Below are 115,343 nucleotides of genomic sequence, written 5' to 3' on the forward strand. Positions count from 1 at the left end.
CGCGGAGGACGAGGACGACCACGACGCCGAGGCCGAGGCCGCGTATCGCCAGGGCCTCGCGCTCGCGCCGGACGATCTCGGGCTCCTGGTGTCGTATCTGGAGCTGAGCCTCCGCGCCGACGCCTTCGCCTACTCGGGGCGTGCAGCCCGTGCGGTGCCCTTGCAGGCCAGGATCGAGGAGTTGGCGCCGCCCGGGTCGCCCGAACGTGAGCGCGTCGATGCCGCCACCGGCTGGGCCGGACGCGGCTACTGGGACGACGTGAAGTCAAGTGCCGTTCAGGGGCAGGCTCATCAGGAAGCCGTCGCGGAACAGAGCGTGCTGGTCACCGAGGCGCTGCGGCGAGCCGCCCGCGGAGAGTCCGACGCGGGTGACGGAGAAGACCTCAAGGCCGCCGAACTGGCCGCGGCCGTCGAGCTCTTGCAGGGGCCCCGAAACGCACCGCTGCGCCTGCTGCTGGCCCATCGGGTCGCGGCGTATGTGCTGACGTTCATCCTGTCGTTCAGCCTGAACAAGACGCTGGTGTGGAGCGGAGTGGTGGACTTCAGCATGTGGGGCTGGTTGTTCTGGATCCCGTTGCTCGCCGCGGAAGGCAAGCTCCGCGAGGCCAAGAGGCTGGGACGGGAGCGCGTCATCGCGCGCATACAGCAGCGCCACGAGGAGACGAACACGGTCTGACCGCCGGGCCGTCGGTCGCAAATGCGTGGGAGGGCGCCCTCGTTGACAGTGGCCGCCCGAGTCGCGTCACCAGTGCCCCACGGGTCGCACCGGCCGCGTCACCAGGCAGGAGAGGAAGATCACGCCAGGTGACGCGGTCTTGGCCATGCACGCGACACACGGTACCGTCGGTCCGTTATCGACGACGGCGAGACGGAAGCCGGTGAGAGTCCGGCACGGTCGCGCCACTGTAAATGGGACGCCCATCGAGGTACTCCCTGAGTCAGACCCGTGGCCGTCGTCATGTGCACCACCGAGATGGGACGCGAACTCCCAGAGGAGGCCCTGCCATGGCGCAGCACGTCGCCCAGCCGACAACCAACACCCCTGTCATTCCGGCCAAGTTGCCGCTCAAGGACATCGCCCCCTGGGCGATCTTCTTCGGCGTTCTGATGCTGGTCCTGTTGTACTTCGTCGGCGCTGAGCAGGGCGCCACCTCCGTCGTCTCCGGCGAGGAAGTCCACGAGTGGGTGCACGACGCCCGCCATCTCCTCGGCTTCCCCTGCCACTGACGAAGGACGCCGCGCACCTCATGAACTCCGCAGCAGTAAGAAACCTTCTCGTGCGGGGCATGCTCGCCGGCCTCGGTGCCGGCGTGCTCGCCCTGATCGTCGCCTACTTCCTCGGTGAGCCGAGCGTCGACAGCGCGATCAGCTTCGAGGAGGCCCATGCCTCGGGCCACGAGCACGAGGTCGAACTCGTCTCCCGCAGCCTCCAGTCCACCGCCGGCCTCGCCACCGGTGTGCTGATCTACGGGGTCGCCTTCGGCGGCATCGCCGCCCTCGCCTTCTGCTTCGCGCTCGGCCGCGTGGGCCGTTTCGGTGCGCGGGCGACGGCGCTGCTCCTGTCGGGGAGCGCGCTGCTCGCCGTGTACGTCGTGCCGTTCCTCAAGTACCCGGCCAACCCGCCCGCGGTCGGCAACGGCGACACCATCGGCAAGCGGACCACCCTGTACCTGCTGATGATGGTGCTCAGCGTGCTCCTCGCCATCGCCGCCACCATCCTGGGTAAGCGGCTCGCCCCGAAGGTGGGCACCTGGTACGCCACCGTCTCGGCGGTGGCCGCCTTCGCCGTCGCGATCGGACTGGCGTACGCGTTCCTGCCCGTCATCAACGAGGTGCCGGCCGACTTCCCGGCCACCGTGCTGTGGCGCTTCCGCGTCTCGGCGCTGGCGATACAGATCACCCTGTGGGGTGGCTTCGGTCTGGTGTTCGGCGAACTGGCCGAGCGGTTGCTCCACCCCAAGCCTGCGACGGCCACGGCGGGACGACCGGTCGCCGCCCCCCACTGACATGACCACATGACCCGCCACACGAGCCAGGGCCCACGGAACCATCCGGGGGCCCTCTCGCGTACCGCCCACCCGGAGATAGAGACAGCAGTCGAGGGCGAGGGCGAGGACTGTCCGCGCCGCGCGATAGCGCCCTTGTTACGTCGCCACCGGGAGCCCGACGCCTGCGGCAACCGGAATCCGGCAGCCGCTAGTCCTTGCCGCCGAAGGTCCTGAGAATGCGCTCGGCGGCGAGTGTGGCCGTCAACTCGCCGTCCCTGACCTGCTGTTCGAGGGCAGGTGTGAGGGCTCGTACGGCCGGATCGGCGTGCAGACGGCCCAGGAGTTCGTCGCGGACCATCGTCCAGGTCCAGTCGACCTGCTGGTCACGGCGTTTGGCGGCGAGCCGGCCGGACGAGTCGAGGAGCGTGCGGTGCTGTTCCAGGCGGTCCCAGACGGTGTCCAGGCCGGCCGACTCGCGGGCGCTGCAACTCAGTACGGGCGGCGTCCAGGCCGCGTCCCTGCCGTGCATGAGCCGGAGCGCGCCCGCCAACTCCCGTGCGGCTGCCTGCGCGTCGCGTTCGTGCGGTCCGTCCGCCTTGTTGACGGCGATCACGTCGGCCAGTTCGAGGACGCCCTTCTTGATGCCCTGGAGCTGGTCGCCGGTGCGGGCGAGGGTCAGCAGGAGGAAGGAGTCGACCATGTTCGCCACGGCCGTCTCGGACTGACCGACACCGACCGTCTCCACCAGCACCACGTCGTAGCCCGCGGCTTCCATCACCACGATCGACTCACGCGTCGCCTTGGCGACCCCACCCAGCGTGCCGGCGGTGGGGGAGGGCCGGATGAAGGCCGCCGGGTCGACGGCCAGGCGCTCCATCCTCGTCTTGTCGCCCAGGATCGAACCGCCCGTACGGCTGGAGGACGGGTCCACCGCCAGCACCGCCACCCGGTGGCCGAGCGCGGTCAGCATCGTGCCGAAGGCGTCGATGAACGTCGACTTGCCCACGCCCGGTACGCCGCTGACGCCGATCCGCCGCGCCCGGCCGCTGTGCGGGAGCAGCTCGGTCAGCAACTCCTGGGCGAGCGCCCGGTGCTGGGGCCGGGTGGACTCGACGAGGGTGACGGCGCGCGCGATGAGCGCGCGCTTCCCGTCGAGTACGCCCTTGACGTAGGTGTCGAGCTCGATCACAGGTCGTGCCCGAGATCGGCCGAGAGCCGCTGGACGAGGTCGTGGGCCGCGTCCGGGATCACCGTCCCGGGCGGGAACACGGCGGCCGCCCCCATCTCCAGCAGGGTCGGCACGTCCTGCGGCGGGATCACCCCGCCCACGACGATCATGATGTCCGCGCGGCCCTCCGCCGCCAGCTCCTCCCGAAGCGCCGGTACGAGGGTGAGATGGCCGGCGGCCAGCGAGGACACCCCGACGATGTGTACGTCCGCCTCGACGGCCTGGCGGGCCACCTCGCCCGGGGTCTGGAACAGCGGGCCGACGTCCACGTCGAAGCCGAGGTCGGCGAAGGCGGTGGCGATCACCTTCTGGCCGCGGTCGTGACCGTCCTGGCCCATCTTGGCGACCAGGATGCGCGGGCGGCGCCCCTCGGCCTCCCCGAAGGCGTCCACGAGCGTGCGTGTGCGGTCCACGGACGGGGACTCGCCGGCTTCGTTGCGGTACACACCGGAGATCGTACGGATCTGGCCCGCGTGCCGCCCGTACACCTTTTCCAGGGCGTCGGAGATCTCCCCGACGGTGGCCATGGCGCGCGCCGCGTTCACCGCCAGCTCCAGCAGGTTGCCCTCGCCGCCGGCCGCCCGCGTCAACGCCTCCAGCGAGTCCTGGCAGACCCGCTCGTCGCGCTCCGCCCGCAGCCGCCGCAACTTCTCGATCTGCTGCGTCCGTACGGAGGAGTTGTCGACCTTGAGGACATCGATCTTCTCGTCCGTCTCCACCCGGTACTTGTTGACGCCGATGACCGGCTGGCGCCCCGAGTCGATCCGGGCCTGGGTGCGGGCCGCCGCCTCCTCGATGCGCAGCTTGGGGATGCCCGCGTCGATGGCCTTGGCCATACCACCCGCCGCCTCGACCTCCTCGATGTGCTGCCAGGCCCGCCGGGCGAGGTCGTACGTCAGCTTCTCCACGTACGCGCTGCCGCCCCAGGGATCGATCACCCGGGTGGTGCCCGACTCCTGCTGGATCAGCAGCTGTGTGTTGCGGGCGATGCGCGCCGAGAAGTCGGTGGGCAGGGCGAGTGCCTCGTCCAGGGCGTTGGTGTGCAGCGACTGGGTGTGGCCCTGGGTGGCCGCCATCGCCTCCACACACGTACGCGTGACGTTGTTGAAGACGTCCTGCGCCGTCAGCGACCAGCCGGAGGTCTGTGAATGGGTGCGCAGGGAAAGGGACTTGGCGTTCTGCGGGTCGAACTGCCTGACCAGTTTCGCCCACAGCAGTCGCGCCGCCCGCATCTTGGCGATCTCCATGAAGAAGTTCATGCCGATCGCCCAGAAGAAGGACAGCCGGGGCGCGAACGCGTCTACATCCAGGCCGGCTTCGCGCCCCGCCCTGATGTACTCCACACCGTCCGCGAGCGTGTACGCCAGCTCCAGGTCGGCCGTCGCGCCGGCCTCCTGGATGTGATAGCCCGAGATCGAGATGGAGTTGTACCGCGGCATCCGCTGCGAGGTGAAGGCGAAGATGTCGGAGATGATCCGCATCGACGGCTTCGGCGGATAGATGTACGTGTTGCGGACCATGAACTCTTTGAGGATGTCGTTCTGGATGGTCCCGGCCAACTTCTCGGGCGGTACGCCCTGTTCCTCCGCCGCCACGATGTAGAGGGCGAGTACGGGGAGCACGGCGCCGTTCATCGTCATCGACACGGTCATCTTGTCCAGCGGGATGCCGTCGAAGAGCTGCCGCATGTCGTAGATGGAGTCGATGGCCACGCCCGCCATGCCGACGTCGCCGGTCACGCGCGGGTGGTCGCTGTCGTAGCCGCGGTGGGTGGGCAGGTCGAAGGCGACCGACAGACCCTTCTGGCCCGCCGCGAGGTTGCGCCGGTAGAAGGCGTTGGACTCCTCGGCCGTGGAGAATCCCGCGTACTGGCGGATCGTCCAGGGCTGGTTGACGTACATCGTCGGGTACGGCCCGCGCAGATACGGGGCCATGCCCGGATACGTGTCCAGGAAGTCCAGGCCCTCCAGGTCGCTTCCGGTGTACAGCGGCTTGACCGCGATGCCTTCGGGGGTCTCCCAGAACGCCTCGTCGCCACCGAGCGCCTTGCGCCACTCGTCGGTGCTGCCGTCAGCGGTGGGCGTCCCCAGTTCGATTCCGGAGAAGTCGGGGATTCCCATCAGGACACTCCCATACGGTCGAGGGTGGCGGAGAGCACGGCGACGGCGTCGCAGCCCGCGAAGACGTACGCGTCGACATCGGTGTACTGCCCCGGCCGGCCAGCCAGGAACACATGCCGGGCGCCCGCGGCCCTGAGGGTCTGGGCCGTGCTCCCGGCCCTCTCCTCGTAGAGCGCGTCGCTGGAGCACAGGCAGACCTCGGTGGCGCCGCTGTCCTCGAAGGCGCCCTCCGAGACGGACTCGATGCCGCCGGCCTGGAACAGGTTGGCGGCGAACGTCGTCCGGGCGGTGTGGGCCGCGGCGGGCCCGATGGCCGCCAGGTACACCCGCGGCCGGGTTCCGGTGGCGGCGAGGTGGGCGTCGGAGCGGGCGCGCAGAGCTTCGTACGCCTCGTCGCGCCGTACGCGGGGGAGACCTCCGGACGGCGGCTCGGGGGCGGGCTCGCGCTGCACCAGGCGCTCGGCGAGATTCGGGAACTCGCTGACGCCGGTGATGGGTTCGCGCCGCTTGGCCAGCTTCGCGCTGCGCGCCGCCCAGGTGGTCGCGAGGTCCTGGCCGAGACGGCCCGAGCGCAGGGCGGCCGCCTGGCCACCCGTGCGCTCGATCTCCTGGAAGAACTCCCAGCCCGCGTGGGCGAGTTCGTCCGTCAGCCGTTCCACGTACCAGGAGCCGCCCGCCGGGTCGATCACCCGCGCCAGATGCGACTCCTCGACCAGGATCGTCGAGGTGTTGCGGGCGATACGGCGCGCGAACGCGTCCGGCAGGCCCAGCGCGTGATCGAAGGGCAGCACGGTGACGGCGTCGGCGCCGCCGACCCCGGCGGCGAGCGTGGCGACGGTCGTGCGCAGCATGTTCACCCACGGGTCGCGGCGCGACATCATCACCGGCGAGGTCACCGCGTGCTGCACCTGTGCGCCCGCGCCCCGCGCGCCGCACACCTCGGCGACCCGGGCCCACAGCCGGCGGGCCGCGCGGAGCTTGGCGATGGTCAGGAACTGGTCGGCGGTGGCCGCGTACCGGAACGCCAGCTGGCCACCGGCTTGTTCGGCGGTCAGTCCCGCCTCGGTGAGCGCCCGCAGATACGCGACACCCGTCGCCAGCGAGGCGCCCAACTCCTGCGCGGCCGATCCGCCGGCCTCGTGAAACGGCAGGGCATCCACGGTCAGCGCCCGCAGTCCCGGATACTCCTCGGCACACAGTCGCGCGAGAGTGGCGGCCGGCGCGAAGTCCAACTCCTCGCCCGTACGGGCCTCGTGGCCCAGCGGGTCCGCGCCGAGACTGCCACGCGCCGCGTCCTTGGCGACGCCCCGCTCCTCGTACAGCCGCAGCAACTCCCGCGCCGCGGACTCGACTTCACGTCCGGCGTCGAGGGCGACGGGCGCCAGGTCGAGGTAGACGCCGTCGAGTGTGCTGCCGAGGGAGGACACGGGGATCCCGTTCTCGCCGACGATCAGCCAGAGCGAGGTGACGCCGTTCTCCAGGTCCCCGAGCACCGCACTGCTGGCGGGCGACGAGTGCTGTTGCCGTACGTCCCAGCCACCGACCGTGCTTCCCTCGGGCCGGCCGCCTCGTACGAAGGGCGCGAACCCGGGAAAGCCGGGATCTGGAGCCTCGTCGTGTGCCGTGTACAGCGGCCGGGTGGTGAGTCCGTCCTCCAGTGGGGTGGACAGCGCGGCCTCGGCCGCCGCTCCCGAGACGTCCTTGCCTGACTTGCGCAGCACGCCTTCCACGAGACTCTGCCACTGCTCATGGGACGCGGAAGGGAACTCGGCGGCGAGCGATAGCCCGTCGTTGGGCAGGACTGTCATGCTCGGATGCTAGGTCAGATCGCTTGAGAGGGAGCAGAGGCCGAGGCTGTGACCTTGCCCTCGCTCGATCTGTGACCCCGGTCTCACTGATCATGACCGGTGCGGCGTCGGCCGGACAGCGCGGGCGGGTCCGCTCACCTCAGCTCACGCCGCCGTGCTCCGCAGGTGTGCCGGTACGGCCCACCACTGGTCCGGGCGGTCCACCACCACGGCGTTCGGGCCCGTCTCCAGGAACCGGTCGAGGCGCAGGAGGTATGCGGCGATGCCCGCCGCGCCCTGCATCCACGTCGTGCCGGGCGGCAACAGGGGAGGGTCCTGGCGGTATTCCACGAAGCGCCAGCGGGCACCCGCCTCGTCCCTGACCGCCCGCTCCACCAACGCGTCACCCATCCCGCGCGCCGCCTGTATCAGGGTCTCCGCTCGGGCCGTCCCTTCGCAGTCCTGCGCCGCGTCCAGCAGGATGTCTCCCACGCCCGCCGTTCCGCAGCAGCGGCCGTCGTTGTCCCAGAAGCCGGGGCGCAGGCGCCGCGGGACTCCCGAGGCGAGGATCGACGTCAGGCAGCGCTGCCGCAACTCGTCGACTCCGAAGCCCGCCACCTTGCTCACGCCCGCGTGCGACAGGGCCGAGAACAGGTGAGAGGTGCCCGACGGACCGTGGCACCACGTGTACGTCACCGGTTCCACCTCCCGCTTGGACGGCGGGATGGTGTGCGGGACGATGAAACCGCCGTCCTCCAACGAGCCCACGGACAGGACGTGTTGGGCTCCCTCCACCGCGGCCTCGACGAAGTCCTCCCGGCCGAGCGCCGCTCCGGCCACCGCCAGCGCCGAGGCCACCCCGGCGGTGCCGTGCGAGTAGTTCGGCGCCCGCCATGGCGTGCTCGCCCCGATACCCCAGTCCAGGCCCGCCTCCGTGCGGTGCGCCACCCGCAGCAGGGCCTCGCAGCCCGTCGCCGCGATCCCCTCCGCGAAGTCACCGCCCGCCCAGACCGCGGTCAGTACCACTCCCGCGGTGCCCATGATGATGTCGTTCAGGGGCGCGTCCGAATCCGGTTCGAACTTGACTGTGGTCTTCCAGCCTTCGGGGGTCGTCAGGGCGGAGAGCCGGCGCAGCGCGACCGATTCCCGGCCCGGGTCCAGCAGCTTCAGCGCCAGGACATCGCCCGCCAGCCCGTCGTACAGCGAGGGCTCCGTCTTGTCCTGCGCCAAGGCCGACAGCCTGGACACGATTCCGGCCGCCAGGCTCCGTTCCCGCTCGCTCAGCTCCCGGTACCGCGCGATCTCCGCCAGCACGGGAGCCAGGCCCGCGATGCCCGAGTACAGGGAGTCGCGGTCCTCCGTCGGCCCCTCGTCCTTGGCATCGTCCGGCACCGTCTCCGGCAGCCACGGCCCCTCGTCGTCCCGCACCTGGCCCAACACCCACGACCAGGCGGCCTCGCCCAGTTCCCGATAACCGCCGCTCACTGTCACTCCGCCACGCTACAGGTGGGGCGTCGTCCGGGATTCAGCGGTCACCACGGCCACGGGCACGGCGGGCCGGCTCGGTGTGCGTCAGGACCACTTCCACACCTGGTTGGTGCTGCCCGCGCATCCCCACGCCTGGACCTGCTGACCGTCCTGTCCTGAGGTGGCGGCCTCGGCGTCGAGGCAGAAGCCGTTCGGGACGCTGACGAGTGTGTTGCCGCCGGATGAGCCGGAGGTGCCGAGCCGCCACCTCTGGGTGCTCAGCCCGTTGCAGTTCCTTGCCTCGACCGTCTGGTCGGACACGTCGGCCGCGCCGGCGTCCAGGCAGCGGTGGCTACCCTGGTTGACGACGACGTACTGGGAGTCCTGTCCGGGCACCCGGTGCAGGGCCCACTGCTGAGTGGCCGTGCCCGTGCACGTCCAGACCTCCGCGTACACGCCTCCGGTGGTGACGTCGAGACACCTCGCGACCTGGACGGCGTTGACGCTCTCGGTCACGGCGAGTGTGCCGAACTTGACCGGGCCGGGCGGCTGACCGTAGAGAAGCGTCTTGGTCCGTGCGTCGACCTTGCCGTTGACGACCGTCCCGGCCTCGGTCTGGAAGACCTTCACCGCGGCGAGGGTGTCCGCGCCGAACTGCCCGTCGGCCGTCACGTGCAGGCCGTAGCCGACGAGGAGGAGCTGTAGGGCGCTGACGCAGTCGCCGTGGGCCCCGGAGACGATCTCGGCGGGGCACGCGTCGGACCGGATGTCGGGTGTCGACGGAGTCGGCGTCTCCTCGGCCGTCTGGTCTGCCTGGTCTGCCTGGTCGACGTCGTCGGCCTGCGAGGGCGAAGCCGTGGGCGGCGGCGAGTTGACCGGTGTCGTGGTCGGCGCTCCGGGCGGCGCCGAGGACGTCTGAGGCCAGGGACCGGCCGTCGGTGGGTCGGCGCCGTCCTGCAGCGCTGCCACGGTGATGCCTCCGGCGACGACGACGGCCGCCACCGCGGCGGCGCCCACGGCCAGCCTTCCGCGCTTCCTGGGGGCGGAGACGGCAGGGCTGCCGGGCACGGCGGGCGGCTCGGCGGGGGCGGGTGCGCGATTCCGGGTGAACCGGGGTGGGCTGCCGGCCGGAGCGGACAGTTGGTGCCCGATGGCGGTCCTGAACAGGGCCTCAGGCACCGGCCGTTGCTCGGGATCCTTGTCCAGACAGGTACGGATGAACGCGGCCAGTTCCGCGTCCACGGATTTCACCTTGTCTAGGGCTTCCTCCCGAGGCGGTTCGAAGGCCACCCGGTGCAGGACGTCGACGCCCGTACCCTCGCCGAACGGCGCCTGCCCCGCGACGGCGTAGGTGAGGGTGGAGGCCAGCGAGAAGATGTCGGAGGCGGCGGTCACCTCCCTGCCTCTGACCTGTTCCGGGGACATGTAGGCGGGGGTTCCCACGTTCTGACCCGTGGCGGTGATCGTGGTGCCGTCGGTGGTCTGGACGACGCCGAAGTCGATGACGCGGGCGCCGTCGGACCCCAGGATCACGTTGGACGGCTTGAGGTCGCGATGCACCAGCCCCACGCGCCAGATGGCCTCGATCGCACGGCCCACGTCGGCCAGCAGGCGCCATGCCGCCGCGGAGTCGATGGGGCCGCGCTCGCTGACGACTTCGGCGAGAGTGGGCCCGGGTATGTACTCGGTGGCGACCCAGACCAGGTCCTCGTCGCAGCCGCTGCCCATCAGCCGTACGACGTGCGCCCCCTTGACGCGGTCCAAGGCGCCGACCTCGCGCTCGAAGCGCTTCCGGAACAGCGGGTCCTCCGCGTACTCGGGCCGGATCACCTTGATCGCCGCCAGACCCGACCTGCCGGTGGTCTTCCGGCCCAGATAGACCCGGCCCATGCCACCGCTGCCGAGCACCGACTCCAACCTGTAGGGGCCCGCCTGCCTCGGATCGCTCTTCCGGAGCGGGACCACGGGTGGCGGCTCCATACCGGCTGCCGCATAGGCCATGGTTTCGGACCGGCTGAGGTCGAGATCTCGCATGGGGGTTCCCGGTCTCTGGCGTGTCGCGTGTGATCGCGAGACTAGCGCAGCACACCTGTGCGATAGGCGAGTTGGCCCGCTTCCGCGGCAAGAGGGATCTCCACGGCACCGGGTACGGCACCCGGCGGGGTGAGCGGCTGGTCGCGCGGGATCGCGGCTCCGGTGGCCGGGTCCTTGCGGTACTGGTTGATCGAGTTGCTCGTCGACCGTGGACGCGTTCTCCGTCCTACAGCATCCAGTTGCCCTGGGCCGGCGCTCGTCCCTGCGGCACTTTCTGATGGTCCGCCAGGCTGCCCAGCAGGGCCAGTCCGTGGGCCGAGGGGCTGTCCGGCTCGGCGTGGTAGACGAGCAGCATCAGGCCGCTGCTACCGGCGACGGCCAGCTTCTCCAGCCGGAGGTCCAGCGGTCCGAGCTGCGGATGGTCGATCAGGGCGGTGCCGCCGGACCGGGGACGGACATCGTGGCGTGCCCACAGGCGGCGGAATGTCTCGCTGTGTACGGACAGTTCACCGACCAGGGCTTCCAGCCGCGGGTCGTCCGCACTCGTACCGGCGTAGGAGCGCAGCCCGGCGGTCAGGCTCACCGTCAGGTCGTCCCAGTCCCGGTGCAGGTCACGGACGGCCGGGTTGAGGAACGTCTCGCGCAGCAGGTTGACGCCCTCGCGGTGGGCCGGGGAGAGGGCCTGGGCCGGTGGGTTGGCCACCCGGACATCGCCGACGGGGCCGATGACGAGCGCGGGTGACATGGTCCAGGACGCCACGAGCTGCCTGATGCCCGAGGGCACCGGCTCCGTACCGAAGGGCCTGCGCCTGAGTGGCGTGTGCGCGGCGAGCCGGTGCAGGTGGGCTGCGGCGTCGGCGTCGAGCCGCATCGCACCGGTGAGGGCGTCGACGACCTGGGCCGAGGGGTGACGGTCCCGGCCCTGTTCGAGCCGGATGTAGTACTCGGTGCTGATGCCGGCCAGCAGCGCCACTTCCGGGCGGCGCAGGCCGGGAACCCGCCTGCGGGACAGGTCGGGCAGCCCGAACTCCGCCGGATGCAGCTGCGCCCGCCGTGCGCGGAGGTACTCGCCGAGCGGGCCGGGGTCCTGGCCTCCCGGGCCCTGGCTTCCTTCCGATGCATCCATTCCACCAGCGTAAACAGTCGCCTCCTGGTGTGCGTAGCCCTGCGGCTACCACCCTTTGGTGGGACACGACACAGCGATGCTGCCTGTCTAGGCTGATCGTCATCTCGGTAGCCGGTCCCCAGCGCGCCGGGACGGACAAGGACGCGGAAAGGCGGCGCGACATGCCGACGACGACCCAGGACATCGATCTGAGCGAGCTCAGCGCCGGGCGTGGTGGTTCGCAAGGGCTGCGCGGCTACCTGGCGCGACCGTCGCAGGACGCACACGGCCCCGGGCCCTGGCCCGGTGTCGTGGTGGTGCACGAGGCCTTCGGGCTGGACGAGCAGGCCAAGGGACAGACGGAGCGTCTCGCCGCGGCGGGTTTTCTGACCCTCGCGGTGGACCTGTTCAGCGCGGGAGGTGTCCGCCGCTGTCTGGTGTCGACCATCCGCGCCCTGAACCGGGGCGAGGGGCGGGCCTTCACCGATATCGGCACCGGGCGTGAGTGGCTGGGCCGGTCGCCGGATCAGGCGGGCGGTATCGGAGTCATCGGGTTCTGTCTCGGCGGCGGCTTCGCCCTGCTGACCGCCGCCGGGTACGGCTTCGACGCCGCATCGGTCAACTACGGTTTTCCGCCGAAGGACTTGGACGCCCGGATCGCCGGCGCCTGCCCCGTGGTAGCCAGCTACGGCGGCCGGGACCGGCCACTGCGTGGCGCCGCCGCCACCCTGGAGACCGCCCTGACCGGTGCCGGGATCGTGCACGACGTGAAGGAGTACCCGGACGCCGGGCACAGCTTCCTCAACTCCGCACCCAATGGGCCACGCGTCCTGCGGCCACTGCTCAGGGTGGCGGGCATCGGGCCCGACCCCGCCGCGGCGGATGACGCCTGGCGTCGTATCGAGACCTTCTTCCACGCCCATCTCGAAGGAGGCTCATGAACGTGCAACGTACGTTCATGGCCGCGTCGGCGGCCGTCACCGTGGTCGCCTCACCGGTGATCGCCGGATCTGCCACCGCCGTCGACAGGGCGTGTGCCGACTTCGCCCGGGTCGCCTCGGGCCGCACCACTACCGTCGCGCAGCGGGCGCTGGGCGCCCCCGTGTACGACCAGGGGCACGGGACGAGCCGCCGGCACCGATCATGAGGAAGGCGTTCGGCCTCGCGGCCTCCGTCTCACGCGATGCGGAGGCTGCCGTATGGCCCGGCTGGGCGGCGGCGCCCGTATGCCGCGTCTTTCCTCCCGCCGTCCTTGCCGGAACGTGGAGGAGGGGCCGTCAGCCCGCCTCCGTGGTGGACGATCCGACCGCCGTCTCGGTCCTGCGGGAGGCCAACAGGGCCGAGAGCTCGCGCAGTTCGGCCTCCGCGCGCCCGGCCGGTACGCCGGCCGCGGTCAGCGCCGCGATCGCCGTCGCCGTGCCGTCGTCCTGCCAGGCACCGGAGTTGACGCTCTCCAGCAGTGCCAGGCACAGCGCCTCCAAGGCCGAACTCAGCACGGGCGGCGGGACGTTGGTGTGGAATGCGCCGTAGGACTGGCCGCGTTCCAGGATGGCGGTGACCGCCTCACGGGCGGGGGCCAGTACCTCGGAGACGCGTTCCGCGCCCAGGTCGCGTCGTGCCAGTCCGATCAGCATCCGATAGCGGTCGCCGACCGTCCAGATCGCCAGGACGAATCTGGCCAGGGCACGTTCGGGCGGCTCGCTCGGCGTGTCCGCTCGCTCGACCGCCTCGCGCACCGACTGCGACGCCTCTTCCGCCACCGCCTCCAGGAGCGCGAGGCGTCCCGGGAAGTGCCCGAACACGGTGCGCCGCACCACGCCGGTGGCCTGCGCGATCTCCTCGATCGTGGCGTCCGGGTTCTTGCCCAGCTCCTGCCGCGCGACGGTCAGGATGCGCTCGCGGTTGGCGCGGGCGTTGCGTCGACTGGGTTCGGGAGCGGCGGTCGTGGCCATGGCGGAACCTCGATGGTCGGTGCGTGCCCGGGCGGACGGATTCCGCAGGCACATGATCAATCACTCGCAATTCTGCGCATCACTGGGCAATCGGGCAATCCGCTGCCCGCCGCCCCCTGAGGTCGGAGGTCGCGTGCCCAGTCGTCCGCGGCCGGGAGAGGTCGTCAGCCTGGTCGTCCCCGACCCTCAGGGCTCACCTGCCTGGTCGTCCCCGACCCTCAGGGCTCAGCTGCCCGGCCGTCCCCGGTCGTCCCGGCCGTCAGGTGTCGCTCTCCGACGAGCCGTCCATCTTGAAGGTGACGTCGTGGCCCGACAGTCTTGCGGTGAGACCCGACGAGTTCGTGGAGAGGCTGTCCAGGGCAAGTCCGTGCGGGATGTTCTGCAGAGGGATCGGCCTGGCGAAGATGGCATTGATCAACTTCCGTGCAGAGTCGGGCAGTTGATCCGAATCGATGGTCAGATCCTCGAAGGCGATGCTGGTGGGTCCTCCCTTGGCGACCCTTGCGCTGACCTCGAACTGCCCCACCAGCGGCGCGTCCACGGTCGCGGCGACCCGCCCGGGCGTGGCACCCGCTTTCACCTCGATGCCCAGCGCGTCGGATATGTCGCGGTAGGTGACGAGTGCCGTCGCTGTGGTGGAGCCGGCCTGAGCGGTGTCCGCGTCCGAGTTCCGCTTGAGGTGCGTCATGTGGACGTTCAGCTCCGCCACGGCGATCGGGTTCGCCGAGTCCGCCGGGATGTCCTTCGCGGAGATGTCGACGCGGTCGAGAGTGCCGCGGGCCAGCTGAGGGATGACGGGGCGGCCTTGTATCTCGACCTGTGACGTGGCGCCGGTCGCGTCGTCGAAGGCCTGGGCGGTCTGCCACTCCGTGAACTTGAGTGCCGCGAAATCGGCGCCGACGGTCAGCAGCGGGATGGCCGCGAGCACCGGGACGATGACGCGGCGCCGTCGCCAGAACTGACGGGGGCGGCCGGTTGGGTCTGTGCTGGGCATCGGTGGCTTCCCCCTGCGTTGTAGCGCACGTACTTGCCAGTGACTGAGCAAGTTAGTTCACTGCTCGTATGTGTGCAAATGGATGGTGTGGGCTGGTGGAGGTCGGCCGTGGCCCGGCGGCGGAGTGGGTGCCGCCGGGCCACGGCTTTCGCGCCGCCCGGCCGGTGAGGCCGATGCGACTCCGGGGCCCTACAGCCTCGCCAGGCTTCGGATCCCGCTGCGCGCCCGTCCCCACAGGCGCGGGTTCCGGATAGGCGGTCATGCCCTGTACGTGGCGCGCTGCCGGAACCTGTCTCCATATTTGCACGGCGATGAGCAAGAAGCTAGTCTGCACATCACTGAGCAAGTAAGTGCTTTTGATCCATGAAGGAAGCTGGCATGCGTCTCTTTGTGTCGACCCCTGTCGACCGCATGAACGGTCCCTACTCGAAGCGGTGGTGGGCGCTGCTGGTCCTGTGCCTGAGCCTGTTGATCATCGTGATGGCGAACACCGCGCTGATCGTGGCCGCACCGGACATGACCCGTGACCTCGGCCTGGACAGCAGTGAGCTGCAGTGGGTCATCGACGCGTACACCGTTCCCTATGCGGCGCTGATGCTGCTGTTGGGCGCGGTGGGAGACAAGTACAGCCGTCGCGGCGCGCTCGTGCTCGGCCTCGCCGTCTTCGCGGGCGGCTCCGTGGCGGGCAGCCTGGTGGACTCCGCGAGCGCGGTCATCGTGGCCCGGGCTGTGATGGGAGTGGGCGCCGCGATGATCATGCCGGCGACGCTCTCCCTGCTGGTGGCGACCTTCCCCCGCAGCGAACGTGCGCGGGCGATCACCGCCTGGACCGCCACCTCGGGACTCGGTGTCGCCTTCGGCCCGCTCATCGCGGGCTGGCTCCTGGAGGACCATGCCTGGGGCTCGACCTTCCTCATCAACGTGCCGATCGCGCTCGCCGGAATCGTGGGGACCTTCCTGCTGGTTCCGCCGTCCCGCGCGCAGGGCATGGGCAGGATCGACCTGGTCGGCGGTCTGCTGTCGATCGTCGCCATCGGTGCGCTGGTCTACTCGATCATCGAGGGGCCGCACTTCGGATGGACCGCCGGCCCCATCGCCGCCGCTGTCGTCGCGGTCCTCGGCCTGCTCGCCTTCGTCCTCTGGGAACTCCGCCACCCGCACCCCGTGCTCGATGTGCGCAAGTTCCGCGACCGGACGTTCAGCGGTTCGACGATCGCGGTCCTGCTGTTCTTCCTCGGCACCTTCGGCGCCATCTACTACATCACCCAGCACCTGCAGTTCGTCCTGGGCTACAGCCCCCTCGAAACCGGGTTCCGGATGCTGCCGCTCGCCGGGGGCGTCTGCGTCGGTGCCGTGGTGACCGGGCGTCTCACACCGCGGCTCGGTCTGCGGACGATGGTCGTCACGGGCATGACCATCGGCACCATCGCGGTCCTCCTGCTGACGCAGGTCGACTCGGGCTCCACGTACAGCAGCTTCCTCGCCCCGTTCATCCTGCTCGGGTTCGCCGTCGGGCTCAGCGTCTCGCCCTGCACCGACACGATCATGGGCGCCTTCCCGGAGAACGAGCTGGGAGTGGGCGGCGGCGTCAACGACACCGCGCTCGAACTCGGCGGCTCGCTCGGCATCGCGATCCTCGGCTCCCTGCTGGCGACCTCGTACCGCGACAATCTGACGGACTCCGTGGGCAAGGCGCTGCCCCCTGAGGCGCTCGACATCGCACGTGACTCCATCGGCGGGGCGCTCGCCGTCGCCGAACAGATCGCCCAGAGTCCGGCGGCGGGTCCCGCCCAGGCACAGGCCCTCGTCTCGGCGGCCGACAGCGCGTTCTCCGACGCCCTGGCCACCACGAGCATCGTCGCCGCCGTCATCATGGGCGCCGGCACGCTGATCGTCCTCGCGCTGCTGCCCGGCCGCAAGAACAGGGCCCCGCTCGAATCGGCCCCGGAGAGCGAGAGCGACAGGACTCCCGTGGCGCTGGGCTGACGTTCCCCCGGATGGACTCCTCTCCTCGCGGTGGGCCGAGGGCGAGTCGACAGTGGGCGGAGAGCGCGGATCCGGGCTCTCCGCCCATCGGCGGGACTCACTGCGCGCAGCGGCCGAGCCCTTCGCCCCTCGGCGGAGACCGGTCCTTCACGTCCGGGAGCAAGCGTGTCCGTCTATCTGTTCCGCCTGGCCCGATGGGCGTTCCGGCGCCGCCGACTCGTCCTCGCCCTGTGGATCCTGGCGGCCGGGACCGCGATCACCCTCTCGGTCGTCGGCGGAGGCAAGACCGACAACACCTTCACGGTCCCCGGGACCGAGTCGCAGCGTGCCACCAACCTCCTCAAGGAGAAGCTGCCGGCGCTGAGCGGTGGCCAGACGCAGATCGTGTTCGCGACCCACGGGGACACCAAGGTCACCGACCCCTCCTACAAAGCCGGCATCGAGGCCTCGATCGAGGGGCTGAAGAAGGTGCCGCAAGTAGGCCTGGTCACCGACCCCTTCGCCTCGAAGGCGATCTCCAAGAACGGCAATGTCGCCCTCGGCTCGGTGCAGTACGACGCTCAGCCGACCGACGTGAAGGGATCGACCCTGGACGCGGTCAAGGCCGCCGTGGTCCCGGCGCGGAATGCGGGCGTGGACGTCGAGTACTCCGGAAGTGTCTACCCGGGCTGGAACCAGACGATCTCGGAACTGCCCGAACTCATCGGTCTGCTGGTCGCCTTCGTGATCCTGACGATCACGTTCGGAGCCTTCGTGGCCGCCGGGCTGCCGATCCTCACCGCCATTATCGGCCTGGTCGTCACCCTGATGAGCGTGTCCGCCCTGGCGTCGGTCATGACGATCGCCTCGACGTCGACGACCGTGGCCACGATGCTCGGCCTGTCCTGCGGCATCGACTACGGCCTGTTCATCCTGGCCCGGCACCGGAACAACCTGCTCACCGGCATGAGCATCGAGGACTCGGTCGCCCTGGCCGCCGGCACCTCGGGCAGCTCGGTCGTCTTCGCCGCGCTCACCGTGATGATCGCGCTCTGCGGGCTGGCCGTGGTCGGCATCCCGTTCCTCACCGTGATGGGGTTCGCCGCCGCGGGGGCCGTACTGATCGCCCTGCTCATCGCCCTGACGCTGATGCCCGCCATGCTGGGCTTCGCCGGGAACAAGGTGGCGAGTTTCATCCGTACGCCACTGCGCCCGGACCACCACGAGAACGTCGCCCAGATCGCGGCCAACGAGCCGGCAAGCACCTTCGGGGCCGGCTGGGCACGGTTCGTGGTGCGTTGGCGGCTGCCGCTGCTCATCGGCGGGGTCGCCTTCCTCGTGGTGCTCGCGCTGCCCGTCACCAGGATGGACCTGGGGCTGCCCGGCGCATCGTCGAAGCCGAAGAGCGACACCGCGCGCAAGGCCTACGACCTGACCACGGCCAACTTCGGCGCGGGCTTCAACGGCCCTCTCCTGGTGGTCGCCGACGGTGTTGCCGGCGACTCGGCGGCGACCCCGATCACCGACCGGCTGGCCAAGATCCCCGGCGTCGTGGCCGCCGCGCCGATGGCGGTGAACAACGGCGTCGCCGTCATCCGCGTGACCCCGAGCACCGGTCCCAACGACGACGCCACCACCGACCTCGTGAACGGCATCCGGGACGACCGGGCCGCGGTCGCGGGCGACTCAGGGGCCCAGATCCTGGTCGGCGGCACCACCGCCTCCAACATCGACGTGTCGAGCAAACTCTCCGCCGCGCTCCCGGTGTTCCTGGTCGTCGTGGTCGGCCTGGCGTTCCTTCTGCTGACGCTGGCCTTTCGCACGATTCTTGTGCCGATCAAGTCGATCATCGGGTTCCTGCTGTCGGTGGCCGCGGCGTTCGGCGCGCAGGTCGCGATGTTCCAATGGGGCTGGGGAGAGCACCTGTTCGGCATCACACCGAGCCAGACCATCAGCTTCCTGCCCCTGCTGATGCTCGCGATCATCTTCGGACTCTCCAGCGACTACGAGGTGTTCGTCGTCTCCCGGATCAAGGAGGACTTCACCAAGAACGGGGAGGCCGTCAGGGCGGTGGAGCGCGGCACCGGTCTGTCCGCGCGCGTGGTGACCGCCGCCGCACTGATCATGTTCAGCATCTTCGTGGCCTTCATGTTCACCGACGACCCGACCGTCAAAGCCATCGGCTTCAGCTTCGCCGTCGGTGTGCTCCTCGACGCGTTCGTGGTCCGGCTCACCCTGGTGCCCGCCGTCATGGCGATCGTCGGCGCGAAGATCTGGTACCACCCGAAGTGGTTCGCCACCTACATCCCCGACCTCGACATCGAGGGGGACCGTCTCCAGCACGAGTTCGAGGATCACGGCCCCGACCGGCCCTCGGACGAGCGGACGGCCCAGGTCTAGCGCCGCCGCCTTCGATCGAGGTCGGCGGCCACGCCGACAAGCAGCAACTGCCGCGACAGACACGGTCTGTCGCGGTTCTGCTGTGCCCTTCTCAACAGCAGTGAGCAACTATCTCTGCACAGACTGTGGACTCAACAACATCACCATGCAAATCTGCAATAACTGAACGCAAAAACTCGATTCTCGCTCTCTTGTGAGTCTTCCGCGTCCCCCGTGACGACACCGCTCAAGGGCAGGGGAACCATGAACAGACATCGTTGGAGAGGCCGCCTGCTGGCCGCTCTGCTGACCACCGCGCTGGCCCTCATAGGGCTCCCGGCGCTGACCACGACCGCGACCGCGGCCGGCGGACCCAACCTCGCCGCAGGCAAGACCGCCACCGCGAGCAGCGCCAATTCCGGCTACGGAGCCGCCAACCTCACGGACGGCAACGCCGCCACGTACTGGGAGAGTTCGGGATCGAGCTTCCCCCAGTGGGCACAGACCGACCTCGGCACCAGCGTCCGCGTGGACGAGGTGGTCCTGAAGCTCCCCGGCTCCTGGGAGAGCCGCAACCAGACGCTCGCCGTGCAGGGCAGCGCCGACGGCACCAGCTTCGAGACCATCAAGACCTCGGCGTCGTACGCCTTCACGCCGGGCGCCGCCAACACGGTGACCATCTCGTTCCCGGCCACCCAGACCCGCTTCGTGCGCGTCAACATCACCGCGAACAGCGGATGGACGGCCGCGCAGCTCTCCGAACTCGAGGTCCACGGCGCGACCGACTCCTCCGGGAACCTGGCCGCCGGCAAGCAGTTCACCGCAAGCAGCTCCACACAGACGTACATCGCGGCGAACGCGGGCGACGGCAACCGGGCCAGCTACTGGGAGAGCAGCAACAACGCTCTTCCGCAGTGGATCCAGGTCGACCTCGGCGCATCCGTACGCGTCGACCGCGTGACGCTGCGGCTGCCGACCAACTGGGGTGCGCGCACCCAGACCCTCAAGCTCCAGGGCAGCACCACCGGTTCGGACTTCAGCGACCTCACCGCCTCGCAGGCACTCGCCTTCAACGCGACGAACGACCAGTCGCAGACCCTGAGCTTCAACGCCACCACCACGCGCTACGTCCGGGTCCTCGTCACGGCCAACACGGGTCAACCCGCGGGCCAACTCGCGGAGTTGGAGGTCTACGGGCCGACCACCGGTGACACCCAGGCACCCACAGCGCCCACCGCGCTGGCCTACACCCAACCCGCCACCGGGCAGATCAGGTTGACGTGGACGGCCGCCACCGACAACGTCGGCGTCACCGGCTACGACATCTACGCCAACGGCGTGCTGCGCGCCTCGGTGGACGGTGCTGCCACGACGTACACCGACACCCAGCCCGCCTCGGCGACCGTCGCCTACTACGTGCGGGCCAAGGACGCGGCGGGCAACCAGTCCGCCAACAGCAACACGGTTACCCGCACGGGAGATTCGGGCGACGTGCAGGCCCCGACCGCACCCGCCGGCCTGGCCTTCACGGAGGCCACCAGCGGTCAGGTCAAGCTCACCTGGCAGGCGTCCACCGACAACGTGGCGGTCACCGGCTACGACGTCTACGCCAACGGCACGCTGCGCCAGAGTGTCGCCGGCACCGTCTTGACCTACACGGACACCCAGACCGCGTCGGCCACGGTGACGTACTACGTGCGGGCGAAGGACGCGGCGGGCAACCAGTCCGCCAACAGCAGCACCGTCACCCGCAACGGCTCCACGACCGATGACGCGAACCTCGCCGTCGGCAAGGAGATCACGGCGTCGTCCTCCGTCTACACGTTCGTCGCGACGAACGCCAACGACGACAAGACCAGCACGTATTGGGAGGGCGGTGCGGGCTACCCGAACAGCCTGACCGTGAAGCTCGGCGCCAACGCCGACGTCAACACCGTTGTCCTGAAGCTGAGTCCGGACGCCGCCTGGGCCACGCGGACCCAGCGGATCCAGGTGCTCGGCCGGGAGCAGAACGCCACCGCGTTCACCAGCCTGGTCGCCGCGCAGGACTACACGTTCAACCCGACGAGCGCCAACACGGTGCGGATCGCTGTCACGGGCCGCATCGCGGACGTCCAGCTCGTGTTCACCGCCAACTCGGGCGCTCCCGCCGGACAGGTCGCCGAGTTCCAGGTCCTGGGCACACCCGCCCCGAACCCGGACCTCCAGGTCACCGGCATCACCTCGGCCCCGGCCAGTCCGGTCGAGTCCGACGCCGTGAAGCTGACGGCGACCGTGCGCAACGCGGGCACGGAAGCGTCGGCCGCCACCGACGTCCAGTTCCAGCTGGGCGGCACCAAGGTCGGCACCGCGGCCGTCGGCGCGCTCGCCGTGGGCGCCTCGGCGACGGTCACCGCCGACATCGGCGCTCGCGAGGCCGGCACCTACCAGGTCAGCGCGATCGCCGACCCGGACAACAAGGTCATCGAACAGAACGAGGCCAACAACTCCTACACCAGCCCCACCGCCCTGGTCGTCAAGCCGGTGTCCAGCTCCGACCTGGTGGCCTCCCCCGTCAGCTGGTCGCCGAGCTCGCCCGGCGAGGGTGACACGGTCACCTTCTCCGCCACCCTGAAGAACCAGGGCACGGTGGCCACCGCAACAGGCAGCCACGGCATCACCCTCACCGTGCTCGACGCCTCCGGCGCGACGGTGAAGACCCTCACCGGCGCCTACAGCGGCGCGATCGCGGCGGGCGCCACCGCCGCCCCGGTGAACCTGGGCACCTGGACCGCGGGCAACGGCAAGTTCACCGTGAAGACGGTGATCGACCCCGACGCCAACGAACTCGAGGTCAAGCGCGCCAACAACACCAGCAGTCAGTCGCTGTTCGTCGGCCGCGGCGCCAGCATGCCGTTCGACAACTACGAGGCCGAGGACGGCACCGTGGGCGGCGGCGCCCAGACGGTCGGACCCAACCGCACCGTCGGCGACATCGCCGGCGAGGCCTCGGGCCGCAAGGCCGTCACGCTCAACAACACCGGCAACTACGTGGAATGGACCACCAAGGCCAGCACCAACACCCTGGTGACCCGCTTCTCCATCCCGGACTCCGCGTCCGGCGGCGGAACCAACTCCACGCTGAACGTCTACGTCAACGGCACGTTGCTCAAAGCCATCGACCTGACGTCCAAGTACGCCTGGCTGTACGGGGCGGAGGCCGGCCCCGGCAACTCGCCGAGCTCGGGTGCGCCCCGGCACATCTACGACGAGGCGAACCTGCTGCTCGGCCAGACCGTCCCGGCCGGCAGCAAGATCCGGCTCCAGAAGGACGCCGCGAACTCCTCCACCTACGCGATCGACTTCGTGAGCCTGGAGCAGGTTACGGCGACCCCCAACCCGGACCCGGCGACGTACGTCGTGCCGACCGGGTTCGCACACCAGGACGTGCAGAACGCGCTCGACAAGGTGCGCATGGATACCACGGGCACGCTCGTCGGCGTCTATCTGCCGGCCGGTGACTACGAGACGTCGAGCAAGTTCCAGGTGTACGGCAAGGCGGTCAAGGTCGTCGGCGCCGGGCCCTGGTTCACGCGCTTCCGCGCACCGTCCTCGCAGGAGAACACCGACATCGGCTTCCGGGCCGACGGGACCGCGAAGGGGTCGTCGTTCGCGAACTTCGCGTACTTCGGCAACTACACCTCCCGCATCGACGGTCCTGGCAAGGTGTTCGACTTCTCAGGCGTTTCCGACATCACCATCGACAACATCTGGAACGAACACATGGTGTGCCTCTACTGGGGCGCCAACACCGACAACATCACCATCAAGAACTCGCGGATCCGCGACATGTTCGCCGACGGTGTCAACATGACCAACGGCAGCACGGACAACCACGTCGTCAACAACGAGGCGCGGGCCACCGGCGACGACAGCTTCGCGCTGTTCTCCGCGATCGACGCGGGCGGGGCCGACGAGAAGAACAACATCTTCGAGAATCTCACGACCATCCTGACGTGGCGCGCGGCGGGCATTGCCGTCTACGGCGGCTTCAACAACACCTTCCGCAACATCCACATCGCCGACACCCTGGTCTACTCCGGAATCACCGTCAGCTCGCTGGACTTCGGTTACCCGATGAACGGCTTCGGGACGGAACCGACGACCCTGGAGAACATCTCGATCGTCCGCGCGGGCGGCCATTTCTGGGGAGCGCAGACCTTCCCCGGCATCTGGATGTTCTCCGCGTCGAAGGTCTTCCAGGGAATCCGCGTCAACAACGTCGACATCGTCGATCCGACGTACAGCGGCATCATGTTCCAGACCAACTACGTGGGAGGACAGCCTCAGTTCCCGATCAAGGACACCATCCTCACGGACGTGACGATCTCCGGCGCGCACAAGAGCGGCGACGCCTACGACGCGAAGTCCGGGTTCGGCCTGTGGGCCAATGAGTTGCCGGAGGCCGGCCAAGGGCCCGCCGTCGGTGAAGTCACCTTCCACAACCTGAAGTTGAGCGACAACGCGCTGGACGTGAAGAACACGACGTCCACGTTCAAGATCAACCTGTTGCCCTAGCGCACTCAGTGCGCCGAGGGCCTGGCATGACCGGGTGGCGGGGCTTCCGGGCCCCGCCACCCGGGTCGTTCACCAGGCGACGGGCAGTTCGTGGACGCCGTAGACGCCCATGTCGGTACGGAAGCGAACCTCGTCCAGTGGCTGGTCGATGCGCAGTCCGGGGAAGCGCCGCAGCAGGGCGGGGTAGGCGAGTTGCAGTTCCATCCGGGCGAGGTTCTGGCCGAGGCACTGGTGGGTCCCGGTACCGAAGGCGAGATGGCGACGGGCCTGCGGCCTGTCCACATCCAAGCGGTCGGGATCCTCGAAGATCTCAGGATCCCGGTTACCGATCTCGGCGGCGCAGATCACGCCGTCACCCGCACGGATGATCTGCCCGTCGATCCAGATGTCCTCCAGAGCCACACGGCGCCGTCCCAGGTGCACGACGGTCAGGTACCGCAGCAGTTCCTCCACGGCCCCCGCGACACGTGCCGGACTTCCGTCGCGTACCGCGGCCAGCTGATCGGGGTGCTGGAGGAGCGTGGCGGTGCCGAGCGCGATCATGTTGGCGGTCGTCTCATGACCCGCCACCAGCAACAGCAAGGCCTGCTTGGCGCACTCCTCACGCGTGCTGACACCGGTCCGCAGGTACTGCGTGGCCATGCGGCTGAGCAGATCGTCGGTCGGGCGGTCGGCCTTGCCCGCGACCAGGTTGCCCAGGTAGTCGAGCAGTTCCCGCGTGGCGGCGACAGCATCCTGCGGGGTGCTCCGGGTATTGACCAGGACGGCACTGGTGCGCTGGAAGAACTCGTGGTCCTCGTACGGGACGCCCAGCAGTTCGCAGATCACCAGCGAGGGGAGCGGCAGCGCGAACGCGGTGACCAGATCGACCGGCGGACCGGCCTTCTCCATCGCGTCCAGCAGCTCCGTGATGATTTCCCCGATACGCGGCCGCAGCGACTCGATGCGCTTGACGGTGAAGTCCGCCGTGAACCGGCGTCGCTGCTCGCTGTGCTCGGGATCATCCATGGAGATGAACGTCTGGCTCTCGGCGATCTGCGCCTGGGCGCCGGCGCTGGAGAAGGGGAAGCCGGATTGTGTGATGTCCGAACTGATCCGCTCGTCGCGCAGCAACGTGACCTGGTCCGCGTGGCGGGTCACCAGCCAGGCGATCTGTCCGTTCCACAGGCTGACGCGGGACACCGGCGCCTCCTCGAGCAGCCGGGCGCGCTCGGGGGGAGGGTCGAAGGGGCAACCGGGCGCGCGCGTTGTGCTGTAGGCAGGCGGTGCGGTGGGGGTCTCGGTCATCGCTTTCCTTCCGGAGTGGGGGGTATGCGTGGTCGGATCGGTGTCAGGAGAGGGTGATCGCCGCCGCAGGACAGATGTCGGCTGCCTCCTGGACCGCGGCGTGCAGCCCGGCCGGCGGCTGGTGGTCCAGGACGACGACGATCCCGTCCTCGTCGCGCTGGTCGAAGACCTCGGGGGCCGCCAGTACGCACTGGCCGGCTGCGCAGCATTTGTCGGTGTCCACGGTGATCTGCATGTCTCAACTCCTCGGGGAGAACGCCACAACGACTTTGCCATTACTTACCTTAAGTAAATTGACTCATATGGAGGCTAGCGCTCCGCTCGGCGGCGGACAACCGGGAGCTGCGTGTAGAGGGCACATTTCTGGCCACGGGCGCAGCGGTGCGTGTTGCATCATCGGTGGGTGGAACTCTCCGAACCCTCCGACCGCACGGCGCTGGGCAGTCTGCAAGCAGCCCTGTCCGCGCTGTCCTACGCCATGAGCGGCAATCAGACCCACGCGCGGTTGCGCCGAGAGTCGGGTGTCACCATCGACCGCGCCTCGCTTGCCGTGCTCCGAGTGCTCTCGGCGTCACCGTCGCCCTTGCTGCTGCGGGAACTCGCGGAAGCGCTGATGGTGAAAGCCCCGCACGTCACCAGGGAGGTCCGCCGCCTGGAAGAACTGGGCCTCGTGGAAACCACCCGCGAACCCGGCGACCAGCGAGCACGCCGGGTCGCCCCCACCGAAGATGGCCGAGAAGCGGTGGCCCGCACCGAGACGACGGGTGGGCAGTGGCTCGCTGAGGCGCTGAGCGGCTTCTCGGCGAGTGACGTGCGTATCACGGCAGCCGTCATCGACCGGATCGTCGATGCCTATCGGCATCCTTGATCTGCGACCGCCGAGAGGCTGCCGGAGTGGAAGGGCGGGTGTCGGCGGGGTGGTTGGAGTCCAACGCCGGGTGTCGGCGGGGTGGTTGGAGTGGAAGGGCGGGTGTCGGCGGGGCGGTTGGAGTCCAACGCCGGGTGTCGGCGGGGTGGTTGGAGTGGAAGGGCGGGTGCCGGCGGGCTCATCGGAGCTGAACGCTGGGCGCCCGTGTGGCCGTCGGAGTCGAACGCTGGGCGCCCGTGTGGCCGTCGGAGTCGACCGCCGGGTGCCCGCGGGGCCGTCGGAGTCGAACTCCGTGTGCCCGCGGGGCCGTCGGAGTCGAACTCCGTGTGCCCGAGAGCGTCTTCGGCGGTGCCCGCGACCGTATACACGGCGTTGAAGTCGTTGCAAAGATCTCCCTCAGGGGCCTTGACACGGGTTCACCATGGCAAACACTCTGTTCCCCGGTCGAAGTTAGGAATGTTTCCTAATCGTCGGCTTGAGTCGGTCGCCCCTGGCCAAGTCCCCCCACGTCCCCCGGAGTCGTCCCCATGCAAGAGTCCCGTGCGGATACGTCCCCCCACCCCACCGGCAGCCACAGGCGGCGCACCCGCCGTCTTCTGACCCTCTCGGTGGTTGCGGCCGCGGCAGTGGGCGGCCTTGCCTTCGCGACCTTGCCGGGGTCCGCCTCGGCTGCCGCCGCCGTCCGCACGGTCAGCGTCTCCACCGCCTCGCAGCTCACCGCGGCGCTGGCCGACGCCAAGGCGGGCGACACCATTCAGCTCGCCGACGGCGTGTACGAGGGGCAGTTCAAGGCCACCGCGGACGGCACCTCGACCTCCGCGATCACGCTGACCGGAAGCAGCAAGGCCGTGCTGAAGTCGAACGGCGGCAACGGCTACGGCCTGTGGCTCAGCTCCGCGCCCTACTGGAAGGTCACGGGAATCACCGTCGACAACTCCGTCAAGGGCATCGTGCTGGACGCCTCCCCGCACGCCACCCTCACCGACGTGCACGTCCACGACATCGGCTACGAAGCCGTCCACTTCCGCTCGGGCAGCGACCACGGCATCATCCAGAACTCCAACATCCACGACGTCGGCACCACCGAGCCCTCGTACGGCGAAGGCGTCTACATAGGCTCCGCCAACAGCAACTGGAGCCAGTACGCCGGCCCCACCGGCGTCGACGCCTCCGACTACGTCCAGGTCCTCAACAACAAGATCGGCCCCAATGTCGCCGCCGAGGGCATCGACATCAAGGAAGGCACCAAGGGCGGCACGATCCGCGGCAACACCCTCGACGGAACCGGCGAGAAGAACCAGAACTCCGGCGACTCCACGATCGACGTCAAGGGCGACAACTACGTCATCGACGCGAACACCGTGTCCACCCCGTACACCGACGGCTTCCAGGTCCACAACGTCTACGACCCCTACGGCTGCGGCAACAAGTTCACCAGCAACAAGTTCACCCTCGGCTCCGCGCCCGGTTACGGCATCAACGTCACCGACAACAGCGGTTGCGCCACCAAGAACACCGTGGCGTCCTCCAACACCTCCAGCGGCGGCAAGAGCCTGACGAACATCACCGTCAGCGGGTGACACCGCTCCAACGGGTGGCCCCTGCCGCCGTGTCGGTGGCCCGGCGTCAGCGGCCGGCGGCCAGCGCGGCCTCGAAGCGGGCCACCCACTGGGCGGTTCGGTCCAGATAGGCCGTCTCGGCGCGTGCGCCACGCCGTCCGTAGGCGCCCTCGTAGGAGAGGTAGTCGAGGGTGCCCGGCGTACGCGCCGTCGCCGGTTCGATCTGGGTGCCCTCGTGCCACTCGTTGAACGAGGTGATGCTCACCCAGTCCGGCGGGGCGTCACCGTGGCCGCTCTCCAGCGCGTACTCCCACTCCAGGTCGTAGGTGCGGCCGTCGGCGCGGTCCAGCGTCGGGGTCGTGTTGCCGGGGACCGCCCGGTCATCCAGGTAGCCGGGGCCGAGCGAGGGAGCCCACACCATGCCGCGCTCGGCGCAGAACGCGGCGACCCCGGTCCAGTCGGGGCGGTTGGCGGTCGCGATGGCGTCGTAGGTGTAGACGCCGCCGAAGTCACCGATGCGGGACAGATCCCAGGTCTGCCCCATGACGATCGCGATGTCGTCGACCTCGTGCAGCGCCGACCAGTCCACGGTGAGCAGACTGTTGAACACGTAGTACGCGCACCGGTCGCCGTACGCCGCGGCGCGGTGGAAGGCGGGGTGATCGCCGTGGAGGCCGGTCAGATAGCGGATGTCCGCGACCACGGAAGTGGCGTCACGGCCCTGGTACGGCTCGATGTGCCAGGCGACCTGGATCCCCTCGGCGGCGGCCGCGTCCAGGACGACGGGCGCCATCCGGTCCTCGTAACTGCCCTGCCCCCACCAGCTGCTGACCAGCACGCCGATGCCTGCCCGCCGCAGCCAGCGCATGTGCCGGGCGACCGCGCCGCGCAGGTCGCCGGAGTCGTAGGCGCCGAGCACCGGGAAGTAGTTGGCGCTGATGTTGTCGGGCGGAGTGAGCTCGCCCTGCTGCCAGTGCCGCCACTCGCCGTTCACCTTTGGGGATCCGTACCAGGGGTAGTAGAAGATGTGCGCGTTCGCGGAGACGCCCCTGGGTCGTATGGAGGCCGAGGCGGTGGGTGCCGTACCGGCGGCAAGCGCGGCGGCGCCGACGGCCGCTCCGCCCGCGAGTAACCCTCTTCGGGACAGGGAACCGGGGTACCGGGGAACGTTCATGTCACTCTCCTTGGTTGCCGGGCCGGCCGTACCGCGGGACGAACCCGAGCAGTTCGGTACAGGCCGTCGTGTCGAACAGGGAGGTGCGGCCGGGCAGCGACGAGAAGGTCGGCACGCCCGGGTGGTAGCGGTCCATCAACTCCGCCGAGGGAAGAGGCGAGGAGGTGTCGGCGGCGGCGACATTCAGTACGTGGCATCCCGTGAAATCCGCCCGCAACGCCTGGTGCACCACGGCCGCCGCGTCCCGCGTGTGCAGCCAGCCCCACAGGTCGTGACGGTGGGCTCCCGGGTCCGCCGCGACACGGGCGAGCTGGTCGCGCAGCCGCTCCCCGCTGCCGGTGAACGGGAAGCGCAGACAGACGATGTCCGTGCCCCAGCGGCGGTGCGTGCTGCGGGCGGTCTCCTCAAGGACGGCCTTCGACAAGCCGTAGGGATCGCGGATGAGCAAGGGGTGTTCCTCGTCCAGCGGCACATAGAGGGGCGAGACCGGGACGGGCGACCAGGCAAGCCCGACCGCCGCCAGGCTGGAGGCGGCCACGATCCGGCGGACGCCCGCGCGGCCCGCCTCGTCCAGAACGCGGTGCGCGGTCAGGCAGTTGGTGGCGAACAGGGCACTGGGATCATCCGTGTTGGGGTGCGGTATCGCCCCGAGGTGGACGACCGCCTCCACCCCGTCGACCGCCTTGCGTACCAGGTCGGGATCCTGGAGGTCCCCGATGTGCACGCGCTCGGCCGAAGGCGCCTCGAACGGAACGAGGTCGGTGGCCACGACGTCGTAGGAGGCCGCGAACAACTTGGCCAGGACGTGCTGCCCGATGTGGCCCGCGGCGCCGGTCACCAGGACGCGCATCAGCCCTTCACCGCCCCGACCAGCCCGTTGACGAAGTACCGCTGGAGGCTGAGGAAGAGCAGGATCACCGGGATGACGACGATCAGGGCGCCCGCCATCAGGTTGTTGTAGTGCGGCACGTTCTGCGCGGACAGCGTCTGCAGACCGAGGGGAAGCGTGTACGTCGACGGATCGTTCAGGGACACCCGGGTGAGCAGGAACTCGTTCCACGTCGGGATGGCGGTGAGCAACGCCACCGTGATCAGGGCGGGTTGGGCGAGCGGCAGATACACCCTGGTGAAGATCCGCAGCTCGCTCGCGCCGTCCACCCGGGCCGAGTCCCGCAGTTCGCCCGGCACCGCCAGGAATGCGCCGGTCATGAGCAGGATCGACAGCGGGGCGCCGCCGTTGACGAACGGCAGGACGAGCCCCCAGTGCGTGCCGAGGATGCCCAGCTTGTTCTCCAGGAGCACGATCGGCAGCATCACCGTGATCCCTGGCACGAACAGCAGGGAGATGAAGAGCTTCTGCAGGACTCCGCGCCCCGGGAAACGAAGGACCGCGAACGCGTATCCCGCGGCTGCGTAGACCACCAGGGTGAGGGCCACGGTGTACCCGGTCACCAGCAGGCTGTTCAGGAAGAAGTCGAAGAAGTGCAGCTCGTTCCAGGTGTCGGCGAGCGTCTGGAACGTGGGGTTGTCGGGGATGAGATGCCCGCCGCGTACGACCTCGATCTGGTCCTTGAAGGCGGCCGACACCATCCACAGGAATGGATAGGCGCTGACCAGGCCGTACGCGGCGAGCAGCACGCCCACGACGGTGCGGGCCACGATCCTGCGGGCGCCGCCCGGTGTACGGGCACCGGAGCGGGCCGGGGAAATCGCTGTCATGTCTTGCTCCGCAGCGCTCGAAGGTTGATCAGGGCCAGGACGAGGGCGGCGGCGAACAGGATCCAGCCGAGCGCGCTGGCCAGGCCGAGCGTGGGCGAGAGGTTCTTGAGGAACGCCAGGCGGTACGCCTCAAGGCCGAGGACGTTCGTGTGGTCACCCGGTCCGCCGAGGGTCATCACCAGGAAGGGCTGGAACCCCTGTAGGGACTCGCGCAGGTTCAGCAGCACCACGATCGCCGTGATGGGGCGCACCAGCGGCCAGACGACCGACAGGTTGGTGCGCCACCACCCCGCGCCGTCCAGCTGGGCCGCCTCCAGGACACTGCGGTCGATGCTCTGAAGGCCGGTGAGATACAGCAGCATCGCGACCGGGACCGCGACCCAGACCGTCACGACGACCATCGTCGCCATGGCGGTGGACGGATTGCCCAGCCAGCCCTGCGGCTGCTCCAGCGAACCCAGGCCGACACTGCCGAGCAGGGCGTTGACCGCGCCGTCCGGTTGCAGGATGTACTGCCAGGCGAAGAAGACGGCGATGCCGCTGGTGACGTACGGCAGGAAGTACACGGACCGCAGCACGGACTGGAACCGCTTGACCTGGTTGAGCAGCACGGCCAGCGGAAACGACACCAGGACCGTCAGGGCCGGCGCGGCGAGCATCACCCAGAAGGTGTTGAGCGCGGCGTGCCGCACCCGGGGAGCGAAGACCGGGTCGCGCCACAGCAGGTCGGCGTAGTTGTCGAGGCCGACCCAGGTCCAGTTCGGTGCGAAGCCGTTCCACTGGGCGAAGGACAGAGCGAAGCCGTAACCCACCGTGTACAGGCCCATCACCGCGAAGAGCACCACCGCCGGGGCGACGAACAGATACCCGGAGACGGCTTCGTACCCGCGCCAACGGCGGGGCGCCGGGGGAGTGGCCGCGGTCCTCACCGCGCGGTCACCCGCGCGCTCCACCCCCTTCGGCGCGGTCTGCCGGGGAGCGGTGGTCACTGGCCTGCCGCTTTCCAGTACGACTGGTTGAGGCTCCTGAGCTTCTGACCGGTCTCCTCGGCCGAGGTCTGCTTGAGCGGTGTCAGGTCGGCGAGGATCGCGCCGGCGTCGTCCTGCTCGTATCCGATCGGGAGGTACGCGTCGTTGCGCGTGGGGTCGTAGGTCGTCTCGGGCGTGCCCTTGAAGCTGTCGACCATGGCGCTGAGCGTGGGTCCGAGGATCTTGGCGGATTCCGCGCCGAGTTCGGTGGCGGGAAGGTCCAGGGAGTCCTTGGCGAACTGCGTGGCGACGTCCTGCTGGGAGAGGAACTCCATCCACTTCTTCGCGTTGTCGGGCTGCTTGCTCGTCGAGGTGACGCTGAGGCTCGTCAGGGCGAGCGGGCCGAGGGCGCGGTCGGGTACGGCGCCGTCCGCGGGGGCGGGCAGGCCGAAGGCGAACACGTCGTCGGGGTTCATGCCGTTCTGCTTGAGGAACGCGAGCGTGAACGTACCGCCCACGTCGAAGGCGGCCTTGCCCTGGGCGAACGCCTGGTCCGCCTGATCGATCGTCAGGGTCTGGGAGCCGGGCATCCAGTACGGGGTCAACTCGTCGTACATCGAGAGGACTTTGACGCCGTTCGGCGAAGCGAAGTCGCCGCTGGTGTCCTTCGCCCACAGGTTCTCGTAGGCTTCCCGTCCCAACTGGGCGTAGGCCAGCGGCTGTAGTACCCAGGTCAGGCCCGTGGCCTGCACCTTCAGGCCCAGCGAGAGCCCGCCGTTCGTCGAGTCCTGCGCCTTGGTCGCCTTGAGCGCGGCGATGAACTCCGCCCAGTTCGCGGGGGCCTTGGTGATGCCGGCCTCGGCGAGCACCTTCTTGTTGGCATAGACGATGCCGAAGGTGCCGACGCTGAGGGGCACGCTGTAGCGGGCGCCCTTCTCGATGCCGTGGTCCTTGGCCTCCTTGTTCAGGGAGTTCTGGTACCGCTGCTCGGTGACGAGCCCGGACTCCTGAACGGCCTGCTGTATGCGCCCGGACCAGTCGCCCTTGAAGTCGTCTCTGAGGTCCGACACGATCCCGGCCGCGCCCAGGACCCGGTCCTCCCCGTCCGAGTGCACTTCGAGCACATCCGGCAGGTCACCGGTCTTCGCCGCGCTCTGGACCTTGGTCGTGTACGCGTCGTCGGGGGTGTAGACCTCGACGCCGACCGAGATGCCGGTCTCCTTCTCGAACTCCTTGGCGGCGGTGCGCAGCGCGCTCACATGGGACTGCTTGAACGTCCACATCTCCAGCGAGTTCGAGTCCCCCGATCCGGAGGAGCCGCCACAGGCGGTGAGAGAGGTGAGCGAGAGCGCCGTGGCCACTGCCGCCGCGACAAGCCGGGCTTTTCGTGCAACAGGTATCCGCATGGGCCCCTACCTAGGGTGGTCTACCGTTCAGAAGGCCGAATGGCGTTGGAGTGACTGAACTTAGAGTCGTTGTGATATAGCGTCAAGATGCATGCTGCGATGAGGTGTTGACCGGTCAGCCGAGGGGCGCCGGGGCGGGGAGGCGGAGGGCCAGTGGAATCGGTGACAGCGACAGCGCGCGGGCGCAAGGTCGAAGAGGTCAAGTCCGCCGCTCGGGTGCTCGAGGTGCTCGAACTCCTGGGGCGGGACGGCGCCAGGCTCTCGCTCGCCGAGATGGCGAGCGCCATGTCGGTGCCGAAGAGCAGCCTGCACGCGATCCTGCGCACGATGCAGGCGCGTCGCTGGGTGGACGTCGACGCCTCCGGCACCCGCTACAGCCTCGGTCTCAAGGCCCTCCTGACAGGCACCGCCTACCTGGAGGGCGATGACGTCACGAGCCTCGCGGGGCCCGTTCTCGACGCCCTCGCCGAGGAGACGGGAGAGGCCGTCCACCTCGGCAGGCTCGACGGCACGAACATCGTCTACCTGGCCAAACGCGAGTCCCGGCACGCCCTGCGAATGTACTCGGCGGTCGGGCGCAGACTCCCCGCGCACGCCACCGCCCTGGGCAAGGCGGTGCTCTGTCAGTACGACCCGGCGGAGGTGCAGCGCCGGCTCGACTGGCCACTGGAGCGGCTGACTCCGGACACGGTCGTCGAGCCGGACGCCCTGCTCGGCCAGCTCGCCCGGACCCGGCTGCGCGGCTGGGCCGTGGACGACGGCGAGAACGCGGTGGACATCCGGTGCGTGGCCGTCGCGCTCGGTGTGGCTCCGGACGGCGGCGACGCGATCAGCTGCTCGGCGCCCCGCAGCAGGATGGACGACGCACGCATGGAGGAGGTGGCGCAGGCCGTGACCGAGGCGGCGCACTCCCTGCGGACTCTCCTGAAGCGGATCGGGCAGCGCTGAGAGGTCCTTTACGCCCCCGGGGGATGGTGTTCCGGCCACCCCGATGTCATATTTGACAGGCCCGTTGACAAACCCGCCGGGCGCTTCGTACGTTCAGATGGCAGTACGTCATTCTGCTATCCGTACGCGGGAGTTCGCATGGCTCAGCCTGATGCCCGCACGCCCGTCCTTGCTCCCGTGCTCGCTCCGGCTCCCTGGGCCGAGGAACGCGGCGCGAAGATCCGCATCACCGCCGTCCGTACGTTCCTGACCGCCCCGCACGGCTGCCCCCACCTCGTCGTGCGCGTCGAGACCAACGAGCCGGGGCTCTACGGCCTTGGCTGCGCCAGCGATCCGCAGCGCACCCTCGCCGTCCGCGCGGTCCTCGACGAGTACCTCGCCCCGCTGCTTGTCGGGCGGGACCCCGACGACATCGAGGACATCCACCGACTGCTCCTCAACAGCGCCTACTGGCGCGGCGGTTCGGTCACCGGGAACGCCCTCGGTGGTGTCGACGTCGCCCTGTGGGACCTCAAGGCCAAGCGTCTCGGGGCGCCCCTGTACTCGCTGTTCGGCGGCCGGGTGCGCACCGGCGCCGAGGCCTACACACACGTCGACGGCGCCGACGAGCGGGAGATCGCCGACCAGGTGGCCGCAGCCCGGGAGCGCGGGTACCGGCACGTCCGCGTCCAGGCCGCCGTACCCGGCGCGGACACGTACGGCACCGGGGGAGCGGCCGTCGATCCGGCCGCCGTACGGGCCCGGCGCGTCCCCTGGGACTCGGCCGCGTATGTGAGGACCGTCCCGAAGATCCTCACCCGGGTGCGCGAACTCGTCGGCGACGAGGTCGAGTTGCTGCACGATGTGCACGAGCGGCTCGATCCGCGCCAGGCGCGTGACTTCCTCCGCCGTGTCGAGGACGCCGGCCTCTACTTCGTCGAGGACCTCCTCGCACCCGAGGACGCCGGGCATTTCGCGCGCCTGCACGCGGCGTCCCCGGTCCCGCTCGCGGTCGGCGAACTCTTCAGCGACAGCGCCCAGTTCACCGCGCTCCTCGGCGGCCCCGACATCGACTTCGCGAGGCTGCGCGTCCCGACGCTCGGCGGACTCACCCCCGCGCGCAAGATCGCCGCACTGTGCGAGCTGCGCGGCGTACGGCTCGCCCCGCACGGTCCGGCCGACGTCAGTCCCGTCGCCCAGGCGGCGACCCTCGCCCTGGACGTCTCCAGTCATGCCTTCGGGGTGCAGGAGGCGGCCACGTTCGGACCGGCTGTCGCCGAGGTCTTCCCCGGCACGGTCGTCGCACGCGACGGTTTCCTCGTGCCGCCCGAAGTCCCCGGCCACGGCGTCGACTTCGACGAGGTGGCGGCCCGTCGACACCCCGTGCCGGAACCGCTGGAACACGACCGCTGGGCCCTGCTGCGCAACACCGACGGGAGCGTACAACGACCGTGACAGACGCACCGCGACGAGTACCCGCGAACAACGCACCGCGACGAGCGCTCGTCGTCCGGGGCGGCTGGGAGGGCCATCAGCCGCTCACCATCACCGACCTGTTCCTGCCCTTCCTCAAGGACCAGGGCTACGCCGTCGAGACCTCCGAGTCCCTCGACGTGTACGAGGACGCGGACCTCCTCGCGGCCACCGACCTGATCGTGCAGTGCTGGACCATGGGCGAGATCACGCGTGAGCAGAGCGACGGCCTCGCCGCCGCCGTGCGCGCGGGTACCGGCCTCGCGGGCTGGCACGGCGGCATCGTCGACTCCTTCCGCGCCGACGTCGGCTACCAGCTCCTGACCGGCGGGCAGTTCCTGATGCATCCGCCCGGCTTCCACGACCACGACGTGCACCTGGTGCCCGAGCGCGCCGACCACCCCGTCGTCCACGGCCTGAGTGACTTCCGCGTCCACACCGAGCAGTACTGGGTGGCCACCGACCCGCTGATCGACGTACTGGCGACGACGACGTTCGAGCCCGGCGAGGAGCGGGGCCGAGCCGTCGTCATGCCCGCCGTGTGGACCAGGAACTGGGGTGCGGGCCGGGTGTTCGTGTCCACCGTCGGACACAAGCCGGACGACTTCGACGTGCCCGAGGTGCGGGTGCTCACCGAGAGGGGACTGCTGTGGGCGAGCCGCTGAGGATCGGCATGGTGGGCGCGGGCAAGATCAGCGGGGCCTACCTGGAGACGCTGGCCCGCCTCGACACCGTACGGCTCACCGCCGTCACCGACCTCGACCCCGACCGGGCGAAGGAGGCGGCTGTCCGGGCATCCGGCGACGTACGAGTAGCCGCTTCCGTCGTCGACCTGGTGACCGGGGACGACGTGGACGCCGTCCTCAACCTCACGATCCCCGCGGCCCACGCGGGAGTCGCCCTCGTCGCGCTGTCGCTGGGCAAGCACGTCTACGGCGAGAAACCCCTGGCGGCAACCCGTGAGGAGGCCGAGTCGGTGCTCGCCGCCGCCCGGGCCGGCGGACTGCGGGTGGGCTGCGCGCCGGACACCGTCCTCGGCACCGGCACCCAGACCGCCCGCAAGGCCGTCGACGACGGACTCATCGGCAGGCCGGTCGCGGCCACCGCGTTCATGGCCTCGGCGGGGCCCGAACCCTGGCACCCCGACCCGGAGTTCTACTACCAGCCGGGCGGCGGACCCCTGCTGGACATGGGCCCCTATTACCTCTCGGCCCTCGTGCACCTGCTCGGCCCCGTCGTACGCGTCACAGGCGCCTCGTCCCGGCCCCGCGCCGAACGCGAGATCGGCAGCGGTCCGCGGGCGGGAACACGCTTCCCGGTGGAGGTCGACACCCACATCACCGGCATCCTGGAACACGCCGGAGGCGCCCTGTCCACCCTCGTCATGAGCTTCGACGTCCGCGCCGCCCGGCTGCCCCGCATAGAGGTCCACGGCACCGACGGCTCGCTCTCCGTCCCCGACCCCAACAATTTCGAAGGGCTCGTCGAACTCCACCGCGGCGGCGGCTGGGAACCCCTGCCCGTCTCGGCCGGATACCCGACAGCCGGACGTGGCACGGGACTTGGCGACCTCGCCGAGGCGATCGCCACCGGGCGCCCGCACCGCGCGTCGGGCGAACTCGCCCACCACGTACTGGACGTGATGCTCACCCTGCTGGACGCCGCCCACGGCGGACGGTCCCTGCCGGTGAACACGACGTGCGAGCGGCCCGAGCGCGTGGAGCAGTAGCTCCCGACCGACGGCGGCAGGGCACCTCCTGCCGCCTTCACCCGCGCCCGGAATGTCATTCCAGTTAATTGACGCGAACGTCCTTTCGTGGTGCTGAATTCTCCTGACAATTTCCCGCAGTTACGTTGCGATCTGCAAGAAGAAGGAACGAGTGAGAGGCGTTGACTTGATAACACACATGGTTTTACATGGCGGTTACTGGCTGGACAGGAAGGGCTTCCGATGCATGACCGGAGTAAGTCCGGCGAAGAGCGCATAGCCGCATTCCTCAGCGAACGGCTCCGCCCCGCGTTGTATCCGCAGCGGCTGCCCATGGACATCGGCGCCTGGCACATTCCCGGAGAGCCGGTGCCCGTGGGCGTCGCGCTGCGCGCCGAGTACGCGCCGTTCACGGTGGGGGAGCCCTGGGGCAGCCCGTGGTCGACGAGCTGGTTCCGCGTCGGCGCGAGCGTTCCGGAGCGGTGGGCGGGTCGCCGCGTCGAAGCCCTCATCGACCTCGGCGGCGACCGCGGCCCCACCGGCGGCTGTCAGGCCGAAGCCCTCGTCCACGACGAACACGGCATCCCGCTGCACGGCCTGCACGCGCACACCGGCGCCGTCCCCGTCACGGCCTCCGCCCGTGGCGGCGAACCCGTCCGCCTCCTTCTCGAAGCCGCCGCCAACCCGTTCATCGACGCGGCCACCGGCAGCGGCGTCCGCTACGGCGACCCGGTCACCGCCGGGGACGCGCCCCTGTACCGGTTCCGGCGCGCCGATCTCGCCGTACGCGATGACGACGTATGGCACCTGCTGCACGACATGGAGACCCTCGACGGCCTCATGCGCGCCCTGCCCGCCGAACTCCCGCGCCGCCACCGGATACGGATCGCCCTGGAGCAGGCGGTCGACGCCGTCGACCCCTGCGCCGTCGCCCGCACCGCCGAGGCGGCCCGCCGTGTCCTCGCGCCGGCACTCGCGGAGCGCGCCCACGCGTCGGCGCACACGTTCGCGGGCGTCGGGTACGCCCCTCTCGACCCCGGGGGCCTGCGGCCGCTGCGCGAGACGGTCCGTGGCTGTGCCCGCACCTTCAGCACGCTGGTCACCCTCGCCGAGGAGTACCCGGAACTCGTCGTCGGGGCCGCGTCGGCCCAGCACTACGCCTGGATGCGGGACCAGCAGCCGCACGTCTTCGAGCGGCTGCGCAAGGCTGTCGCCGACGGCAACTGGATCCCGGTGGGCGGCACTTGGGTCGAGCCGGACGTCGAACTGGCGGGCGGCGAAGCCCTGGTGCGCCAGTTCGTCCTCGGCCGCCGCTTCTTCCGCGACGAACTCGGCGCGGACAGCGAAGGCGCCTGGCTGCCCGGAGCGAGGGGCGCCTCGGCCGCCTTTCCGCAGATCGCCGCGCTCGCGGGCGCGCGCTGGCTCCTGACGAGGCGCCCTGCCGCCGGCCACCAGGCGGCGCCGCCCCACCACACCTTCCGCTGGGAGGGCATCGACCGCACCACGCTGTTCACCCACCTCGCGCCCGACACCACGGCGCTCACGGACGCCGTCACCGACAGCGGTCCCGTCACCCGCTCCCTGCTGCCCCTCGGCCGCGCCGCCGAGGGACCCGGCCGTGACACCCTGGAACGAGCCCGCAGGCTCGCCGACCTGGACGGGTCACCGCGCGTCGCCATGCGCCACCCCGCGCAGTTCTTCCGGGAGGTACGGGAGGAGTATCCGCTACCGCCGGTCCGGCGGGGCGGACTCGACCTCGCCCCGCAGCACGGCACGTACTCCGGCCAGGCCCGCACCAAACAAGGCAACCGCCGCAGCGAAGTCCTGCTGCACGAGGCGGAACTGTGGTCGGCGACCGCCGCCGTGCGCCACGGCGTCCCCTACCCGTACGACGAACTCGACACCCTGTGGCGGCGCGTACTGCTCCAGCAGAGCCTGCGCATCCTGTCGGGCAGCTCCATCGCCTGGGTCCACGAGGACGCCGAACACGAACACCGCGATCTGCACCGCCGGCTCACCCGCCTGGTGCGCCGCGCCGTCGGTGAACCCGACGGCGCCGGTGTCTGGAACGCGGCGCCGCACCCCCGCCGCGAGGTCGTCATCCTCGCCGCGGGCACCGGCCAGACATCCGACACGGCTCAGGTCCTGCCCGACGGGCGCCTCGCCGTACTCGCCGACGCACCCGCACTCGGCGCCGGATCCACCGGCCTCCCTCTCGACGGCACCGCACGCGTGACCGCGCACACCACGGTCGACGGCCAACACATCCTGGACAACGGCCTGTTGAGGGTGCGGGTGGACGCAGCGGGTCTCGTCCGCTCGGCCGTCGACCTGACCACCGGACGTGAGACCCTCGCCCCCGATGGCGCGGGCAACCTCCTCCAACTCCTGCGCGGCGAACAGGGTCGGGACCTGCTCGAAGCCGATCAGGTCGAACTGCATGCGGGCGGGCCCCTGTTGGCGACCGTGCGCGTGCGACGCGGCACGGGACGCTCGACGTTCGTCCAGGACCTGACCCTGACCGCCGGAAGCCACGCCCTGACAGTCGACACCGAAGTCGACTGGCGCGAGCGGGATACTGTCCTCAAACTGGCCTGGCCGCTCGACGTGCACGCCGAACTCGGCCATGCCGACGTGCAGTTCGGGCACGTCGCCCGTCCCACGCACGAGAGCGCCGACGGGAGCTCCCCGGAGTTCGCCGCCCACCGCTGGATCCACGTCGGAGAGCACCGCTGGGGCGTGGCCCTGGCCACCGACTCCACCTACGGCCACGACGTCACCCGGCACACCCGCGACGACGGCGGCACCACCACCGTCGTACGGCACACGCTGCTGCACGCCCCGAACGGCCCCGACCCGCACGCCGACCGCGGCCTCCACCGCTTCCGGCACACCCTGCGTCCCGGCGCCACCCTCGGCGACGCCATCACCGAGGGATACGCCGTCAACCTCCCGCTCCGCCCGGGCCCGGCCACCGGCCCACAGCGACCGCTCGTCCATGTCGACCACCCCGACGTCGTCGTGGAGACCGTGAAACTGGCCGACGACCGCAGCGGCGACGTCGTCGTACGGCTCTACGAAGCCCGCGGCGGCCGACCCCACGCCGTGCTCTCCGCGGACTTCGCCATCGAGGCGGTCCACGAGACCGACCTCCTGGAGGAACACCCCACACCCCGCCCCCATCTCCACGGCCGTGTCCCGCTCACCCTGCGACCGTTCCAGATCCGCACACTGCGGCTCCTGCGAGCCGGCCGACGCCAGGAGGACAGCAGCGGTGCCTGAACCACACCCCGACGTGGGCCTCGCGCCCGAAACCCTTGCCGTGCTGCGCGGTTGGGCCGGCAGCGAGGGCCCGCTCGCCACCCGCGCCCATGTCGTCCTGCTCGCCTCGGAAGGACTCCGCGACGCCGACATCGCCCGCCGCCTCGGGGTGTCACGGCAGACCGTCGGGAGCTGGCGCCACCGCTGGCACAGCGCGGGACTGCCCGGCCTGCGCCAGCGCCCGCGCACCGGCAGGCCCGCGACGGTCGACGAGGCCGAGGTCATCACCCGCGCTCTGCTGGCCCCCGGCGGCAGCGGCGCCAGCCGGGCCATCGCCCGCGAACTCGGCCTCTCCCACGCGACGGTGGCCTCGATCCGCCGCCGCTGGCAACTCCCGCCCGACGAGTCACCCGCGCCGTACGTTCCGACCCGGCCGCCCCTGCCCGGGGCCGACATCTGGGTCATGGGCCTGTACGTCGACCAAACGCGCGCCGTCCTCCTCGCGGGCACCCGGCCCCAGGCACCGCGGGCCGCCCCGGCCGCGACGGTGATCGGCGAGGACGTCCTGGAGGGTGTGGACCGGGCGCTGTCCACGCTCCGCGCCGCGACCGCCGCCGGGTCGTCGGGGACGGACGCCGAAGGGGACCGCACGTTGCTCGCCTACCTGACCGCCGCGGCCGAGCACCACCCGGACATCGCGCTGCACTCCATCGTGCTGTGGGAGAGCGGAGGCCCCCGGCCCGCCCAGGAGCACCGCCGGGCCCACTCGCCCGTCACCTTCCACGACCTGCCGGCCAGAACCACCTGGCGCGGCTTCCTGCGCGCCATGATCGCGCTGGACAGCACCAGCCACCCCGAGTCCTCCCGGCGCGTGTACCTCGACCTGGTCGCCGCCCTGCGACGGACCACCCACCGGACGCCCACGGAGGCCGTCCACTGGCTGCGCGAGAACGTCGCCGAGCACCTGCGCGCACCGCACCGGGGCGAACTCCCCTCCCACCCGGCCTCGTTCAGCGGCGTCAACCAGATCGACCTGGGCTCCTTCAACGAGTGTGTGGTCATCGAGTCCGTACGCCTCTCCGGCAGCATCACCCGCGGAGAGATAGCCCACCGCACCGGCCTCACCCAGCAGTCGGTCTCCCGGATCGCCCGCTCGCTCCTGGACCGCGGCATCCTGGTCGAGGACGCCCAACGGCGCGCCACCTCCGGCAAGCCGCGCACCCCGGTCCGGCTCTGCGGCACCGCCGCGCACGCCCTCGGCCTGCACATCGACCCCGAGTTGCTCACGGCCGTGGTCATCGACCTCGACGGCGCGATCGTCTGTACCTGTACGAGACCGGTCAGCGCCGACATCGACCCCGGCGAGTTCGTCGCCCAGGTCGTCGCGCTGGGCCACGAAGCCCTGGAGAAGGCGCAGGGCGCGGTACGCGAGGACGGCCTGCTCGGCGTGGGCGTGGCCGTACCGGGGCCGGTGGACATCGCCTCCGGCACCGTACTCAACCCGCCGCTCCTGACGGCCTGGGACGATCTGCCGCTGCTGTACCTCCTCAAGGACCACTTCCCGTGCCGGGTGCTCATCGAGAAGGACTCGCTCGCGGCGGCGGCAGGGGAGCGGTGGATCGGACGTGACCGCAGGGCCCGGGACTTCGCCTACCTGTATCTGGGGACGGGCGTCGGCTCCGGGCTGTACCTCAACGGCGACCTCTACCGCGGGGTGAGCGCCAACGCGGGCGAGTTCGGGCAACTGTGCGCGATCGCGCTGGGGCGGATCGCGGCCGACGGCCGTCCGGAGCTGCTGCCGGAGTGCAACCCACCCGTGTCCGTACGGGACTTCGCCGCCCGGCTCGGTCTGCGGGTGCCGGGCGACGGCGGCAGCACCGCCGCCTACCGAGCCGTGGGACGGGCGGCAGCCGCCGGCGACCCCGCCGCGGTCAGCGCGGTACGGGAGGTGGCACGGGCGGTCGGCGGTGGCGCGCTCGGGCTCGTCGACCTGCTCGACATCGACCTGATCGTGCTCGGCGGCCCGTTCTTCACCGACGATGTCGCGGAGTTCTACCTCGACGAGATCGGCCGCGCGGTCAACGAGTTCCCCACCGCGCGCCGGCTGCGCCGCGTCGAGGTGGAACGCTCCGTGCTCAGCGCGGAGGCCGCCGCGGTGGGAGCGGCCTCCACGCTGTTCCATGCCGCGTTCACGCCCCGGCTGCGCGGCCGGGACCGTGCCTGAGGCTCCGGGTCACAGGGTGCCCGAGGCTCCTGGGCACAGGGTGTCCGAGGCTCACGCTCACAGGGTTGGCGCCGTGGGCCGTGTGGCGGTCAGCCCGATCTGCTGCTTCAGCATGCGGCCGCCGTCGCCCGTCAGCCGCAGGTAGTAGTCCGCGGAGCAGCGCGTGCCGTCCTCGTCCAGGGCCCAGATGCCCGAACCGGCGGGCACGGAGGCGCCGGTCTCGGCGGTCTTGGCGATCTGGTTGCCCTCGTTGAACTCGTCGTACATCGAGATGTAGATGCCCTGCGCGCCGACGCGGACCATGTTGTAGAACTGCCGCCACATGAAGTCGCCATGGGCGCGATGGCGCTCCTGGAGGTCGCCCGGCATCACACACGGCTGGTAGTCGATGCCATGGGCGTTGCAGTCCGCCTGGTCGGGTGTGTTGACGCTGGTGAAGAACTGGTCGGACTGGGCGGCGCTGGAGATCCGGCCCACCATCCACGGCGAGATCATGTTGAACGCGTGATACACGTCCGAGAACCCGGCGCGCGAGTCCTCGGTGCCGGTGCGCCAGTGCGTGGGCACGCCTCCGATGACGTAACAGCCCTGCGCCTTGAACCAGTTGACGACGTCCAGACAGGGAGCGGGCTCGAAGGGGCGCCCCGAGTCGTTGAAGCCGAAGCCCCAAATACACACGACCGGCTTTCCGTTCTGCCGCGCATAGGAACCCGACGACGTATGCGCCTGCATCTTGGACGTCCAGTCCTCCTTGATCTGGGACTGCATGGACGTCCAGCTCGTGACGTCGTACATGATGTAGAACTTGCGGCCGTTGGCCTCCGCGGCCTGCCGCACCTTCTGCGCCATCGCGTCCCGCGTCGGACCTTCCGAGCCGAACGGGTTGAACCGTTGCAGCGCGGCGGTGTCGATCGCGTTCTCCCGCATCCAGCGGAAGTGCGTGTCGACCGTCTGCTGGTCCCACGAGGTGAACAGGGTCGCGGCCGCGCCGCCGGTCAGGTTCGGATAGTCGGTGGCGAACCCGCGACTGTACTCGCGCATGTCGGGCCACGACTTGATGGTCGTGTTGGACAACGACGGCGGACGGCTCATGTCCTGGCTCCAGTGCCACCAGCCGTCGATCGGGGCGCCGTCGCCTTTACAGGCGAACCAGCCCTGATAACCGACGGATATCTTGCCGACGACGTCGCCCGGCGGGCTCGCGGCCGGCGTGGCGACCGCCTGCTGGAACGCGCCTGTACCGACTCCCGCCGTGGCGGCGAGCGCAGTACCGAGAAGAGTTCGTCTTGTGATGCTCACGGAGAATTCCTCCTTGTGGGGGTTCTCCGAAAGTAGGGGAATTCCGCAGTCCGCTACAAGCTGCCGGAAGTGAATATATCGAGGGCCCCGGCAATTGATTTGTCAGGCCTCTTATTTTCCGACTTCCGATTCCACCGAATTGTGAAGCGCCCTCGGAACGGGTTGATCGGCTAAGAACCATGATGTACGCCGGGCCCGACCACCACCCCGACTGCCGGGCCGCGGCCCCTACGCCGGGTAGCGTGAATGTCTCGCAATGAGACACCCGAACCCCCACCGCACACCGCATGATCAAGAGTGGCAGGTGCTCGTTCACACCCTCAGGAGCCTTCCGGTGCAGACCGTCGAGACCGAAGTACTCGTCATCGGGAGCGGCCCCGCGGGCGCCTCGGCCGCGCTGGCCCTGAGCACGTACGGCGTACCCAACATCGTCGCGACCCGCTACGCCCGCCTCTCCGACACCCCCCGCGCGCACATCACCAACCAGCGCACGATGGAAGTGCTCCGCGACCTCGGCGTGGAGAGGGACGTCATCGCGCAGGCCACCCCGCAGCACCTGATGGGCAACACGACCTTCTGCACCAGCCTCGCCGGCGAGGAACTGGGCCGGGTCCGCTCCTGGGGCAACGACCCGCTCGTCCAGGCCGCGCACGAACTCGCCAGTCCCACCCGCATGTGCGACATGCCGCAACACCTCATGGAACCGGTACTGGTCAACGCGGCGGTCGCGCGCGGCACCTCCTTGCGCTTCGAGACCGAGTACCTGTCGCACACCCAGGACGCCGACGGGGTGACGGCCACCGTCCGCGACCGGCTGCGCGGAGACACGTACGAGATCCGCGCCAAGTACCTGATCGGCGCCGACGGCGGCCGCTCCAGGGTGGCAGAGGACGCGGGCCTGCCGATGGGCGGCCAGATGGGTGTCGCGGGCAGCATCAACATCGTCTTCGACGCCGATCTGACCAAGTACACCGCGCACCGCCCCTCCACCCTCTACTGGGTGCTGGCGCCCGGCGCGACCGTCGGCGGCATCGGCGCGGGCCTGGTGCGCAACGTCCGCCCCTGGAACGAGTGGATGATCGTCTGGGGGTACGACGTCACGGCGGGCGCCCCCGACCTGACCACCGAGTACGCGGAGTCGGTCGTCCGGCAGCTCGTGGGCGACGACGAGATCCCGGTGACCATCAAGTCGTCCTCGGCGTGGACGGTCAACGAGATGTACGCCGAGACGTACTCCAACGGCCGCGTCTTCTGCGCCGGCGACGCCACCCACCGCCACCCGCCGTCCAACGGCCTCGGCTCCAACACCTCGATCCAGGACGCGTACAACCTGGCCTGGAAGCTCAAGCTGGTCCTCGACGGCACGGCGGCCCCGAAGCTGCTCGACACGTACACCGCCGAGCGCGCCCCGGTCGGCAGACAGATCGTCACCCGCGCCAACAAGTCCATCGGTGAGACCGCCCCCATCTTCGAGGCCCTCGACGGGCTCTCCCCGCAGACCCCCGAACAGCTCTGGGCCAACATCGCCGCCCGCAAGGACGCCACCGAGGCAGCCGCCAAGCAACGGCACGCGCTGCGCGAGGCGATCGCCTTCAAGGTGTACGAGTTCAACGCGCACGGCGTCGACCTCAACCAGCGCTACGCCTCCGACGCGATCGTCCCCGACGGATCGGCGGATCCCGGCTTCGCGCGCGACCCGGAGCTCCACCACCAGCCCTCCTCCCGCCCCGGCGCCAAGCTCCCGCACGCCTGGATCACCTCCGGGACCCGCACCCTGTCCACCCTCGACACGGTCGGCCGGGGCCGCTTCACCCTGGTCACGGGCATCGGCGGCGAGGGCTGGCTGCGCGCGGCCGGGGCGCTCGACGTCGCGGTCGCCACCGTCGTCATCGGTCCCGGCCAGGAGTACGAGGACCCTTACGGGGACTGGGCGCGGCTGAGTGAGATCGCCGACGCCGGCGCCCTGCTCGTACGACCTGACGGATTTGTCGCCTTCCGGTACCCGACGGCCTCCGACGCCGCCGAGGAGTTGCTGGCGGCGGCGCTGCGACGGATCCTCGGACATGCCTGACGGGACCAGGAGAGTGGAATGAGCACCGAATACACGACCGATCTCACCGACGAGGTCGTCGACAGCTTCCGGCGAACCGCCGACCCCCGGCTGCGCGAGCTGCTGACCGCACTCACCCGCCACCTCCACGCCTTCGTCCGCGAGACGGAGCCGACGATGCAGGAGTGGGAACGGGCCATCGGGTTCCTCACCGCGACCGGGCAGATGTGCACGGACACCCGGCAGGAGTTCATCCTCCTGTCGGACGTGCTCGGCGTCTCGATGCTCGTCGAGACCATCAACGGTCACCGCGATCCGGGTGCGACCGAGTCGACCGTCCTCGGCCCCTTCCACATGACCCAGTCGCCGGTCCGTGAACTCGGCGCGAACATCGACCTGGTGGGCAGCGGCCAGCCGAGCGTGGTCAGCGGCCGGGTGCTGTCGGCGGACGGCACCCCGCTGCCCGGCGCCGTTCTGGACGTCTGGCAGGCCGACCCCGAGGGCTTCTACGACGTGCAACGGCCGGACATCCAGCCGCCCGGCAACGGACGGGGGCTCTTCACGGCGGACGTCGAAGGCCGTTTCTGGTTCCGCACCTGCGTACCGAGCCCGTACCCGATCCCGAGGGACGGCTCGGTCGGCGAGCTCCTGAAAGCGACCGACCGCCATCCCTACCGCCCCGCCCACATCCACTTCATCGCCTCGGCCGCGGGCCACGCCCCGGTCACCACGCACATGTTCGTGGCGGGCAGCGCGTACCTGGACTCCGACGCGGTGTTCGCCGTCAAGGAGAGCCTGATCCAGGACTTCGCCGAGACCGACGACCCGTCCCTGGCACGGAAGTTCGGCGTCCCGAACCCTTTCCGGTACGCGCACTTCGACCTCGTACTGGAGGCGGCATGACCACCTCGCTCGACTTCTCCTACGAGAGCCGGCCCGGGCGGGTCGTCTTCCGACCCGGCGCTGCGGTGAGCGCGACACCGGGCGAGGTCGCCCGGCTCGGACTGCACAGGGTGCTCGTGGTCTGCGGGAGCCGGGGCTCGGAGGTCGCGCGGGCGGTCGCCGACGCGCTGGGCGACTCCTGTGCGGGGCTGCACGCCGAGGCCCGTATGCATGTACCCGTGGCGGTCGCCGACCGGGCGGTCGAGGTGGCGCGGGCCCTCGGCGCCGACGGCTGTGTCGCGGTCGGTGGCGGCTCCTCGATCGGCCTCGGCAAGGCGATCGCGCTGCGCACCGGACTGCCGCTGATCGCCGTGCCCTCCACCTACTCCGGCTCCGAGATGACCCCCGTCTGGGGCCTCACCGAACACGGCGCCAAACGCACCGGACGCGATGCCGTCGTCCAGCCCCGAAGCGTCGTCTACGACCCCGAACTCACCCTCGGGCTGCCCGTCCCCCTCACCGTCACCAGCGGAGTCAACGCGCTCGCGCACGCCGCCGAAGCCCTGTACGCGCCCGACGCCTCGCCCCTCGTCTCCCTCATGGCCGAGGAGGGCGTACGGGCGATGGCCGGGGCCCTTCCCAGGGTGGCCGCCGCCCCCGGCGACCTCGACGCGCGTGGCCGCGCCCTCTACGGCGCCTGGCTCTGCGGAGCCTGCCTCGGCGCCACCACCATGGGCCTGCACCACAAGCTGTGCCATGTGCTCGGCGGCACCTTCGGCCTGCCGCACGCCGAGACCCACACGGTGGTCCTCCCGTACGTCCTCGCGTACAACGCGTCCGCCGCCCCCGACGCGATCGCCGCCCTGTCCCGCGCCCTGGGCACCGACGACGTCCCCCGCGCCCTCCACGACCTGGCCGGAGACCTCGGGGCTCCCTGCTCGCTCGCCGAACTTGGCCTGAAGGAGGCCGACTTGGCGGTCGCCGCCGCACAGGCCACGACGACGGCGTATCCCAACCCCCGCGAGGTCACCGCGAGCGGGGTACTCGGCCTGCTGACCGCGGCGTACGAAGGCTGGGAGCCGCGGAGCGACGCCTTCTAGGGGCGCCGAGGAGGGCGGTCGGCCGCTTTCCCGGGGGCAGCACGCGGTTCGCTTACCGCGGCGGTGGCAAGTGACCGGGCAGGGGAGGGCAGGGGAGGGGGCAGGGCAGGGCTCGCGGACGATGCATGGCGTGAGCCGGTCCGGGTCCGTCGATACGGCCTGTCTCGACACGGCCTGTCTTGACACGGTCAACGGTGGTCCGTCAACCAAGGCCATGTCCGGGGGAGTTGGCACAAGCACCCCGCCTGCCCGCGCTCGCCGCATCGGTTCTCGTACTCGCGCCGGCTGCGGGGCGACCCCGGCTCCGCTTCCGCCTGATCGGCCGCCATGGATTGGCTGACCTTTCATCACTCGGACACCTCCTGACTCTGGCGTTTTCGGGCACGCACCGAAAGGATGACCTGGGCATGCCAATAGACCGCCCCGAACTGCCCCCACACCGCGGTCGATCAGGAGGACGCAGTGAAAGTAAAGTCGCGCATCGGCAAGGTCTCCCTCATCTTCGGCAGCGCCGTGGCGCTGGTCGTTGCCTTTCCGGGCATCGCCCTCGCCGACCCGCCGTCGGCTCTGCCGGCCAACGCGAACGGGCTGGAGCAGACGTTCCAGCCGGCCTACGACTACGACACGGACGGCTGCTACCCGACCCCCGCCATCGGTCCCGACGGGACCATCAACCCCGGCCTCAACCCGACCGGTGCGCTCAACGGCTCGTGCCGCGACTCATGGGACCTGGCCAACACCAACGGGTACTCGCGGGAGAAGTGCAACAACGGCTGGTGCGCGATCATGTACGGCCTCTACTTCGAGAAGGACCAGGCGGTGGCCGGCAGCAGTATCGGCGGGCACCGCAACGACTGGGAGCACGTCGTCGTGTGGGTGCAGGACAACGTTGCCAAGTACGTCTCCACCTCCGCCCACGGCGACTTCAACACCTACAGCAGCGACCAGATCCGCTGGGACGGAACGCACCCCAAGATCGTCTACCACAAGGACGGGATCAGCACGCACTGCTTCCGCCCCGCGACCTCCGGCGACGAGCCGCCGGAGAACCACCAGCAGACCTGGCAGTTCCCCCGCCTGGTCGGCTGGGACGGCTACCCGGCCGGTCTGCGCGACAAACTGAACGCCTACAACTTCGGCAGCGCCGTCTTCGGCCTCAAGGACGGCAACTTCAACTACCACCTCGACCTGGCGAAGCCTGATGGGATCGCGTTCGACCCCAACGCCTGACGAACTGAACCCCGGGGGGCGCCCGGCACATCGTCGCTCCCCGTCCTCAGCCCCGTAACCCTCCCCTGTGCGACGGGACGGTGACCGCCAGTGCGAGTCCGGCCACGCGCGTGAGGTAGGGTTTACCTGCGTGAACACGGGGGTGACTCCGGGTGGAACGCATCGGGACGTGGCGCAGCTTGGTAGCGCACTTGACTGGGGGTCAAGGGGTCGCAGGTTCAAATCCTGTCGTCCCGACGGTGCGAAGGGTCTTCGCAGGCGAGAGCCTGTGGGGGCCCTTTTCCCATGCCGGCCGCTCAGCCGGTGGGCGAGGGAAGTTCGGCGTGCCCCGGTCGTAGGCGGTGTCGGCGTCCGCGGTGGACTCGTGGTCGGCGAGCGGGAAGTCGCCGACGGTCAGGTGCGGGCCGCGGTGCGGACAGGAATGCCCGGTGCCCAGCGGCGTGAGCTGCGTCGCGCGGATGTCCGCCGTGGGCACCGATCCTGGAATGGCGGGGAGAGCGGCGGCCGTCGCGCTGCTGGTGCCGGTCGGGCGCGGCATCGGCGCGGTGTGCACCACTTCTACGGCGTCGGCACCGGGTCCCGCCAACTGCGGCTGTCGATCGGCACGTTGACGCCGGGCCGGATCGGGGCGGGCCCGGACCGATCCGGCCGCGGTCGTCACCGCGGGCCTGCGGACCGAACCGACGGCGGCAGCGGCGGCCACCACGGGGGCCGTGTCGTGATCCGCACCCTGGCCGTCGTCGGCTCCGGACTCATCGGCACCTCGGTGGCGGACGCCTGGCGCAAGGTGCGGGTCCAGGTGTCCTGACCGCGATGATTCCGCGGTCAGGAGCGCCGCCCTGCTCGGTGCCGGAGCGCAGCCGCCGCCCGCCGAACCGGTGCGCCTGGCCCCGTGCCTGTTGCTCGGCGGCTACACGGACGTGGCCGGCGTCAAGTCCGGATTCGAGCAGTCGAGGTGGGCTTGGGCTGCGGCCTCCTCGATCTTCCTGCCCGCATGCTCACGCGAGCGTCGCAGCTCGGACCCGAGCCGGCGCGCGCCGCCGTACGGCAGCTGACGCACTTGCGTGGAGGACGTCTCTTTTTGCTTCGGGATGTGGCCCGTGAGTGTCGGAACGGGACCGCCCCGGCCGGAAGGATCCGGCCGGGGCGGCTCAGGTCGCGGACCGGGGTCCGCGGACGGTGCGTCAGGCGAGGGTCGCGAGCGCGTCGTTCCAGGTGGCCGACGGGCGCATGATCGTGGCGGCCTTGGCGGGGTCGGGCTGGTAGTAGCCGCCGATGTCGGCGGGGGAGCCCTGGACCGCGTTCAGCTCGTCGACGATCGTCTGCTCCTGCGCGCCCAGCGTCTCGGCGAGCGGGCCGAAGACCTTGGCGAGGTCCGCGTCGTCCGTCTGCTGCGCCAGCTCCTGCGCCCAGTACAGGGACAGGAAGAAGTGGCTGCCGCGGTTGTCGATGCCGCCGACGCGGCGGGTCGGCGACTTGTCCTCGTTGAGGAAGGTCGCCGTCGCACGGTCGAGGGTGTCGGCGAGGACCTGGGCGCGTGCGTTGCCCGTGGTCGTCGCGAGGTGCTCGAAGCTGGACGCCAGCGCGAGGAACTCGCCCAGGCTGTCCCAGCGCAGGTAGTTCTCCTTGACCAGCTGCTGTACGTGCTTCGGCGCGGAGCCGCCCGCGCCCGTCTCGAAGAGGCCTCCACCCGCCATCAACGGGACGATCGACAGCATCTTGGCGCTGGTGCCCAGCTCCAGGATCGGGAACAGGTCGGTCAGGTAGTCACGCAGGACGTTGCCGGTGACGGAGATCGTGTTCTCGCCGCGGCGGATGCGCTCCACGGAGAGCTTGGTCGCCTCCTGGGGAGAAAGGATGCGGATGTCCAGGCCCTCGGTGTCGTGCTCCGGAAGGTACCGCTTGACCTTCTCGATGATCACCGCGTCGTGTGCGCGGGTCTCGTCCAGCCAGAACACCGTCGGGTCACCGGTGGCGCGGGCGCGGGTGACGGCCAGCTTCACCCAGTCCTTGATCGGGGCGTCCTTGGTCTGGCAGGCGCGGAAGATGTCGCCGGCGGCGACGGCCTGCTCCAGGACGACGTTCCCGGCCTCGTCGACGAGGCGGACCGTACCGGTGGTCGCGATCTCGAAGGTCTTGTCGTGGCTGCCGTACTCCTCGGCCTTCTGCGCCATCAGACCGACGTTCGGGACCGTGCCCATCGTGGCCGGGTCGAAGGCGCCGTTTGCGCGGCAGTCGTCGAGGACGACCTGGTAGACACCGGAGTAGCTGCTGTCCGGCAGGACCGCGAGGGTGTCCTGCTCCTGGCCGTCCGGGCCCCACATGTGGCCGGAGGTGCGGATCATCGCCGGCATGGACGCGTCGACGATCACGTCGGACGGCACGTGCAGGTTGGTGATGCCCTTGTCGGAGTCGACCATTGCCAGCTCCGGGCCCTCGGCGAGCTCGGCGTCGAAGGACGCCTTGATCTCGGCGGCCTCGGGCAGCGACTCCACGCCCTTGAAGATGCCGCCCAGACCGTCGTTCGGGGTCAGACCGGCGGCGGCGAAGGTCTCGCCGTACTTCGCGAACGTCTTCGGGAAGAAGGCACGCACGACGTGACCGAAGATGATCGGGTCCGAGACCTTCATCATCGTGGCCTTGAGGTGCACCGAGAACAGCACACCCTCGGCCTTGGCGCGGGCGATCTGCGCCGTGAGGAACTCGCGCAGCGGCGCGACGTGCAGGACGGACGCGTCCACGACCTCGTCCGCGAGCACGGGTACGGACTCACGCAGCACGGTGGTGGAGCCGTCGTCACCGGTCAGCTCGATACGGAGCGAGCCCGGCGTGGAGATCACCGCGGACTTCTCGGTGGAGCGGAAGTCGTCGACGCCCATGGTCGCGACGTTCGTCTTCGACTCGGACGACCACTTGCCCATGCGGTGCGGGTGGGTCTTCGCGTAGTTCTTGACCGACGCGGGGGCGCGGCGGTCGGAGTTGCCCTCGCGCAGCACCGGGTTCACGGCACTGCCCTTGACCTTGTCGTAACGGGCGCGGATGTCGCGCTCCTCGTCCGACTTCGGGTCCTCCGGGTAGTCCGGAAGCGCGTAGCCCTGCCCCTGAAGCTCGACGACCGCCGCCTTGAGCTGGGGGACCGAGGCCGAGACGTTCGGCAGCTTGATGATGTTCGCCCCGGGCGTCTTCGCCAGCTCGCCGAGCTCCGCGAGCGCGTCGGGGATGCGCTGACCCTCCTCCAGGAACTCGGGGAAGAGGGCGATGATGCGCCCGGCCAGCGAGATGTCACGGGTCTCCACAGTGACACCCGCCTGCGAGGCGTACGCCTGGACCACCGGCAGGAACGAATACGTCGCCAGGGCCGGGGCCTCGTCAGTGTGCGTGTAAATGATGGTCGAGTCAGTCACCGGGTGCTCCGCTCCACGTCTGCAACATTGCTCGACATCAAGATATCTCCTGAGCGACCCGGGCTCGACAGGGGTCTGCGTTCGCCCCGCTCCGCGAACGCCTGAGGGCTGAATTCCAGCTGGCCCCTCTGGAGCTTTTCAGCCTGTCCGGCGTTTGAGGACGAGGCCGTCCAGGCCGAAGCGGGGGTCTGGGGGCGGTAGCCCCCAGGAACAAGGAACAAGGGACGGGAAGGGACGGAAGGGACGGAAGGGGTGGAGGGGCGAAACCTCATGGCCCAGCCGCCATCCCCACCCGGGCATCGTCGACCTGGTCAGCCCCGAGAAGCCGTAGGAGGCTGCTGCACCGAGATGCTCCCCTCCCGCTGCTGCGGAATGCCCGCCTGCTGCGGCATGACCGCCTCGATGAGCGCCGACTCGGGCAGCGCCGCTCCCGCCGGGTGCAACGCCACGCTCCGGGTCGGCGCCGGGATCCGGATCCCTTCCTCCCGGTACCGCTTGTGCAGGCGCTTGATGAACTCGTGCTTGATCCGGTACTGGTCGCTGAACTCGCCCACGCCGAGGATCACGGTGAAACTGATGCGGGAGTCACCGAAGGTGTGGAAGCGGACCGCGGGTTCGTGGTCGGGGACGGCACCGGTGATCTCCGTCATCACCTCGGCGACGATCTCGGTGGTCACGCGCTCGACATGGTCGAGGTCGCTGTCGTAGCCGACGCCCACCTGGACGAGGAGCGTCATCTGCTGCTCGGGGCGGTTGAAGTTGGTCATGTTGGTGCCCGCGAGCTGGGCGTTGGGGATGATGACCAGGTTGTTGGAGAGCTGACGGACCGTGGTGTTACGCCAGTTGATGTCGACGACGTAGCCCTCTTCGCCGCTGCTGAGGCGGATGTAGTCGCCGGGCTGGATCGTCTTCGAGGCGAGGATGTGCACGCCCGCGAAGAGGTTGGCGAGGGTGTCCTGGAGAGCCAGGGCGACGGCCAGACCGCCCACGCCCAGGGCGGTGAGCAGCGGGGCTATGGAGATGCCCAGCGTCTGGAGCATGACGAGGAAGCCCATCGCCAGCACCACGACCCGGGTGATGTTGACGAAGATGGTGGCCGACCCGGCGACGCCCGACCGGGACTGGGCCAGCGACCGGACGAGGCCGGCGATGAACCGGGCCGCGGCGATGGTCGAGACCAGGATGAGGAGCACCGTCAGAGTCCGGTTGACGGTGTGCCCGACCGACGAGGTCAGCGGAAGTACCGCCGCCGCCGACGCGATTCCCCCGGCAACGGCCGCCGCTGGTACGAGAGTTCGCAGCGCGGCGACGATGAGGTCGTCGCCGCTCCAGTTGGTGCGCAGCGCGTGCTTGCCGAGCCAGCGCAGCAGCATGCGCGACAGGAACGCCGTGATGAGGCCCGCGACCACGGCGATTCCGGCGATCATCCAGTCGTCCAGAGTGAGAGAGCGGTTCATCGGCCTGCTCCCTTGTGGCCGGAGGGAAGGCCCGTGGGCCGGATGTGATGTGTCGTCACTTGCCACCTGCTCGAATCCGGGAGTGCGCGATCATGCCCGGACTGGTGTTCGTCATCCGGGGCGAGCGCTCATCCTGCCGCATCAGCGGGTATGCCCCTCACCAGTCGTGGTGAGATCCGGCTCGCAACCCACCGGGTTCACAACTCGGTGGACGCACGGCTGTGTCCACAACTCGGGGACGGCACTGCTGTGATCGCAACTCAGGGATGGCACGGCTGTGTCCACAACTCAGGGACGGCACTGCTGTGTCCACAACTCACCGGGCCGAGCCGGCGTGTTCACGACTCGGCGGACCGCGCCGGTGCATCCACGACTCACCGGACGGAGCCCGTGCATTCACAACTCACCGGACCGCGCCGGACTCACCGAACGCGCCATGCCGCCCCGCTCCCGACGCGAAGCGCGCCGCGCCCTCCAGACCCTCGGCCAACACGCCCATGCCGCGCCGGAGTTCGACGCGCATCGCCACGGCCTCGACCAGGCCGTCCTGGTCCAGGACGGAGGCGCGGTCGACGCGCAGGCATTCCTGGGGGAAGTCGGCGATGTCGGCGGCCAGTTCCTCGGCAGCCGCGCGGGCGCGGCCGACCGGCACGAGGCGGTTGGCGAGCCCCATCTGGAAGGCCTCGGAGGCCGGCACCGGACGGCCGGTGAGGATCATGTCCATCGCGTGGCCGGCACCGATGAGCCGGGGGAGCCGTACCGTACCGCCGTCGATGAGCGGTACTCCCCAGCGGCGGCAGAAGACCCCGAAGACCGCGTCCTCCTCGGCGACCCGCAGATCGCACCAGAGCGCCAGCTCCAGGCCCCCGGCCACCGCGTGCCCCGCAACGGCCGCGATCACCGGCTTGGACAGGCGCAGCCGGGTCGGGCCCATCGGCCCGTCACCGTCCTCGGCGACCCGGTTGCCCTGCTCGCTGCCGAGGGCCTTGAGGTCGGCGCCCGCGCAGAACGTGCCGCCCTCGCCCCACAGCACCGCAACCCGCGCCGACTCGTCGGCCTCGAACTTCCGGAAGGCGTCCGCGAGTTCGGCGGCGGTCGGCCCGTCCACCGCGTTGCGTGCCTCGGGACGCGAGAGGACGACCGTGGTGACGTAACCCTGCCGTTCGGTCCGGACCGGCATCGCTGACCCCTTCCCCGGACTGCTGTCCTTCGAGGCTATCCCCGGGTTCGCGACCACGCACAAGATGCGTGAGCTCAGATCACCTTCAGACGGACCAGCGCCCCCAACGTCAGTGCCCCGGGCAGCAGCGGCACCCACACCGTGATGATCCGGTACGCCAGCACCACCGCCGTCGCCACGGCGACCGGGCCGCCCGCCGCGACCAGCGCGATGATCAGCGCGGCCTCCACCGAGCCGATCCCACCCGGTGTCGGCACCAGCGCGACCGCGACCGTCGCCGCGAGATAGGCGATCACCATGTGCGCGGGCGGCACCGGAAGCCCCAACGCCATTCCCACGGCGACCAGTCCGGCCGCCTGGAGCGTGGGGAAGGCGAGCGAACCGCCCCACAGGGCCAGCGCGCGCATCGGCCGGGTGTGCACCGAGCGCGCCTCGCCGAGCGCGGTACGCAGGAAGGTGAAGACGGCCGCACGCAGCCGCCGTACCAGCAGAAGGGCCGGCGCAGCGACGCCCAGCACCACGGCGCCGCCGAGCAGCAACGGACCGACCGCACCGTCGGGAAGGAGACCGCCGAGCCGCAGCGCGCCAGGGAAGGCGATCAGCAGGCCCGCCAGCAGGGTGAGCCGGGCTGTCGACTCGGCGAGCAGGTACAGCGCGAGCGCGGCCGACGAGCGGGCGAGCGGCACCCCGCACACCGTCATGAATCGCAGATTGACCGCGCTCGCCCCCAGCCCCGTGGGGAGGAGGTGGTTGGCGGCGCCCGCCGCGACCTGGGTGGCAAGGAGTCGGCGTACGGGCAGCCGCTCCATGACCGCGCCCTGGCGTGTGACGGCGGCCGCGACCCAGGTCGCGCAGGTCGCGGCGCCGGCGGCCACGAGCCAGGGCCACCGGGCCGTCGCCAGATGATGGAAGCCCTCGGCCAGCACGGACCAGTGCTGCGCGGCGACCACGATCACGAGGGCGAGCGGGAGCAGGCAGAGGACCGGCCGGACGGACGAGCGGAGAGCCGACCGGAAGGCGGTGCGACTGGGGAACCCCTGGGGGAGTCGTACGGCTGTCACATCAGCAGAGCCTTTCCACCGCGCACCAACGGGGGGTTGCGGGCGCGGAGACGGCGGCTGACGTGCCGGGCAAGGTGCGGGAGACGTCGGCCGACATGTCGAGGTGAGGAATGCGCAGGGCCGGACCGCGGGGCGGCCCGGAGAGCCGTCGGCCGGTGATTGACCTCAACGTCGCTTGAGGTCCTACTGTCGCTGCCATGAGCATGGAGATCACAGCCTGGACACAGTTGCAGAGTGTCATGAACGCCCGGCAGGAACGCCGCCCCTTCGCCCGCGCGACCCTGCGCCGTATCGCCGTCTTCGCCCGTCCGCACCGCCGCCGCATAGGCCAGTTCGTGGTGCTCAGCGTGCTGACCGCGCTGCTCGCCGTCGCGACGCCGGTGCTCGCCGGGCGCGTCGTGGACGTGATCGTGTCCGACGGCGACGAGGGCACCGTCGTGCGCCTTGCCGCGCTCATCGCCCTCATCGCGTTCGCCGAGGCGGCGCTCGGACTCCTCGGCCGCTGGCTCTCGTCGACGCTCGGCGAGGGTCTGATCCTCGATCTGCGGACGGCTGTGTTCGATCATGTGCAGCGCATGCCGGTCGCGTTCTTCACACGTACACGTACGGGCGCGCTCGTCAGTCGTCTCAACAACGACGTCATCGGCGCCCAACGCGCCTTCAGCAACACCCTCTCCGGAGTCGTCAGCAATGTCGTGACGCTGCTGCTCACCCTCGCCGTGATGCTGACCCTGTCCTGGCAGATCACGCTGCTCGCGCTCGCGTTGCTGCCCGTGTTCGTGGTGCCGGCGCGGCGGATGGGCGCCCGGATGGCCGGACTGGCGCGCGAGGCCGCGGACCTCAACGCCTCGATGGGCACCCGGATGACCGAGCGTTTCTCCGCGCCGGGCGCCACGCTCATCAAGCTCTTCGGGCGGCCCGAGGACGAGTCCACCGAGTTCGCGGAGCGCGCCCGGCGGGTCCGGGACATCGGTGTGCGGACGGCGATGGCGCAGTCGGCGTTCATCACGGCGCTGACCCTCGTGTCCGCCCTCGCCCTCGCGCTCGTCTACGGCCTCGGCGGCTGGTACGCGCTGCGCGGCAGCCTGGAACCGGGCGCCGTCGTCTCCCTGGCGCTGCTGCTGACCCGCCTCTACGCGCCGCTCACCTCGCTCGCCGGTGCGCGCGTCGAGGTCATGAGCGCCCTGGTGAGCTTCGAGCGGGTCTTCGAGGTGCTCGACCTCAAGCCGCTCATCGAGGAGAAGCCGGACGCGCGGAAGGTACCGGAGGGGCCCGCGGCCGTGGAGTTCGACGGCGTCCGCTTCGCCTACCCGTCCGCCGACAAGGTCTCCCTCGCCTCCCTTGAGGAGGTCGCGTCCCTGGACACCCGCGGCGGCGCCGAAGTCCTGCACGGCGTCTCCTTCCGCGCCGAACCAGGCCAGACCGTCGCGCTCGTCGGCTCCTCCGGCGCCGGGAAGTCGACCATCGCGCAGCTGCTGCCGCGGCTGTACGACACCGACGAGGGCGTGATCCGCATCGGCGGCGTCGACGTACGCGACCTGAGCGCGGAGTCGATGCGGGAGACCCTCGGCATGGTCACGCAGGACGGCCACCTGTTCCACGACTCGGTGCGGGCGAACCTGCTGCTGGCCCGCCCGGCCGCGGCCGAGGACGAGCTGTGGGACGTCCTGCGCCGCGCCCGCCTCGAAGATCTCGTACGTTCACTGCCCGACGGCCTCGACACCGTGGTCGGCGAACGCGGCTACCGGCTCTCCGGCGGCGAACGCCAGCGCATGACCATCGCCCGCCTGCTCCTGGCCCGCCAGCGCGTCGTCATCCTCGACGAGGCCACCGCCCACCTCGACAACACCTCGGAGGCGGCCGTCCAGGAGGCACTGGCAGAAGCCCTGGAGGGACGGACCGCCGTGGTGATCGCCCACCGGCTGTCCACCGTGCGGGCCGCCGACCTGATCCTCGTCGTCGAGGCCGGGCGGATCGTGGAGCGCGGCACACACGGCGAACTGCTCGCGGTGGACGGGCGGTACGCGGAGCTGTACCGGACACAGTTCAAGAAATCGGGCACGGCCGGCGAGGGCACGGCCGGCGAGGGCACGGCCGGCGAGGGCACGGCCGGCGAGGGCACGGCCGGCGAGGGCACGGCCGGCGAGGGCACGGCCGGCGAGGGCGTGACGGAGATCGCTGTCACGGAGGACGCCTTGGCATAGCACCGGTGGGGCGCCCGCCGTACCCTGGCGGGCGTCGGCGCGTACCCCTCACCGGGACGCGACCCTCCCTACCCCCAGGAGCAGTGGCTCATGCTGCGCACCATGTTCAAGTCCAAGATCCACCGCGCCACCGTCACCCAGGCCGACCTGCACTACGTCGGGTCCGTCACCATCGACGCCGAGCTGCTGGACGCGGCCGATCTACTGCCCGGCGAGCTCGTCCACATCGTCGACATCACCAACGGCGCCCGCCTGGAGACGTACGTCATCGAGGGCGAACGCGGTTCGGGAGTCATCGGCATCAACGGGGCGGCGGCGCATCTCGTGCACCCCGGTGATCTGGTGATCATCATCAGTTACGCTCAGATCTCCGACGCCGAGGCACGGGTACTGCGGCCGCGGGTGGTGCACGTGGACCGCGACAACCGGATCGTGGCCCTGGGCGCCGACCCGTCCGAGCCGGTACCGGACTCGGACCAGGAGCGCAGCCCGCAGGCCGTGCCGGCCTGACGTCGGCGGCGGAACGTGACCTCAGCAGAGGAAGACGAGGAGTGGTGCCCATGAGCGACATCGAGATCCGCGACGACCGGGCGGCAGGCCGCCTGGAGGCTTTCGCCGGGGACGAAGTCGTCGGTCGTATCGAGTACTTCGTCCTGGAAGCCCCCGCTCGCGCACTCGTCCCGGTGCACACCATCGTGGAACCCGAGCACGAGGGCAAGGGCATCGCCGGCTCCCTGGCCCGCGAGCTGTACGCCATCGCCGCGCGGGAGGGCATCACGGTCGCGCCGCTCTGCCCGTACGTCGTGAAGTGGGCGGCACGCCATCCGGAGGAGGCTCCGGTGGCCGACCCGGAGCTGCATTCGGCCGCGCTGGACTGGCTCAAGGCGCACCCGGGACGTTTCTGATGCCTCCGCGGTCGTCGGCGGCCGCCAGGCCCGGTCCGCTCGCCCTGCTGCACACCTCGCCCGCGCACATCCCCGTCTTCGACGCGCTGCGCGACGAGGACCATCAGGGGCTGGAACTGCGGCATCTGGTGGCCGAGGAACTGCTGGCCAGGGCCCGCAGGGAAGGGCCCGAGGCGGTGGCCGACGAGGTGCGGGCGGTGCTCGACCGCGCCGTCGCACAGGGCGCGGCGGCCGTGCTCTGCACCTGCTCGACCATCGGCGCCGTCGTCGAGCGCGCGGGCGCCGAGGTGCCCGTACTGCGCGCGGACCGTCCGATGGCCGCCGCGGCGGTGGCCGCAGGACCGCGTGTCGTCGTCCTCGCCTCGCTGGAGAGCACCCTGACGCCGACGGTCGCCCTCGTCGAGGAGGAGGCCCGCGCCGCCGGACGCCCCCTCGACATCCGTACCGTCCTCGTCGAGGGGGCGTGGACGCTCTTCGAGGCGGGTGACCTCGACGGCTGTGCCCGCACGGTGGCGACGGCCGCCGACGCGGTCACCGACGCCGACGCGATCGTCCTCGCCCAGGGATCCATGGCCGCGGCCCAGCGGCTGACCACGACCACGATCCCGGTCCTGTCGAGCCCCCGCCCGGGTCTCGCCGCGGGGGCGGAGGCCGCACGCGGGAGCTGAATGCGCAGTGCTGCCTGGCCCACCTGGTCGCCATCCCCTGCGCGAGGGGGTGAGTGGGTGCGCGGGAGCCGGGTACGCGTGGGAAAAGTCCAGGGCCGACGTACCGACTGGCTGGAGGACAACATGACCCACCCGTATCCCGACCCTGTGAAGCCGGACCCCACCCCGGGCCCCGACCGCCCGCAGCCCTTCCCGGACCCGATCCCGAAGCCGGGCCCCCGCCCGTCACCGGCACCGGAGCCCCTCCCGTCGCCGTCGCCGATCCCGCAGCCGCCGGGACCCGACCCGACACCGGAACCCCTGCCGGGACCGGCCTCTCAGGACTAGGTCCCGTCGTCGCGAGGCAGACGGGAATGTGACGACAGGGCCCAGGACCACAGACCGGCGGCCCGGGCTGTGACTACAGACCGGTGGCCCGGTGCGGAACCTCCGCACCGGGCCACCGGTCTTTCGTCCCGGACCTTGCTCAGCCGGCCACCTCGGACCGGTCCCCGCCCCACAGCGTGTGGAACGAGCCCTCGCGGTCCGTGCGCCGGTAGGTGTGCGCACCGAAGAAGTCCCGCTGCCCCTGGGTGAGGGCGGCGGGCAGGCGCTCGGCGCGCAGGGCGTCGTAGTAGGCGAGAGCCGCGCCGAAACCGGGCGTGGGGACGCCCTGGCGGGTCGCGGCGACCAGCACCTCGCGCCAGTCGTCCTGCGCGGCGGCGATCTCCTGCGCGAAGGTCTCGTCGGACAGCAGGCTCGGCAGGTCGGGGCGGGTGCCGTAGGCGGCCCGGATACGGTCCAGGAAGGCCGCGCGGATGATGCAGCCGCCGCGCCAGATCGCGGAGACCGCGCCGAGGTCGATGTTCCAGTCGTACTCGTCGCTGCCCGCGGCGATCTCGTGGAAGCCCTGCGTGTACGACACGATCTTCGACGCGTACAGCGCCTGCTCCACCCGGTCGGCGAAGGCCGCGGCCTCCGCCTCGCCGAGCGCCGTCGCCGTGGGCCCGGCGAGACCCCGCGAGGCCTCGCGCAGCGCCGCGTGGCCCGAGATCGAGCGGGCGAAGACGGCCTCCGCGATGCCGGACACCGGAACGCCCAGGTCCAGCGCGATCTGCACGGTCCAGCGGCCCGTGCCCTTCTGCTCCGCCTGGTCCACCACCACGTCGACGAACGGCTTCCCCGTCGCCGCGTCCACGTGCGACAGGACCTCGGCGGTGATCTCGATCAGGTAGGAGTCGAGCCGGCCCGTGTTCCAGGTGCGGAAGATGTCCGCGATCTGCGCGGGGGAGTAACCGGCCACATCACGCAGCAGCTGGTACGCCTCGCCGATCAGCTGCATGTCCGCGTACTCGATGCCGTTGTGCACCATCTTCACGAAGTGCCCGGCGCCGTCCGGACCCACGTGCGTCACACAGGGCGCCCCGTCCTCGGCCTTCGCGGAGATCTTCTCCAGCATCGGACCGAGGGAGTCGTACGACTCGACAGGACCGCCCGGCATGATGCTCGGCCCGTTCAGCGCGCCCTCCTCGCCGCCCGAGACACCCATGCCGACGAAGTGGATGCCCTGCTCGCGCAGGTCGTGCTCCCGGCGCCGGGTGTCCGCGAAGTGGGCGTTGCCGCCGTCGATGATCATGTCGCCGGGCTCCAGGAGCGGGGCGAACTCCTGGATCACCGCGTCGGTCGGCTCGCCCGCCTTCACCATGATCACCAGGCGGCGCGGACGCTCCAGCGCCTCCACGAACTCCTTCGCGGTCTCGGCCGCCACGAACTCGCCCTCGTGGCCGAACTCCTCCACCAGCGCGTTCGTCTTTGCCACGGTGCGGTTGTGCAACGCGACGGTATAGCCGTTGCGCGCGAAGTTGCGGGCGAGATTGCGCCCCATGACCGCGAGACCCGTGACGCCGATCTGGGCTGAAGTGCTCATACGGTTGGCTCCCATAGCTGCTGTATTCGGTAATGCCGTGCTGCCCGCCAGTATCGCGCCGCCATGGCTGTGTCACGCCGTCCCGCCCGATCGGCGAGACAGCGGTGACCGAACCGGCGCGACCGTAGTGCGCCGGTTGGCCGTCAGCGCACCCTGACTTGGCAGTGTTCTGTACGCGGCGAAGGGCCCACTCGCCTCAGTGGTCGGCGCAACCAGAGTGGATTCCTGGTCACTTGAGGCCACGGGACGGCTGATTGCCCTCTTGTCATGGCCTGTTCGCAGCGCATACTTTTGCCGCTCCTGAGCATGTCGAGGGGGGCTCCTTCATGGCCATACGCGGCCGGCACCGCCGGTATCAGCCGAACAGGATCAACCGCGCCTCCCTCACCGTCACGGCAGGCGGCGCGGGTATCGCGCTCCCGCTCGTCGGAACCAGTGTCGCCCACGCGGCCGACGTGAGCACCTGGAACAAGGTCGCGGCCTGCGAGTCCAGCGGCAACTGGAGCATCAACACCGGCAATGGCTACTACGGCGGGCTGCAGTTCAGCCAGTCCACCTGGGAGTCGTACGGCGGCAGCGTCTACGCGCAGCGTGCGGATCAGGCCACCAAGGACCAGCAGATAGCCATCGCGGAGAAGGTGCTCAAGGGCCAGGGGCCCGGCGCCTGGCCGGTGTGCTCCGTCCGCGCCGGTCTCACCAGGGGCGGCGACACCCCCGACATCAGCCCTTCCCCGGCAAGCTCCCAGAGCACGAAGAGTGCCCAGGGCGCCAAGCTCTCCGTGCAGGACGTGAAGCCGCAGACCACGCCCCAGTCGCGGGCGGGCACCGCCGAGATGTACACCGTCGTCCACGGCGACACACTCTCCGGCATCGCCGACTCCCGGGACGTCAAGGGCGGCTGGCAGCAGCTCTACACCGCGAACCGCACGGCCGTGGGTTCCGACCCCGATCTGATCCTCCCCGGGCAGCGGCTCAGCCTGCGCGACACGGGCACCGAGGGCGCCTCCGCCTCGACGGCCACCACGCCCAAGAAACCCGCGACGAAGCCGAAGTCCACGGCGACACCGAAGCCGTCGGCGACACCGAAGCCCTCCACGGACAAGGCGTCCTCCGAAAAGACCGCCACCAAGACAGCCACCCTCGTCGCCCCCGTGAACGCCGCCACCGGCACGCCCTACCACGCCACCGGATCCTCCTGGTCGAAGGGCTACCACACGGGCGTCGACTTCCCCGTGCCCACCGGCACCTCCGTGAAGGCGGTCGCGGCCGGCAGCGTCGTCAGCGCCGGCTGGGGAGGCTCCTTCGGCTACCAGGTGGTCGTCCGGCACGCCGACGGCCGCTACACGCAGTACGCCCACCTGTCCGCGATCTCCGTGAAGACCGGCCAGAGCGTGGCGGGCGGCCAGCGCATCGGGCGGTCCGGGTCCACCGGCAACAGCACGGGCCCGCATCTGCACTTCGAGGTGCGGACGGGGCCCGGCTTCGGTACGGACGTCGACCCGGTCGCCTACTTGAGGGCCGGCGGAGTCAGGATCTGACTCGGGTGCGGCGGTGGTTGACGAACGGCAGGGGTACGTAGGGCGCGCCGTACAGGGCGGAGTAGTACGGCAGTTCGTCCGACGGCTCCGTGTCCTCCGGCGTGCTCTCCCGGGCCGGCAGCGGACCCCGCACGAGAACGTCCTCGCGGGCCGCGCCGACCGGACCGGCGGGCTGGTCGGGAAGCGCCGCGAGCAGCCCCTCGACCGCCGACTCGAGCGTCGCCCCGGCATTCGCCCCGGCCTTCGGCTCGCTGGTGGTTTTGGCAGTCGTCAGTGCGGCGGCTGGAACCGGGATCGACCCAATCGGTACAGCAGCCGAGCTGTCCTCGAGCTCGGCTGATACCGGCGCGCGCCGTGTACCGCCGATCCGCTCCGTCGTGAGCAGGATCAGGCCACCCGCCGCGACGACCCCGCAGCCCAGCGCGAGGACGGTGCCCGTCGTGCCGTAGCGGAAGGTTTCGCCGAACATCGTGATGCCGACGGCTGCCGCCATGACGGGGTTCACGACCGTCAGCGTGGCGAGCGGCGCCGCGAGACCGGCGCCCTTGTACGAGGCCTGCGACAGCAGCATTCCGGCCGTCGCGAAGACACCGATCACGGCGAGGCTGGGGAGGTCGGCCAGTGAGACCTGGTTCGTCCAGTCCACCGCCACCGTCTTGGTGAACACCGAGGACATACCGAAGGCGATGCCCGCCGCGACCGCGAGCAGCACACTGCGCACGGCCGGATGCCGGTGTGCGGCGCGTCCCGCCACCATCAGCGCCACCACCGCGCCGCCGGTCACCACGGCCAGCACGATGCGCTGGGTGCTGCCCAGGGAGTGTGAATCCGAGGAGCCGACCAGTGACAGCAGGCCCGCGAGACCCACCGTGGCCATGATCGCGCCGCGCCAGGCGGTCGCCCCGGCCTTGCGGCCGACGAACAGGGCCGCCATGGGAAGGGCGAACACGATGGTCAGGGCGCCCAGCGGCTGTACGAGGCTCAGCGGGCCGTAGGCGAGGGCCACCACGTGCAGCAGCCCGCCGAGGCCGTTCAGCGCCACCGCCGCCCACCAGATCGGCCTGCGCAGCGGCGCGTACGTCTGCTCGGGGGAGGTCACCGCGACCTGCTCCTGCACGATCGCTCCGCCGGCATACGCGACGGCGGAGACGAACGAGAGCAACACGGACAAAGCGAGGGCGCTCATGAGTCCCTCCTCTGCGTACGGCGGGGGCGCTGTGCCCGGCGCCACGAACGGTCGGCTTCCATGGTGACTACGATGCCTCGCGAAACTGTTCGCGTCGTCGTACCTGAGCAGTCATTGGGTCCTACTGCCGATGGAGTACGAATCGCCCCGTGTCATACCCAAGGTGGGCGACAGGGGAGGCGAGCCCGCTGGTGAAACCCCCTAGGGGGCTTGGTACTACTGCTCTTCGTGGACCTCGACCCCCAACTCGCGGCGCTCGGCCCGCTCGGCGGCTTCTTCGTACTACGCACCGGCGTACCACCGCGGGGCCCGCTGCCCACGCTCGCGCAGGCGTACGCGGCACCCCGACTCGGCACCCACAGAGATGTTTACGAGGATCCGGTAACTTTCCGGATTCTTAAGGTCGCGGAGAGTATCCAGGCGCCCGAGTCGCGGGTCGCCGCTTCCGTGGCGCACCAGGCCCTCGCCGCCCGCCTGTGGTCCGTCGCGCTGGGCACCGCCGCGCTGTACGGACACCTGCCCGATCTCGATCCCCGTCTGCTGCACTGGGATCCGGACGGCAGCGCTCCGGACGACCTGTGGCTGTCCGCGGTGCGCCCCCTGCCCGCGACGGCGATCGGTGAGGTCGTACGAGAAGGTCACCTCGTCCCGCTGGCGGCGGCCCTGCGCTCCCGCTGCCGTATCTCCGCAGGCCTGTTGTGGGGCAACGCGGGATCGGCCCTGGCCGGCGCCGTGCGCCAGCTCGACCGTTGGGCACACGCCAACGGCCGTGCGGAGGTGGGTGAACGGGCCCGTGTCCTTGCCGCCGAACTCTTCGCCCACTCCGACCTCTCCGGCACTCTTGATCCCAGCACGCTCCGCCGTCGCAGCTGCTGCCTCTACTACCGCGTCCCGGGAGGGGGACTCTGCGGAGACTGCTGCTTCACCCGACCGCCAAAGCATTGACGGCGGTCGTGTTCATGAAACCCCCGAGCGGGAAAGCCTCGTGGGGGAAGCCGAGCTCTTCCCCAACCGCCCCAGGTGAGTGACCATGAGGGCACCAGTCGCTATGACGGGGGTTCCGTGTGCGAGTCGGACTGCTGACCAGGGAGTACCCGCCGGACGTGTACGGCGGTGCGGGCGTCCATGTCGAGTTCCTCGCCCGGGAGCTGCGCGCCCTCACCGAGCTGGACGTGCACTGCTGGGGCGAGGGCGTCGCGAACGGAGTCGTACGCCATCGTCCCTGGCCCGCGCTGGACGGTGCCAACGACGCCCTGCGCACCTTCTCCGTGGACCTCTCCATCGCGGCAGCCCTCGAAGGCCGCGAACTCGTCCACTCGCACACCTGGTACGCCAACCTCGCGGGCCACTTCGCCAAGCTCCTGTACGGCATACCGCACGTCATGACCGCCCACTCACTGGAGCCCCTGCGCCCCTGGAAGGCCGAGCAGCTCGGCGGCGGGTACGCCCTCTCCAGCTGGGCCGAGCGCACCGCCATCGAGGCGGCGGACGCCGTTGTCGCCGTCTCCGGCGCGATGCGCGAGGACATCCTCAGCTGCTATCCCGCCCTGGACCCGGCCAAGGTGCACGTCGTGCACAACGGCATCGACACCTCCCTCTACCAGGCGGACCACGGCACGGACGTCCTCGACCGCATCGGCATCGACACCGGCCGCCCGTACATCCTCTTCGTCGGCCGCATCACCCGCCAGAAGGGCGTGCCCCACCTCCTGCGCGCGGTCCGGGACATCGACCCGGCCGTGCAGGTGGTGCTGTGCGCGGGCGCCCCCGACACCCCGGAGATCGACCGCGAGTTCCGCGACCTCTTCCAGGAGCTGAGCCGCGTACGCGAAGGAGTGCACTGGATCCCGCAGATGCTGCCGCGCCCGGACGTGATCCAACTCCTCACCCACGCCGCCGTCTTCGCCTGCCCCTCGGTGTACGAGCCGCTCGGCATCGTCAACCTGGAGGCGATGGCCTGCGGAACGGCCGTGGTGGCGTCCCGGGTCGGCGGGATTCCCGAGGTGGTCGAGGACGGCGTGACCGGCGTCCTGGTGCAGGTCGAGGGGGACTTCGAGGCCAATCTGGCACTCGCTCTCGACTCGGTGCTCGCGGACCCCGAGGCCGCCCGGCGGATGGGCGAGGCCGGACGGGAGCGCGCGGCGGGGGAGTTCGGCTGGGACGCGGTCGCCAGGCGCACCGTCCAGTTGTACGAAGAAGTCCTCAAAGCGGGGTAACCATCGGACAGGCGCAGTTCGGCAACAGGGGCCAGGCTCCGCGAGGAGAGTGTGGCCCGACCGTGTTCAGAGGGGCGGCGGCATGCGGCGCGGTGGACCTTCGGTGCTGGGAATCGTACTTGCGGGTGGAGAGGGCAAACGGCTCATGCCCCTCACCGCGGACCGCGCGAAACCCGCGGTCACCTTCGGCGGCACGTACCGCCTCGTGGACTTCGTCCTGTCCAACCTCGTCAACGCCGACGTCCTGCGCATCTGCGTCCTGACGCAGTACAAGTCGCACTCGCTGGACCGCCATGTGACCACCACCTGGCGGATGTCGAGCCTGCTCGGCAACTACGTCACCCCCGTCCCCGCCCAGCAGCGGCTCGGCCCGCGCTGGTACCTGGGCAGCGCGGACGCGATCCTCCAGTCCCTCAACCTGGTGCACGACGAACGGCCCGACTACATAGCGGTGTTCGGCGCCGACCACGTCTACCGGATGGACCCGCGGCAGATGCTCGCCCAGCACATCGAGGGCGGCGCGGGCGTGACCGTGGCGGGTATCCGGGTGCCGCGCGCCGAGTCCTCGTCGTTCGGGGTCATCAGCCCCGGCTCGGACGGTCAGACCGTGCAGGGCTTCCTGGAGAAGCCCGCCGACCCGACCGGCCTGCCCGACGACCCCGAGCGCGTCTTCGCCTCGATGGGCAACTACATCTTCACCACCAAGGCCCTGATCGAGGCGCTCCAGCGGGACGCCGAGGACGAGCACTCCGTGCACGACATGGGCGGTTCGATCCTGCCCATGCTCACCGACCGGGGCGAGGCACAGCTGTACGACTTCAGCGACAACCACGTACCCGGCGAGACCACCCGGGACCAGGGCTACTGGCGCGACGTCGGAACCCTCGACGCGTACTTCGACGCCCACATGGACCTGATCGCCGAACGCCCCGCCTTCAACCTCTTCAACCGCAGCTGGCCCGTCTACACCCACTCCGGGCAGTTGTCGCCGGCGAGATTCAACGCCGGGGGCATCGCCAGCGAGTCGATCATCAGCGCGGGCTGCCTGATCCGCGGGCAGGTCACGAGGTCCGTGCTCTCGCCGGGCGTGGTCGTCGACCCGGGAGCCGTCGTGCAGGGCTCGGTCCTGCACGACAACGTCCACATAGGGCGGGGTGCCGTCGTGCGTGGCGCGGTCCTCGACAAGAACGTCGAGGTGCCGCCGGGGGCGACGATCGGCGTCAACCCTGAGCGGGACTCCGCGCTTTACACGGTTTCCAAGGGCGGAGTGATCGCGCTGGGCAAGGGCCAGCACGTCTCGTAACCGCGCGACAACGGCCCTGGTGGGCGGAGTGCCCGCCAGGGCCGCTTGGATCTCGGACGTCGAGGGCGAGCCCAACGGGCTCCTGAACCTATGACCGCAAGATCCTGAAGCCGGACGTGGGGCGGGTGAGGGCCGTGCGCGAGGCGCTGATCCGTGACGCGTCCCGGGCGGGCACCACGGGCTGCGGGACCGTTTGGCCGACATCACAGGAGTCCCGCCCCTCCCCGCGGGGTCGGACCGGTGGCTGGACTTAATCTGCTGTTAACTGAGCGTAGCTTGATCGTACTTGACCGTAATCGCCTGTCCGGGTTTGACTGCTTGTTCACCCGTCGTCGACGCGAGAGCAAGCCTTTGACCTCCGACCTGCTCGCACCACTCGACCTGGCGTTCTGGAACATCGAGTCCGCCGAGCACCCCATGCACCTCGGTGCCCTGGGGGTCTTCGCGGCCCACTCACCCACCGCGGGCGCGCACGCCGCCGAGCTGCTCGCGGCCCGCGCGGCCGGAGTCCCCGGGCTGCGCATGCGGATCCGTGACGTGTGGCAGCCGCTTGCCTTCCCGCTCACCTTCCCACCGGCCTTCGGCGGGGCGACCCGCGAGCCCGCGCCCGACTTCGAGCCGCTCGACCACGTCACGCTGCACGCGCCGACCGCCGACTTCCACGTGGACGCCGGCCGTCTCATGGAACGTCCGCTGGTGCGTGACCGGCCGCCGTGGGAGGCACATGTGCTGCCCGGCGAGGACGGTGTGTCCTTCGCCGTGCTGTTCAAGTTCCATCACGCGCTCGCCGACGGTCTGCGGGCGCTGATGCTCGCGGCCGCGATCATGGACCCGGTGGACCTGCCGGAGCCCCGCCCACGCCGCGCCGAGCCGCCCCGCGGGCTCTTCCCGGACATCCGCAAACTGCCGGGACTGGTCCGTGGCGCCCTCTCCGACGTGGGCCGGGCCCTGGACATCGGCGCCTCCGTCGCCCGCGCGACCCTGGACGTACGGTCCTCACCCGCCCTCACCTCGGAGCCCACCGGCACCCGCCGCACCGCGGGCGTGGTCGTCGACCTCGACGACGTGCACCGCGTCCGCAAGACCGTGGGCGGCACCGTCAACGACGTCCTGATCGCCGTCGTCGCGGGCGCCCTGCGCCGCTGGCTCGACGAGCGCGGCGACGGCAGCGAGGGCGTCGTACCGCGTGCCCTGATCCCCGTCTCCAAGCGCCGCCCGCGCACCGCGCACCCGCAGGGCAATCGGCTCTCCGGCTACTTGATAAGGCTTCCGGTCGACGACCCGGACCCGCTCGGACGGCTGCGCGCGGTCCGCACGGCCATGGACCGCAACAAGGACGCCGGACCCAACCGGGGCGCGGGCGCCGTCGCACTGCTCGCCGACCATGTGCCGCCGCTCGGGCACCGGATCGGCGGGCCCGTCGTCGGTCAGGCGGCACGGCTGCTGTTCGACATCCTCGTCACCAGTGTGCCGCTGCCCAGCCTCGGCCTGAAGCTCGGCGGCTGCCCCCTGAACGAGGTGTTCCCGCTCGCCCCGCTGGCCCGCGGCCAGGCCCTCGCCGTGGCCGTCTCGACGTACCGCGGGCAGGTCCACTACGGGCTCGTGGCCGACGCGGAGGCCGTGCCGGACCTCGACGTGCTGGCCCGTGCGCTGACCGAGGAGGTGGCGGCGCTGAAGGCCGCCTGCGCCCCCTGAAAGCGCCGCCCGCGCCCCCTGCGGAGGCCGGTGATCATCGCGGGTTTGGTCCACGCACGATTGCTCCGTAAAATTCCGCCTTCGAAAGCGAGCGCGGTTCGAGCGCGGCGCGGAACCCGAGGAACGGCAACGGCGATGACGGTGACAGAGGACAGCCCGGCGACCCCCGCCGTGGACACGGCAGAGGTCGCGGGGGCGTCATACGGGCCCGGCATCGACCCGGAACGGCTCGCCGTCTGCCTCGGCGTGCTCGACGAACTCGACAAGATCGACGTCGACCACCCCGACGCCATCGCCGTCCGCCGCGCCACCGCGGGCGTCTACCGCACGGTCAAGCAGCGCCGCCGCCAGGACCGCCGGGCCGCCAAGACCGCCCACGACAAGTCGGTCACGGAGTCCACGGCCACCGGCTCCGCCCAGCGCATCGACGACGAGACGGAAGGCATCCTGCCCTCGTCCGTGACCGACGCCGGTGAGATCGCGGGGATACTCCAGCGCCCGCGCTCCTGCTACATCTGCAAGAAGCGGTACGTCGAGGTCGACTACTTCTACCACCAGCTCTGCCAGGAGTGCGCGGCCGAGAACCGCTCCCGCCGCGAAGCCCGCACCGACCTCAGCGGCAGGCGCGCACTGCTCACCGGAGGCCGCGCCAAGATCGGCATGTACATCGCGCTGCGGCTGCTGCGCGACGGCGCCCACACCACGATCACCACGCGCTTCCCGAACGACGCGATCCGCCGCTTCAAGGCCATGCCCGACAGCGACGAGTGGATCGGCCGACTGAAGATCGTCGGCCTCGACCTGCGCGACCCCGCGCAGGTCGTCGCCCTCGCCGAGTCGGTGGCCGCCGAGGGCCCGCTCGACATCCTGATCAACAACGCGGCCCAGACCGTACGCCGCTCGCCCGGCGCCTACAGCGAGCTGCTCGGCGCCGAGTCGGGCCCGCTGCCCGCCGGTGAGCTGCCGCCCGCCGAGGTGATCGGCACCTTCGGCTCGGGCGCCGTGGCAGCGCTCCCGGTCGCCGGAGGGGGTGCGCTGACCGCGAAGGAGGTCACCGACCTGGCTCTGGTGTCCGGCTCGGCGTCCCTGGAACGGATCGCGGCCGGTACGGCGATCGACGCGGGCGGGCTCGTCCCCGACCTGCACGACACCAACAGCTGGATCCAGTCCGTCGAGGAGGTCACGCCGGTCGAGCTCCTGGAGGTCCAGCTCTGCAACTCCACCGCGCCGTTCATCCTCATCAGCCGCCTGCGCGGGGCGATGTCCGCGGCTGACGCCGACCGCACGTACATCGTGAACGTCTCCGCCATGGAGGGCGTCTTCAACCGCGGCTACAAGGGCGCGGGCCACCCGCACACCAACATGGCCAAGGCCGCCCTGAACATGCTCACGCGCACCAGCGCCCAGGAGATGTTCGAGAAGGACCGCATCCTGATGACCGCCGTCGACACCGGCTGGATCACCGACGAGCGCCCGCATCCCGACAAGATGCGCCTCGCCGACGCGGGCTTCCACGCCCCGCTCGACCTCATCGACGGCGCCGCCCGCGTGTACGACCCGATCGTCCGCGGCGAGCAGGGCGAGGACCTGTACGGCGTCTTCATGAAGGACTACGCGCCCGGCAAGTGGTGATCTGACGGCCCCTTCAGGGGCGGGTGAAGGTGCCCAGGCCGTTCTCGTCGAACGCCTCGACGGTCACCTTCCCCGCCTTCGCGCCGTTCGAGGCACCCCTGAAGGTGACCCCGGACAGGCCGGTCGCGTTCTCGCCGACCGTCTCGAAGGAGTACGTGTCGCCGTCGAAGTGCGTGAGCCGGAACGTCATCGGCTCGGGGCCGAGGCTCATCGTCAGTTCACCGCTCTTCGCGGCCGTGACGGTGAGCGGACCGTAGAAGTCGTTGTCGTAGGTGCCCGTGTAGGTGTCGTCGGACCGGGCGCCGGCCGCGTTCGCCGGGGGCTTGGTGTAGTCGGTGGGGGAGCGGCCCGCCTCCTCCTGCTGCTGGTAGAGCTGTGCGGCCAGGGTGAGCCAGTCGGTCGTCGGCCTGCCGTACTGGGCCGTGTCGAAGAAGTCGAGCGCGACCGAGTCGGCGAGTCCCACGGGCGCTCCGTTGGTGAGCACCACGATGCCGAGCTGCTCGCCTGGCAGCAACGACACGTTGGTGTTCGCGCCGAGGGCGAAGGCGCCGGAATGGCTGAGGCGCAGCCGGCCCTGGTCGTCGTAGCTGACGTTCCAGCCGAGGCCGTAGAAGCCGGTGCGGCCCGCCGGGGCACGCGGCGGGGTGCTGACGATCTCGGGCAGGTGGGTGCGCTCCAGCGGGTCGGCGGGGATGATCTGCTCGCCGCCGAGCTTGCCGTTCGCGAGTTGCAGCCGCATCCAGGTGGCCATGTCGCGGGCCGTGGAACTCGCACCGCCCGCGGGCGACTGGGCGTCGGCGTCACGGACGGACTTGGCCTCCCAGGAGCCGTCCGTGCCCTTCACGTGTGTGACCGCCTTGTTCTTGGCCTGGTCGAAGTCGGTGAAGCGGGAGCTGGTGGAGTTCATGCCGGCGGGGTCGTAGAGGGTGTCCTCGGCGAGCTTCTCCCAGGTGGTGTCGTTCGCGTTCGCGACGGCCTGACCCGCGGCGGTGACTCCGAAGTTGGTGTACGCGTAACTCGCGCGGAAGGGGGAGAGCGGCTCGTACTTCAGATGCTCCAGGATGTACGTCCGGTCGAAGCCGAGGTCTTCGAGGAGGTCTCCGGAGTGGTCGGGCAGGCCGCTGCGGTGCGAGAAGAGGTCCGCGACGGTGACGTGCTCGGTGACCCAGGGGTCCTTGAGCGCGAAGCGCGGCAGCTGCCTCGCCACGGGGTCGTCCCAGCCGATGGTCTTGTCGCCGACGGCGCCCGCGACCACGGTCGAGGCCAGCGGCTTGGACAGCGACGCCAGCTCGAAGACGGTGTCCGGGCCGACGGCTCCGGACTGCCCGACCTGCCGCTCGCCGAAGCCCTTCAGATAGACGACCTTGTCCTTGTACACGACGGCCACGGCGACACCGGGGACCCCGGTCTTCCTCATGCCGTCCTGGATGACGCGGTCGAGAGCGCCGACGGCGTCGTCCACCTTCGCCTGCGTGAGTTGCGGTGGCGGCTGAGGCGGCGGTGTGTCCGCTGCCGCGGCGGATCCGGAGGCCGCGTAGCTCGCCGAGAGCAGGGAGGCCACAGCCGCTGCGATGAGCGCCGTCCATCTGTGGGGTCTCGCCTGACGCCGAACACCCATGGTCACCATTCAACGCGCGGTCACGGCCTTTGTCCTGCCGAGGCCGTACGTTCCCCAGGCGCCCGGCGTCCGTGTCCTCAGCCCCCCGGTGGACCGCATGGCCGGGGGAGCCGGCGTAGGCGGCCCCGACCCGTGTCCCTCCGTCGACCAGCAGGTCGGCACCGGTGATCCAGCCGGCCGCGTCCGAGGCCGGCCAGGTCACCGCCCGGGCGATGTCCTCGGGCTGACCGTTGCGGCCCGGCGGGAGGCCGGCGCCGAGCTCGTCCTCGGCGTCCTCCCACACGAAGCGGGCCCTCTCCGTACGGAGGAGTCCGGGAGAGACCGAGTTGACCCGCACCCCGGGGGCCGGCTCGCCCGCGAGCTGCCGGGTGCGGTGGAGCAGGGCGGCCTTGCTGGTGCCGTACGCGCCCACGTCGGGGCCGACGTGCCCGGCACCCTCCGTGCAGATGGTCACGACCGTGCCGCCGTGCTCCCTCATCCACGCCTGCTAGGCGCACCGCACCAGCCGCAGCGGTGCCTCCACATTGACGGTGAACGTCTGGCGCCAGCGGTCCGGGTCGGCGTCCGTGAGGGGCCGTACGGCTCGTTGGCCGCCGCGTGGTTCACCGCGACGTCGACGCGCCCGAACTCCGGCAGCGTCAGCTCGGTCAGCACCCGCAGATGAGGGAGGTCGGTGACGGAACCCGCGAGCCCGACACCGCCGAGCCGCTCGGAGGCAAGGCGGTCTCATGGCGGTCCGTCAGTCAACAGCCCTCAGCAGGAAGCCGTCCGGAGGTCACCGTCCCCGTGCTGTCGAATGGTCAGGGCACTGTGCCGTCGGCCGGTCACCGGCCCCGCGTCGTTGGCCGGTCCTCTGCCTTCAGCCGTGAGTGCCGTGTCGCCACCAGCTCCAGGACCGTACGCCAGTCCTCCATGACTCCGGCGTCGAGGCCGACGACCTTGCCCGCGTCGTCCGCCTGCCGCAGCGTGACCGCGTCCTCGGCGTACGGATCACGCTCGAACGAGGCCGCCTCGAGCGGGGTCATCGCACCGCCCTGCACGGTCAGGGTCAGCGCGCTCCGGGCGGACGGCCCGCGGCCCGGCGAAGTCGTGGCCAGATAGCGCTTCGCCGTCACATGCAGCCGTACGAGTCGGGAGACCCGTTCGCCGAGGAGAGGCTGTACCGCTTCGGCCGCGAGGTCGGCGTGACCGGCGTCGTCGCCCGGCCTGAGCAGCTGCCCGATGTCGTGAACCAGGCCCGCCACCTGGAGTTCCTTGTCGGCGGGATGACCGCGGCGCAGCAGCGCGGCGGTCTGTAGGGCGTGATCGTGCAGATCGACCGGGTCTCCACTGCGGTCCGGGGTGTCCCAGGCCCCCCGGCAGGCGTGCAGCAGATCCATCAGTTCCTCGACGCTGCGCAGCTCCATGGGTCAGTCCTCCGCGAGCAAAGCCATTGCGGACCGTCAGCAGATCATGGCCTCCTTGCGAACCGGCCAACGGGATCTGAACTGCGTTCCGCCTTCCGTGCCGACCGTGATCGCCTGGCCCGTGGTGACCTGCATCCATAGTCGGTATTGAGCCGAATGGGTGGCGGGGAAGAGGTCGTTATATTCCAAATCGCCGCAGACCGGGGCTGGGCGGACACTGAATGACGCGAGACGGTTACCTCGTGTTTTCAGCCCCATAGAGCGGGCACCCGCTCATTTGGTTAGTCTGTACCGGACGGGCAGCTCTACTGGGTTCCACCCACACCCACGGTCCGTCACGGGACAAGCCGGTCACCACGGCCTGCTCTCACATGAGTTACCGGCGCCACCGCGTCCCTAACTGCTTTCGACTCAGACCCGAGCGGACGTCAAGCGGCCGGCAGTTGACTGGTCTTGTGCGTCCCAAGGGTGACCCGACACATAAGGAGTGCGCGGTGACACCGGAGAAGAATCGCGATCAACGCCCCAGTGAACTCACTGAGGTTGCGGGCCGTCGGCCCGAGAAGAAGCTCGGCAGCCTCGACGTGTGGGCCAGGTCGGCCCCGATCCGCCTGGCGGGTTACGAGGACGACCTCGCCGAGCCGCACATCCTGCCCAGCGTCGACTGACCCTGGCAGAACCCCTCGCGATCCCCGGCAGGACCCATCGCGAACCCTGACAGCATGGGCGTGTCACACTCACGCCCATGCTGATCAGAGAAGCCGCGGCCGACGACTGGCCGCGGATCTGGCCTTTCTGGCACCGGATCGTCTCCGCGGGCGAGACCTACACCTGGGACCCGGACACCCCCGAGGAAGCGGCCCGCGCCCTGTGGATGGCGCCGGGCAAGCGCGTGTACGTCGCCGAGGACCCGACCGGAGCCGTCGTCGGCTCGGCCTTCGTCACCGCCAACTACGCCGGTCCCGCCGACCGGATCGCCAACGCCGGATTCATGGTCGACCCCGAGCAGGGCGGGCGGGGCATCGGCCGCGCCCTCGCCGCACACGTCCTCGTCGCGGCGAAGGCGGACGGCTACCGGGGCATGGTGTTCAACGCCGTCGTGGAGACCAACCCGGCGGTCAAGCTGTGGACTTCGCTCGGCTTCACCATCCTGGGCACCGTGCCGGATGCGTTCGAGCACCCCCGGCACGGACGGGTGGGGCTGCACATCATGTACCGGGCGTTGTAACTCAATCCAGTGATGCCGTACGCCGCCACGGATGCAGCACCTCCAACTGCCCCGCCAGGGCGAGCAGATCGAGCTCCGAACCCGGGCGTCCGACCAGTTGTACGGCGCACGGAGCGCCGCCCGGCAGCGTGCCGAACGGTACCGACATCGCGGGCCAACCGGTGAGGTTCCACGGCGCGGTCAGCGGCGAGTAGGTGGTGTTGGCCAGCAGATTGCGCAGCCAACCTCGTTCGTGCCAGGCCGCGGCTGCCGGACCCCGCCGGGCCAGCGCAGGAGTGATCAGCACGTCGTGCTCGGCGAAGAACGGCTCCAGACGCCTGCGCAGCTGCTCGCGGCGGTCACCCTTGCGGACGCTGTTGAGGAAGCGGCGGCCCACCGCGGCGTGCACGCGGGTGCGCCGGGTGAGCAGGCGAGGGTCGAGCTCCCCGGCGTCCAGGGCGGTGCCCGCCGTCCAGTGCGCGAGTGAAGTCGTACCCAGCCAGAGGGGATAGGGCGGGTCGGCGGGCCGTACCTGGTGACCCGCCGTGGCCAGCAGTCGCGCCGCCTCGTGAGCCGCGGCCCGGTACGGCCGGGTGATCTTCACGCCGACCAGCGGGCTGCGTACGGAGACGGCAACCCTGCGGGCTTCCTTCCCTGGCGGGCGTACGGCGTCGGTGCCGGCCAGCACCGCGAACATCAGGCGTGCGTCCTCGACCGTGGTCGCGAGCGGCCCGTTCTCCGCCATGCCGAACCAGTCGCCGTGACCGATTCCCGCCGGGACCGTGCCATGGCCCGGCTTCAGTCCGACCAGGCCGCAGTTGGCGGCCGGGATGCGCAGCGATCCCATGCCGTCGTTGCCGAGCGCGATCGGCACCATCCCGGCGGCGACCGCGGCCGCGCTGCCGCCCGAGGAACCGCCCGCCGTGCGCGAGGTGTCCCACGGGTTGCGCGCGATGCCGTGCACACCGTCGGTGGTGCCGAATACGCAGAGCTCGGGCACGTTCGTCAGGCCCACCACGACGGCGCCCGCCGCGCGGAGCCGGGCCACGGTGACATGGTCGTGGTCCGCGGGTGTGTCCGGGGTGGCGGCGGAGCCCAGGCGGTTGGCCTCGCCGCGTACCGGGAGGTTGTCCTTGACGGCCACCGGCACGCCCGCGAGGGGGAGTCCGTCAAGATCCCGCGTGGCCAGCTCGTCGGCCTCGGCCAGGGACGCCTCCGCCCGCAGCGTGCGGAACGCGCCGACGCGGGCGTCGAGCAGCTCGATCCGGGCGAGGTGTTCGGCCACCACCTCACGGGGCGTGACCCGCTTCTCCCGTACGGCTGCGGCGATTTCGGCGGCGGTCCGGCCGACCCAGGTGGTCACGGGCGCTCCTTTGCGGACCGGCGAGTAGTACGAGATGCACTCTGCCCGCGACGCGGTGTCCCGTCGAGAGCCTGGGACCTCGGAACTCCGGGAATGGTTCTCCGACGGCTTTCGCGCGAGGGCTTTCGCATGCCTGGAGCACGCGCGAGATCATCCGATCACTTGCTCAACTTCCGTCTCTGCGCACTCCATTGACAGGTTCTGGCGGCAGCTCGATCATCAGACATCCGATGAATGGGAGAGCCGCCCATGAGTACGTATCCAAGACGTCAGGTACTGGGAGTCGCGGCCGGAGTCGCCGTGGCCGCCACTCTTCCCCTCGCCGCCACGGTGGAAGCGCAGGCCGCGGACGGGCAGGTAAGCCAGGGTGGACAGGGCAACCAGTGGGTCCCGGTGCCCGACCCGATACCCGTGCCGCTCGACGCCCACCTCGACAACGACGGCATCGACACCGTCGGCGCGCGGGGCGGGAGCTTCGACGGCTCGGGCTACACGTTCCCGGGCGAGGAACTCCCCGCGGGTCCGGTCGAGGTCGATGGCATCACCTTCCTCTTCCCGTCCGCCGAGGCGGGCGCCAAGAACAACGTGGTCGCCCTCGGCCAGCGCATCGAACTGCCCCGAGGGAGCTACCTGTCGGCCCTGTTCCTCACGGCGGGCAGCTATGGCAACGCGTCCGGCAAGGCCACCGTGCACTACGCGGACGGCTCCACGACGAGCGCCGGGCTCGGCGGCTCGGACTGGTACTCGGCGGGCGGCTCACTGTCGGCGGCGTACCGCTACCGGCCGGACGGCAGCAAGGACGAGCACCGTGTCGGCATCGGCATGGCGGAGGTGTGGATCGACCCGGGGCGCGAGGCGGTCGCCCTGACCCTGCCGATCACCAGCCCCGCCGAGGAGAACAGGACGTCCCTGCACGTCTTCGCCCTCTCGCTCCAACCGGCCGCCCAGGGACGGGCGTTGGCCGTGCGGGACGCGCACTCCACCTTCTCCCTCCTGGAGTCGAGCGGCGCGCAGAGCGTGGAGGCCACCGTCGTCAACGCCGGGACGGTCGCCGTCCTCGCCGGTGACCGGGTGTCGGTCGGCGTCGACGTGCCGGGCGCCCGCACCGTCGAGCCCGCGAGCGTGACCCGCCTCGACCCCGGCGAACAGGCGCGCATCCGCGTCGGCATCCGCAACCGGGTGGGGACGGCACCGGGGACGGCGCAGGACGGCAAGGTGATCGTCAGCGGGCGAGGCAGGCACGTCACCAGCAGCAGTCGAGAGTTGACCCTCGGCGTCCCCGACTACCAGCCCACCGAGGCGTCACTGACGGGACATCAGGCGCCGTACTGGTTCCACCGTGCCAAGTTCGGCATCTTCATCCACTGGGGCGTGTACTCGGTGCCCGCCTGGTCGCCGGTCGGCAAGCAGTACGCCGAGTGGTACTGGAACCACATGGAGAGCCCGGACAACGCGGTGTACGCCTACCACCGGGAGACCTACGGCGAGAACTTCGCGTACGACGACTTCATCCCGATGTTCACGGCGAAGAAGTTCAACCCGCGGGGGTGGGTGGAGCTGTTCCGCGACGCTGGCGCGGAGTACCACGTGCTGACCTCGAAACACCATGAGGGCTTCGCCCTGTGGGACACCAGGTTCGCCGATCGCAACTCCGTGAAGATGGGCCCGAAGCGCGATCTGATCCGCGAACTCTTCGACGCCTCCAAGCAGTTCACGCCGGAGCTGAAGCGCGGCCTGTACTTCTCGATGCCCGAGTGGTTCAACCCGGACAACCCGTGGATGGGCCATGCCCCGCGCAACCCGTACACCCTGGAGCCGCTCCCGTACACCGGATACACCGCGGGCAAGGACTATGTGAAGGACTATCAGGCGCCGCAGATGTTGGAGCTGATCCACGGCTACGACCCTGCCCTGATCTGGTGCGACATCGGCGGCGCGAACGACAGCGTCGAGGTGCTCGCCGAGTACTTCAACCACGGGAAGAACCGGCACAAGCCGTACGAGGTGACGGTCAACGACCGCTCGGGGATCGGCTTCCACGACTTCACCACCCCCGAGTACACGACGTACGAGAACACCGTCGTCGCCAAGTGGGAGTCCAGCCGTGGCCTGGACCCGCGCAGCTATGGCTACAACCGGGCGACCCCGGACGACGCCTACATGACCACCGAGGAGGTCGTGCGGAGCCTCGTCGACATCGTCTCCAAGAACGGCAACTTCCTCCTCGACATCGGCCCGCGCGCCGACGGCACCATCCCGGAGATCATGGAGACCCGGCTGCGCGAGACCGGCCGCTGGCTGAAGACCAACGGCGAGGCGATCTACGACACGACGTACTGGTCGCGGATGGCGGAACTCGGCGCGGACCTGCGCTTCACGGTCAAGCAGAACAAGGCCTTCTACATCCACTCGCTGACCGCACCCGGCAGCAAGCTGACCGTCGAGGCGCCGGTACCGATCCGCAGCGGGGACAGGGTCACCATGCTCGGCTACCACCGGCCGCTGACCTGGACGGCCGGCAACGGGTCGCTGGTGATCGACGTGCCGCAGGCCGCCCGTAAGGCCGGGCAGTATGTGTGGGTGTTCAAGGTGGACTGGCAGAGCTGATGTTCGTGGGCGGACGTTCCGGGTGACGGCCGCCCCCTTCATGCGTTCTGGGTGACGTCTGCCCTCTTTTTCATCTCCCGCGGGGTCCCGTGCTGTCCCGCTCGATCAGCCGCGGCACCGGCACCTGCACCGTCCGTGCCGGACCGCCGTCCAACAGCGCGGTCAGCTCCTGCGCGGCCGTGCGGCCGAACTCCACGGTGTCGCGGGAGAGCGCGGACAGCCACGGCTTGACCATGCGGCACAGCGCGGAGTCCTCCCAGGCCACGACCGAGACGTCGCCCGGCACGGAGAAGCCCAGCTCGGTGGCGGCGGCGACCCCGGCGACGGCCATCACGTCGTTGTCGTAGACCAGCGCGGTCGGCGGGGTGCCGCTTTCCAGGACACGGCGGGTGACGGCGGTGCTCTCCGTGTCCGAGTAGTCCGTGGGCACGGAACGGACCTCGGTCAGCCCCCGGCGCTCGGCCTCGGCGCGCAGGGTACGGATCCGGCGCTCGGTGTGGGCGAGGCCGGGCAGCCCCGCGATGTGCACGATCCGGCGGTGGCCGAGCGCGTACAGCTCGTCCACGACCGCGGCCATCGCGGCCGCGTCGTCGGCCCAGACGGTGGATAGGCCGGGGTGCCGGGCGTCCGGCACCCCGCCGATGACCACGGCGGGCAGGCCCAGTTCGTCCAGGAGGTCCGGACGCGGATCGTCGACGCGCGGGTCGACGACCAGCACCCCGTCCACCCGGTGCTCGGCCCACCAGCGCCGGTAGACCGCGCACTCGGCGGTCACGTCCTCCACCACCTGGAAGAGCAGGCCGAGATGACGCTCCGCCAGCACCTCCTGGATACCCGAGACGAGCTGGAGGAAGAAGGAATCCACGCCGAGGGTGTCCGCGGGCCGCGCCAGCACGAAGCCGACCGTGGCCGCGCCCTCCCCGGACAACGCGCGTGCCGCCGTACTCGGCCGCCAGCCCAGCTGTTCGGCCACCCGGCGGACCCGGTCGCGGGTGATCTCGGAGACGCCGGGCCGGTCGTTGAGCGCGAAGGAGACCGCGCTCTCGGAGACTCCGGCGCGGCGCGCGATGTCCTTCATCGTCGGCCGGCGTGCCGGAGACCGCTTGGCTGGCACCCTTGCTCCCCGTTCTTTCAGGACCCTCTTCCGGAGTCATCCGAGGTCGTGTACTAATGCGCTTGAGCTGATGCTATCTAAAGCGCATTAGTGATCGATTGCAAGAGGCGGGCTGCACGGCTCTGACCTGCTCTGTTGTGCTACCGATAAATTTAGCTCGCGCCAATCCATTGACTTGCCCGGCGAGTTGCCTGCAAGGTCTGCCCCGGCACTGTTCGCCCATCCTGCCGCAAAGGAGCCCGGTCACCGTGCGCACATCTCGCAGAGCACTCGCCGCTGCCGTCATCGCCCTCGTCCTGCCGCTGAGCGCCTGCGGCTCCGGGGACGACGGGGGCGGCTCCACGGACGCCTCCGGCAAGGTCGAGGGCGACATCACCTTCCAGACCTGGAACCTCCAGGCCAACTTCAAGCCGTATTTCGAGGGCGTGATCGCCGACTTCGAGAAGCAGTACCCGGACACGAAAGTGAAGTGGATCGACCAGCCCGCCGAGGGCTACGCCGACAAGATCAGCGCGGACGCGGCCGGCGGCACCCTGCCCGACGTCGTGAACGTCTCGCCCGACCTCGTCGCACCGCTCGCCAAGGCCGGGTTCGCGCTCGACCTGGACAAGGCTGCCTCGAAGTACAAGAAGGAGTACCTGGAAGGCGCTTGGGCCAGCCACCAGATACCGGGCATGACCGGGACGTACGCCTTCCCCTGGTACCTCAACACCGGCCCGCTCTTCTACAACAAGTCGCTCTTCGAGGAGGCCGGGCTCGACCCCGACAAGCCCCCGACGACGTACGACGAACTCTTCAGCGACGCGCTGGAGTTGGCCCAGAAGAGCGATGGCAAGGTGGCCACGCTCGCCAACATTCCCACCATCGAGGACTTCGGCCGCTACGGCGTCGAGCTGATGAACAAGGCGGGCACCGGCTTCGCCTTCAACGACGCCAAGGGCATCGAACTCCTTACCAAGTACAAGGAGTTGTACGACGCCAAGGCGCTGGACTCGCAGGCGCTGACCGCGACCCCGGAATCGTCCGGCAAGAAGTTCCTCACCGGGGCCGTCGCCATGAACCCTGGCAGTGCCCTGGACCTGGAGAACTTCAAGACGCAGGCGCCGAGCCTGTACAAGAACATCGGCATCACCGACCAGATCACCAGCACCGGCAAGGTGAACATGTACGTGATGGGGGTAATGGTCAACTCGCAGACCAAGCACACCCCGGCCGCGGTCGCCTTCGCGCACTTCGTCACCGACGCGCAGAACCAGATGTCGTTCGCGAAGCAGGTCGCGATCTTCCCGAGCACCGCGGGATCGCTGGACGACCCGTACTTCACCAAGGAGGACGGGACCGACGTGACGCGGGTGCGGGTGGCGGCGGCCAAGTCCCTGAAGAACGCGGTGAACTACACGCCGGTCCTGTTCAGCGAGCAGATGAAGACCGAGCTGCGCAACGAGGTCGCCAAGGCGCTCCAGGGCAAGCAGAGCCCGAAGGAAGCTCTTGACAACGCTGTCGAGGCCTGCAACAAGCTGCTCGAACAGCAGGGCTGACCAGCTATGGCGAGCTCTTCCACCGTCTCCGGCGGGGCCCGGCGCAGTACGCGGGTGAGGCGCCAACTGCCCACGAGCCCGTGGCTGTTCGCCGCCCCCGGCATGCTGATCATCGGCATCTTCATCCTGTACCCGTTCGTCTCCACCCTGGTCAACTCCTTCACCGACCGCCGGACCCTGATCCCCGGCGAGTTCGTGGGCCTGGCCAACTTCCGGGAACTGCTGCACGACGACATGTTCTGGATCGGGCTGCGCAACAGCACGCTGTACGTCCTCGGGGTCGTCCCCGCGCTCGTCCTGCTGCCGCTGCTGCTCGCTCTGCTGGTCCAGAAGAACATCCCGGGCATCGCCTTCTTCCGGTCGGCCTTCTACACCCCGGTGGTCGCCTCGATCGTCGTGGTCGGGCTCATCTGGGTGTGGCTGCTCGACGAACGTGGCCTGGTGAACTCGCTGTTGGAGGCGATCGGGGTCGGCAAGATCGGCTTCCTCAGCGACCAGTGGCTTCTTCTGCTGAGCGCCATGGCCGTCACCGTGTGGCGGGGCCTGGGCTACTACATGATCATTTACCTGGCCGCGCTCGCCAATGTGCCGCGCGAGCTGCATGAAGCCGCCATGGTGGACGGCGCGGGCGCGGTGCGCCGCTTCTTCACGGTCACCGTGCCCGCCGTCCGTTCCACGATGGTGCTGGTCGGCGCGCTCTCCTCGGTCTCCGCCTTCAAGGTGTTCTCCGAGGTCTATCTGATGGCCGGCCCGGACGGCGGCCCCGCGGGCGAGGACACCACCCTCGTCATGCTGGTCCAGCGCACCGGCACCGGTCTGACCGGCCGCGTCGGCTACGCCTCCGCCATCTCCGTCGTCGTCTTCGTCGTCACCCTCGCGCTGATGCTGCTCGTGCTGCGCGCCGACCGGAAGGAGGACGCATGAGTGTGCTGGAGAAGGCACCTCCGGTCGAGCGGCCGGAAGCCCCGCGCAAGCCCCGCCGACGGGTCACCGATGAGCAGGGCCGCCACGTACGCGCCTGGGAACTCGCCCTGCGCTACCTGCTGTTGCTCGCCGTGCTCGCCCTCACCGTCGGGCCCTTCCTGTGGCAGCTGTCCACCTCGCTCAAGGGCCCCACCGAGGACATCTACAGCGCGACGCCCAAGTTCCTGCCGAGCCACCCGACCCTCCACAACTACGACCGGGTCGCCGAGACCATCCCCGTCTGGGACTACGCCCTCAACTCGCTGAAGGTCGCGGGCGCCAACGTGGTGACGAACTGCGTCGGTTCGGCCCTCGCGGGGTACGCCCTGGCCCGGATGCGCTACCGGGGCCGGCGGGTGGCCACCCTGGTCTTCATCCTCGCGATGCTGGTCCCCGCGGAGAGCATCATCATCGCCCAGTTCACCACCATGCGTGAGCTCGGCCTGAACAACACCCTCATCGGGGTGGTGCTGCCGGCCTGCGTCAGCTCCATGAACGTCCTGCTGATGCGCAATGCCTTCCTCAACCTGCCGTACGAGATCGAGGAGGCTGCCTTCGTCGACGGCGCGAACGCTTGGCAGCGGTTCCTGCGGATCGCGCTGCCGTCGGTGAAGGGGACCCTCGCCGTCGTCGCGATCTTCGCCTTCATGGGTGCCTGGGACGACTTCCTGTGGCCGCTCATCGTGCTCAGCGATCCGTCGAAGTTCACCCTGACCATCGGCCTCAACTATCTGCACGGCACCTTCGCCAACGACGAACGCCTCGTCGCCGCGGGCACGATCATCGCCGTGGCACCGCTGATCGCCCTCTTCGCCTGTCTCCAGCGGTACTTCTTCCGCGGGGTCGGCGAGGGCGCGGTCAAGGGCTGACCTCCCCGGACCTTTCCCTCCATCCGATTCGCAAGGATCCCGCATGCCTGCTGCCGTGCGCTTCGGCGTCAACTACACCCCGAGCGTCGGGTGGTTCCACCACTGGCTCGACTTCGACCTCGACGCCGTACGCGCCGATCTGGACTCGATCGCCGCGCTCGGCCTGGACCACATCCGGGTCTTCCCGCTGTGGCCCTACTTCCAGCCCAACCGCACCCTGATCCGCCCGCGGGCAGTGGAGCAGCTCGTCGCGCTCGCCGACGCCGCCGCCGAACGCGGACTCGACGTCAACGTCGACGGTTTGCAGGGGCACCTGTCGAGCTTCGACTTCCTGCCCGCGTGGACCCAGACCTGGCATCGGCGGAACATCTTCACCGACCCGGCGGTGGTCGAGGGGGAGGCCGAGTACCTGCGGGTACTCTCCGCCGCGCTCGCCGACCGGCCGAACTTCATCGGCATGACGATCGGCAACGAGGTCAACCAGTTCGCGGCGGGACCGCATCCCGACCCGGACCGCATCACGCCGGACCAGGCAGCGGCCTGGCTCCAGCGCCTGCTCGCCGCCTGCGAGGAGGGCGCGCCGGGCAAACTGCATCTGCACGCCTCGTACGACGCCGCCTGGTACCAGGACGACCAGCCGTTCACCCCCGAGCACTCGGCGCGGCTCGGCGCGGTCACCGCCGTGCACTCCTGGGTGTTCAACGGCACGGCTCAGCGCCACGGCCGTACGGGTGTCGCCACCGAACACCACGCCGCCTACCTCATCGAGCTGTCCAAGGCGTGGGCCGACGACCCCCGCCGCCCGGTGTGGCTCCAGGAGGTCGGCGCGCCCGCGCCGCTCATCCCGGCCGGGCACGCGGCGGCGTTCACCGAGGCGACCATTGCGAACGCCCTCGACTGCCCCGACGTCTGGGGCGTCACCTGGTGGTGCTCGCACGACGTGAGCCGCGACCTCGCCGACTTCCCCGAACTCGAGTACAGCCTCGGCCTGTTGACCAACGACCGGCAGCCCAAGCCCGCTGGTCACGCCATCGCGCGGATCATCGAGGAGCGGCGCGCGTACGCACCCGCACCCCGGACCACGGCCCTGGTGGTTGAGACCGCTCAGGGCGGCCGTTCGGTCTGTGCTCCGGGTGGGCAGGTCTTCGAGGCCTTCGCCCGGCTGACCGCCGGCGGGGCCCGCCCCACCACCGTTCTCGCGAGCCGCGCCGACGACAAGGAACATCTCGCGGCCCGTGGCATCACCGAAGTCGTCACCCCCGATCAGGTCACCGAGTAGGCCGTCCCCACGACCCATGCGGAGCACACCGTGAACCTCAGCAGACGCACCGTCCTGCTCGCCGGAGCCGGCGCCGCCGCCGGACTCGTCCCCGGCCTCGCCGGTACGGCCGTCGCCGCCACCCGCGACCTCCAGCCGTACGCCTCCTACTGGTACCCCGACTCGCTGCCCGCCGGCACTCCGGGTACCGGCATCACCTGGCGCGGCCTCAAGACCTGGAGCGCCGCGACCGACGCCGACCTGGCGTTCAACGCCTCCTCCGTGCCGCTCGCCGCGCGCTTCACGCCCACTCCGGCGAACACGACCGCCCGCGGCGACCAGGCCCGCATCCAGTCCCTGGTCTCCTTCGGTCCCACGGCGAGCAACCCCTCACAGGGCGCGGCCACCGCCGACTACTACGCGCTCACCCACTGGGCGTACGTCGACGAACTCATCTTCTGGGGCGGCTCGTCGGGCGAGGGCCTGATCCTCGCCCCGAACGCACCCGTCGTCGACGCGGCCCACCGCCACGGCGTGCCCGTCCTCGGCAACGTCTTCCTGCCGCCCGTCGCCTACGGGGGACAGCTCCAGTGGACCCGCGACCTGGTCCAGAAGGACGCCACCGGGCACTATCCGCTGGCCGCCCAACTCGTCGCGGTCGCCGAGGCGTACGGCTTCGACGGCTGGTTCGTGAACGCCGAGACGAGCGGCGGAAACGCCGCGCTCGCCACCGACATGCTCGGCTTCCTGACGGAGCTCAAGGCGCTCGGCACGGCGAAGGGGCAGCGGGTCACCTGGTACGACTCGATGACCGTCGGCGGCTCGGTGAGCTGGCAGGGCGCGCTCAACAGCCAGAACCAGGCCTTCTTCCAGTCCGCCGACTCCATGTTCATCGACTTCCGCTGGTCGCAGACCACCCTGGCCTCATCGGGCACGCTGGCGGGGCAACTCGGGCGCAACCGCTACGAGTTGTGGGCGGGCGTCGACGTGGAGGCCAGCGGCACCAGCAAGTCGGTCAACTGGAACGCGATCGTGCCGACCACCGCGGCCCATGTCACCTCCATCGGCTTCTACCGGCCCGAGTGGACCCGCAACCACCTGCCCGCGACCCGTACCCCCGGCGACTTCCACGCCTCCGACGACCTGTTCTGGACCGGCGCCACCCTCGACCCCTCCAAGCCCAACCTCACGGCCACCTGGCGTGCCCCGGCCGTCTCCGTCGCCGACCGCTCCTCCGTCGCCTCCGTCCCCTTCGCGACCGCCTTCAACACCGGCCACGGCCTGAAGTGGTACGAGGACGGCGCGGCGACCTCGGACGCGGCCTGGAACCACCTCGGCCTCCAGGACCGGCTGCCGTCCCGCCGCTGGGTGGTGCGGACCACGGGCCAACGCCCCGCCGTCACCTTCGACTTCGCGGACGCCTGGCGCGGCGGCAGCAGTGTCCTCGTCGACGGCGCCCTCGACGCCCCGACCACTCTGGACCTCTACGGGACGCGGCTGCCGCTCGGCGCGGACACTGTGGTCGAGCTGACCCACCGCGTCGACTCCGGAAGCGTGCAGGTCGAGCTGGCCGTCGCCACCGCCGAGCCGGACACGGCGGGAGGCGCGCCCCCGTACACGTACTTCCCTGTGAGTACGGGCGACGGCTGGGAGACTTCAACCGTGCAGCTGACGGGAGTGTCGGGGGAGATACGTGCCATCGGCGTCCGGCTCACCGCGATCAGCGGTCCGGTGCGCTGGCGGCTCGGCGGCCTCGCGGTACGCGACGAGGTGGTGACCCCCGCCGAGCCCACCGGCCTGCGCGTCACGGACGCCGACACGGGCAACCTGCGCTTTGCCTGGGACGGCGCCCCCGGCCCCGTACGCCACTACGAGCTGTACCGGACGCTTCCCGATGGCACCCGCCGCTTCCTCGGCGGCACCTGCCAGCGCGCGTTCTACGCCGGCGGTCTCGTCGCCGAGCAGGGAGAGACCGAGGCACGGTTCGAACTGCGCGCGGTGGGGGAACTGTTCACCGTCTCGACTCCCACCACGACCACCCACACCTGGTAACAGGCACCACCCTCACCCCACGGAGCACTCTCATGCATGACGACCGCACCCTGGTCGAAGCCCGCCTCAAGCGCGTTCTCGACGAGCGCATCCGTCCCGCCGTGTACCCCGAGTCCGTCCCGCTCGAGGTCGCGGTGTGGCACGCGCCCGGCGAGCCGGTGCCGGTGGCCGAGGGACTCGCGGCCACCACGGAGCCGATCGAGGTGGGCGCGCGCTGGGGTGTTCCGTGGGGCACCAGCTGGTTCCGCGTCACCGGGACCGTCCCGGCGGCGTGGGCCGGCAAGGCCGTCGAGGCCCTGCTGGACCTCGGCTTCGACGAGAACATGCCGGGCTTCCAGTGCGAGGGGCTCGTCTACCGGCCCGACGGGACGCCGGTGAAGGGTCTCAACCCACGCAACCAGTGGGTCCGGGTCGGCGCCCCCGTCGAGGGCGGCGAGGAGGTCCTGCTGCACATCGAGGCTGCCTCCAACCCGGTCATCCTCGACTACCACCCCTTCCTGCCGACCCAGTTGGGCGACAAGGAGACGGCGGGCAGTGAGCCGCAGTACAAGCTTGAGCGCATGGACCTTGCGGTCTTCGACGAGAACGTGTGGCACCTCGTCCTCGACCTGGAGGTGCTCGGCGAGCTGATGGCCGAGCTGCCGGTGGAGTCCGCGCGGCGCTGGGACATCCTGCGGGCCGTGGAGCGGGCGCTGGACGCCGTCGACCTGCAGGACGTCAACGGCACGGCGGAAGCGGCGCGTTCACGGCTGGCCGGGGTGCTGGCCGAGCCCGCCGTGCCCTCCGCGCACCGGATCAGTGCAGTCGGACACGCGCACATCGACTCGGCGTGGCTGTGGCCGCTGCGCGAGACGGTCCGCAAGGTGGCCCGGACGACCTCCAACATGACCGCGCTCATCGAGGACGAGCCCGAGTTCATCTTCGCCATGTCGCAGGCCCAGCAGTGGGCCTGGGTGAAGGAGCACCGGCCCGAGGTGTGGGCCAAGGTGAAGAAGGCGGTGGCGGACGGGCGGTTCGTGCCCGCGGGCGGCATGTGGGTCGAGTCGGACACGAACATGCCGGGTTCGGAGGCGATGGCCCGTCAGTTCGTGCACGGGAAGCGGTTCTTCCTCGACGAGTTCGGCATCGAGAACGACGAGGCCTGGCTGCCCGACACTTTCGGCTTCGCCGCCGGGTTGCCGCAGATCATCAAGGCGGCCGGCTCCAAGTGGCTGCTGACCCAGAAGATCTCCTGGTCGCAGACCAACAAGTTCCCGCACCACACCTTCCAGTGGGAGGGCATCGACGGCACCCGCATCTTCACGCACTTCCCGCCCGTCGACACCTACAACTGCTCCATGAAGGGCAGCGAGATCGCCCACGCGGCGAACAACTTCAAGGACAAGGGCGTCGCCCGGCACTCCCTCGCCCCGACCGGCTGGGGTGATGGAGGCGGCGGCACCACACGGGAGATGATCGCCAAGGCGGCCCGGCTCAAGGACCTCGAAGGCTCCGCCACGGTGGTCTGGGAGACGCCCGAGGAGTTCTTCAAGCAGGCGGAGGCCGAATACCCCAACGCCCCTGTATGGGTCGGCGAGTTGTACCTCGAACTCCACCGCGCCACGCTCACCAGCCAGGCCAAGACCAAGCAGGGCAACCGGCGCAGCGAACACCTCCTGCGCGAGGCCGAGCTGTGGGCGGCGACCGCGGCCGTACGGACCGGATTCCCCTATCCGTACGAGGACTTGGACCGCATCTGGAAGACGGTGCTGCTCCATCAGTTCCACGACATCCTGCCCGGCTCCTCCATCGCCTGGGTGCACCGCGAGGCGCGCGCCACCTACGAGCGTCTCGCCGGCGAGCTGAACGGCATCATCGACGCGGCCCAGCAAGCCCTGGCCGGCGAGGGCTCGGCCGACCTGGTCTTCAACTCGGCGCCGCATCTGCGCGACGGCGTTCCGGCGGGCGGCGCGCGGACCCCGGCCATCGACGGAAGCGTCGCACTCGCGCCCCGCGTCAACGGCGGGTTCGTCCTCGACAACGGGCTGCTGCGGGTCGGCATCGACGCACAGGGGCTCGTCGTATCGGCGTACGACATCGAGGCCGACCGGGAGACGGTCGCGCCGGGTCAGGCCGCGAATTTGCTCCAGCTGCACCCGGACTTCCCGAACATGTGGGACGCCTGGGACGTCGACGAGTTCTACCGCAACACGGTCACCGACCTGGTCGACGCCGACGAGGTCGTGCCCGGTGCTGACGGTGTGTCGGTCCGGATCGTCCGGTCCTTCGGCGTGTCGCGGGTCACCCAGGTGCTGTCGCTCGCGCCGGGGGAGCGGCGGCTCGGCATCGACACCGAGGTCGACTGGCACGAGACCGAGAAGTTCCTGAAGCTCGCCTTCCCGCTCGACGTGCACGCCGAGCGGTACGCGTCCGAGACCCAGTTCGGGCACTTCTACCGGCCGACGCACACCAACACGAGCTGGGAGGCGGCCAAGTTCGAGGCGTGCAACCACCGGTTCGTGCACATCGAGGAACCGGGGTGGGGCGTCGCCCTGGTCAACGACTCGACGTACGGGCACGACGTGACCCGGACCGTCCGTGACACCGACTCCGGGACGACCACCACCGTGCGCGTCTCACTGCTGCGCGCCCCGCGCTTCCCCGACCCCGAGACGGACCAGGGCGTGCACCGTTTCCGGCACGCGCTGGTGGCGGGCGCGGCGATCGGGGACGCGGTGCGCGAGGGATGGCGGATCAACCTGCCGGAGCGCCGGGTGACCGGCTCCCAGGAGGTCGCGCCGCTGGTGGGCGTCGAGCAGGACGCCGTCGTCGTGACGGCGCTCAAGCTGGCCGACGACGGCAGTGGTGACGTGATCGTCCGCTTCCACGAGTCACGCGGAGCCCGTACGAGCGCCACGCTGACGACGGGCTTCGAGGTCGCGGATGTCACGGTGACCGACTTGCTGGAACGCCCGCTGGCGGACGCCACCGTGCCCGAGCTGGACGGCGACCGGATCACCCTGCGCCTGCGTGCCTTCGAGCTGGTGACGCTACGGCTGACTCGAGCCTGAGGAGCTCCCGGCACCCGGTGCGGACCGTCGTGATCGCGGCTCACCGGGTGCGGGCCGTGGTGCGGGCGGCTCGACCGATGTGGGCGGTTCCGGCTCCGAGGTGAGCTGGGACCGCAGCCACTGTTCCACCTCACCCACGTGCGCGGCGGCGGCCGCCCTGGCCGCCTCCGGGTCGTGCGCGACGAGCGCCCGGTGAATCGCCGCGTGCTCGCGCCGGGTGCGCTCGAAGGCGCCCTCCTCCTGGTAGCCGCGCCAGACCCGGGCACGGAAGGTGCGGGAGGAGAGGCCTTCCAGGATGGCCGCCATCGTCTCGTTTCCGGCCGCTCCGGCGATGGCGCGGTGGAAGGCGAGGTCGTGCGAGAGGATCTCCTCCGGGTCGTCCGTCGCGTTCATCGCGGCGAGGTGTTTCTCCACGTCGGCGAGCTGGTCCGCGGTGATCCGAGCCGCGGCCAGCGCGGTCGCCGTCGACTCCAGGATCCGCCGGATCTCAAGGAGCTCGACCAGGCGAGGCCCCCGGGACAGATCGGCCACCACACCGAAGGTCTCCAGGAGGTCCCCGGCCTCCAGCTGGGTGACGTAGATACCCGATCCGTGCCGCGCCTCCAGCACCCCGAGGACGGTGAGCGCGCGGATCGCCTCGCGCATCGAGCTGCGGGACATGCCCAGCTGGGCGGCCAGATCGCGCTCGGTCGGCAGTCGCTGACCCGGCTCCAGCTTGCCCTCGCCGATCATCGCCTTGATCCGCTCGATGGCGCGCTGCGTCACGGTGCCCTTCTGCGGGGCGGGCTCGTCCACGCGTCTACCTCCTGTTGCCGGGTGCGCCGCAGTCTAACCAGGCAAGTGGTCGGACCACTACGGCCGAAAACAAGGAAAATTTGGCGTCAGGGGGTGTTGTGACCCCGAAGTGGTCTGATAAATATTCGTCGCGGCGGCTGGAAGAGGGACTCTCCGGCCACGCGTCCTGCTCGATCTCGCTCAATGAGGAGCCGTCAGATGGCCGGCAGAACCGTGCGGAACAGGCGAATCTCGTCGCGAGCGGTGCGTGCGGCGGCTGCGGCCGCGTGCGCCACCCTCGTGCTCGCGGCTTGCGGAAGCACCAAGGACGACGTCGCCTCGGGCGACGCAGGAGGCGACGGCAACGGCAAGGTCGGGGTGATCCTGCCCCTGCTGACCTCGCCGTTCTGGCAGTCGTACAACGACTACGTGCCGAAGATGGCGAAGTCCGAAGGCGTGGACGCGCTCAAGACCGTCAACTCCAACAGCGACCCGTCGCAGCAGATCACCGACATCAACAACACGCTCAACCAGGGCGTCGAGGGCATCGTCGTGGCCCCCCTGGACAGCGCCGCGATCGCCGCGGGCCTCGACCAGGCCGAGCGCAAGGGCGTTCCCGTGGTCGCCGTCGACGTGGCGCCCGAGAAGGGCAAGGTCGCCATGGTCGTACGCGCCAACAACGTGGCGTACGGCGAGAAGGCCTGCGAGTACCTCGGGGCGCAGGTCAAGTCCGGCAAGGTCGTGCAGATCATGGGCGACCTGGCGTCGGTCAACGGGCGTGAGCGCTCGGAGGCCTTCCGCTCCTGCGTCAAGGAGAAGTACCCGAAGCTGTCGGTCCTGGAGATCCCCGCGAAGTGGGAGTCCGACACCGCGGCCTCCAAGCTGGACACCCTCCTGAACGCCAACCCGGACATCAAGGGCATCTACATGCAGGCCGGCGGCGTCTACCTCGCGCCCACCCTGCAGACCCTCAAGTCCAAGGGAATGCTGAAGACGGTCGGCCAGGCGGGCCACATCACCATCGTCTCGAACGACGGCATCCCGCAGGAGTACGACGCGATCCGCAAGGGCGAGATAGACGCCACCGTCTCGCAGCCCGCGGACCTGTACGCCAAGTACGGCATGTACTACATCAAGGCGGCGATGCAGGGGAAGACCTTCAAGCCCGGCCCGACCGACCACGACTCCGAGATCGTCAAGCTGCCCAGCGGCATCCTCGAGGACCAGCTGCCCGCGCCGCTGGTGACCAAGGACAACGTGGACGACGCCTCGCTCTGGGGCAACACGGTCTGATGAGTACACCACTGGTGGAGGCACGGGGGGTGGCCAAGCGGTACGGCCCCACCGTCGCCCTCCAAGACGGCCAACTCACCGTGCTCCCCGGTGAGTCGCACGCCCTCGTCGGCCGCAACGGCGCGGGCAAGTCGACCCTCGTCACCATCCTCACCGGCCTCCAGGCCGCCGACGAGGGCACGGTCCGCTTCGACGGCGAACCGGCGCCCCCGCTCGCCGACCGTGACGCCTGGCGCCGCAAGGTGGCCTGCGTCTACCAGAAGCCCACCGTCGTACCGGAGTTGACGGTCGCCGAGAACCTCTTCATCAACCGGCAGCCCACCGGGCGCGGCGGCCTCATCAGCTGGCGCAGGCTGAAGTCCGAGGCCGCGGCGGTCCTGGAGACCTGGGACGTGCATGTCGACCCGGACGCGCGGACCGCCGACCTCAAGGTCGAGGACCGCCAAATGGTCGAGATCGCACGGGCGTTGAGTTTCGGCGCCCGCTTCATCGTGCTTGACGAGCCGACCGCGCAGCTCGACAACCGCGAGATCGAGCGGCTCTTCACCCGCATGCGGGCGCTCCAGGACTCCGGTGTCACCTTCCTGTTCATCTCGCACCACCTCCAGGAGGTGTACGAGGTGTGCCAGACGGTCACGGTGTTGCGCGACGCCCGCTGGATCACCACCGCGCCGGTCGCCGACCTTCCGCGCGCCGCGCTGGTGGAGGCCATGGCGGGAGAGGTGATCGCCGAACAGTCCGTGCAGGTCAGGAAGGTGGACCGGGAGGCGCCGGTCATCCTCGACGCCAAGGGGCTCACCTCGGACGCGTACGAGAACGTCGATCTCACCGTCCGCCGCGGCGAGGTCGTCGGCCTCGCCGGCTCCAGCGGGAGCGGGAAGATCGAGCTGGCCGAGTCGTTCGCCGGACTGCACACGCCGACCGGCGGCACCGTCCAACTCGGCGGCGAGCGGCTCCCGTTCGGTGACGTACAGGCCACGCTCAAGGCGGGCGTCGGCTTCGTCCCGCGCGACCGGCACGACCAGGGCCTCGTCTCCGGGATGACCATCGGCGACAACGCCACCATGACCGTCCTGAACCGCCTGGGCCGCTACGGCTTCATCGGCACCGACCGCAAACGCGGCTTCGCCACCGAGCTGATCGAACGCCTCGACATCCACACGGAGGGCCCCGACCAGCCCGTGTCCGACCTCTCCGGAGGCAACGCGCAAAAGGTCGTCATGGCCCGCGCCCTCGCCTCCGACCCCCGCCTTCTCGTCCTCGTCAACCCCACCGCGGGCGTCGACGTGAAGTCCAAGGAGTCCCTGCTGTCCCGTGTGGACAGCGCCAGCGAGGACGGCACCGCCGTCCTCGTCGTCTCCGACGAACTCGACGACCTGCGCCGCTGCGACCGGGTCCTCGTCCTCTTCCACGGCCGCGTCGTCGCCGAACATCCGGCGGGCTGGCGCGACCACGAGCTCATCGCCTCCATCGAAGGAGTGGACCATGGCTGACACGAAGGCCCCGTCGGCCTCGACCGCCACCCCCGTACGCGTGCCCGACCCCCGCGCCGCCAAGGCGGTACTGCTCCGCCGGGCTCGCGAACTCGCCCTCGTACCAGCCCTGTTGCTGCTGCTGGTGCTCGGCGCGTTCGTCAACGACTCCTTCCTCACCGAGCGCAATCTGATCTCCATCCTGGGCGCCTCGGCGGCGCTCGCGATGGTGGTGCTCGCCGAGTCGCTCGTCCTCATCACCGGCAAGTTCGACCTGTCGCTCGAGTCGGTCGTCGGTATAGCGCCGGCCGTCGGCGCGCTCCTCGTGCTGCCTGTCGCGTCCTCCGGCTGGGGCACGGAGTTCCCCGCCGTGGTCGCCATCCTCGCGATGCTCGTGGTGGGCGGGGTCGTCGGCGCCTTCAACGGCCTGCTGGTCGTGAAGCTCAAGCTCAACGCCTTCATCGTCACCCTCGCGATGCTGATCGTCCTGCGCGGACTGCTGGTCGGCGCCACCGAGGGCAAGACGCTGTTCGGGATGCCCGACTCGTTCTTCTCGCTGGCCACCACCACCTTCCTGCGCATCCCGATGTCGGTGTGGCTGGCCGCCGTCGCCTTCGGCGTCGCGGGTCTGATCCTCAGGTACCACCGCATCGGACGCGCCCTGTACGCCATCGGCGGCAACCCGGACGCGGCCCGCGCGGCCGGTATCCGCGTCGAGCGCGTGATGCTCGGCGTCTTCGTCGTCGCGGGCGTCCTCGCCGCCGTCGGCGGGATCATGCAGACCGGGTACGTGGGTGCGATCAGCGCCAACCAGGGCAACAACATGATCTTCACCGTGTTCGCGGCCGCGGTCATCGGCGGCATCAGCCTCGACGGCGGCAAGGGAACCATGTTCGGCGCCCTGACCGGCGTCCTGCTCCTCGGCGTCGTACAGAACCTGCTCACGCTCGCCCAGGTGCCGTCCTTCTGGATCCAGGCCATCTACGGCGGAATCATCCTGGTCGCCCTGATGATCGCCCGTGTGACCACGGGCCGCGCCCAGGACTGACACCCCGCACCGCAGGGGCACCCCCACTCCACTTGGTCACCCCGCCCCCCACGGTCACCGAGGATCCCCTGTCACCGATCGAAAGGCCTTCCGTGTCCCCGATCCCCGCCCGCGTCACCGCGGTCGACACCTACGACATCCGCTTCCCCACCTCGCGCGAGCTCGACGGCTCCGACGCGATGAACCCGGACCCCGACTATTCGGCGGCGTACGTCGTCCTGCGCACCGACGCGGCCGACGGCATCGAGGGGCACGGTTTCACCTTCACCATCGGGCGGGGCAACGATGTCCAGGTCGCCGCGATCGACGCGCTGCGCGGGCATGTGGTCGGACGGTCCGTCGACGAGCTGTGCGCCGACCCGGGCTCGCTGGGCCGCGACCTGATCGGCGACAGCCAGCTGCGCTGGCTCGGTCCCGAGAAGGGCGTGATGCACATGGCGATCGGCGCCGTGGTCAACGCCGTCTGGGATCTGGTGGCCAAGCGCGCGGGCAAGCCGCTGTGGCAGCTGCTCGCCGACGCCGAGCCCGAGTGGCTGGTGGGGCAGGTCGACTTCCGCTACATCACGGACGCGCTCACCCCCGACGAGGCGCTGGACCTGCTGCGGCGCGGCAGACAGGGCGCCAAGGACCGCCAGGCCCGGCTCGTCGAGCGCGGCTTCCCCGCCTACACCACCTCACCCGGCTGGCTCGGCTACAGCGACGAGAAGCTCACCCGCCTCGCATCCCAGGCCATCGCCGACGGCTTCACCCAGATCAAGCTGAAGGTCGGCGCCGACCTGGCGGACGACATACGCCGCTGCCGGGTCGCCCGTTCCGTGGTCGGCCCCGACATCCGCATCGCGGTCGACGCCAACCAGCGCTGGAACGTCGACGAGGCCATCGCCTGGACGAAGGCCCTCACCGAGTTCGAGCCCTACTGGATCGAGGAGCCCACCAGCCCCGACGACGTCCTCGGCCACGCCGCCATCCGCAAGGCCGTCGCACCGGTCAAGGTCGCCACCGGCGAGCACGTCCAGAACCGCATCATCTTCAAGCAGCTCCTCCAGGCCGGGGCCATCGACGTCCTCCAGATCGACGCGGCCCGTGTCGGCGGCGTCAACGAGAACCTCGCCATCCTGCTGCTCGCCGCCAAGTTCGGCGTACCGGTCTGCCCGCACGCGGGCGGCGTCGGCCTGTGCGAACTCGTGCAGCACCTCTCGATGTTCGACTACGTGGCCCTCTCCGGCACCACCGAGGACCGGGTCATCGAGTACGTCGACCATCTGCACGGCCACTTCCTCGACCCGGTGGTGATCCGCGAGGGTCACTACGCGGCCCCCGCCGCACCCGGCTTCTCGGCCACCATGCGGCCCGAATCCATCGCGGAGTTCACCTTCCCCGACGGCACCTTCTGGGCCGCCGACCTCGCCGAGCAGTCACTCACCGACCCGAAGGGAGCAGCGGCATGACCGACTTCGAAGGACTCAAGGCACTCGTCACAGGAGGCGCCTCCGGAATCGGGCGGGCCGCCGCCGACCTGCTCGCCGCCCGTGGCGCCCAGGTCGCCGTCCTCGACCTGGACCCGTCCTCCGTCGAGAAGCCGCTCCTCGGCTACCGCGCCGACGTCTCCGTCGACGCCTCCGTACGCGAGGCCGTGGCCGCCGCCGTCGCGGAACTGGGCGGACTCGACATTCTGATCAACAACGCGGGCATCGGCGCCGCCGGCACCGTCGAGGACAACGACGACGAGCAGTGGCACCGCGTCCTGGACGTCAACGTCGTCGGCATCGTCCGTACGACCCGCGCGGCCCTGCCCCACCTGCGTGACTCCGAGCACGCGGCGATCGTGAACACCTGCTCCATCGCCGCCACCGCCGGACTCCCGCAACGCGCCCTGTACTCCGCCACCAAGGGCGCCGTCCTCTCCCTCACCCTCGCGATGGCCGCCGACCACCTCCGCGAAGGCGTCCGCGTCAACTGCGTCAACCCCGGCACGGCGGACACCCCGTGGGTGAGCCGCCTCCTCGACGCGGCCCCCGACCCCGCCGCCGAACGCGCCGCCCTGGAGGCCCGCCAGCCCTCAGGCCGCCTCGTCTCGGCAGCCGAAGTCGCGGGCGCCATCGCCTACTTGGCGAGCCCGCTGTCCGGCGCCACCACCGGCACCTCACTGGCCGTCGACGGCGGTATGCAGGGTCTGCGGCTGCGCCCGGCGGGCCGGTGAGCACGCTCGGGAAGAGCGGCGTCGAGGTCAGCCCCCTGGCCTTCGGCGCCGCCGCCATCGGCAACCTGTTCACCGCTGTGAGCGACGAGCAGGCGTACGAGGCCGTGGACGCCGCCTGGTCGGGCGGCATCCGCTACTTCGACACGGCCCCGCACTACGGCATCGGCCTCGCCGAGCGACGTCTCGGCGCGGCCCTGCGCGACCGTCCACGCGCCGAGTACACCGTCTCCACCAAGGTGGGCCGCCTCCTGGAGCCAACGGACGGGGATGCCGGCGGTGACGACCTGGACAACGGTTTCGCCGTGCCCGCCACCCACCATCGCGTCTGGGACTTCAGCGCGGACGGCGTACGGCGGAGCCTGGACGCCAGCCTCGAACGCCTCGGCCTCGACCACGTGGACGCCGTCTACCTCCACGACCCCGACGACCACGCCGAGCAGGCCTTCCGCGAGGCCTACCCGGCCCTGGAGAAGCTGCGCGCGGCAGGCGTGCTGGGGGCGATCGGCGTGGGCATGAACCAGACCGAGATGCTGACCCGCTTCGTAAGCGACACGGACGTCGACGTGGTCCTGTGCGCCGGCCGGTACACCCTGCTCGACCACCGCGCCCTCACCGAGCTGCTGCCCGCCGCCCAGGACCGCGGCACGTCCGTCGTCATCGGCGGCGCCTTCAACTCCGGCCTGCTGGCGGACCCGAAACCGGGAGCGACCTACAACTACGCCGTCGCGGCACCCGAGTTGCTGGACCGCGCGCTACGGCTGAAGGCGATCGCCGAACGGCACGGCACGACCCTGCGCGCCGCCGCCCTGGCCTTCCCCGCCGCCCACCCGGCGGTGGCGAGCGTCCTCGTCGGCGCCCGCTCACCGCACGAGGTCCGCGACTGCGTCGAGCAGTTCGCGACCGCGGTACCCGCGGCCTTCTGGCAGGAACTACGCGCCGAGAACCTGCTGCCCTCCGATGCCCCCGTACCCGTACAGGAGCCGTCATGAGAGTCGCGCTGCACACCAAGGTCCGCGCGGACCGCATCGCCGAGTACGAAGCGGCCCATCGCAAGGTCCCCGCCGAACTGACCAGGGCGATCCGGGCCGCAGGAGCCACCTCCTGGACGATCTGGCGCAGCGGCACCGACCTCTTCCACCTCCTGGAGTGCGAGGACTACGACCGGATGCTCGCCGAACTGGAGAAACTGCCCGTCAACATCGCCTGGCAGGCCAGGATGACGCAACTCCTCGACGTCGTACACGACTACTCGGGCGAGGGTGCGAAGGCTGCCCTGCCCGTCGTATGGGAGCTGCCATGAGCGTCGACGCCCACCACCACGTCTGGGACCTCTCCGTACGGGACCAGGACTGGATCACCGGACCCGAACTCCAGCCCCTGCGCCGTAACTTCACCATCGCGGACCTGGAACCCGAAGCGCGGTCCGCCGGAGTCGACCGCACGGTCCTCGTGCAGACCATCACCGTGGCTGAGGAAACCCCCGAGTTCCTCGCCCTGGCGGCCGAGAGCGAGCTGATCGGGGGAGTGGTCGGCTGGACCGACCTGACCGCGCCCGAGGTCGCCGACGAGCTCGCGAGGCTGCGGGAGTTGCCGGGCGGGCGGTATCTCAAGGGCATCCGTCATCAGGTCCAGGGGGAGCCCGACCCCGAATGGCTGCTGCGTCCGGACGTACGGCGCGGACTTGTCGCCCTCGCGGAGGCGGGGCTCGTCTACGACCTGGTCGTCCAGCCCCACCAACTGCCCTCCTGCGCCAAGGTGGCGGCGCTGCTGCCCGAACTCACCTTCGTACTGGACCATGCGGGCAAGCCGCCCATCGCCGCCGGCGAGCTCGAACCCTGGGCATCCGACGTCCGTGCCCTGGCCGCCCGGCCCAACACGGTGTGCAAGCTCTCCGGCATGGTGACGGAGGCGGACCCCGCGAAGTGGACGCCGGACGACCTGCGCCCGTATGCGAACACCGTCCTGGACGCCTTCGGACCGCACCGCCTGATGTTCGGCTCCGACTGGCCGGTGTGCATCCTGGCGGCGACCTACGACCAAGTGGCCGACGCCGCACAGGAGTTGACCGCCGGTCTCAGCGCAGACGAGCGTGCGCAGGTCTTCACGGACACCGCCACCCGCGTCTACCGCCTCTGAGCCACCGAGTCGAGCCGGGTCGGCGGCAGGAACTCGCGCACGTACGTCCGGTGCCAGCACGCGCCCGACTCGCGCAGCTCGCGCCAGGTCGTGTAGCGGTAACGGTAGAGGCTCGCGCGGACATAGCGGGGCGGCGAGTCGGCGGGGAACGGGGAGCGGCGCAGCAGCCGTAGCGTGTCCCGGTCGTTCTCCAACAGCCGCTCCACGAGACCCGCGAACCAGGACTCGGCGTACGCGGGGGAGAGTGCCGCGAACCACATCATCCAGTCGAGCCGCAGATGGTACGGCGCGAACTGGCGCGGCCAGTGGCGCGGATCGCCCGGCTTACCCCTGAACTCGTACTCCCGCCAGTCCGAGTCCTCCCGCGGCAGGTCGTCCGCCGTGCCCTCGACGATCACCTCGTGGCGCACTCGGCTGACACTGCCGAACGCTCCGTAGGTGTTGACCAGATGGAGCGGGTCGAAGGAGCGGTTCATGACCTGGTGCCGGGAGAGCATGTTGCGGACCGGGTGGTAGCCGAGCGCCAACAGCGCCGCGGCCACGGCGAGGATCACGACCTCGTACCAGAGCGGTGTCCCGGACACCTCCGGTGCGGTGGTGGGGAACTCGACCGCCGACAGGGCCAGCACGATCGTGATCCAGTTCAGCCAGGAGAAGTTGCCGGACAGGATCAGCCACAGCTGCGTGAGGATCATCAGCGAGGCGGCGGCCGTGGCGATCGGCTGTGGAGTGAACAGGAGGAAGGGGACCGCCAGTTGGGTGACGTGGTTGGCGGCCACCTCGACCCGGTGGATGGGCCCCGGGAGGTGGTGGAAGAACCAGCTCAGCGGGCCCGGCATCGGCTGGGTCTCGTGGTGGTGGTCGAGGCAGGTCAGCTTCCGCCAGCACTCGTCGCCCCGCATCTTGATCAGCCCGGCGCCGAACTCGACGCGGAACAGCACCCAGCGCAGCAGGAAGAGCACGACGATGGGTGGCGCCACCTGGTCGTTGCCGAGAAAGACGGCGAGGAAGCCGACCTCCAGGAGCAGCGACTCCCAGCCGAACGAGTACCAGGTCTGACCGACGTTGACGACGGACAGGTACAGCACCCACGGGACGAGCCACAGCACCATGGCACCCCAGAGCGGCAGTTGAGAGTCCAGGCCCGCGATCAGCGCCACCGACACCGCGCAGCCCGTCCAGCACCAGGCCGCGAAGAAGCGGTCCGAGTAGCGCAGTTGGAACACGCTCGGCGCCCGGCGGAACGGCGTCCGTGCCACGAAGCGGGGGACCGGCAGCATCCCGCGCTCCCCGATCAGCGCACGGAACTGCAACGCCGCGCCCAGGAACGCGACGAGGTACAGCACGGCGAGCGCCCGCTGGAAGACCAGTCGGCTCAGCCAGTACTCGGGTGCGACGAACCACTCCACGACGGGCGTGCTCCTCTCATTCCCAGTGTGACGCCGGGTGACCGCCTCCGCTTGCGTGACCCAAGCGGGTGACGCTGACAATGGTGGACGAACTGCCCGGCATGGACGGGAGAACGTGGTGCACACACCCGCCAGAACCCTTGTCACGGCCTGCGCTCTCTCGGCGGCGTTCCTCGTCGCGGGGTGCGGCGACGGGGACAGGGACCAGGCGTCCGGCGGCGGTGAGCTGTTCCTGGAGCCGGTCGCGGCTCGGGGCGACACTCCCTTCACGGACTCCACCGCCGATTCCCCCGCGACCCCGCCCCCCGTCACCCGAACGCAGCAATCGACCCCCGCCGGCAGCGACTCCGTACGCTCTCTCTCGGGCTCGACGCCGGGCCTCTACGGCGGCGTCCACTCCGTCGGCAGCTGCGACGTCGAGCGGCAGGTCGCCCTCCTCGCCGAGGACCGGACCAAGGCCCGCGCCTTCGCGCAGGTCACCGGCGTTTCCCAGGCCTCGCTCCCGAGCTATCTGCGGGGCCTGACCTCGGTCGTGCTGCGGGCCGACACACGGGTCACGAACCATGGCCTCAGCGGTGAGCGGGCGACCGGCCGTCAGTCGGTCCTCCAGACGGGCACCGCCGTACTCGTCGACAACCGGGGAGTGCCGCGTGTCCGCTGCGCCTGCGGAAACCCGCTGAAGCCGCCCGTCGAGTCCGGGGGGTCCCCGGGTACCCACGGCCAGGCCTGGTCCGGGTACCGGACCGCCGAGGTCGTCGTCGTGAACCCGGCGTCCACGGTCATCACCAACATCACGATCATCAACATCGTCAACAACACCTGGATCGAGCGACGGATCGGCGACGACGGCCGCCACGACCACGCCGTACCGCGGCCGGACGACTGGTCACGGTCCCCGGAGCCCGAGGGCCCGGCCTCGGGCGGTCACCCGAGGCCGGACGGCACCCGGCCGGACGAGACGGCGTCCCACTGCGTGACACCGACCGTGACGGCCACTCCGGGCGAGACCGGGAGCGCTCCGGCCGACCCCTCGGACCGCACTCCGGACGAACCCGCGGACTGCGCCACGGCCACCGTCACCGCCCCGCCCACGACGGATCCCGGAAGCACCCTGACCCCCTGGGACGAGAGCGTCTCCCCGGAGACGGGAACGATCACTCCCGGCCAGTCCACCCCCGAGGACCCCCTGACCAGCGAAAACCTCACCTCACCGGAGGAGACCGTCATCCCCGACGAGCCCTCCTTCCCGCTGGACCCGACGACATCGAGCGAGGAGGTCGGCCCCGACACCGTCCCGGAAAGCCCCGATCCGCCGGACGGCGGCGGCCTGATCCCCGACGACCCGGCCCCCTCGGACAGCGTCTTCGACGCCGCGACCGCCGTGACCGGCGCCTGAGCGTCCGCTCGGCCATGGACCCCGGAGCCCCGCCTTCGTAAGTCGCGGTCGAATAATCCGGCAAATCCTGACAAAGTGGCCACATGGTTGATCGGGGAGCGAGCGCCCTGTCACTCCCGGACGACTGGCCCGCCCACCCGGATCCGATCCTGGCGCTCAACCGCATGGGCAGCTTCGACTGGGACCTGGACACGGGCCTGTTCCAGATGGACGCCCAGGCCCACGAGGTCTTCGACGTGTTTCCCGAGGAGTACGACGGGAACCCGAGGACCCTGGCCATCCGTGTGCCTCCGGCCGAGGGCATACGCCTGGACACCCTGGTCTCCCAGGCGCTCAAGGACGGCAGCGAGAACTACGGCGCCTACTTCCGTATCCGCACCCGCCAGGGCTCCCTGCGCTGGACCCACACGCAGGGCTACATCCGCCGTGACGGTACCGGCAGACCCCGCCGGATCATCGGCATCGTCCGGGACGCCACACAGGAGCTGAGCGAGCGCGCGGCGCGCCGTGAGCAGGCCGCCCAGGACCAGGTCCGCCGCCAGCAGACGAGCGTCGTACAGATCACCACGGCGGCACTGGCCCACGCCCGCACCGTCCAGGACGTCATCGACGTGCTGGACGACACCCACGGCATCACCCACCTCGGGGCGACGAGCCTGGTCATGGGCCTGGTGGAGGCCGGCCGCATCAACATGGTCGCCGCGGGCCCCGAGGACAGCTACGTGCCGGGCACCCGGATCACGCGCATGGACGCGCAGTACCCGATGAACGAGGTCGTACGGACCCTCGTACCGCACTTCATCGAGTCACCGGAGGAGTTCGCCGAGGCATACCCCCTCCTGTGGCCGCACATCACCGACCTGAAGATCACCGCGGCCGCGTATCTGCCGCTCATCGTGCAGGCCCGGCCGATCGGCGCGATCGGACTGCTCTACGACGATCGGCACGGCTTCTCCGAGGAGGACCGCAACGTGCTCCTGGCGCTCGGCAGCAGCATCGCGCAGAGCCTCCAGCGGGCCATGTTCTTCGAGCAGGAGAAGGACCTCGCCCAGGGCCTCCAGCAGGCCATGCTGCCGCGCTCCATCCCCAGCGTGCCCGGCGCGGACATCGCCGTCCGCTACCGCTCCGCCTCCCTCGGCAGGGACATCGGCGGCGACTGGTACGACGTGATTCCGCTGCCCGGCGGTCGCGTCGGTGCCGTCATCGGCGACGTCCAGGGCCATGACACGCACGCCGCCGCCGTCATGGGCCAGCTGCGCATCGTGCTGCGCGCCTACGCCGCCGAGGGCCACACCCCGGCCACCGTGATGGCCCGCGCCTCGGTCTTCCTCAAGGAACTCGACACCCAGCGCTTCGCCACCTGCCTGTACGCGGAGGCCGACCTGTCCACCGGTGTCGTCCAGCTGGTCCGGGCCGGCCACATCGACCCACTGGTCCGGCGGGTCGACGGCAGCTGCTACCCCCTGCCCGTGGCAGGAGGCCTGCCGCTCGGCCTGTCCGCCGAGTTCGGGCGCCTGGAGTACCCGGTCGGCACCTTCGAGCTGGACCCCGGACAGACCCTGCTGATGTACACCGACGGCCTGGTCGAGCAGCCGGGCATCGACCTCGACGAAGGCATGCGCACCCTCCGGGCGCTCATCCGCACCGGCCCGGACGACGTCCACGACCTCGCGGACCGGCTCATCGACGTGGCCGAGGACCGCGGCGGCGACGACGATGTCGCGGTGCTGCTCCTGCGCCGCCGCACGCTGACCGCCCAACAGACAGGCGGGCGTGTTCAGCAGCATGTCGCGGCAGGTGACCCGGAGGCACTCGCCGAGGCCCGGTACATGATCCGGGCCGCCGTCACCTCCTGGGGCGCGGCGGAGCGCGCCGACGAGATCGTGCTGGTCGCCGACGAACTGATCACCAACGCCCTGATGCACACCGAGGGTCCCGCGATCGTCACTCTGCGCGTCCTGACGGGCACCGAACGCCGGCTGCGCGTCGAGGTCGAGGACTCCTCCAGCGCCCTGCCGCGGCGCCGCGAGGCAGGTGAGTCCGGTGTCTCGGGCCGCGGTCTCCTCCTCGTCGACCGGCTCACCGACGTCTGGGGCGTGGAGGCCCGCGGCGGCGGCAAGTGCGTGTGGTGCGAGTTCACCGTTGCGGAACGGGACTGACCAACGGTCCACCTGGTGATGTCGGCGCCGGGTGGCACCCTTGACGTATGCCGGAACTGCCCGAGGTCGAAGCGCTGAAGGACTTCCTGGCCGACCACCTCGTCGGCCGTGAGGTCGTACGCGTGCTGCCCGTCGCCATCAGCGTGCTCAAGACGTACGACCCTCCGGTCAGCGCCTTCGAGGGCCGCGAGGTCACCGCCGTGCACCGGCACGGCAAGTTCCTCGACATCGAGGCCGACGGACTGCACTTCGTGACGCACCTGGCCCGCGCGGGCTGGCTGCACTGGAAGGACACCCTGCCGGACGGGCCGCCCCGCCCCGGCAAGGGCCCTCTCGCGCTGCGGGTCGCCCTGGCGACCGGCGAGGGCTTCGACCTCACCGAGGCCGGCACCCAGAAGAAGCTCGCCGTGTACGTCGTACGGGACCCGGCGGATGTCCCCGGCGTCGCCCGCCTCGGCCCCGACCCGCTCGCCGACGACTTCGACGAGGTGCGGTTCGCCGGGCTGCTGGCAGGCGAGCGGCGCCAGTTGAAGGGCGCGCTGCGCGACCAGAGCCTGATCGCGGGCGTGGGGAACGCGTACAGCGACGAGATCCTGCACGCCGCCAAAATGTCGCCCTTCAAGCTCGCCGCCACACTGAACGCCGAGGAGACCGGCCGCCTGTACGAGGCGCTGCGCGCCACGCTCACCGAGGCCGTGGAGCGCTCCCACGGGCTGGCCGCCGGGCGCCTGAAGAAGGAGAAGAAGAGCGGACTGCGGGTGCACGGACGAGCCGGAGAGCCCTGTCCGGTGTGCGGCGACACGATCCGCGAGGTGTCCTTCAGCGACTCCGCGCTCCAGTACTGCCCGACCTGCCAGACAGACGGGAAGCCGCTCGCGGACCGTCGGATGTCAAAGCTCCTGAAGTAGCCCCGCACCGACTGGTCCTGACGTCAGCTGCCGGTGCCCGCATCGAGCGTCACCAGGTGCTCGCCGTCGGTCGTGCGCACCTCGAACCGACTGATCTCCTTGGACTGTAGCGCGGCGCCGCCCTGCATGCTGGTGGTCTGGCCGGTCTCCCCCCGTGCCATCCAGCTCGTCACCGTCTGCTCGGAACCGTCCTTGCCGATCGCGACGAGTTGACAGGGCCGCGGTCCTGCCGAGTCCTTGACCAGCACATCGACCTGGCTGCCCCAGACCCGGTCCTCGGAGGTGACCTGGGCCCACACACCGGTCTCCGCGTCCGTCGCGGCGACCTGTGTGGTGGGGGTGCCGTCCGCCGTGGCGATCGCGATCGCGGGCCCGCCCGCCGCGAACACCACGGAGGCGGCCACGGCGTACAACCACCGTCGCCGGCCGGCCTTGTGACGGTTCGCCACCTCGCCGAGCAACCGGTCCAAAAGCCGCGGCCCGGGCGCGGCGAAGGGGTGCACCGAGCGCGGGGTGGCACCCCGGTACAGCATCAACTGCCGTGCCGCGGGCCGGAATTCACTCACATGGGCGGCGCACTGAGGGCACTCCATGAGGTGATCCTCGAAGCGGAAGGCATCCGCCTCGTTCAGCACGCCGAGCGCGTAGGCGCCGACGTCGCGATGCCGTTCCAGGGACCTCATACCGATTACCGAATCCTCGTGGCGATGGGGGTGATGGTGCGGGGTGGGAGTGCTGTTGCCCACCGGTACGCACCAGACCGCCGAATCACTCAAGACTCGTTCGGAATGGCGACCAGGACGTTCGGAGCAAGGGGACCCGCGGATTGGTGCGGGCACGGAAAAGTTTGGCGAGCGGGGCGGATGGTCAGAAGAGATGGATCGCCAGATGCCCCAGTGGCAGCCCCAGTCGCCAGGCCGGCGTCCACACCTTCGGACCGTCGTCCTCGCCCGGGACAGGCCCGCCACCAGGCACGGCGTCCAGGTCGGGGGCGAGCAGTTCGGTCTCCTCCAGCCAGCGCCAGGCCGCCGAGGCCAGCTCCAGGTCCGGGTCCGGTGCGCTCGAGTCGATGGCCCGGGCAGCGAGCCGCGCCAGGTGTTCGCGCACCCAGTCCCGCCACGGCTGGTCGTACGCCGTCAGCGAAAGCCAGGTCTCCAGCTGGGTGATGACCCTGATGCCGGAGAGCTCACCGCCGGCGTCGGACAGGAAGATGGTCAGCGCCAGGGCATCCCGCCCCGCGCGGAACTCGAAGGACGTGGGCGGCATCAGGTCGCCGGTCCGCAGCAGTTCGTCGGCGATGTACTCGGCGTACAACCACGCCATGGGGACGGTGAGTTCGCCGCCTCCGGTGCCATCCGTGCTCTCTTGACCTCTGTGCAGCATCCCTTCCTGCCTTCCTCCGGTGCGTGCGCGTGGCCCGACCCCGGGCCCCAGTCCGGAACACGGATGAAGACAGCAGATTGCCCAACCATGGTCCTCGGCAGGCGCTTTACCGAAGTTTGACTCGACCTTTGGTTTCACCGCAGGTCGGCCGCGTATCCGGGAAGTACCCGGCGCAGGGCGCGGAGCGCGTAGTAAGCGCGGGACTTCACCGTACCGGGCGGAATTCCGAGCGCCGCGGCGGCCTCCGCCACACTCGCCCCCTGGAAGTACACCTGCACCAGGACTTCACGGTGCTCGGGAGTGAGAGTCTTCACAGCCTCCCGCACATCGAGCGTCGCCGCGGACCTTTCGGCGTGATCGGCGCAGACGCGCGCACTTTCCAGCACCGCGTCCCCGACCTCCGGCGGCCGCGCCTGGCGGGCCCGCCGCGCGTCGATCGCCAGCCGCCTCGCGACGGTGAGCAGCCAGGGGCGTACGGAGTCGAAGGCGTCGGCACGCAGCGCCTCGGGGTTCTGCCAGGCCCGTACGAAAGTCTCCTGCACCAGGTCCTCGGCGCGCTGCCGGTCGCCGTCGGAGAGCCGCAGGAGCAGCGCGAAGAGGGGCCGACCGTGCTCGCGCTGGAGTGCGGCCAGCTCGTGCTCGGCGGTCGTTCCGCGGGTGATGGTGGTGGTTCCGGCCGTCATGGCGTGTATGCCAGCCGGTGTCGCTCCGTGAGGACAGGGTCGGCACACGGTTGTGCGCTGGGCGGTCGAAGCAGTCGGTGAACGGTGCGGTGAGCGGTTCATCGGGGCGGTGAGGTGCTGTCCCGCTGCGGGGGACTGCGGCCCGACCCCTCTCGCCCGAAGGGCTCGTCCTCGGACGCCGGACGGGCAGAAGGCGTGCGTTGCTCCCTGACTCCTGAGTACGCGTGGACATGGATTCGTGTCACTTCAGACGTACATATGACCGCATCGGGGCTGGGTATGACCACACGCGGACGACAGACCAGCCGGGCCATCGCGACCGTACTCGTCGTAACGGGCTGTCAGGCCGCCCAGGACCCGCCGGTCCGGGTGAGCGGGCAGCCCGCAGCATCCTCCGACCCTCGCGAGTTCACCCTCGTCGCCTCCGGTGACGTACTGCCGCACACCGCGATCATCGAGCGCGCGAAGGCGGACGCGGGCGGCAACGGATACGACTTCCGGCCGATGCTCGCCGGAGTCCGGCCCGTCGTGTCCGGCGCCGGTCTGGCGATCTGTCACATGGAGACCGTGTACGGCGCGGACGGCGACCACACGGGTTACCCGACCTTCAAGTCCCCGCCGGAGGTGGCCGAGGGGCTCGCCGCGACCGGCTACGACGCCTGCTCCACCGCCTCCCACCACACCCTGGACGACGGAGCCGAGGGGATCCGGCGCACCCTGGACGCGTTCGACCGCGCGGGTGTGCGGCATGCCGGCTCGGCGCGCGCGGAGGCCGAGAGCGGCGCCACCGTGGTGCGGGCAGGCAGCACCAAGGTCGCGCATCTCGCGTACACCTACGGCACGAACGGCTTTCCGCTCCCGCAGGGGCAGCCCTGGGCCGTCAACGTCATCGACCCCGACCGGATCGTCGCGGACGCCCGGGCCGCCCGGCAGGCGGGCGCCGACGTGGTCGTCGTATCCCTGCATCGGGGCACCGAGTGGCAGGACGAGCCGGACGAGCGGCAACTGTCACTGAGCAGGCAGCTGACCGCCTCCCGGACCGGCGGGCGGCCCGACATCGACCTCATCCTCGGCACGCACGCCCATGTCCCGCAGGCGTACGAGAAGGTCAACGGCACCTGGGTCGTCCAAGGTCAACGGCACTTGGGTCGTCCACGGCATGGGCGACCAGATCGCCGCCGCGATGTCCAACCACCAGGGCGTCACCGATCCGCGGGGCAACGAAAGCACCATCGGCCGTTTCACCTTCGCCCCGCCCGCGCGCCAGGGCGGCCGCTGGGAGGTGAAGAAGGCCGAGTTCATCCCGCAGGCCTTCGACCTCGACGCCGGCCGCGTGGTCAACCTCAACGCCGCCCTCGCGCAGGCGGCGAGGTCGTCGGCGTACGCGACCGGATCCGGTCCGTCGTCCTCAGCCGGGGCGCGGCCCAGGACGGTCTGCTGATGGGCCGGTAGGCCGGCTACCGACGTGCTGTTACGGCACGACAGTGACCGGCCAGCGCCCCGCCTTCACCAGCCGGATCGCCACGGACCCGACGATCCGGTGGCCCGCCTGCTCGGAGGCGCCCACCACCACGGCGTCCGCCTTGAGCTGGTCCGCCGCGGTCACCAGGCCGTTGTACGGGTCGCCGCGGAAGGTGTGGAACTCCCAGCGCACCTCGAATATGCCCTTGAGCCGCTCGGCGGAGTCCCGGATCTGCGCGACCAGATCCTCGGCGATCTCGTCCGTCGTCTCGGCGACCGGCACCCCCATCGCCGCGCCCGCCGCCATCACGGGCTGGACATAGACCACGGCGAGCAACGCGTGCTGGCGTCGGGCCAGGCCTCCCGCGTATGCCATCGCGCGGAGAGAGGAGTCGGAGCCGTCCACTCCGACGACAATGACCTTGGGACCATCCGTGCCCCGCTCGAACCCCTGCGAGTGCTGCTGTTCCGTCACGGCTGCGAGGTTATCGCCACCTCCAGGTCCGGGAGCCACCTGGGCACCCGCGGCCGGGTCACCCGAATTCGCGGGGCCATTGGTGCGCCGCCGCCGAAATGGTCCCATCGGGTGCTTTCGTGGGCCCGCACCGGTGTTGCTGAACAGCACCGCCCCTCAACTGGGTGACTGATGAGTCATGAAAAAGGATCAGCTGCTTACCCGGCGCCGGGCGTTGATCGCCGGTACCGCCGTCCTGGGGGCGGCCGGTGCGGCGGGCACGGCCCACGTCCTCACCGCCGAACCGGCCACGCACCCGGTACGCAGTGCCCCACCAGCCTCGGGCCCGCAGGCCCGCAGTGCCGTCAAGCCCTCCGCCTACCGGCTCCAGCCCATGACCGGATACGGTCCGCCGCGCGCCAGGGCCGGGCGGACCCTCGTCCGCCACGAGCCGTTCCTGCGCGTGTCCGGGCGCGGCCGCAACATGGTGCTGACCTTCGACGACGGCCCCGATCCGCGCTACACGCCGGACATCCTCCGCACCCTGCGCGACTACGACGTGCGGGCGATGTTCTTCGTGTGCGGGGAGATGGCCGTCGACAACAAGGACCTGCTGCGCGAGATGGCCGACGACGGACACACCGTCGGCAACCACACCTGGTCCCATCCGCTGCTGACCAAGCTCTCCCGCTCGGCGATCCACTCCGAGATGGAACGCACCTGTGAGGTCATCGACGACGCCTACGGTGAACCGCCCACCTGGTTCCGCGCGCCCTACGGGGCCTGGAACCGGGCGGCCTTCCAGCTCGGCGCCGACCTGGGTATGGAGCCGCTGGCCTGGACGGTCGACACACTCGACTGGACGGCCCCGGGCACCCGCACCATCGTCAACCGGGTGGAGGGCGGTGCCGCCCCGGGCGTCGTGGTGCTCTCGCACGACGCGGGCGGCGACCGCTCGCAGAGCGTACGGGCGCTGCGCGGCTATCTGCCGCAACTGCTGGATTCCGGCTACCACATCACGGTGCCGCGACGGCAGTACGCCTAGGACGGGGTTCCACGGGCTTTCGCCCGCCCGGCCGGGGAACGCTCAGCGAACCTCGGCCAGGCGGGCGAACACGACGACGTTTCCGTCGTAACCGTGCTGCTTGGAGAAACCGCCCCCGCAGGTGATGACCCGCAATTCGGGAGCACCCTTGCTGCCGTACACGCGGTCGCCGGGGAAGTTGCTCTTCTCGAAGACCTCGATGCCGTAGATCTCGAATACGGCGGTCTTCCCGTCCCTGCGCTGTACCTCGATCCGGTTTCCCTTTTCGAGCGCCCCGAGCCCGTAGAAAACGGCGGGCCCGCGCATGTTGTCCACATGGCCGTCGAGCACGGCCGTGCCCTTCTCGCCGGGCGAGACCGCGCCGGTGAACCAGCCCGCGAGGTTCGGGTCGTCGGGCGGCGGTGCGTCGACCCACCCGTCCAGGTCCAGGCCCACCGGCAGGACCGGCGCGTCGACCCGGATCGCCGGGATCCTGACCCGGTCGACCACGGAGTACGGCAGCGGGGCCGGCAGATTCGAGAAGGTGCCGCCCGGGGAGCGGTTGCTGTCCGCCGCAGCCGCCGACGCGGGCTGCGGCGGGCCCATGTCGAACTCACCGGAACCATTGCGGATCAGAGCGAGGCCGGTCAGCAGAACAAGCGCTATCACGCCCCAGGGGGCGCGCTTCTTCTGCCGCTGCTCCTCCTCTTCGACCAGCTCGGACGCAGACATTTGCAATCCCCTCTCGACGCGGCCGTCGCCGCGTCCGTCGCGCATATGAGAACGCTAAGTGCAGCACGCCCGGCGGGCGACGGGACAAAGGCGAACGGGTGGTGGAGTACGCCCTTCATGAGCCATCCGAGTTGCCGCGGCCAGGAATTTTCTGACGGTCCGTGACCTGCGGCAATATCCGATTGTGTGGAATTCTCTCGGCGTGTCCTCTCACCAGGACGGACCATTCTCGAAATGCGGCTCTGTGCAAGGCATCTGAGGGTCTGTCTGGGAGGCGCTTTCTCGCCGATCGACCGGGGACGGTTCCCGGGGCGTCTTCCGCGGAGGATCACATGCGTACTACTCGTGCCCTGGCGGTCAGTGCCGCCGCGGTCGCCGCGGTGGGGCTCGCCGCTCCGATGGCCGCGGCGTGGAACAACCCGAGCAACATCGTCGCCATGCCCAGCGTCATCGCCAGCGGCGGCCAGCTGACCGTGACCGTCGACGGGTGCCCCAAAGGCGGCACCATGACCTCGCCCGCGTTCCGGCAGGCGACCCTCTCCCACCTCACCAGCAGCAACGAGACGTCGAGCGGAACGGCGACCATCGACCGGAACGCGCGCCCCGGCTCGTACGACATCTCGGTCAACTGCACCGGGACGGGCACCCTGACCCGTCCCGCGGCCTTCACCGTCATCGGTGGTGTCCGTGGTGGTCTCGGGGGCAGCAGCTCCAGCGGTGCCACGCCCACCGACATGGCGATCGGTGGCGGGCTCGTGGCCGCTGCGGCCATCGGTGGCGGGGTGTTCTGGATGCGGCGCAGGTCAGAGAAGAGGATCTGACCAGGTCTCCGTTCCGGAAACCGCACAGCACAGCCCTTCGCCCCGGACCCTCCCTCAAGGGTCCGGGGCGAAGGGCTGTGCTGTGCCGTGCCGTCAGGAGTCGTCGGCCGAGGCGCGTCGGCGCGACATGTACCACGCCGCGCCGACGGAACCCGCGATGAGCGCGGTTCCCAGGCCGACCTCCTTCAGGTCGAAGCCGCCGACGGTGCCGCCGACACCGGCCCTGACGCCCCGTTGCACGGGGACGGGGCTGTGGGTCGAGTCGCCGGAACGCCCGGTGGCGATGGTGAGATCCGTGTGACCGCTCACGCCGTCACACGTGAACGTGACCTCGTACACGGCACCCGGTTTGGCGTCCCAGTCGACCGTGGCCGTGGCCGAGGACTGGCCCTGCTGGATGGTGACGGTGTCGAAGACACCCGAGGTGACCGTGGCGCGTCCCCGGCAGCCCCCGTCCCTCTTCAGCAGCAGGGAGACCTGGCCGCCGGCGGCGATGGTCGAGGGCTGCACGCTGAAACCGAACGGGGTGACGTTGTTGTTCTCGTCGCCCGCGAAGGCGGCGGGTGCGGTGAAGGTCAGGGCGGTGACGCCCAGCAGTGCGGCCGAAGCGACGCGTATCGCGCGCATGGTGAGTCTCCAGGTCCCCGAGGAGCCTTGCTGCGGACCTTTTCCGCTTGCGCCAGAAATGCACCTCGATGATCGAAACGCTAGGAAAGGCCGGGCCCGAGCGCGATCGCTGTCGCGCGAATGGGGCAACCGTGTGGGCCGCACAGGGGACGGAGTGCGTGCGGTGGGGGGACGGACGCGGCGTGGCATCCGTCCCCCGGCCGGGTAACCCGGTCCCGGAAACCCTGCTGAGGGTCCGTCAACCGGGAAGGTTCGGGAACAGCGCCGTGAACGGTTCGGCCGAGGCCGTGATCCCCCTGCTGTAGGGCGCGTCGAAGTCCCAGATCAGGAAGAGCAGGAAGGCGATCAGCGAGGAGAAGAGCCCGGCGAGGATCAGCTCGCGCAGGGTGCGCCGGATCTGTAGCGCGAAGACCATCCCCACGGTGACCACGCCGCCGGCGGTCAGACCGAACCACACCACGCCCGGCATGGTCGCCCCCGTCGAGTCGGCGCGCGAGTTCCGTGCGGCGTCGGCCACGGTGACCTGGTCGACGAGGGGCTGGTACGCCTGGGCCTCGAAGTCCGTCCTGGGCTCGTAGTCGGTGACGTCCGCGCGGATGTGATCGAAGAGACGGCCGCCCTTCACGGTCACACGGCCCTGGTCCGCCATGGTCTTCCACTCGGTGCTGACGACGTAGCCGACATACGCGTCGATGTCGCCGCGGATGCGGTCACGCACGTCGGGCGGGTAGACGCGGACCCGCTGCGAGATCTCGTGCAGGGCCTGGGCCTCCGTCTGCACATGGTCCTGGGCGACGCCACGGCCCTCCCAGACACCGGCGATCGCCAGACCGAGGACGATGGCGTAAACCACACCGATCATCATCGTCATGTACTCGATGACGTCCGGGGTCTCGGACGGATCCTCGTCCTCGCGGGCCGCGCGATGGCGCACGAGGGTCACGATGAGGACGACGACGCATGCGGCGCCCATCGCGAGGGCGAGAACAAGCCATTCCGACAAGGATGCCTCCAGAAATCAGCGCGGGCGCAGCGCCGCGACGGCGAGCACCGCGGGCGCGGTGATCAGCAGGGTGAGCGAGACCAGGGACGGTCCGCCGCGGGGCGGGTGCTGCCGCGGCTGGGCGTGGTACGCCGGATAACTCACCGGTGTCGGCGAGGGCTTGGGGTGGGCGCTCGGAGTGGGTGTCGGTTTTGGCGTAGGCGTAGGCGTAGGCGTAGGGGTAGGCGTAGGCGGGGGTGTGGGTGTGGGTGCCGGTACCGGCTTCGGCGCGACGGGCCGTGGCGCCGGAGGTGGCGGTGAGGGTGGCGGTGGCGGGTTGGGCGTCGGTGTGGGTTTGGGGGGTGGCGGGGGTTCGACTGTCGGTGTCGGTGTCGGTGTCGGGGTGGGGCTGGGGCTGGGGCACGGCGGGGGAGGGGGCGGGCTCGGGCAGGTGCCCTTGCCGGCGACCGCTACCGCGCCGGTGCCGTCGGGGCCGACGGAGGCGTACGCGCAGGAGTCGGCGACCGCCGGGCTCCCCGCGGTTCCGCTGAGAATCCAGGCAAGCGTCAGCAGCGCCGATGCCCGTATGACGAGGGCGGACCAAGTCCGTTTGGGTCCATGCACGACGGCGATCATCGGTCGTTCCGGGGCCGCGCAGGAGCTGGCTGAGAAGGGTTACCCCAAATGGGGGATGTCCGCGTCCGGGCGGTTTGACGGGTCGAGCGGGAAACGCCATCGGAGGGGAACGGGTGTGCGATCTCGTGGTGCGGGGCCGCCGGGGCACAGGGTTCGGAAAGAAATTTGAGGGGTGGTTGAACATTCCCGCCACCCCCGCCCGTACCTATGGCCATGCGCGGCGCTGCAGGGCGCCGCAACATCTATTGCGACAGCGGGAGTTACCAAATGAAGACCTCCTGGCGGAGCGCCTCGCTCGTAGCGACAGCTGCGGCCATGCTGGCGCTCACGACGGCGTGCGGTCAGGAACAGGGCACCCAGTCGACCGTGGGCCAGAACGTCGGCGCCACCGCGGCCGCGGGCGACTACGGACTGTCCAGCCCGAGCCCGGCGGGAGTCGGCGCTGCCGCCACTCAGGCGAAGTCCGCGGGTGCGCTCACCGTTGCGAAGAACGCGACGCTCGGCGAGGTCCTCACCGACAATGCCGGGTTCACCCTCTACCGCTTCGACAAGGACACGGCCGAGCCGCCGAAGTCGACCTGTGAGGGCGACTGCGCCACCGCCTGGCCGCCGGTTCCGGCGGACGGTGCCACGGCCGCCACCGGTGTGGACGCGGCCCTTCTGGGCGAGGTCACCCGGCCCGACGGCACCAAGCAGCTGACCGTCGGCGGCTGGCCGATGTACCGGTACGCGAAGGACACGAAGGCCGGTGACACCCTCGGCCAGGCCGTGGGCGGCACTTGGTTCGCGTCGGCGCCCACCGGCAAGAAGGCGACCCTGGCCGACCTGCCCGGCCTGTCGACCCGGAAGGACGCGAAGCTCGGCGAGATCGTCGTCGACAAGAACGGCCTGACGGTCTACCGCTTCACCAAGGACACGGCCTGGCCCGACTCGATCTCTGCGTGCACCGGTGCCTGCCTGGAGAAGTGGCCGGCGGTCGCGCCGGTCGAGGAGGCCGACACCAAGGGTCTCGACATCGACTCGGACGGTCTCATGCCCTTCACCCGGTCGGACGGCCTCAAGCAGATGGCCCTCGGCTGCTGGCCGATCTACACCTTCTCCGGAGACGAGGCCCCCGGGGACACCAACGGACAGGGCGTAGGCGGCACTTGGTACGCCGTCTCGCCCGCAGGAAAGCTGGTCGGCGCGCCGAAGCAGTAGATCACCTCCCCAGGGTTCGATCGCCTCACCCGGGCACCCGAGGAACGTGGAAGGGAGTGGACACAGACAGGCTGGAGTGCCGGAAGAGAAGAAAAAGCGCGCGCGACCCAGGTCCGCTCCCTCCGTACCGCGGAGGGAGCGGGCCACTTGGCGTGCCCGGGTGAGGTAATCCCCGGCGACTCTTCGTAACTCCCCGGGGCCTGTTTGGAATGCTTCGGAGCGATTTTCCGGTTACAGCGTGCGGCGTGTTCGAAGGCTGTTCACACGGCGCCAATTCGGCACTTGCCGGAGGCAGTGACCGGGAACGGACGGTCAATTTCCGTTTTGGCTCGCTCCATTGGCGGGCGATCAGTAGCCTCAGCTCGAACACCGGATCGCCTACGCCGTCGTCTACGCCTTGGAGAGATAGATGGAGCGTCCCGCCTGGGCCCCTC

The 115,343-nt window shown here is 70.2% G+C and carries 90 protein-coding genes, 1 tRNA gene, 4 pseudogenes and 1 riboswitch (2 of these 96 only partly in view); of the genes and pseudogenes, 57 read left to right on the forward strand and 38 right to left on the reverse strand.

Annotation, left to right across the window (positions count from 1 at the left end):
• The 3 genes from ACIPC1_RS09615 to ACIPC1_RS09625 all read left to right on the forward strand — a co-directional run.
• Positions 1–676 carry the 3' portion of a hypothetical protein gene (locus ACIPC1_RS09615; RefSeq protein ID WP_402514995.1) on the forward strand. It extends 80 nt beyond the left edge of the window, so 676 of the gene's 756 nt are visible here — the last part of the coding sequence; its start codon lies off the left edge, out of view; it ends in the stop codon at positions 674–676.
• A 151-nt stretch (positions 677–827) separates the two neighbouring features.
• Positions 828–970: riboswitch (cobalamin riboswitch) on the forward strand.
• A 35-nt stretch (positions 971–1,005) separates the two neighbouring features.
• Positions 1,006–1,227, forward strand: coding sequence for a CbtB domain-containing protein (locus ACIPC1_RS09620; RefSeq protein ID WP_402514997.1), 222 nt, complete (start codon positions 1,006–1,008; stop codon positions 1,225–1,227).
• Positions 1,228–1,247: 20 nt separating this feature from the next.
• Entirely contained in the window at positions 1,248–2,006 is a 759-nt protein-coding gene (locus ACIPC1_RS09625; RefSeq protein ID WP_402514999.1) for a CbtA family protein, read from the forward strand.
• A gap of 190 nt (positions 2,007–2,196) precedes the next feature.
• On the opposite strand, the gene meaB is transcribed toward ACIPC1_RS09625, so the two are convergent.
• The 6 genes from meaB to ACIPC1_RS09655 form a co-directional block, all read right to left on the reverse strand.
• Positions 2,197–3,177: a methylmalonyl Co-A mutase-associated GTPase MeaB gene (meaB, locus tag ACIPC1_RS09630; RefSeq protein ID WP_402515001.1), complete on the reverse strand. Its 981-nt coding sequence runs from the start codon at positions 3,175–3,177 to the stop codon at positions 2,197–2,199.
• Positions 3,174–5,336: a methylmalonyl-CoA mutase gene (gene scpA, locus ACIPC1_RS09635; RefSeq protein ID WP_402515002.1), complete on the reverse strand. Its 2,163-nt coding sequence runs from the start codon at positions 5,334–5,336 to the stop codon at positions 3,174–3,176. Before scpA ends, meaB begins: the two co-directional genes overlap by 4 nt.
• Positions 5,336–7,144, reverse strand: coding sequence for a methylmalonyl-CoA mutase family protein (locus ACIPC1_RS09640; protein ID WP_402515004.1), 1,809 nt, complete (start codon positions 7,142–7,144; stop codon positions 5,336–5,338). Before ACIPC1_RS09640 ends, scpA begins: the two co-directional genes overlap by 1 nt.
• Positions 7,145–7,288: 144 nt before the next feature.
• Entirely contained in the window at positions 7,289–8,614 is a 1,326-nt protein-coding gene (locus tag ACIPC1_RS09645; RefSeq protein ID WP_402515006.1) for a lanthionine synthetase LanC family protein, read from the reverse strand.
• 81 nt (positions 8,615–8,695) lie between these two features.
• Positions 8,696–10,624: a protein kinase gene (locus tag ACIPC1_RS09650; protein WP_402515007.1), complete on the reverse strand. Its 1,929-nt coding sequence runs from the start codon at positions 10,622–10,624 to the stop codon at positions 8,696–8,698.
• A 226-nt stretch (positions 10,625–10,850) separates the two neighbouring features.
• Positions 10,851–11,750 carry a helix-turn-helix domain-containing protein gene (locus ACIPC1_RS09655; protein WP_402515009.1) on the reverse strand — a complete coding sequence of 300 codons (900 nt, stop codon included), beginning with the start codon at positions 11,748–11,750 and terminating at the stop codon, positions 10,851–10,853.
• Between the two features lie 161 nt (positions 11,751–11,911).
• On the opposite strand from ACIPC1_RS09655, the gene ACIPC1_RS09660 reads away from it, so the two are divergent.
• Together ACIPC1_RS09660 and ACIPC1_RS09665 are read left to right on the forward strand one after the other, a co-directional pair.
• Complete coding sequence (locus tag ACIPC1_RS09660; protein WP_402515012.1) at positions 11,912–12,670, forward strand: dienelactone hydrolase family protein; 759 nt, start codon at positions 11,912–11,914, stop codon at positions 12,668–12,670.
• Positions 12,667–12,876: a hypothetical protein gene (locus tag ACIPC1_RS09665; RefSeq protein WP_402515013.1), complete on the forward strand. Its 210-nt coding sequence runs from the start codon at positions 12,667–12,669 to the stop codon at positions 12,874–12,876. The genes ACIPC1_RS09660 and ACIPC1_RS09665 overlap by 4 nt, the downstream gene beginning before the upstream one ends.
• Before the next feature lie 130 nt (positions 12,877–13,006).
• Here the strand turns inward: ACIPC1_RS09665 and ACIPC1_RS09670 are convergent, their stop codons facing one another.
• Both ACIPC1_RS09670 and ACIPC1_RS09675 read right to left on the reverse strand, forming a co-directional pair.
• Positions 13,007–13,681, reverse strand: a complete 675-nt coding sequence (locus ACIPC1_RS09670; protein ID WP_402515015.1) for a TetR/AcrR family transcriptional regulator — start codon at positions 13,679–13,681, stop codon at positions 13,007–13,009.
• Between the two features lie 259 nt (positions 13,682–13,940).
• On the reverse strand, positions 13,941–14,675 hold the full coding sequence (locus ACIPC1_RS09675; protein ID WP_402515017.1) for a DUF2993 domain-containing protein: 735 nt from the start codon (positions 14,673–14,675) through the stop codon (positions 13,941–13,943).
• A gap of 378 nt (positions 14,676–15,053) precedes the next feature.
• Between ACIPC1_RS09675 and ACIPC1_RS09680 the strand changes: the two genes are divergently transcribed.
• The 3 genes from ACIPC1_RS09680 (at position 15,054) to ACIPC1_RS09690 (ending at position 23,576) form a co-directional block, all read left to right on the forward strand.
• Entirely contained in the window at positions 15,054–16,661 is a 1,608-nt protein-coding gene (locus ACIPC1_RS09680) for an MFS transporter (protein WP_402515019.1), read from the forward strand.
• 165 nt (positions 16,662–16,826) lie between these two features.
• Positions 16,827–19,040 carry an MMPL family transporter gene (locus ACIPC1_RS09685; RefSeq protein WP_402515022.1) on the forward strand — a complete coding sequence of 738 codons (2,214 nt, stop codon included), beginning with the start codon at positions 16,827–16,829 and terminating at the stop codon, positions 19,038–19,040.
• A gap of 243 nt (positions 19,041–19,283) precedes the next feature.
• Positions 19,284–23,576 carry a discoidin domain-containing protein gene (locus ACIPC1_RS09690; protein ID WP_402515023.1) on the forward strand — a complete coding sequence of 1,431 codons (4,293 nt, stop codon included), beginning with the start codon at positions 19,284–19,286 and terminating at the stop codon, positions 23,574–23,576.
• A gap of 69 nt (positions 23,577–23,645) precedes the next feature.
• Here the strand turns inward: ACIPC1_RS09690 and ACIPC1_RS09695 are convergent, their stop codons facing one another.
• Entirely contained in the window at positions 23,646–24,863 is a 1,218-nt protein-coding gene (locus ACIPC1_RS09695) for a cytochrome P450 (protein WP_402515025.1), read from the reverse strand.
• A 43-nt stretch (positions 24,864–24,906) separates the two neighbouring features.
• On the reverse strand, positions 24,907–25,098 hold the full coding sequence (locus ACIPC1_RS09700) for a ferredoxin (RefSeq protein WP_402515027.1): 192 nt from the start codon (positions 25,096–25,098) through the stop codon (positions 24,907–24,909).
• A 168-nt stretch (positions 25,099–25,266) separates the two neighbouring features.
• Between ACIPC1_RS09700 and ACIPC1_RS09705 the strand changes: the two genes are divergently transcribed.
• On the forward strand, positions 25,267–25,731 hold the full coding sequence (locus ACIPC1_RS09705) for a MarR family winged helix-turn-helix transcriptional regulator (RefSeq protein ID WP_402515029.1): 465 nt from the start codon (positions 25,267–25,269) through the stop codon (positions 25,729–25,731).
• A 527-nt stretch (positions 25,732–26,258) separates the two neighbouring features.
• Positions 26,259–27,311: a sheath polysaccharide-degrading enzyme gene (locus ACIPC1_RS09710; protein ID WP_402515032.1), complete on the forward strand. Its 1,053-nt coding sequence runs from the start codon at positions 26,259–26,261 to the stop codon at positions 27,309–27,311.
• Positions 27,312–27,357: 46 nt separating this feature from the next.
• On the opposite strand, the gene ACIPC1_RS09715 is transcribed toward ACIPC1_RS09710, so the two are convergent.
• The 5 genes from ACIPC1_RS09715 to ACIPC1_RS09735 are packed head-to-tail and all read right to left on the reverse strand — an operon-like array spanning position 27,358 to position 32,557.
• Positions 27,358–28,464 (reverse strand): glycoside hydrolase family 99 protein, encoded by a 1,107-nt coding sequence (locus tag ACIPC1_RS09715; RefSeq protein WP_402515033.1) that lies wholly within the window; start codon positions 28,462–28,464, stop codon positions 27,358–27,360.
• 1 nt (position 28,465) lies between these two features.
• Complete coding sequence (locus tag ACIPC1_RS09720) at positions 28,466–29,314, reverse strand: NAD-dependent epimerase/dehydratase family protein (RefSeq protein WP_402515035.1); 849 nt, start codon at positions 29,312–29,314, stop codon at positions 28,466–28,468.
• The gene (locus tag ACIPC1_RS09725; RefSeq protein WP_402515036.1) at positions 29,314–30,183 is read right to left on the reverse strand and encodes a carbohydrate ABC transporter permease; all 870 of its coding nucleotides are present in this window, start codon (positions 30,181–30,183) and stop codon (positions 29,314–29,316) included. Before ACIPC1_RS09725 ends, ACIPC1_RS09720 begins: the two co-directional genes overlap by 1 nt.
• Positions 30,180–31,172, reverse strand: a complete 993-nt coding sequence (locus ACIPC1_RS09730) for a carbohydrate ABC transporter permease (RefSeq protein WP_402515037.1) — start codon at positions 31,170–31,172, stop codon at positions 30,180–30,182. Before ACIPC1_RS09730 ends, ACIPC1_RS09725 begins: the two co-directional genes overlap by 4 nt.
• Positions 31,169–32,557 carry an extracellular solute-binding protein gene (locus ACIPC1_RS09735; RefSeq protein WP_402515039.1) on the reverse strand — a complete coding sequence of 463 codons (1,389 nt, stop codon included), beginning with the start codon at positions 32,555–32,557 and terminating at the stop codon, positions 31,169–31,171. The genes ACIPC1_RS09730 and ACIPC1_RS09735 overlap by 4 nt, the downstream gene beginning before the upstream one ends.
• 162 nt (positions 32,558–32,719) lie before the next feature.
• Here ACIPC1_RS09735 and ACIPC1_RS09740 point away from each other — a divergent pair, with 162 nt between their 5' ends.
• The 6 genes from ACIPC1_RS09740 (at position 32,720) to ACIPC1_RS09765 (ending at position 42,150) form a co-directional block, all read left to right on the forward strand.
• Complete coding sequence (locus ACIPC1_RS09740; RefSeq protein ID WP_402515041.1) at positions 32,720–33,505, forward strand: IclR family transcriptional regulator; 786 nt, start codon at positions 32,720–32,722, stop codon at positions 33,503–33,505.
• A gap of 138 nt (positions 33,506–33,643) precedes the next feature.
• Positions 33,644–34,939, forward strand: coding sequence for an enolase C-terminal domain-like protein (locus tag ACIPC1_RS09745; RefSeq protein WP_402515043.1), 1,296 nt, complete (start codon positions 33,644–33,646; stop codon positions 34,937–34,939).
• Positions 34,936–35,622: a ThuA domain-containing protein gene (locus ACIPC1_RS09750; protein ID WP_402515044.1), complete on the forward strand. Its 687-nt coding sequence runs from the start codon at positions 34,936–34,938 to the stop codon at positions 35,620–35,622. The genes ACIPC1_RS09745 and ACIPC1_RS09750 overlap by 4 nt, the downstream gene beginning before the upstream one ends.
• Positions 35,607–36,686, forward strand: a complete 1,080-nt coding sequence (locus ACIPC1_RS09755) for a Gfo/Idh/MocA family protein (RefSeq protein ID WP_402515045.1) — start codon at positions 35,607–35,609, stop codon at positions 36,684–36,686. Before ACIPC1_RS09750 ends, ACIPC1_RS09755 begins: the two co-directional genes overlap by 16 nt.
• Positions 36,687–36,908: 222 nt before the next feature.
• Positions 36,909–39,947 (forward strand): alpha-mannosidase, encoded by a 3,039-nt coding sequence (locus tag ACIPC1_RS09760; RefSeq protein WP_402515047.1) that lies wholly within the window; start codon positions 36,909–36,911, stop codon positions 39,945–39,947.
• Complete coding sequence (locus tag ACIPC1_RS09765) at positions 39,940–42,150, forward strand: ROK family protein (RefSeq protein ID WP_402515049.1); 2,211 nt, start codon at positions 39,940–39,942, stop codon at positions 42,148–42,150. The genes ACIPC1_RS09760 and ACIPC1_RS09765 overlap by 8 nt, the downstream gene beginning before the upstream one ends.
• Before the next feature lie 57 nt (positions 42,151–42,207).
• Here ACIPC1_RS09765 and ACIPC1_RS09770 read toward each other — a convergent pair whose 3' ends face one another.
• Positions 42,208–43,449, reverse strand: coding sequence for a glycoside hydrolase family 71/99-like protein (locus tag ACIPC1_RS09770; protein ID WP_402515052.1), 1,242 nt, complete (start codon positions 43,447–43,449; stop codon positions 42,208–42,210).
• A 334-nt stretch (positions 43,450–43,783) separates the two neighbouring features.
• Here ACIPC1_RS09770 and ACIPC1_RS09775 point away from each other — a divergent pair, with 334 nt between their 5' ends.
• The 5 genes from ACIPC1_RS09775 (at position 43,784) to ACIPC1_RS09795 (ending at position 48,948) form a co-directional block, all read left to right on the forward strand.
• Positions 43,784–45,520 (forward strand): FAD-dependent oxidoreductase, encoded by a 1,737-nt coding sequence (locus ACIPC1_RS09775; RefSeq protein ID WP_402515054.1) that lies wholly within the window; start codon positions 43,784–43,786, stop codon positions 45,518–45,520.
• 18 nt (positions 45,521–45,538) lie between these two features.
• Positions 45,539–46,402 carry an intradiol ring-cleavage dioxygenase gene (locus ACIPC1_RS09780; RefSeq protein ID WP_402515055.1) on the forward strand — a complete coding sequence of 288 codons (864 nt, stop codon included), beginning with the start codon at positions 45,539–45,541 and terminating at the stop codon, positions 46,400–46,402.
• Positions 46,399–47,481 carry a maleylacetate reductase gene (locus tag ACIPC1_RS09785; protein ID WP_402515057.1) on the forward strand — a complete coding sequence of 361 codons (1,083 nt, stop codon included), beginning with the start codon at positions 46,399–46,401 and terminating at the stop codon, positions 47,479–47,481. The genes ACIPC1_RS09780 and ACIPC1_RS09785 overlap by 4 nt, the downstream gene beginning before the upstream one ends.
• A 462-nt stretch (positions 47,482–47,943) precedes the next feature.
• A complete protein-coding gene (locus ACIPC1_RS09790) occupies positions 47,944–48,711 on the forward strand; it encodes an NPP1 family protein (protein ID WP_402515059.1) in 768 nt (255 codons plus the stop codon).
• Positions 48,712–48,874: 163 nt separating this feature from the next.
• Positions 48,875–48,948, forward strand: a tRNA-Pro gene (locus ACIPC1_RS09795).
• Here the strand turns inward: ACIPC1_RS09795 and ACIPC1_RS09800 are convergent.
• The 5 genes from ACIPC1_RS09800 to ACIPC1_RS09820 all read right to left on the reverse strand — a co-directional run bounded on the left by ACIPC1_RS09800 (position 48,914) and on the right by ACIPC1_RS09820 (position 55,813).
• The gene (locus ACIPC1_RS09800; protein WP_402515061.1) at positions 48,914–49,417 is read right to left on the reverse strand and encodes a hypothetical protein; all 504 of its coding nucleotides are present in this window, start codon (positions 49,415–49,417) and stop codon (positions 48,914–48,916) included. The genes ACIPC1_RS09795 and ACIPC1_RS09800 overlap by 35 nt on opposite strands.
• A gap of 478 nt (positions 49,418–49,895) precedes the next feature.
• Complete coding sequence (locus ACIPC1_RS09805) at positions 49,896–52,115, reverse strand: NADP-dependent isocitrate dehydrogenase (RefSeq protein WP_402515062.1); 2,220 nt, start codon at positions 52,113–52,115, stop codon at positions 49,896–49,898.
• Between the two features lie 311 nt (positions 52,116–52,426).
• Complete coding sequence (locus ACIPC1_RS09810) at positions 52,427–53,572, reverse strand: mechanosensitive ion channel family protein (RefSeq protein ID WP_402515064.1); 1,146 nt, start codon at positions 53,570–53,572, stop codon at positions 52,427–52,429.
• 403 nt (positions 53,573–53,975) lie between these two features.
• Positions 53,976–54,752 (reverse strand): crotonase/enoyl-CoA hydratase family protein, encoded by a 777-nt coding sequence (locus ACIPC1_RS09815; protein WP_402515066.1) that lies wholly within the window; start codon positions 54,750–54,752, stop codon positions 53,976–53,978.
• 74 nt (positions 54,753–54,826) lie between these two features.
• Complete coding sequence (locus ACIPC1_RS09820; protein WP_402515067.1) at positions 54,827–55,813, reverse strand: YbhN family protein; 987 nt, start codon at positions 55,811–55,813, stop codon at positions 54,827–54,829.
• A 203-nt stretch (positions 55,814–56,016) separates the two neighbouring features.
• Here ACIPC1_RS09820 and ACIPC1_RS09825 point away from each other — a divergent pair, with 203 nt between their 5' ends.
• The 4 genes from ACIPC1_RS09825 (at position 56,017) to ACIPC1_RS09840 (ending at position 59,590) form a co-directional block, all read left to right on the forward strand.
• Positions 56,017–58,017, forward strand: a complete 2,001-nt coding sequence (locus ACIPC1_RS09825; protein WP_402516263.1) for an ABC transporter transmembrane domain-containing protein — start codon at positions 56,017–56,019, stop codon at positions 58,015–58,017.
• Positions 58,018–58,107: 90 nt separating this feature from the next.
• On the forward strand, positions 58,108–58,527 hold the full coding sequence (panD, locus tag ACIPC1_RS09830) for an aspartate 1-decarboxylase (protein ID WP_402515070.1): 420 nt from the start codon (positions 58,108–58,110) through the stop codon (positions 58,525–58,527).
• 50 nt (positions 58,528–58,577) lie between these two features.
• Positions 58,578–58,922 (forward strand): GNAT family N-acetyltransferase, encoded by a 345-nt coding sequence (locus ACIPC1_RS09835; protein ID WP_402515071.1) that lies wholly within the window; start codon positions 58,578–58,580, stop codon positions 58,920–58,922.
• On the forward strand, positions 58,922–59,590 hold the full coding sequence (locus tag ACIPC1_RS09840; RefSeq protein ID WP_402515073.1) for an arylsulfatase: 669 nt from the start codon (positions 58,922–58,924) through the stop codon (positions 59,588–59,590). Before ACIPC1_RS09835 ends, ACIPC1_RS09840 begins: the two co-directional genes overlap by 1 nt.
• 466 nt (positions 59,591–60,056) lie before the next feature.
• On the opposite strand, the gene gndA is transcribed toward ACIPC1_RS09840, so the two are convergent.
• A complete protein-coding gene (gndA, locus tag ACIPC1_RS09845; RefSeq protein WP_402515075.1) occupies positions 60,057–61,496 on the reverse strand; it encodes an NADP-dependent phosphogluconate dehydrogenase in 1,440 nt (479 codons plus the stop codon).
• A 326-nt stretch (positions 61,497–61,822) separates the two neighbouring features.
• Between gndA and ACIPC1_RS09850 the strand changes: the two genes are divergently transcribed.
• Positions 61,823–63,034, forward strand: a complete 1,212-nt coding sequence (locus tag ACIPC1_RS09850; protein ID WP_402515077.1) for a transglycosylase family protein — start codon at positions 61,823–61,825, stop codon at positions 63,032–63,034.
• On the opposite strand, the gene ACIPC1_RS09855 is transcribed toward ACIPC1_RS09850, so the two are convergent.
• Positions 63,024–64,220 (reverse strand): DMT family transporter, encoded by a 1,197-nt coding sequence (locus ACIPC1_RS09855; RefSeq protein ID WP_402515080.1) that lies wholly within the window; start codon positions 64,218–64,220, stop codon positions 63,024–63,026. The genes ACIPC1_RS09850 and ACIPC1_RS09855 overlap by 11 nt on opposite strands.
• Positions 64,221–64,430: 210 nt before the next feature.
• On the opposite strand from ACIPC1_RS09855, the gene ACIPC1_RS09860 reads away from it, so the two are divergent.
• The 6 genes and pseudogenes from ACIPC1_RS09860 to ACIPC1_RS09885 all read left to right on the forward strand — a co-directional run bounded on the left by ACIPC1_RS09860 (position 64,431) and on the right by ACIPC1_RS09885 (position 71,066).
• A complete protein-coding gene (locus ACIPC1_RS09860) occupies positions 64,431–65,165 on the forward strand; it encodes a (2Fe-2S)-binding protein (RefSeq protein ID WP_402515082.1) in 735 nt (244 codons plus the stop codon).
• Between the two features lie 119 nt (positions 65,166–65,284).
• Positions 65,285–66,436 carry a glycogen synthase gene (gene glgA / locus ACIPC1_RS09865; RefSeq protein WP_402515084.1) on the forward strand — a complete coding sequence of 384 codons (1,152 nt, stop codon included), beginning with the start codon at positions 65,285–65,287 and terminating at the stop codon, positions 66,434–66,436.
• Positions 66,437–66,518: 82 nt separating this feature from the next.
• Positions 66,519–67,739 carry a glucose-1-phosphate adenylyltransferase gene (gene glgC / locus ACIPC1_RS09870; protein ID WP_402515085.1) on the forward strand — a complete coding sequence of 407 codons (1,221 nt, stop codon included), beginning with the start codon at positions 66,519–66,521 and terminating at the stop codon, positions 67,737–67,739.
• A 49-nt stretch (positions 67,740–67,788) separates the two neighbouring features.
• Positions 67,789–67,993: pseudogene (locus tag ACIPC1_RS09875) on the forward strand (hypothetical protein); the annotation flags it as partial.
• A gap of 97 nt (positions 67,994–68,090) precedes the next feature.
• Positions 68,091–69,434, forward strand: coding sequence for a wax ester/triacylglycerol synthase family O-acyltransferase (locus ACIPC1_RS09880; protein ID WP_402515087.1), 1,344 nt, complete (start codon positions 68,091–68,093; stop codon positions 69,432–69,434).
• 135 nt (positions 69,435–69,569) lie between these two features.
• Positions 69,570–71,066, forward strand: a complete 1,497-nt coding sequence (locus ACIPC1_RS09885; protein WP_402515089.1) for an SDR family NAD(P)-dependent oxidoreductase — start codon at positions 69,570–69,572, stop codon at positions 71,064–71,066.
• Between the two features lie 13 nt (positions 71,067–71,079).
• Here ACIPC1_RS09885 and ACIPC1_RS09890 read toward each other — a convergent pair whose 3' ends face one another.
• From ACIPC1_RS09890 to ACIPC1_RS09900, 3 genes and pseudogenes are all read right to left on the reverse strand, one after another.
• Complete coding sequence (locus ACIPC1_RS09890; protein WP_402515091.1) at positions 71,080–72,693, reverse strand: serine hydrolase; 1,614 nt, start codon at positions 72,691–72,693, stop codon at positions 71,080–71,082.
• Positions 72,694–72,772: 79 nt separating this feature from the next.
• Positions 72,773–73,407: pseudogene (locus tag ACIPC1_RS09895) on the reverse strand (SDR family oxidoreductase); the annotation flags it as partial.
• Between the two features lie 101 nt (positions 73,408–73,508).
• Positions 73,509–74,090: an inositol oxygenase family protein gene (locus ACIPC1_RS09900; protein ID WP_402515092.1), complete on the reverse strand. Its 582-nt coding sequence runs from the start codon at positions 74,088–74,090 to the stop codon at positions 73,509–73,511.
• Positions 74,091–74,584: 494 nt separating this feature from the next.
• On the opposite strand from ACIPC1_RS09900, the gene ACIPC1_RS09905 reads away from it, so the two are divergent.
• The gene (locus ACIPC1_RS09905) at positions 74,585–74,758 is read left to right on the forward strand and encodes a hypothetical protein (protein ID WP_384390879.1); all 174 of its coding nucleotides are present in this window, start codon (positions 74,585–74,587) and stop codon (positions 74,756–74,758) included.
• Positions 74,759–74,835: 77 nt separating this feature from the next.
• On the forward strand, positions 74,836–75,318 hold the full coding sequence (locus ACIPC1_RS09910; RefSeq protein ID WP_402515095.1) for a GNAT family N-acetyltransferase: 483 nt from the start codon (positions 74,836–74,838) through the stop codon (positions 75,316–75,318).
• Position 75,319: 1 nt separating this feature from the next.
• Here ACIPC1_RS09910 and ACIPC1_RS09915 read toward each other — a convergent pair whose 3' ends face one another.
• On the reverse strand, positions 75,320–76,660 hold the full coding sequence (locus tag ACIPC1_RS09915) for an amidase (protein WP_402515098.1): 1,341 nt from the start codon (positions 76,658–76,660) through the stop codon (positions 75,320–75,322).
• Between the two features lie 249 nt (positions 76,661–76,909).
• On the opposite strand from ACIPC1_RS09915, the gene ACIPC1_RS09920 reads away from it, so the two are divergent.
• Positions 76,910–79,267 (forward strand): alpha-L-fucosidase, encoded by a 2,358-nt coding sequence (locus ACIPC1_RS09920; protein WP_402515099.1) that lies wholly within the window; start codon positions 76,910–76,912, stop codon positions 79,265–79,267.
• A gap of 70 nt (positions 79,268–79,337) precedes the next feature.
• On the opposite strand, the gene ACIPC1_RS09925 is transcribed toward ACIPC1_RS09920, so the two are convergent.
• Positions 79,338–80,381: a LacI family DNA-binding transcriptional regulator gene (locus tag ACIPC1_RS09925; protein WP_402515102.1), complete on the reverse strand. Its 1,044-nt coding sequence runs from the start codon at positions 80,379–80,381 to the stop codon at positions 79,338–79,340.
• Positions 80,382–80,629: 248 nt separating this feature from the next.
• On the opposite strand from ACIPC1_RS09925, the gene ACIPC1_RS09930 reads away from it, so the two are divergent.
• From ACIPC1_RS09930 to ACIPC1_RS09955, 6 genes are read left to right on the forward strand one after another with little or no spacing between them, the layout of a single operon-like run.
• Entirely contained in the window at positions 80,630–81,919 is a 1,290-nt protein-coding gene (locus tag ACIPC1_RS09930; protein WP_402515104.1) for an ABC transporter substrate-binding protein, read from the forward strand.
• 6 nt (positions 81,920–81,925) lie between these two features.
• Positions 81,926–82,843: a carbohydrate ABC transporter permease gene (locus ACIPC1_RS09935; protein ID WP_402515107.1), complete on the forward strand. Its 918-nt coding sequence runs from the start codon at positions 81,926–81,928 to the stop codon at positions 82,841–82,843.
• Positions 82,840–83,751 (forward strand): carbohydrate ABC transporter permease, encoded by a 912-nt coding sequence (locus tag ACIPC1_RS09940; RefSeq protein ID WP_402515109.1) that lies wholly within the window; start codon positions 82,840–82,842, stop codon positions 83,749–83,751. Before ACIPC1_RS09935 ends, ACIPC1_RS09940 begins: the two co-directional genes overlap by 4 nt.
• A 43-nt stretch (positions 83,752–83,794) precedes the next feature.
• Complete coding sequence (locus ACIPC1_RS09945; RefSeq protein ID WP_402515111.1) at positions 83,795–85,030, forward strand: glycosyl hydrolase; 1,236 nt, start codon at positions 83,795–83,797, stop codon at positions 85,028–85,030.
• 30 nt (positions 85,031–85,060) lie between these two features.
• Positions 85,061–87,061, forward strand: coding sequence for an endo-beta-N-acetylglucosaminidase (locus ACIPC1_RS09950; protein ID WP_402515113.1), 2,001 nt, complete (start codon positions 85,061–85,063; stop codon positions 87,059–87,061).
• A gap of 32 nt (positions 87,062–87,093) precedes the next feature.
• Positions 87,094–90,111 (forward strand): alpha-mannosidase, encoded by a 3,018-nt coding sequence (locus ACIPC1_RS09955; protein WP_402515114.1) that lies wholly within the window; start codon positions 87,094–87,096, stop codon positions 90,109–90,111.
• A gap of 102 nt (positions 90,112–90,213) precedes the next feature.
• Here ACIPC1_RS09955 and ACIPC1_RS09960 read toward each other — a convergent pair.
• Positions 90,214–90,906: pseudogene (locus ACIPC1_RS09960) on the reverse strand (FadR/GntR family transcriptional regulator); the annotation flags it as partial.
• A 198-nt stretch (positions 90,907–91,104) separates the two neighbouring features.
• On the opposite strand from ACIPC1_RS09960, the gene ACIPC1_RS09965 reads away from it, so the two are divergent.
• The 8 genes from ACIPC1_RS09965 (at position 91,105) to ACIPC1_RS10000 (ending at position 99,034) form a co-directional block, all read left to right on the forward strand.
• Positions 91,105–92,178, forward strand: coding sequence for a sugar ABC transporter substrate-binding protein (locus tag ACIPC1_RS09965; RefSeq protein ID WP_402515116.1), 1,074 nt, complete (start codon positions 91,105–91,107; stop codon positions 92,176–92,178).
• A complete protein-coding gene (locus ACIPC1_RS09970) occupies positions 92,178–93,671 on the forward strand; it encodes a sugar ABC transporter ATP-binding protein (RefSeq protein WP_402515119.1) in 1,494 nt (497 codons plus the stop codon). Before ACIPC1_RS09965 ends, ACIPC1_RS09970 begins: the two co-directional genes overlap by 1 nt.
• Positions 93,664–94,698, forward strand: a complete 1,035-nt coding sequence (locus ACIPC1_RS09975; RefSeq protein ID WP_402515121.1) for an ABC transporter permease — start codon at positions 93,664–93,666, stop codon at positions 94,696–94,698. The genes ACIPC1_RS09970 and ACIPC1_RS09975 overlap by 8 nt, the downstream gene beginning before the upstream one ends.
• Before the next feature lie 92 nt (positions 94,699–94,790).
• Entirely contained in the window at positions 94,791–96,146 is a 1,356-nt protein-coding gene (locus ACIPC1_RS09980) for an L-fuconate dehydratase (protein ID WP_402515124.1), read from the forward strand.
• Positions 96,143–96,898, forward strand: a complete 756-nt coding sequence (locus tag ACIPC1_RS09985) for an SDR family NAD(P)-dependent oxidoreductase (RefSeq protein WP_384390923.1) — start codon at positions 96,143–96,145, stop codon at positions 96,896–96,898. Before ACIPC1_RS09980 ends, ACIPC1_RS09985 begins: the two co-directional genes overlap by 4 nt.
• Positions 96,895–97,887: an aldo/keto reductase gene (locus ACIPC1_RS09990; RefSeq protein WP_402515127.1), complete on the forward strand. Its 993-nt coding sequence runs from the start codon at positions 96,895–96,897 to the stop codon at positions 97,885–97,887. Before ACIPC1_RS09985 ends, ACIPC1_RS09990 begins: the two co-directional genes overlap by 4 nt.
• The gene (locus ACIPC1_RS09995; protein WP_402515129.1) at positions 97,884–98,198 is read left to right on the forward strand and encodes an L-rhamnose mutarotase; all 315 of its coding nucleotides are present in this window, start codon (positions 97,884–97,886) and stop codon (positions 98,196–98,198) included. Before ACIPC1_RS09990 ends, ACIPC1_RS09995 begins: the two co-directional genes overlap by 4 nt.
• Positions 98,195–99,034 carry an amidohydrolase family protein gene (locus ACIPC1_RS10000; protein ID WP_402515130.1) on the forward strand — a complete coding sequence of 280 codons (840 nt, stop codon included), beginning with the start codon at positions 98,195–98,197 and terminating at the stop codon, positions 99,032–99,034. Before ACIPC1_RS09995 ends, ACIPC1_RS10000 begins: the two co-directional genes overlap by 4 nt.
• On the opposite strand, the gene ACIPC1_RS10005 is transcribed toward ACIPC1_RS10000, so the two are convergent.
• The gene (locus ACIPC1_RS10005) at positions 99,022–100,443 is read right to left on the reverse strand and encodes a lipase maturation factor family protein (protein WP_402515132.1); all 1,422 of its coding nucleotides are present in this window, start codon (positions 100,441–100,443) and stop codon (positions 99,022–99,024) included. The genes ACIPC1_RS10000 and ACIPC1_RS10005 overlap by 13 nt on opposite strands.
• 115 nt (positions 100,444–100,558) lie before the next feature.
• Between ACIPC1_RS10005 and ACIPC1_RS10010 the strand changes: the two genes are divergently transcribed.
• The 3 genes from ACIPC1_RS10010 (at position 100,559) to ACIPC1_RS10020 (ending at position 104,906) form a co-directional block, all read left to right on the forward strand.
• Positions 100,559–101,839 carry a DUF6777 domain-containing protein gene (locus ACIPC1_RS10010; protein ID WP_402515135.1) on the forward strand — a complete coding sequence of 427 codons (1,281 nt, stop codon included), beginning with the start codon at positions 100,559–100,561 and terminating at the stop codon, positions 101,837–101,839.
• Positions 101,840–101,922: 83 nt separating this feature from the next.
• Positions 101,923–103,998, forward strand: a complete 2,076-nt coding sequence (locus ACIPC1_RS10015; protein WP_402515137.1) for a SpoIIE family protein phosphatase — start codon at positions 101,923–101,925, stop codon at positions 103,996–103,998.
• Between the two features lie 47 nt (positions 103,999–104,045).
• Positions 104,046–104,906, forward strand: a complete 861-nt coding sequence (locus ACIPC1_RS10020) for an Fpg/Nei family DNA glycosylase (RefSeq protein WP_402515138.1) — start codon at positions 104,046–104,048, stop codon at positions 104,904–104,906.
• Positions 104,907–104,929: 23 nt separating this feature from the next.
• Here ACIPC1_RS10020 and ACIPC1_RS10025 read toward each other — a convergent pair whose 3' ends face one another.
• The 3 genes from ACIPC1_RS10025 to ACIPC1_RS10035 form a co-directional block, all read right to left on the reverse strand.
• On the reverse strand, positions 104,930–105,589 hold the full coding sequence (locus ACIPC1_RS10025; RefSeq protein WP_402515139.1) for an anti-sigma factor family protein: 660 nt from the start codon (positions 105,587–105,589) through the stop codon (positions 104,930–104,932).
• A gap of 184 nt (positions 105,590–105,773) precedes the next feature.
• Entirely contained in the window at positions 105,774–106,289 is a 516-nt protein-coding gene (locus tag ACIPC1_RS10030; RefSeq protein ID WP_384390949.1) for a hypothetical protein, read from the reverse strand.
• A gap of 134 nt (positions 106,290–106,423) precedes the next feature.
• Positions 106,424–106,972 (reverse strand): sigma-70 family RNA polymerase sigma factor, encoded by a 549-nt coding sequence (locus ACIPC1_RS10035; protein ID WP_402515141.1) that lies wholly within the window; start codon positions 106,970–106,972, stop codon positions 106,424–106,426.
• Positions 106,973–107,251: 279 nt separating this feature from the next.
• Here ACIPC1_RS10035 and ACIPC1_RS10040 point away from each other — a divergent pair.
• Positions 107,252–108,424: pseudogene (locus ACIPC1_RS10040) on the forward strand (CapA family protein).
• A 19-nt stretch (positions 108,425–108,443) separates the two neighbouring features.
• Here ACIPC1_RS10040 and ACIPC1_RS10045 read toward each other — a convergent pair.
• Entirely contained in the window at positions 108,444–108,908 is a 465-nt protein-coding gene (locus tag ACIPC1_RS10045) for a universal stress protein (RefSeq protein WP_402515144.1), read from the reverse strand.
• A 178-nt stretch (positions 108,909–109,086) separates the two neighbouring features.
• Here ACIPC1_RS10045 and ACIPC1_RS10050 point away from each other — a divergent pair, with 178 nt between their 5' ends.
• The gene (locus ACIPC1_RS10050) at positions 109,087–109,932 is read left to right on the forward strand and encodes a polysaccharide deacetylase family protein (protein WP_402515145.1); all 846 of its coding nucleotides are present in this window, start codon (positions 109,087–109,089) and stop codon (positions 109,930–109,932) included.
• Between the two features lie 42 nt (positions 109,933–109,974).
• Here the strand turns inward: ACIPC1_RS10050 and ACIPC1_RS10055 are convergent, their stop codons facing one another.
• On the reverse strand, positions 109,975–110,643 hold the full coding sequence (locus ACIPC1_RS10055; protein WP_402515147.1) for a class F sortase: 669 nt from the start codon (positions 110,641–110,643) through the stop codon (positions 109,975–109,977).
• Positions 110,644–110,975: 332 nt separating this feature from the next.
• Here ACIPC1_RS10055 and ACIPC1_RS10060 point away from each other — a divergent pair, with 332 nt between their 5' ends.
• Positions 110,976–111,464: a hypothetical protein gene (locus tag ACIPC1_RS10060; protein ID WP_384382583.1), complete on the forward strand. Its 489-nt coding sequence runs from the start codon at positions 110,976–110,978 to the stop codon at positions 111,462–111,464.
• A gap of 93 nt (positions 111,465–111,557) precedes the next feature.
• Here the strand turns inward: ACIPC1_RS10060 and ACIPC1_RS10065 are convergent, their stop codons facing one another.
• The 3 genes from ACIPC1_RS10065 to ACIPC1_RS10075 all read right to left on the reverse strand — a co-directional run bounded on the left by ACIPC1_RS10065 (position 111,558) and on the right by ACIPC1_RS10075 (position 113,238).
• A complete protein-coding gene (locus ACIPC1_RS10065; protein ID WP_402515149.1) occupies positions 111,558–112,091 on the reverse strand; it encodes a hypothetical protein in 534 nt (177 codons plus the stop codon).
• Positions 112,092–112,329: 238 nt separating this feature from the next.
• Positions 112,330–113,094, reverse strand: coding sequence for a hypothetical protein (locus tag ACIPC1_RS10070; protein WP_402515151.1), 765 nt, complete (start codon positions 113,092–113,094; stop codon positions 112,330–112,332).
• A gap of 15 nt (positions 113,095–113,109) precedes the next feature.
• Positions 113,110–113,238 (reverse strand): hypothetical protein, encoded by a 129-nt coding sequence (locus tag ACIPC1_RS10075; protein ID WP_402515153.1) that lies wholly within the window; start codon positions 113,236–113,238, stop codon positions 113,110–113,112.
• A gap of 738 nt (positions 113,239–113,976) precedes the next feature.
• Between ACIPC1_RS10075 and ACIPC1_RS10080 the strand changes: the two genes are divergently transcribed.
• Together ACIPC1_RS10080 and ACIPC1_RS10085 are read left to right on the forward strand one after the other, a co-directional pair.
• Entirely contained in the window at positions 113,977–114,909 is a 933-nt protein-coding gene (locus ACIPC1_RS10080) for an SCO0930 family lipoprotein (RefSeq protein WP_402515155.1), read from the forward strand.
• 409 nt (positions 114,910–115,318) lie between these two features.
• Positions 115,319–115,343 carry the 5' portion of an SAM-dependent methyltransferase gene (locus tag ACIPC1_RS10085; protein ID WP_402515157.1) on the forward strand. Its footprint extends 788 nt past the window's final position, so the window shows 25 of its 813 coding nt (coding positions 1–25); its start codon is at positions 115,319–115,321; the stop codon falls past the right edge of the window.

The organism is Streptomyces sp. NPDC087263 (assembly GCF_044744645.1).
Classification (GTDB): Bacteria; Actinomycetota; Actinomycetes; order Streptomycetales; family Streptomycetaceae; genus Streptomyces.

Excerpts from the sequence above, each read along its gene's own strand:
- ACIPC1_RS10080 (WP_402515155.1), top strand. The coding sequence starts at position 113,977 with ATGAAGACCTCCTGGCGGAGCGCCTCGCTCGTAGCGACAGCTGCGGCC.
- ACIPC1_RS09660 (WP_402515012.1), top strand. The coding sequence starts at position 11,912 with ATGCCGACGACGACCCAGGACATCGATCTGAGCGAGCTCAGCGCCGGG.
- ACIPC1_RS09995 (WP_402515129.1), top strand. The coding sequence starts at position 97,884 with ATGAGAGTCGCGCTGCACACCAAGGTCCGCGCGGACCGCATCGCCGAG.
- ACIPC1_RS09780 (WP_402515055.1), top strand. The coding sequence starts at position 45,539 with ATGAGCACCGAATACACGACCGATCTCACCGACGAGGTCGTCGACAGC.
- ACIPC1_RS09910 (WP_402515095.1), top strand. The coding sequence starts at position 74,836 with ATGCTGATCAGAGAAGCCGCGGCCGACGACTGGCCGCGGATCTGGCCT.
- panD (WP_402515070.1), top strand. The coding sequence starts at position 58,108 with ATGCTGCGCACCATGTTCAAGTCCAAGATCCACCGCGCCACCGTCACC.
- glgC (WP_402515085.1), top strand. The coding sequence starts at position 66,519 with ATGCGGCGCGGTGGACCTTCGGTGCTGGGAATCGTACTTGCGGGTGGA.
- ACIPC1_RS09900 (WP_402515092.1), bottom strand. The coding sequence starts at position 74,090 with ATGGAGCTGCGCAGCGTCGAGGAACTGATGGATCTGCTGCACGCCTGC.
- ACIPC1_RS10025 (WP_402515139.1), bottom strand. The coding sequence starts at position 105,589 with ATGAGGTCCCTGGAACGGCATCGCGACGTCGGCGCCTACGCGCTCGGC.
- ACIPC1_RS09985 (WP_384390923.1), top strand. The coding sequence starts at position 96,143 with ATGACCGACTTCGAAGGACTCAAGGCACTCGTCACAGGAGGCGCCTCC.
- scpA (WP_402515002.1), bottom strand. The coding sequence starts at position 5,336 with ATGGGAATCCCCGACTTCTCCGGAATCGAACTGGGGACGCCCACCGCT.
- ACIPC1_RS09715 (WP_402515033.1), bottom strand. The coding sequence starts at position 28,464 with ATGAACGTTCCCCGGTACCCCGGTTCCCTGTCCCGAAGAGGGTTACTC.
- ACIPC1_RS09975 (WP_402515121.1), top strand. The coding sequence starts at position 93,664 with ATGGCTGACACGAAGGCCCCGTCGGCCTCGACCGCCACCCCCGTACGC.
- ACIPC1_RS09640 (WP_402515004.1), bottom strand. The coding sequence starts at position 7,144 with ATGACAGTCCTGCCCAACGACGGGCTATCGCTCGCCGCCGAGTTCCCT.
- ACIPC1_RS09885 (WP_402515089.1), top strand. The coding sequence starts at position 69,570 with ATGACGGTGACAGAGGACAGCCCGGCGACCCCCGCCGTGGACACGGCA.
- ACIPC1_RS10030 (WP_384390949.1), bottom strand. The coding sequence starts at position 106,289 with ATGCTGCACAGAGGTCAAGAGAGCACGGATGGCACCGGAGGCGGCGAA.
- ACIPC1_RS09955 (WP_402515114.1), top strand. The coding sequence starts at position 87,094 with ATGCATGACGACCGCACCCTGGTCGAAGCCCGCCTCAAGCGCGTTCTC.
- ACIPC1_RS10035 (WP_402515141.1), bottom strand. The coding sequence starts at position 106,972 with ATGACGGCCGGAACCACCACCATCACCCGCGGAACGACCGCCGAGCAC.
- ACIPC1_RS09625 (WP_402514999.1), top strand. The coding sequence starts at position 1,248 with ATGAACTCCGCAGCAGTAAGAAACCTTCTCGTGCGGGGCATGCTCGCC.
- ACIPC1_RS10015 (WP_402515137.1), top strand. The coding sequence starts at position 101,923 with ATGGTTGATCGGGGAGCGAGCGCCCTGTCACTCCCGGACGACTGGCCC.
- ACIPC1_RS09965 (WP_402515116.1), top strand. The coding sequence starts at position 91,105 with ATGGCCGGCAGAACCGTGCGGAACAGGCGAATCTCGTCGCGAGCGGTG.
- ACIPC1_RS09935 (WP_402515107.1), top strand. The coding sequence starts at position 81,926 with ATGGCGAGCTCTTCCACCGTCTCCGGCGGGGCCCGGCGCAGTACGCGG.
- ACIPC1_RS09680 (WP_402515019.1), top strand. The coding sequence starts at position 15,054 with ATGCGTCTCTTTGTGTCGACCCCTGTCGACCGCATGAACGGTCCCTAC.
- ACIPC1_RS09665 (WP_402515013.1), top strand. The coding sequence starts at position 12,667 with ATGAACGTGCAACGTACGTTCATGGCCGCGTCGGCGGCCGTCACCGTG.
- ACIPC1_RS09810 (WP_402515064.1), bottom strand. The coding sequence starts at position 53,572 with ATGAACCGCTCTCTCACTCTGGACGACTGGATGATCGCCGGAATCGCC.
- ACIPC1_RS10060 (WP_384382583.1), top strand. The coding sequence starts at position 110,976 with ATGCGTACTACTCGTGCCCTGGCGGTCAGTGCCGCCGCGGTCGCCGCG.
- ACIPC1_RS09675 (WP_402515017.1), bottom strand. The coding sequence starts at position 14,675 with ATGCCCAGCACAGACCCAACCGGCCGCCCCCGTCAGTTCTGGCGACGG.
- ACIPC1_RS09920 (WP_402515099.1), top strand. The coding sequence starts at position 76,910 with ATGAGTACGTATCCAAGACGTCAGGTACTGGGAGTCGCGGCCGGAGTC.
- ACIPC1_RS09700 (WP_402515027.1), bottom strand. The coding sequence starts at position 25,098 with ATGCAGATCACCGTGGACACCGACAAATGCTGCGCAGCCGGCCAGTGC.
- ACIPC1_RS09890 (WP_402515091.1), bottom strand. The coding sequence starts at position 72,693 with ATGGTGACCATGGGTGTTCGGCGTCAGGCGAGACCCCACAGATGGACG.
- ACIPC1_RS10000 (WP_402515130.1), top strand. The coding sequence starts at position 98,195 with ATGAGCGTCGACGCCCACCACCACGTCTGGGACCTCTCCGTACGGGAC.
- ACIPC1_RS09970 (WP_402515119.1), top strand. The coding sequence starts at position 92,178 with ATGAGTACACCACTGGTGGAGGCACGGGGGGTGGCCAAGCGGTACGGC.
- ACIPC1_RS09840 (WP_402515073.1), top strand. The coding sequence starts at position 58,922 with ATGCCTCCGCGGTCGTCGGCGGCCGCCAGGCCCGGTCCGCTCGCCCTG.
- ACIPC1_RS09720 (WP_402515035.1), bottom strand. The coding sequence starts at position 29,314 with ATGCGCGTCCTGGTGACCGGCGCCGCGGGCCACATCGGGCAGCACGTC.
- ACIPC1_RS09825 (WP_402516263.1), top strand. The coding sequence starts at position 56,017 with ATGGAGATCACAGCCTGGACACAGTTGCAGAGTGTCATGAACGCCCGG.
- ACIPC1_RS09855 (WP_402515080.1), bottom strand. The coding sequence starts at position 64,220 with ATGAGCGCCCTCGCTTTGTCCGTGTTGCTCTCGTTCGTCTCCGCCGTC.
- ACIPC1_RS10065 (WP_402515149.1), bottom strand. The coding sequence starts at position 112,091 with ATGCGCGCGATACGCGTCGCTTCGGCCGCACTGCTGGGCGTCACCGCC.
- ACIPC1_RS09850 (WP_402515077.1), top strand. The coding sequence starts at position 61,823 with ATGGCCATACGCGGCCGGCACCGCCGGTATCAGCCGAACAGGATCAAC.
- ACIPC1_RS10050 (WP_402515145.1), top strand. The coding sequence starts at position 109,087 with ATGAAAAAGGATCAGCTGCTTACCCGGCGCCGGGCGTTGATCGCCGGT.
- ACIPC1_RS09940 (WP_402515109.1), top strand. The coding sequence starts at position 82,840 with ATGAGTGTGCTGGAGAAGGCACCTCCGGTCGAGCGGCCGGAAGCCCCG.
- ACIPC1_RS09620 (WP_402514997.1), top strand. The coding sequence starts at position 1,006 with ATGGCGCAGCACGTCGCCCAGCCGACAACCAACACCCCTGTCATTCCG.
- gndA (WP_402515075.1), bottom strand. The coding sequence starts at position 61,496 with ATGAGCACTTCAGCCCAGATCGGCGTCACGGGTCTCGCGGTCATGGGG.
- ACIPC1_RS09815 (WP_402515066.1), bottom strand. The coding sequence starts at position 54,752 with ATGCCGGTCCGGACCGAACGGCAGGGTTACGTCACCACGGTCGTCCTC.
- ACIPC1_RS10055 (WP_402515147.1), bottom strand. The coding sequence starts at position 110,643 with ATGTCTGCGTCCGAGCTGGTCGAAGAGGAGGAGCAGCGGCAGAAGAAG.
- ACIPC1_RS09745 (WP_402515043.1), top strand. The coding sequence starts at position 33,644 with ATGGCTCAGCCTGATGCCCGCACGCCCGTCCTTGCTCCCGTGCTCGCT.
- ACIPC1_RS09670 (WP_402515015.1), bottom strand. The coding sequence starts at position 13,681 with ATGGCCACGACCGCCGCTCCCGAACCCAGTCGACGCAACGCCCGCGCC.
- ACIPC1_RS09725 (WP_402515036.1), bottom strand. The coding sequence starts at position 30,183 with ATGACAGCGATTTCCCCGGCCCGCTCCGGTGCCCGTACACCGGGCGGC.
- ACIPC1_RS10020 (WP_402515138.1), top strand. The coding sequence starts at position 104,046 with ATGCCGGAACTGCCCGAGGTCGAAGCGCTGAAGGACTTCCTGGCCGAC.
- ACIPC1_RS09735 (WP_402515039.1), bottom strand. The coding sequence starts at position 32,557 with ATGCGGATACCTGTTGCACGAAAAGCCCGGCTTGTCGCGGCGGCAGTG.
- ACIPC1_RS09785 (WP_402515057.1), top strand. The coding sequence starts at position 46,399 with ATGACCACCTCGCTCGACTTCTCCTACGAGAGCCGGCCCGGGCGGGTC.
- ACIPC1_RS09695 (WP_402515025.1), bottom strand. The coding sequence starts at position 24,863 with ATGACCGAGACCCCCACCGCACCGCCTGCCTACAGCACAACGCGCGCG.
- ACIPC1_RS09655 (WP_402515009.1), bottom strand. The coding sequence starts at position 11,750 with ATGGATGCATCGGAAGGAAGCCAGGGCCCGGGAGGCCAGGACCCCGGC.
- ACIPC1_RS09690 (WP_402515023.1), top strand. The coding sequence starts at position 19,284 with ATGAACAGACATCGTTGGAGAGGCCGCCTGCTGGCCGCTCTGCTGACC.
- ACIPC1_RS09760 (WP_402515047.1), top strand. The coding sequence starts at position 36,909 with ATGCATGACCGGAGTAAGTCCGGCGAAGAGCGCATAGCCGCATTCCTC.
- ACIPC1_RS09945 (WP_402515111.1), top strand. The coding sequence starts at position 83,795 with ATGCCTGCTGCCGTGCGCTTCGGCGTCAACTACACCCCGAGCGTCGGG.
- ACIPC1_RS09710 (WP_402515032.1), top strand. The coding sequence starts at position 26,259 with ATGCAAGAGTCCCGTGCGGATACGTCCCCCCACCCCACCGGCAGCCAC.
- ACIPC1_RS09650 (WP_402515007.1), bottom strand. The coding sequence starts at position 10,624 with ATGCGAGATCTCGACCTCAGCCGGTCCGAAACCATGGCCTATGCGGCA.
- ACIPC1_RS09835 (WP_402515071.1), top strand. The coding sequence starts at position 58,578 with ATGAGCGACATCGAGATCCGCGACGACCGGGCGGCAGGCCGCCTGGAG.